Here is a 112641-nt window from a genome sequence, read left to right as displayed (position 1 = left end):
CGCCTCGCAGTACACGGTCTGGCCGGGGCTGAGGCTGACGACCGCCATCTGCATGGCGTTGCCGACGATTTCTTGCTGAAGGGTCACGACGGGAGAACGCGAGAGGTGGAGGGAAGAGTTCCGGCCACGCGAGATCGGTGTCCGATCACCGCCAGCGGTTTCCCGTCGGGACCACTGGGATGGACCCATGACATCCAAGACCACGCAGCACGAAACCCTGAACGGCAAGGTGGCCCTGGTGACCGGCGGCAGCCGGGGCATCGGCGCGGCCACGGCCCTGCGGCTCGCCGGTCAGGGCGCGGACGTCGCCGTGACGTACGTGAACGGCAAGGAGGCGGCGGCCGACGTCGTACGGGCCGTCGAGGCGCTCGGGCGCCGGGCGGTGGCCCTGCGCGCGGACTCGGCGGACCCTGAGGAGGCGGCGGACGCGGTGGAGCGTACGGCACGGGAGCTGGGCGGGCCGGACATCCTGGTGAACAACGCGGGCATCGGGGTGCTCGGCCCGCTGGACGGCCTGTCGCTCGCCGACGTGGACCGGGTACTGGCCGTCAACGTGCGCGGGGTGTTCCTGACCTCCCGGGCGGCCGCCGCGCGCATGACGGCCGGGGGCCGGATCATCACGATCGGGACGTGCATGTCGCAGCGGGTGCCGGGGCCCGGCGGGACGCTGTACGCGATGAGCAAGTCGGCGCTGATCGGGCTGACCAAGGCACTGGCCCGGGAGCTGGGGCCGCGCGGGATCACGGCGAACATCGTCCATCCGGGGCCGATCGACACCGACATGAACCCGGCGGACGGGCCGTACGCGGCGGGTCAGGCGGAGATGACGGCGCTGGGCCGGTTCGGGCGGGCGGAGGAGGTGGCGGCCACGGTCGCCCACCTGGCCGGAGCCGCCTACGTCACGGGTGCCGAGTACTCCGTGGACGGGGGGCACGCGGCGTGAACCGGGGGCGCTGAACGGCCACGTCCGCAAACGCCGGACGGGCCGAGGTTTCCTGGTCCGGCGTTCAGCCGCCCAGCTCCTGGTGGCGCGCCGTCAGCTCCGTCGCCCCCTTCTCCGTCAGTGAGCCGAACAGCCGCAGCCGGGAGATCCCCCCGTCCGGGTATATGTCCACGCGCGCGTGCGTGCCGACCGCGGGGGCCGGGAGGACGAAGCGGTGGTCGGTGTCGGGCTGGAGGCGGGTGCGGGGCAGGGCTTCGTGCCACTCGCCGTCCTCGCCGTCCTTGAGGGAGACGGATGCCCAGCCCGCGCTGTTGCCCTTCAGATACGCCGTGTCGATCTCGACGGCGCGGATCTGCGCCTGGGCGGTCAGCCGGTAGCGGATCCAGTCGTTGCCGCGGTCGCGGCGGCGGCGGGTCTCCCAGCCGTCGTCCATCTTGTGGGAGCGGCCCGGCCGGATGGTGTTGGCGGCCGGGGAGTAGAAGAGGTCGGAGGCGTCCTCGACCCGGCCGCCGTTCTCCAGGGCGACCACGTCGAAGGTGCCGAGGACGCGCAGCCACTTCGGGTCCGGGACGACCTCGCCGTACACGCGCAGCCGGGCGATGCCGCCGTCGGGGTGCTGGTTGACCCGCAGATGCGTGATGCGCTGCTCCACGGACACGGCGAAACCGTTCGCCGCGTGGCCGCCCACCGGGGTGCGCGGGACGAGCGTCGTCCACTTCACGTCCGCGGACAGCAGGTGCTCCGGGGACGGGGAGCCGGGCACCGAGGCGCCCTCGATCGACACCGCCTGCGGGTAGTTGCCCCGGAAGTGGGCCGTGTCGACGACGATGCCGCGGACCACGCCGGGCGCGCCCAGGCGGACCAGCGCCCAGTCGTGGTCCTCGGCGGTGGGCCAGGGCCGCTCGGCCGAGACACCGCGGCGGCGGCGGGTCTCCCAGCCGTCCATGATCTTGCCCTTGTGCCCGAAGCGTTCGGGGTCGAACTCGGCCCGCCCGGGCAGCAGCAGGTTCTCCCGCTGGGCGAAGAACTCGTCGCCCGCAGCGATGACACCGGCGCCGAGCCGCCGGTCGGCGAGATCGGTGTGGTGGGTGAACGGGAAGTCGGCGGTGCGGTAGTCCGCGTAGGGGTCACCGCCCCGGTAGGGGTGCGCGTCGCCGGTGAAGAGGGCAGTCGCCGTCACGTCGATCAGGGTTCCTTTCGGTGCCGGCCGCCGGTGCGGGCGGGATCAGCGGGGACGGGTCAGCAGTCGGCCCTTCGGCTCGGTGAACTCGCCGTCGTGGAAGATGCGTTCGCCGCGCAGCCAGGTGGACTTCACCACGCCGCGCAACGTCCGGCCCGTGTACGCCGTGACGGGGTTGCGGTGGTGCAGGGCCGCGGGGTCCACGGTGAACGTCTCGTCGGGGGCGAGGACGGCGAAGTCGGCGTCGCGGCCGGCTTCGACGGCCCCCTTCCGGTCGAGGCCCACGAGGGCCGCCGTGCGGGTCGACATCCAGTGGACGACGTCCGCCAGGCCGTGACCGCGCCCGCGCGCCCCGGTCCACACGGCCGCCAGGCTCAACTGGAGGCCGGAGATGCCGCCCCAGGCGGTGGCGAAGTCGCCGGTCTTCAGGTCGGCGGTCGACGGCGAGTGGTCGGTCACCACGCAGTCGACGGTGCCGTCGGCCAGTGCCTGCCACAGCAGGTCCTGGTTGGCGGCCTCACGGATGGGCGGGCAGCACTTGAACTCGCTCGCGCCGTCGGGGACCTCCTCGGCGGTCAGGGTGAGGTAGTGGGGGCAGGTCTCGGCCGTGACGCGGACGCCGTCGGCCTTGGCGGCGGCGATCAGCGGCAGTGCGTCGCCGGAGGACAGGTGCAGCACGTGCACGCGCGCGTCCAGGCGCCGGGCCTGGTCGATCAGGCTCGCGATGGCCGTGTCCTCGGCATGGCGCGGCCGGGAGGCGAGGAAGTCGGCGTACCGGGGGCCGCTCCGCTGCGGGGCGGCGTCCAGGTGGCGCGGGTCCTCGGCGTGCACGACGAGCAGCCCGCCGAACCCGGCGATCTCGGCCAGCGACCGGGCGAGCCCGTCCTGGTCGAGGTGGGGGAACTCGTCGACACCGGACGGGGACAGGAAGGCCTTGAAGCCGAGGACGCCGGCTTCGTGCAGCGGGCGCAGGTCGTTGACGTTGTCGGGCAGGGCGCCGCCCCAGAAGCCGACGTCGACATGTGTCCTGCCGGCGGCGGCCCGTCGCTTCGTGCGGAGGTGGTCGACCGTGGTGGTCGGCGGGAGGGAGTTGAGCGGCATGTCGACGAGGGTGGTGATGCCGCCGGCCGCCGCCGCGCGCGTGGCGGTCCAGAAGCCCTCCCACTCGGCGCGGCCGGGATCGTTGACGTGCACGTGGGTGTCGACCAGCCCGGGGAGCAGGACGTCGTCGCCGAAGTCCTCCAGGACGGCCCCCTCGGGCAGGGGCTCGTCGTGGGGCAGGACGGCCGTGATCGTGCCCCGGGCGATCGCGACCGAGGCCGCGCGCGTTCCCTCGGGGGTGACCACGCGTGTCGAGCGCAGCACCAGTTCGGTCTCGGACACCCGGACCCCTCTCCGTCGCCGCCCACTCCCGGGAAAACGGGATGTACACCCACGTAACGCTCTTCAACTTTCTGTTGAAGGAGTCTTCACTCCCGTCCCACCTCAGTCAAGAGGCACACTGCTGTCCGGCGCCACCGGCCCGGCCGGTCTGGACTGTTCCGCAACACGGAATTAATGTTCCGGAATACAGAAACGCCGTTCCAAGCCGCCCGAAGGGAACACCCCGTGCCGCCGTCCAGCGCCACCGGCTCCGCCAAGTCCGCGAGCGGCGGGGTCCAGTCCCTCGAGCGCGCCTTCGACCTGCTGGAGCGGATGGCGGACGCGGGCGGCGAGGTCGGCCTCAGTCAACTGGCGGCCGGCAGCGGGCTGCCGCTGCCCACCATCCACCGCCTCATGCGCACGCTCGTGGCCTGCGGGTACGTACGCCAGCAGGCGAACCGGCGCTACGCCCTGGGGCCGCGCCTGATCCGCCTGGGCGAGTCGGCCTCCCGGCTGCTCGGCACCTGGGCCCGCCCCCACCTCGCCCGTCTGGTCGAGGAGACCGGCGAGACGGCGAACATGGCGCTGCTCGACGGGGACGAGATCGTGTACGTGGCGCAGGTGCCGTCGAAGCACTCGATGCGCATGTTCACCGAGGTGGGACGGCGCGTCCTGCCGCATTCGACGGGTGTGGGCAAGGCCCTGCTCGCCGGACTCCCGGACGACGAGGTGCGCGCCCTGCTGGCCCGCACCGGCATGCCGGCCGCGACGGAGAGGACCATCACCACGCCGGAGGGCTTCCTGGCCGCCCTGGCGGACGTGCGCCGCCAGGGCTACGCGGTCGACGACAACGAGCAGGAGATGGGGGTCCGCTGCCTCGCGGTCTCCGTCCCCGGCTCCCCCACCGCCACCGCCGTCTCCATCTCCGGCCCGGCCGGCCGGGTCACCGAGGCGGCCACGGAGCGGATCGTGCCGGTGCTGCGGCAGGTCGCGGCGGAGCTGTCCCGGTCCCTGTCGTCCTGAGCGGGACCCGGACGTCAGGCGCGCGGGGCCTCACCGAACAGGTCCACGGCGTCGCGGACCTCCGACAGCCCCCGCGAGAGGGCGCTGACGGAGCCGACCGCGCTGGCGATCAGTAACAGGGAGCGGCGCAGCCGCGGTATCTCCGGCACGCCGCCGGACGCCATCGCGGCCAGCGCGGCGAGTTCGTCCTCGGCGATCGCCCGGTCGGGGAACTCCGCCGGGTGTGCGGCGAGTTCACGCCGCAGCCGGGACACCGCGGTCCGCAGTCCTGTCACTCTCGGATCCTCGTCGCTGCCGGTCACTGGCGTCTGCCCCAAGCTCCGCAACACAGCCCTCCCCCTCGCGCTCCAGCGTGCGCCCGCGCTTCCCATGTCCCCGGCGTACGCCCCCCGCGGCACTGGACGCGGGCCAGTAAACGCCAACCGGTGCGGGCTGCGCCAGCGTGCGGACCGAAATTCAGCCCTTGGAAACCGGCCGCTCCCCTCGATGTCGGGTATCCAGGACGCATGACGGAGAACCACCACCGGGTCGCCGGACTGCTGCTGGCCGCGGGCGGCGGGAGACGGCTGGGCGGACACCCCAAGGCGCTGCTCGAACACCGGGGCGGGCTTTTGGTGGAGCACGCGGCCGGAGTCCTGCGCGCGGCCGGCTGCGCACGCGTGCACGTGGTCCTGGGGGCCGGCGCGGACGTCGTACGGCGCCGGGCGGACCTGCCCGGATGCGTGCTCGTCGACAATCCGGCGTGGCAGGAGGGCATGGGGACGTCGCTGCGGGCGGGGCTGGAGTCGCTGGCCGGCAGCGGCGCGCGGGCCGCGCTCGTCCTGCTCGTCGACCAGCCGGGCATCGGGCCGGAGGCGGTCCGGCGGGTGCTGGGCGCCTACCGGGACGAGACCTCGCTCGTCTCGGCGGCGTACGACGGCGCGCGCGGCCACCCGGTACTGCTCGGCGCGGCGCACTGGGCGGGCATCGTGGCGACCGCGACGGGCGACCAGGGGGCGCGCGCGTATCTGCGGCAGCGTTCCGGGGCCGTCGGGCTCGTCGAATGCGGGGACGTGGCACGGCCGTACGACATCGACACGGAGGCCGACCTCGCCCGCCTCGAACGACCAGCGGATCATTGAGGTTCCACCATGAGGAAACTAGTATCCACTTCCCAGAAGGTCGCTCGTCGTCTCAGCTGGTTCCACCTGAAGGAAGTGACAGCTCATGTCCGCACCAGCGCCGTCCGGGCCGGTCGTCGTCGACGCTGAACCCCTGCCCCGGCAGGAGGAGGTCCTGACCGACGCGGCGCTCGCCTTCGTGGCCGAACTGCACCGGCGGTTCACCCCGCGCCGCGACGAGCTCCTCGCCCGCCGCGCCGAGCGCCGCGCCGAGATCGCCCGCACCAGCACGCTCGACTTCCTGCCCGAGACCGCCGCGATCCGCGCGGACGACTCCTGGAAGGTGGCCCCGGCCCCCGCCGCCCTCGAAGACCGCCGGGTGGAGATCACCGGCCCCACCGACCGCAGGATGACCGTCAACGCGCTCAACTCCGGGGCGCGGGTCTGGCTCGCCGACTTCGAGGACGCCTCCGCCCCCACCTGGGAGAACGTGGTCCTCGGCCAGCTCAACCTGATCGACGCCTACACCCGGAAGATCGACTTCACGGACCCCGCATCCGGCAAGTCGTACGCGCTGCGCCCCGACGAGGAGCTGGCGACCGTCGTGATGCGTCCGCGCGGCTGGCATCTGGACGAGCGTCATCTTCTCGACGCCGACGGCCGCCGGATCCCCGGCGCGTTCGTCGACTTCGGGCTGTACTTCTTCCACAACGCCCGGCGCCTGCTCGACCTCGGCAAGGGTCCCTACTTCTACCTCCCGAAGACCGAGTCGCATCTGGAGGCCCGCCTCTGGAACGACGTGTTCGTCTTCGCGCAGGACTACACCGGCGTCCCGCAGGGCACCGTCCGCGCCACCGTCCTGATCGAGACGATCACGGCCGCGTACGAGATGGAGGAGATCCTCTACGAACTGCGCGACCACGCCTCGGGGTTGAACGCGGGCCGCTGGGACTACCTGTTCTCCATCGTCAAGAACTTCCGGGACGGCGGGCCCAGGTTCGTTCTGCCGGACCGGGGCGCGGTCACGATGACGGCCCCGTTCATGCGGGCGTACACCGAGCTCCTCGTCCGCACCTGCCACCGGCGCGGCGCGCACGCGATCGGCGGCATGGCGGCGTTCATCCCCTCGCGCCGCGACGCGGAGGTCAACAAGGTCGCCTTCGAGAAGGTCCGCGCCGACAAGGACCGCGAGGCGAACGACGGCTTCGACGGCTCCTGGGTCGCCCACCCCGACCTGGTGCCGATCGCCATGGAGTCCTTCGACAAGGTGCTCGGCGACCGGCCGCACCAGAAGGACCGGCTGCGCGAGGACGTCCACGTCGAGGCGGCCGACCTGATCGCGATCGACTCCCTGGACGCGCGGCCCACGTACGACGGCCTCGTCAACGCGGTCCAGGTGGGGATCCGTTACATCGAGGCGTGGCTGCGCGGCCTAGGCGCGGTCGCCATCTTCAACCTCATGGAGGACGCCGCCACCGCCGAGATCTCCCGCTCGCAGATCTGGCAGTGGATCAACGCGGGGGTCGAGTTCGAGCACGACGGGACCACGGTGCGGGCCACACCGGAGCTGGCGCGCGAGGTCGCCGCGGCGGAACTCGCCGCCATCCGCGCGGAGACCGGCGAGGAGGCGTTCGCGGCCGGGCACTGGCAGCAGGCCCACGACCTGCTGCTGAGGGTCGCCCTCGACGAGGACTACGCGGACTTCCTGACGCTGCCGGCGTACGAGCAGCTGACGGGCTGACCTTTCCGGCGGCTCACCCCAGGTGGACCGACCAGTCCTGTTCCGCGGCCGGCTTGCCGTGCAGGTCGGGGACCCGCTTGAGCCAGTTCGGCCGGCCCTGCTGGGTGCGTTCCGCTCGGAGTGCCTCCTCCGCGGCGAGTTCCGCCCGGGTGGGGAAGCCGGTCGGCAGCCAGGCCGCGGAGGCCCGCACACGCGCGTGGAGGTGGTCCACGTACGCCGCCCGGACGTCGTCCGGCGTCGCGAAGCCCTCCTCGCCGGCCAGCCAGGCGTCCGGGACCTCGGCCACGACGTCCCGCAGCAGCTCCCGGGTGACCTTCCCGGCGAGCTCGGCGTCGGCGGCCCGCACGTCGGGGGCGTAGCGGCCGAGCGCGTGGTGGCGGAAGTCGTACGCCTTCGCGGGGTCGGAGGCACCCCAGCGGTGGTGGAAGATGAGCGCGGCGCCGTGGTCGATGAGCCACAGGCGCGGCGGGACCGTCCCGAGGGTCGGCCAGACCATGAGGTTGGAGCTGTGGACCGTACGGTCGACGTTCACGGTCAGGGCGTCCAGCCAGACGATCCGGCCGGCCTCGACCGGGTCCACCGGGAAGGTCTCGGCGACCTCGGGGGTGAAGTCCCTGGCGCCGGGCAGGTAGTCCATGCCCAGGTTGGTCCCGGCGCTGGCGCCGTGCAGTTCCCGCACCTCCTGGTGGGGTTCGTGGGCGGCGATGGCCGGATCGAAGTGGACGAGGACGAGTTCGGGGAAGCGCAGGCCCAGGGCACGGGCCAGTTCCCCCACGATCACCTCGGCGACCAGTGCCTTGCGGCCCTGCGCGGAGCCGGTGAACTTCACGACGTACGTGCCCAGGTCGTCGGCCTCGACGACTCCGGGGACGGAGCCGCCGGAGCGCAGCGGGGTCACGTATCGAACAGCAGTCACGTCGCGCAGCACACCGGCCAGGGTAGTTCAGATCATGTGCGCGCCAGCGGGTTGGGCAACGGCAGATAGCGGGCGTCCGCGCCGTCCGCTCCGGTCCAGCGCAGCAGCAGGTTGGTCTTGCCGGGCAGGGTGGGCGAGGCGAGCAGCGCGGGGATCTCCGGCAGGTCGTGGGCGGCGAGGGCGCGGCGGGCGGCGGGCCAGGGGTCCAGGCCCGGGTGGTGCTCGGCCAGGGCGGCGGCGATCTCGGTGAGGTGGTTGACGACGAGGCAGTACACCAGCCGTTCCCAGCCGGCCGCGCGGGAGACGTCGGGCAGCAGTTTGACGCCCTCGGCGTCCCGGAACAGCGCCTGGACGGGCGTGCCGGAGGCGTCGACGGCGACCAGGGTGTTCTGCAGGTGTGCCTCCAGCACCACGCCGTGCTCGGCGAAGGCGGTCAGGGCCGGGGGGACGACCTGGCGCAGGTAGGCCTCCCACCAGGCCTCCGGGTCGGCGGCGTGTGCGAGGGGGTTGCCGTCGAAGCCCTCGACGAGTCCGGCGGCGAGCAGCGGGGTCGCGCCGGGGAGCAGGTGGTCGCGCAGGCCGTCACGGACCAGGACGGCGAGTTCCTCGAAGGCGAAGGCGGCGGTGCGGTAGCCGCGGTCGCCCATCCAGGCCGCCGGGCCGGTCCACGCGGTGAAGGCGTGGGTCACGGCCGTGTCCGCGCGGCGCAGTCTCACCAGGTCGTGACGCCACAGGCGGCGGATGTCGTTGGTGATGCGCACGTCCAGGCTGAACTTCAGGTGCAGGTCGCGACGCGGCTCGTAGACGGTGCGCACCGCCGCCGTCGGCCAGACCGGGAACGAGGTGGTGCCCAGGCGGATCAGGCGGCCGTCGGCGAAGGCCGGTTCGAGGCCGGAGCCGGTGAGGTCGAGCTGCCAGGGATGGGCGGGCAGCAGCCGGTAGCCGGGCGGGGCCGTGCCGAGGGTGTCCAGCGCGGTGGTGTCGCCCTCCTCGGCCACCTGGTCCTCGCGCACGCCGAGCAGCACCAGGGGGAACCGGGCGTGTGCCTCCGGGGCGTAGGGCAGCCAGGCGGTGACGGGGCCCCCGCCGCGCGCCTTGGGCGCGGGGTGGTGAGGATGGCCTGTGATGAGGGACTGTTCCGAACACAGATACGGGTCGGTGGGCGGCGCCGTCCGGGCGCGCGCGGCGAGCACCGCGGCGACCGCCTCCCGGCTGTCGATCATCTCCGTGGGCAGGTCGTCGTTGGTCAGTCCGGTGTGCCGGCGCAGTTCCTCGGCGACCAGTTTGACCAGCTCCGGGTGGCCGACAGGCCGCCAGGTGTCCTCGTTGCGCACCTCCGGCTCGGCGGGCCGCCGCTCGCCGCGCACCCGCAGCAGGCGGCCGGTGCCGGGCAGCCGGTACACCCGCCGCTCCCCCGTCGTGGCGAGCGGTTCGGCGACCTCCCGCAGCAGGCAGTTCAGCAGGGGTGCGGACGCGTACGCGTCGGCACTGGGGTGCATGTGGTCCACGCGGTCCATTCGTTCTTCGTGCGGGGGCGGCTTAGCCCTGGGGGCCGATCGCGATCAGTATGTCTGTCGTTCCTGGCATTCCCGCCCGTCCTACCCCGTACCCGAGGAGCCGACCGTGTACCGCCCGCCCGTCTCCCCCCACCCCCCTTCCGAGGAAGGCCCTTCGGGCTCCCCCGCCGCCGAGGCCGAGGTGGCCGAGGAGCTGGCCGCCGTCCGGCCGGAGCTGGTGCCCCGGTACACGGCCGCGCTGCCGGGTGCGCGGGCGGCGGTGCTGACCCGCCTGTGGCGGGCGCTCGCGCACGAGCCGCTGCCCTGGGTCACCCGCCGGACGGGCGGGCCTGGGGGCGTGACGCTGTCGCTGGCCGACGGGCGGGAGCTGCACGGCCCGCACGCGGATCCGTACGCGACCGACGCGTACGCCGGCGTCGTCCACCTCGACGGTGCGGCCTACGACGACCCGGCCCGGCTGATGACGGACCTCGCGGTGCCGCACTCCACCGCCTTCGCCGCCGAGCTCGGGAACAGTGCCGCGTCGATGGCGCTCTCCCGGGCGGGGGCGCCGGACCCCTCGGGGGGTCGGCCGGAGCAGGACTGGGAGTGGGAGCAGCGAGTGGTCGACGGGCACCCCTTCCATCCCAACTGCCGTTCCCGGCCGGGTTTCTCGGTGGCCGAGCAGCTCGCCTACGCGCCGGAGCACCGGCCGGTGGTGGAGCTGGGGACGGTCCCGGTCCCGGCGCGGGAGTGCCTGGTGGCCGGGGCATGGCCGGACGAACTGCGGGACGGGGAGCGGCTGCTGGTGCCGGTGCACCCGTGGCAGGCGGCGCACGTGCTGAAACGGCCCTGCGACGCCTGGGCGGACACCCGTCCCCTGATGTCGCTGCGCACCCTGGCGCTGTCCGGGGCGGTGCACGTCAAGACCGCGCTGAGTGCCCGGCTGACGTCCTCGGTGCGGGACATCTCGGCGTACTCGGTGGAGGTGTCGGCGACGCTGTCGGCGTTCGCGGAGGATCTGGCGGCCCGTACGGACGGCCTGCTGCACGTGACGCGGACCCTGGGCGCGGTGACCGCCGGCTCCCCCGACCTCGCGGCGGTGCTGCGTGAGTCGCCGCAGGTGTACGCCGCCGCGGGCGAGCACGTCCTGCCGGTCGCCGCCCTCGCCGGCACCGGTCTGCCCCGCTCCCCGGCCTGGCTGGCCGGCTTCGCACGCCTCGCCCTCCGGGTGGGGCTGCGCCTGCTGGAGCTGGGCGTGGCCCTGGAGGCCCACGGCCAGAACCTGCTGGTCGTCCTGGCCCCCGACGGCAGCCCCCGGCGCCTGGTCTACCGCGACCTGGCCGACATCCGGATCAGCCCGGCCCGGCTGGCCCGTAGCGGTGTGCGAGTGCCCGGTCTGACGGGCCGGCTGATCACCGATGACGACACGGCCCTGCGCCGCAAGCTGTTCGGCTCCCTGGTGGCCGGCGCCCTTGCCGGGACGGCCGGTTCCGGCCCGGCCCTGGGCGCGGCGCTGGAGGCGGCCGTACGGGATCTGACGCCTGGTCCGGACGTGACGGCCCTGTGTGAAGAGCCGGTGCCGGCCAAGGCGTTGACGCTGATGCGGTTGTCCCCCCGGACGCCCGGCGACCAGTGGGCGACCCTGCCCAACCCGGTCGTTTTGGAGCACGGCACCAGAGATCAATAAGATCCGCCGATGATCAGAAGACAACGGCTGGCGGCAGGGGTCTGTGCCCTGCTCGCCGCGCTGACGGCAGGGCTCGCTTTCCCCGCCGGGGCGGTGGCCGACGAGACGGACGACAAGGCCGCTCCCAAGGTGGAACTCGTGCTGGACGTCAGCGGTTCCATGCGGGCGAGGGACATCGACGGCGGGTCGCGGATGGCCGCGGCGAAGCAGGCGTTCAACGAGGTGCTCGACGCGACGCCCGAGGAGGTCCAGCTCGGCATCCGCACTCTCGGCGCCAACTACCGCGGCAACGACCGGAAGACGGGCTGCAAGGACACCGCGCAGCTCTACCCGGTCAGCACGCTGGACCGCACCGAGGCGAAGACCGCGGTCGCCACTCTGACGCCGACCGGCTGGACCCCCATCGGTCCCGCCCTGCTGAAGGCGGCCGGCGACCTCGACGGCGGTGCCGGTACCCGCCGGATCGTCCTGATCAGCGACGGCGAGGACACCTGCCAGCCGCTGGACCCGTGCGAGGTGGCCCGCGAGATAGCCGCCAAGGGCATCGGGCTGACCATCGACACGCTGGGGCTGGTGCCCGACGCCAAGACCCGTGAGCAGCTCAGCTGCATCGCGGACGCCACCGGCGGCACCTACACCGACGTGCGGCACAAGGAGGAACTCAGCGACCGCGTCGGTCAGTTGGTGGACCGGGCGGCCGATCCGGTGGTGACGCCGGTGGCCACCGAGGGTGCGCAGCAGTGCGCGAGCGCGCCTTCGTTGAAGTCCGGCCTCTACACGGACCGCGAGGAGTTCGGGCAGCAGCGCTGGTACAAGGTGGACGTCGACCCCGGCCAGGAGCTGCGCGCCTCGGTGAGCGTGGCCGACGACCGGGCGACCAACCCCGACTACGGGGTGCTGCTGCGGGCGGTCACGGTGCACGGCCGCGAGATCGTGCGCGGCGAGGCGGCGGGCAACGGCCGTACGGACGTGATCTCGACGGGGCTGCGCTACCCGAAACAGGAGAGCGACGACGACACGGCGACCGCCGAGACGGTGTGTCTGCAGGTCACCAACTCCTACTCGGCGACCGCCGGAGTGAAGACCACGCCCGGTATGCCGCTGGAACTCACCGTCGACGTCGTGGACGGTCCGGACAAGGCGAGCGACGTGGCCTCCTTCGGTCTCGGTCGCGGCTGGTGGCTGCTCGGCGTGCTGGTGCTCATCGGCTTCGTCGCGGGTCTGCTGTGGGGCTGGCTGTCGCGCTGGCGGGTCGCGGTCTGGAGGACGAACTGATGCGCATCACACGTGTACTGAGTGCCGCGTTGCTGGCCCTCGGGGCCGCTGCGGGCCTGGCCGCGGGCCCCGCCGTCGCCGACTCCTCGCCGTCCCCGAGCGCCTCGGACGACAGCAAGGCGCCCACCCAGGCGGGCACCTCGTTCCGTACGGCGACCGAGATCGACCAGGGTGAGCAGGCGACCGCCAGCGGTTCCACCGGCGACTACCTGTACTGGTCGTTCCCGGCCGACTCCGGTCAGCGTCCCACCGTGAAGGCGACGGTGAAGCTGCCCGGCACGCAGGCCGCGCAGACCTGGCAGATCGACGTGTACGACGGTCTGCGCCGCCGCCAGTCCTGCCAGTACGGCGCCCAGACCCGTACCGCCGCGCAGGGCGCCTCCTCCGTGGACCTGGCCTGCGTGCTGCGCACGGTGCGCGCCTGGTCGGAGCCGTGGGCGAACGACCCGCTGCCGGGGACGTACTACATCCGGCTGACGGTCCTCGACCTGGGCTCCTCCGACCTCGGCAAGCCCGTGAGCGCCGAGGTCCGCGTCGACTCCAAGGACATCGGCGGCTCGGCCGCGGTGGACGGCTCACTGGGGAAGCCGCTGGTCCCCGGGATCGCCGCCAAGTCGCAGGGGGACGAGGACGGTTCGGGGAAGTCGGCGGTGCTGTCCGCCGTCGAGCCGGACGACGGCTGGTCCTCCGGCTGGTGGTCCGACCGCTGGGTGTGGACCGCGGTGGGCGGCGTGCTGGCCGCGCTCGCCGGTATCGGCGGGTACGCGCTGACCCGCGGCTCGGGCCGGCCCCCTGGGGTGCCGCCGAACGCCTGATCCACCCGGGAGGGCCCGCCACCGGCGGGCCCTCCGCTGTTTCTCACGCCTCCCGCAGCGCCTTGGCCACCGCGCCGTCCCCGGTCACCTCGACCCGCCCGTCCCGCACCGCCTCCCGCAGCCCCAGCTCGCCGCGCGCGAGGGCCGTGCAGGTCGCGGCGTCCGTCACGAGCCGGGCGTCGGGCTCGCCGGGAGCCGGTCCGTCGCCGTACACCGGCCCGTCCCCGGCGCCGGGGTGCAGGTGGAAAACACCTTCGTCCAACCGGACTTCGACGAGCCCCGTCTCCCCCTCCAGCTCCCGCGTCAGCGGCAGCGCGAACCAGTGGGCGCGCACCGCGTCGGTGGGCCGCCGCTCCCCCAGCTCGGGGCCGCCCCACTCGCCCAGCGCCTGCAGCACCGGCAGCAAGTCACGTCCCCGCCGGGTGAGTTCGTACACGTAGGCAGCTCCCGGCGGAGGCAGCCGGCGCCGTGTGGTGAGCCCGTCGCGCTCCATGTCCTTCAGCCGGGAGGCCAGTACGTCCGTGCTGACGCCGGGCAGGTCGGCGTGCAGGTCCGTGTAGCGGCGGGGCCCGGCGAGCAGCTCCCGGACGATCAGCAGGGTCCAGCGGTCGCCCACGAGGTCGAGGGCGCGGGCGGCGGAGCAGTACTGGTCGTAGCTTCGGCGAGGTGACATGTCCCGCAGTCTAGACATGTCGTTGGACTTTCCAAGCGGGGACTTGGTAAAACCAAGCAACACACCGAACCGGAGGGGCGAGCGCGCATGGAGTTCCGGCAGTCGAACAAGCTCAGCGAGGTCTGCTACGAGATCCGCGGCCCGGTGATCGAGCAGGCCGACGCGCTGGAGGCGGCGGGGCACAGCGTGCTGCGCCTGAACACCGGCAACCCCGCGGTCTTCGGCTTCGAGGCGCCGGAGGAGATCCTCCAGGACATGATCCGCATGCTGCCACAGGCCCACGGCTACACGGACTCGCGCGGCGTCCTCTCCGCCCGCCGTGCGGTCGCCGGGCGTTACCAGGCCCTCGGCCTGGAGGTCGGCGTCGACGACGTGTTCCTCGGCAACGGCGTCTCCGAGCTGGTGTCGATGGCCGTACAGGCCCTGGTGGAGGACGGCGACGAAATCCTCATCCCGGCGCCGGACTTCCCCCTCTGGACGGCGGTCACCACCCTGGCCGGCGGCAAGGCGGTGCACTACCTCTGCGACGAGCAGGCCGACTGGTACCCGGACCTGGACGACATGGCGGCGAAGATCACCGACCGCACCAAGGCCGTCGTCATCATCAACCCGAACAACCCCACCGGCGCGGTCTACCCGAAGGAGATCGTCGAGGGCATCCTCGACCTCGCCCGCCGGCACGGTCTGATGGTGTTCGCCGACGAGATCTACGACCAGATCCTGTACGACGACGCCGTGCACCACTCGGCCGCCGCGCTCGCCCCCGACCTGGTCGTCCTCACCTTCTGCGGCCTGTCGAAGACCTACCGGGTGGCGGGCTTCCGCTCCGGCTGGCTGGTGGTGACCGGCCCGAAGCAGCACGCCAAGGACTACCTGGAGGGCCTGACCATGCTGGCCTCCATGCGGCTGTGCGCCAACGCGCCCGCGCAGTACGCCATCCAGGCCGCGCTCGGCGGGCGGCAGTCCATCCGCGAACTGACTTCGCCGGGCGGGAGGTTGTACGAGCAGCGCAACGTGGCCTGGGAGAAGCTCAACGAGATTCCGGGCGTGTCCTGCGTGAAGCCCAAGGGAGCGCTCTACGCCTTCGCCCGCATCGACCCCAAGGTGCACCCCATCCACGACGACGAGAAGTTCGTCCTGGACCTGCTGCTGCGCGAGAAGATCCAGGTCGTCCAGGGCACCGGCTTCAACTGGCCCACGCCCGACCACTTCCGCATCCTCACCCTGCCGTACGCGGACGATCTGGAGGCGGCGATCGGGCGGATCGGGCGGTTCCTGAGCGGGTACCGGCAGTAGCCGGGCCGGCGGGCCGTCATGCGGACTTGACCGTGATGTCTCCGTCGGATGTGCTCAGTTCCAACGCGTACGTGGCGGACGGGTCGGTGGGCACGGAGATGTGAGGGCTGCCGTCGGTGACGTTGGTGGACACCCGATAGGGGCCGGTGGGCGCGGTGACGGTGACGTCACCGTCGGAGGTCTTCACCCACACGTTCTGCGCCACCGCCGGGCTGATGGAGACCGAGCCGTTGGACGTCCTGGCCCTGACCCCGCCGCCTCTGAGGCCCTTCGCCTCGACCTCGCCGTTCGAGGTGCGCAGGTCGACCGGCCCGGTCGCGCCGTCCACGGTCATGTCCCCGTTGCTGGTGGACACCTTCACCTCGCCCACGGCGGACAGGTCCACGTCTCCGTTCGTCGTCGAACCGGTCACCGGCAGGTCCGCCGGCACGTCGACGGTGTAGTCCACCGAGCAGTGCCGACCGCAGCCGGCGAGCACCAGGACACCGTTCTCGACACGGTAGGTCGGTGACGTCGGCTTGTCGCCCCGGTAGGTGACCTTGCGGTGGACCGACACCTTCGTGGCGCCCTCGGTGCCGCGCACCACGAGCCCGCCGTCCTGGTCGTCCAGTCGCACCCCGGTGATCTTCCCCGACACGGCGTGGTCGTCCTTGAAGGTCTTGTCGTCGAGCGCACCGCACGCCCCGAGTGCTCCTGTCGCGATCATGGTCACGGACGCAGCCGCGAGTAAGCGGAGCCGCTGGTGCATGAGTGTCTCCCCGTGTGCGCAAGTCGCCGAGCGCGTCGGCGGTGTGGTCGATTCACCAGGTCGGACTCATGATCGAATCCGCCGTCGCGGCGACGCTACAGCGCTCGTGGCGAGCCCCGCCATGGGGATATCCCCCCATGTGGCGAGGGCTCATGAGGCGAACGCCGCGCAGGTCGGTCGGTCACCTGTAGATCTTTCCGGGCTCGGCCTTGGACGGAGCGAGCAGCTGGGAGACGGTCACGAAGGTGTAGCCCTGCTTGCGGAGCGCCTTCAGGATGGAAGGCATGGCCGGCACGGTGCCCTTGTGCAGCGGGTGGAGCAGGATGATCCCGTCGCGGCCGGCGCCGTCGAGCACGCGCTTGGTGATCAGCGCGGAGTCGTCCGTCTCGTAGTCCTTCGCGGTCACCGTCCACAGCACCTGCGCCATCCCCATTTCCTTCGCGATCTTGGAGACGCGGTCGTCGGTGCGGCCCTGGGGCGGGCGCATCAGCGTCGGCTCACTGCCGGTGATGCCGGAGATGGCCCGTGCCGTGCGGCGCAGCTCGTCGCGGATCTGCGCGTCGGAGACATCGGTCAGTACCGCGTGCGTCCAGGTGTGGTCCCCGATCTCGTGGCCGTCCTTGGCGATCCGCCGCACCACATCCGGGAACTTGTGGATGCGCCGGCCCTCCAGGAAGAACGTCGACGGCGCCTTGTACTTCTTCAGGAGGTCCATCAACCGGTCGGTGGGTTCGCCGGGGTTGCCGTCGAAGGTGAGCGCGATGCACTTGACCTTCCGGCAGTCCGACTGCCCCGCCGGTATGCCTGCCGAAGGCGCGGCCCGGTCACGCTCTTCGCGCGGAGAGAGCGTCTCCATCTTGTTCGCCTGGATGACCATGACGACGGTCACCGTCACGGCCGCCACAACGGCCAGGGTCAGGAGTATGAGCAGGCGAGGCCGTCTCTTCCAGATGTTCACGTCAAGGAGAAGATCTCAACACCGGAAGGGTTGCCCAGCGGCCTCGATAGTGAGGCAGGACACGCGACCTGGAAGCGGCGATCGGGCGGATCGGGCGGTTTCTACGTGGTTGTCGGCAGTGGCGGAACGGCAGTTGACCTCAAGCGTGCTTGAGGTTCTACGGTCAGAGCCATGACAGAGATCGTTCCCCAGCGTTACCACCGCTCGGTGGTGCCGCACATCATGGTGTCCGACGCGGACGCCGCCATCGCCTTCTACGCCACCGCCTTCGGGGCGGTCGAGGAGTTCCGGCTCGCCCATCCGCAGGGTGGGATCCTGCACGCCGAGATCCGGATCGGTGAGTCCGTGCTGATGCTCGGCGATGTCTCGGAAGGGCCGTTCACCGCTCCGGCCGCGCTCGGTGGCACCTCGGTCGCCCTGCACGTGTTCGTACCCGACGTGGACGAGCTGGCGAAGCGGGCGGTGACGGCGGGCGCCGAGCTGGTCCAGGCACCCGCCGACCAGTTCCACGGCGACCGTACGGCGATCCTGCGGGACCCCTACGGCCACCTGTGGGTGTTCCTGACCCACCTGGAGAACCCGTCGGAGGAGGAACTGCTCCGCGGCCCGGCGGCGTCCGACCACGGCCGCCCGTAGCAGGCCGGCGGCACGGCGGTCAGTCCAGGGCGACCTCACACCAGACCGTCTTGGTGTACGGGTCCTGGCAGGTCGTGCCCCAGTGGGTGGACAGCGCCTCGACGAGGAGGAGGCCCCGGCCGGACTCACTTTCCGAGGAGGCCGGCGGGAGGGCTCCGGGGGCGGGTGGACGGCGGTCGGCGCGGGCGTCGGTCACCTCGATACGGAGCGTGGGGCCCTGCGGGTGGAGGGTGATCCGCAGCCGGAAGTCCCGGCCCGGCACCCGGCCGTACACAACGGCGTTCGCGGCGAGTTCGGCCACCAGCAGCATCGCCGTGCGGTGGGCCTCGCAGTCGTACGGCCAGCCCCATGCATGGAGCCGCTCGGCCGCGAGTTGGCGGGCGAGACGGGCGCCCTTGGGGGTGGCCGAGAGGCGGATGGTGAAGTGGTCCACGGGGACTGTGCGTTCATCCGTTGCGGGGGCGAAATCGGCGTTCATGTCGCCCAGAGTGGTCGGCTCTCCCTACCGTGAACAGCAACGACGGCAGTACGCAGCGTTGCTGTCCGGTCACCGTCCGGGCTTGTCCGGAGGATGCCGCGTGACGCTGCGGGCCTGCGGGGCGTTGGGTACCGGCGGCACGTGGAGGTGGGCTGTGGAGTCGAACGGCGGCGAGGACGAGGAGTCGGCGGCCGTACTGCGGACGGTCGGCAAGGTCGTCAAGATGTGGCGGGAGCGGAAGGCGCTCACCCAGGCCGAGTTGGGGGCGGCCATCGGGTACAGCGAGGAGCAGGTGTCCTCGGTCGAGCGGGGGCGGCGGGCGCCGAAGCCGCAGTTCCTCGAGGCGGCCGACCGGGTGCTGGACGCGGGCGGGATGATCGCGGGGCTGAAGAAGGACGTGGAGGAGGCCCGGTACCCGAAGAAGGTGCGGGATCTGGCGAAGTTGGAGGGGGAGGCGGTTGAGTTGTGCGCCTACGCCAACTCCGTTGTTCACGGCCTGCTTCAGACGCCGGAGTACGCGAGGGCGCTGTACGCGGTGCGGCGACCTCCCTACGACGAGGAGGAGTTGGAGCAGCTTGTCGCCGCGCGCATGGCTCGCCAGGAGATCTTCGATCGGCGGCCCGCTCCCGTCTTCAGCTTCGTGCAGGAAGAAGTAACGCTGCGCCGCCCCATCGGAGGCAGAATGGTGATGCGGAAGCAGCTAGAACATCTGTTGGAGTACGGCCAGCGGCGGAACGTGGAGATTCAGGTGATGCCCACCAACCGCGACGACCACGCCGGTCTCGCGGGATCACTGCAACTACTACGGCTCAAGGAGGGAGACACCGTGGGGCACAACGAGGTCCAGCTCACCAACCGGCTGATCTCCCACCCCAGGGAGATTCAAATCCTTGAGATCCGCTACGGCATCATCCGCGCCCAGGCTCTCACTCCCCGTGAGTCGCTGGCCTTTGTCGAGAAAGTGCTGGGAGAAACATGATGACCAACCCCTCACCGGGGAACGGTTCCGCGCTGGAGTGGTTCAAGAGCAGCTACAGCACGAACGACGGCCCGGAGTGCGTCGAGGCCGCCTTCGCCCCCGGCACCATCCACATACGGGACTCGAAGCACAGGCAAGGCCCCCAACTCGCCTTCGGCCGTCAGGAGTGGGCCGCCTTCCTCTCGTACGCCACCGATCACTGACCCTCAACCTGCCGACGGTGCCGGTCCAGTTCCTCACCGATGGCCGTACGCAGCGCGTCGTGACGGGGGCCGAGCCGGTGGCGCTCGTCGCTCCACGTCCCGCGTGGGTACAGCCACACCGGAAGCCGGACCAGGTCGGCCGGCTCCCATTCGTAGCGCGGCCACACGTGCGCGTGCAGGAAGTCGTCGGTGTTGCCGAGGATCTCCAGGTTCACGCGCCGGAAGGCGGGGTCCAGCCGTCGGCAGGCCCGCTCGACGGCCTCGCCGAGCCGGTCCATGTCCGCCAGGAAGTCCCGGCGCCGGTGCCTGGGCAGGTCCGACAGCCGCCGCACCGCCGGGTCGTCCGCCAGCAGCACCGTGTACCCGGGCAGGAACTGGACGTCGCCGATCACGGCGAAGCCCGCGTCCAGGCGCCGCAGCACCGTGGGGTTCTCGCCCCGGAGGGCGCTGCCGATCCGGTCGTTGCGCCAGCCGTCGCTCATGACCTGCGACCTTATCGGGCCGCGACGGCCGTCTGGCCCAGCCGGACCTGCGGTTCGCGGGTGGCCGTGGCACCGTGCTGGCAAGCGAGCGGGAAGGGCGCGGGCGTGGGTGATCTCTTTCTCGTCCGGCACGGTGAAACCGAGTGGTCGCGGTCCGGGCGGCACACCGGGTGGACGGACGTGCCCCTGACCGGGCAGGGGCGGGAGGAGGCCCGGCGGCTGATGCCGTTGGTCCGGGAGCTGCGGATCGGGGCGGCGTTCGTCAGTCCGTCGCGGCGGGCGCGGGAGACCGCCGAGCTCATCGGGGTGGATGACGCCCGTGTCGATGCCGATCTTCGGGAGTGGGACTACGGCGGCTACGAGGGTGTGACCACCCCGGAGATCCAGCGCACCCGGCCCGGCTGGTTCCTGTTCACCGACGGGGTGGCGCCGGGGCCGCCCGAGCACCCCGGTGAGACCCCGGAGCAGGTCGGGGAGCGCGCCGATCGGATGCTGGCCAGGGTGGACGCCGCGGACACCGACGTGCTGCTGGTGGCGCACGGCCACTTCCTGCGGGTCCTCACCGCCCGCCGTCTGGGGCTGCCGCCGCAGGCCGGGGCGCTGTTCCAGTTGGCGACCGGGACGCTGTGCCGGCTGGGCACGGAGCACGGGCGGCCGGTGATCGCGGGATGGAACATCAGGCCGCAGACTTAGAGTGCCGCCGAACCCCTGGCTGATGTACCTGGCGCGGCACGCCTCGGCAACCCGGGTTTGGTTCGGCGCTCGGCTTGACGGCGCCGGCCCGGACAGATGCACCAAGGGTGAAACCGCGCGACTTGCCCGTTCCGCAAGGGCGGGTGCTGACACTCTGCTGACGGGGATCGGTCAGCCCGGTGTGCCGCGCGGTCGCGGGGCGCGGGTTGCCACACGGGGCGGCGGACATGCTGAGGGGGACGGCGTGAAACGGGCGCGCGAAGTGCCGCGTCACGTGGCATGCGTGATGGACGGGAACGGCCGGTGGGCGGCGCAGCGGTCGCTGCCGCGCACGTCGGGGCATCGTGCCGCGGAGACCACGGTGATCGACGTCATCGAGGCGGCGAGGTCGGCGGGTGTCGAATGGCTGAGCCTGTACGCCTTCTCCACCGAGAACTGGCGCCGGCCGAGCGCCGAAGTCGACTTCCTCATGCAACTGGTGCGCCGCGTGGTACGAAAGCACGCTCCGCTCCTGCACGCGCGCGGGATCCGCTGCCGCTTCCTGGGTGTCACGGACCCGCGGATTCCCCCGGTACTGGCCCGGGACTTCGCCGACCTGACGACTCTGACCGGTGACAACCGGGGCATGACGCTGACGGTCGCGTTCGATCACGGGGGGCGCAGGGACATCGTCGAGGCCGCGCGGTCACTGATCGACAGTGGAATACCGGCCGACGCAGTGACCGAGCAGAGTTTCGCCGCCCATCTGCCCTTCCCCGACACGCCCGACGTCGACCTGGTCATCCGGACCTCGGGTGAACAGCGCATCTCCAACTTCATGCTCTGGCAGGTCGCCTACGCCGAGTGGATGTTCCCGCCGGTGCTGTGGCCCGACTTCCGCGCGCCGCACTTCCTTCAGTGCCTGCACATGTACCGACAACGCGATCGTCGCTTCGGCGGCGTGCTGCCGAACCAGAACGGAGAAGCGTGACCGTGAGCAACGCAGACGGCGGCCACCCCAGCAGCGGAACCGGCGCCGGCGCCACCGACCAGGGGAGCGACTGCCAGGGGCGGGACACCGCCCAAGGCGCGAAGCCCCTGTTCGGCCCGGGCTCGCAGTTCGGCGAGCTCTTCAACGACCCGCGCTGGGCCCTGGCCATGATCCGGGCCACCGTGCTGGAAGCCGCTCACCCGCAGGTCGGCGCGGCCCTGCTCGACAGCTCCACCTTCGTCGCCCATCCCTGGCGCCGGCTGCGCAACACCCTCCTGAGCATGCGGCGCATGTTCGGCGCCGACGACCACGTGCGGCTCAGGGAGGCGGCCCGGCTCAACCGCCTGCACGGGCGGCTGAACGGCACCGACGCACGAGACCGGCCCTACGACGCGATGGATCCGGGTGTGCGGGCCTGGGTGGTCGCGACGCTGTTCGAGAGCACCGTCACCATGTGCCGGCTGAGCGGACAGCCCCTCGAACAGGCCGTCATGGAGCGGCTGTACCGCGAGTTCCACGCGTTCCTCGCCGTGTTGGGGGACGCTCCCGGTCAACTACCGGACAACCTGCACGAGTTCTGGCAGTACTACGACCGTGTGGTCGAGGAGGAGCTGGAGAACACGGAGGCGATGCGCGTCATCCTCTACAAGCTCTTCGACCACCTCCCGGCTCCGCCCCTGCTGAGCGGCCTGCCCACCCTGTGGGCCACGGGCCGCGCCCTGGCCGGCCCGGTCATCGGGGCGATCACTGTGGCGTCCCTCCCGGAGCCCTTCCGCCGACGGGCCGGACTGCCGGAGATGCCCGGCGCCCAGACGCTGATGCAGGGTGCCTACCTGGCCGTCGGCCTGACCCGTTTCCTCCCCGAGGACTGGGTCCGGCCCGAACGTATCGCCGACCTGCTGGCCCTCTCCCCCGGAAGTGACGACCCGCGAGCAAGGACGCTCAGCGCCCTGGCCGACCGGATGAAGCGAGCCGGAGCCCTGCTCAGGCTCATCACCCCCCTCTCGACGCCGCCGGAGCCCGCGGCACGAACCGGGGCGCAGCGCAGCGCACAGGAGTTCTTCCACGAGGTCCTGGACCAGACCGGCGACGGCTATGTGACCTGGCCGGACCTCGCCGCCATGGCCCGTGAGCTGTCCAGCCGCCTCGACCTGGACGAGCCCGAGGAAACCAGGCTCTACAACGCCTACGCCGACTGGTGGCGTGAGCTCCAGGCGGACCTCGACGCCGACGGCGACGGCCGTATCAGCGCGCAGGAGTACGCCGAGGCTGTCCCGTCCCTGGCCGGGCCCGCGCTGATCAGAGTGGCCGAGGTCCTCTTCGACGTCACCGACGTGGACGGCAACCAGAGCATCGACGCGGACGAGTACCGGGCGCTGTTCCGGACGGCGTTCCACCGCGACACCACCGGCTCCGACGGAACGTACACCCGCGGCGCGTTCGTCAAGGACTTCCTGTCCTTCATGTCCGGCGGGAAGCGTTCGACCCCTTACGACCCGCTGCTGGCGGAAGCCTGACCACGGGTCGGGCCCGCGCCGGTACGGTCACCCCGTGGTCGAAGTGGCCCGTGGCCCCGCGGTTCCGTACCGGCGCTGACGGTTGCCGTATTCGGTGATGGCTCGCCAGAGGTCTCGCCGGTCGACGTCGGGCCAGTAGTCGGACGTGAAGTGGAGTTCGGCGTAGGCGGCGTGCCAGGGAAGGAAGTTGGAGGTGCGCTGCTCGCCTCCGGTGCGCCAGAGCAGGTCGACGCCCGGCATGTCGGGGAAGGGCAGGTGACGTGCGACGTCGTCCTCGCCGATGAGGTCGGGGTCCAGGTCGCCGGCCCGCGCCGCTCGGGCGAGGGCCGCGGCGGCGCGGGTGATCTCGTCCCGGCCGCCGTAGTTGAAGCAGAGGGTGCAGGTCAGGCCGGTACGGGTGCGGGTGGTGGCCTCCTTGTGCCGCAGGGACTCGACGAGGTCGGCCGGCATTTTCTCCGGGCGGCCGGACCAGCGCAGGCACACGTCCAGGTCACGGAAGGGGTCGTCGCGCAGTTCCTTCTGCAGGGTGTCCATGAGGCCCGTGACCTCCTCCGTGTCGCGTCTCCAGTTCTCGGTGGAGAACGCGTACACGGTCAGGTGGGACAGGCCGATCTCCAGTGCGCCGTAGACGATGTCGTGCAGGGCGGCGACGCCGGCGCGATGGCCTTCGGAGCGGGGCAGGCCGCGGTGTTCGGCCCAGCGGCCGTTGCCGTCCATGATGATGGCCACGTGGGTCGGCATGGTTTCGGCGCTGATCTGCGGGGGCCGGCAGCCGCTGGGGTGGCTGGGCGGCTCCTGGAACGTCCTCACCCCCGGAGACAAGGGCGCCGTTGTACGGGGTGCGCTCGCCGTGGGACGTCGTGAGGCGGGGGGAACGGTGACCGGGGTCAGGCTCCAGGCCAGGGCCGACCTGATGCGCGCGGGGACGAAGATGCGTCCACGCGTCGCAAGCGAGGGGCGCGCCTCGGAGCGGAGCAGGGCCGGGCCTGCCGCCTCGACGGCGTCGAGCTGGGCGAGCAGCAGGTCGGCCATCGTCTTGGCCAGGGTGGCGGGTCCCGGGTGCATGCCCTGGGTCAGACCGGGCTGGGTCACCCAGCGGCGGGCGATGCCGGTCAGTTCGGTGACCAGCGCCGCCGCGGCCTCGCTCCACCGGCGGTGCCGCAGGTCGTCCTCGGCCCCGGGGAACTGTTGCGTGAACTCGCGGGGAAGCAGGAGCGCGCCCTCGTCCAGGTCGGCCGCCAGGTCGGTGAGGGTCTCGACGAGGCGGGCGCCGTCGAGGAACCGCTCGTAGCTCCCCTGCCGGTCGAGTCGGAAGACCACCGGCACGCCTGCCCGGCCGAGCAGACTCCGCACCAGGTCGAAGGTGGGCAGGACATGACCGCGGCTCCAGGCACGCCACTGGGCCCAGTCGTCGAAGTGCCTGCGGTGGGCGTCGTCGAGGGACACGAGCATCCCGTCCCGGAGAGCGGACAGGTCCACGTGCCACCGGGTGACGGTGTCCACCAGGGCGAGACGCACCGGGTCGGTGCTCGTGCCGGAGACCAGATCGGCCTCCAGCGCGGCGATCCAGTCCTCGGCCCGGGCGGTCCGCTCGGCTGCCGTGGCATCCCGGTCGTCGATCAGATCGTCGATCGCGGACAGCGCGGCCCAGAGGGCTGCGCCCGCCGGCCGCAGCGCGGAGGGCAGCAGGCGGATGAGAGCGTACGTCTCGGGGTCCTGTCTGCGTGCCCTGCGGCGGCACAGGCGGTAAGCGGCCCGCAGGTCGGCTTCAGTGCGGTCGTCGGACACGGTTTCACGGATTCGGGGCATGTCTGCGGGACTCCAGCTGAAGGCACGTACCGGCCGGCGAGGACGAATGCTGCGGGGACGTCAACTCACCGCTGTGGTACCGGCATCGGCTGCCTGGTCCGCGCCGGACCGACGGGGCCCCGGCAGGTGGGGCCGGGTCGCCGGGAGCAGGGCGTCGCGGGTGCGGTGGTGGAAGGCGAGGAGAGCGATGAGCCCGGCTCCGGCGGACCAGCCGAGCTGGATGGCGACGTGGCCGGGCAGTCCCGTCGTGGAGAAGCCCGCGGCGGTGCTGGCCTGCATGGCGCCGTAGGAGGGCAGGAAGCGGGTGACGGGGCTCTCGCTGCCCGAGCTGGTGATCGGGTTCTGCAGGCCGAGGTCGATGATGCTCGTCATCAGGATGGCGAACATGCCCTCGACCTCCCGGTGCAGCACGGCGCCGAAGCCGACGCCGAGGACGCCGTAGGTCAGGGCGGCGCCGAACAGGGCGACGGCGAGCAGGACGGGCTGGCGCGGTGTCCAGATCAGGCAGGTGACGGCGGTGGCGTAGGCGGACACGGCCGCTGAGGCCATGGCGAGAGCGGCGACCTTCGCCAGCACGAGATGGGCGCGGGGGTAGCCGGCCATGGCGAGGCGGCGGTCGAAGTCATGGCCGGAGAACGTGGCCGCGAACATCATGAACCCGGTGATCAGGGTGACGGCGTTGAGCGCACCGCTGATCTCGGTGATCTCGTTCCCTCGCGGAGCGAGGATCTCCCCGGTGGCCCGCAGCCGCATCCGGGCCGGGGTGTCGGGCATGACCAGGTACGCCAGCATCGTCCACAGCGGGATGAACACCGCGACCAGCACCATCGCGAACCGGTTGCGCACGTGCTCGGTCACCGCGTAGCGGGTCGCGGTGGTGAACAGTCTCAGGTGTCTGCTCATGCCGCACCCGCGAGGGGCGCGACGGGCTGGAGCGTCCCGTCCTTCAGCCGCCACAGTGCGTCCAGCCGCTCGGCGTCGTAGGCGAGATGCGAGACGACCAGGACCGAGCGTCCGGCATCGCGCAGCCGGGCGGCGAGTTCCCAGAACCGCTGGTAGGTGTCCCAGTCGAAGCCCTGGTAGGGCTCGTCCAGCAGCAGCACCTGCGGACGGTGCATGAGGGCCAGGGTCAGGTTCAGTTTCTGTCGCGTCCCGCCGCTGAGCACCCCGGCGCGTACGTCGGCGTACTCGGCGAATCCCAGGACGTCCATGGCCTCCTCGGCGTGGCCCAGGTCGGCCAGGCCGAAGGCCGTTCTGAAGAACTCCAGGTGCTGCCGGACGGTGAAGGCGTCGTTGAGGACGGCGTGCTGCGGGCAGTACCCGAAGCGGCCGCTGTGCCGGACGGTGCCGCGACAGGGGCGCAGCTCCCCGGAGAGGATCCTGAGCAGGGTCGACTTGCCCGCGCCGTTCTCGCCGACGATGCCGACCAGCGCGCCGTGCGGCAGATCGAAGTCGATCCCGCGCAGCACCGAGCGCCGACGGTAGGAGTGATGTAAGTCCATGACCTTCACGCGGTCGCCCCACCGACGATGCCCGGGGCCACCAGCGCGACGCCTCCGTCACGGACACTCCGGTGCCCGGAAATCCTCAAAGCCCCTCCAGGCGCGTCGACCGTGCAGGAACGGCACCGCCTTCGCAGCCTCAACAGTGCTGCGCGGTACGCGAGTTGCTGCCGCCCCGCTGGGCGACACACAGACCGTACAGCGGCAGAAACGACGATTCAGGTACCAGTGAGTCAATCCCCCCGATCGGGTGACAGCGGGCGCGACTTCCCCCTGTGCTCGGTGTCGCCCGCCTGCGAGACTGGCCGGATGCCGGAAGTCGTCTTCAGCAGCGTCGCCCCCGTCGTCCCCGTCCGGAACCTCGATGCCGCTCTGGAGCGGTACCGCCGTCTGGGCTTCACGGCGCAACGCCACGAGGGCCCCGATCGCTATGGCTTCGTCGAGCGGGGCTCGGTGTCGGTCCACCTGACGGAGTGCTCCGAGCACGACCCGCACAGCACCGGAGCCGTCCTCTACCTCTACGTGAGCGATTCCGACGCCGTCTTCGCCCAGTGGAAGGCCTCCGGCGTGGAGGGCCGCTTCACCGAGCCGGCCGACATGCCCTACGGCCTCCGCGAGTTCGCGTACGTGGACGCCGACGGCACGGCTCACCGGGTGGGGTCACCGACGGCGTCGGCCCGATGACCGGTTCCGTACCGCCCGGCGGCGCCATCCTCGATGCGGACGAGCTGGAGGCTCGGTGGGCGCATGCCTGGCGGCCGGAGCAGGTCGCGGAGCGGTTGGCCGGGGTCGGTGCGCCCTGGTGCGTCGTGGCGGGGTGGGCGCTGGACCTGTTCCGCGGAGGGCAGTCGCGGCCCCACGGCGATCTGGAGATCGCGGTACCTTCGGCGGGGTTCACGGAGGTTCGCGACCGCTTCCCGGAGTACGAGTTCGACGCGGTGGGCTCGGGGCGGGTCTGGGCGGGGGCGCGAGCCGAGGTGCTCGCGGCCACGCACCAGACCTGGCTGCGGGATCCGGTGAGCGGTCGGTTCCTGTTCGACGTCTTCCGCGAGCCGCACGACGGCGGGACCTGGATCTGCCGACGGGACGAGAGCCTGCGGCTGCCGTACGACGCGATCATCGAACGGACCACCGACGGCATCCCCTGTCTGGTGCCGGAGCTGGCGCTGCTGTTCAAGGCGAAGGCGACGCGCCCCAAGGACCATGCGGACTTCGACGGAGTCCTGCCGCTGCTGAGCCGGGCACGGCGCGACGTCCTCCGTGGCCGGCTGGCACGCATGCATCCCGGGCATCCCTGGCTGACGAAACTGGCGGGGCGGTGAGGCCGGGCTGACGTCTGCGCGCATCAGGCGCTGTCGGGTCCGACGCTTGCCCCTCCTCTGCCCTCACCGACCCGCGTCCTGTCGGGAAAGACCGTCGAGGATGACGTTCATCAGAGGCCGTGCCGTTGATTTCCACTCGTCCCGGTCCAGTCGGCCGAGGTAGGCGATGAGCACGAGGACCCCGTGGGCGTCCACGTCCGCACGGATGGAACCTGCCGCTTTTCCGGCGTCCAGCAGGTGTCCGAGGGCGTCTTCGATGGGGTTGTGGCTGTGGGCGACAAGGTCCTGCCACGCCGTCGGCTCAAGCGCTGCCAGGACGCCACGCTTGATCTCGGCGTAGTCGATCACTCGGTCGAGCCAGTGACGCAAGGCTTCCACGGGCTCGTGTTCCGCCAGCAGAGTGGGGGCGGCGGTCACGAGTTCTTCGACGTCGCGCCGGTAGACCTCGGCGAGGAGCGCTTCGCGGTTGGGGAAGTTCCGGTAGAGGGTTCCCTGTCCCACTCCGGCGCGCTTGGCGATCTCGTTGAGGTGGACGTGGTCGGACTCGGCGAGGGCCGCGCGGGCGGCCTCCACGATGCGGGTGCGGTTCTGTGCCGCATCCGGACGGCGTGCCGGCACGCTCATAGGCCACTCCTGACGTTTTTCCGCTCACCACAAATGGACGCGTGTCCGGTAGTGTGAGCCCCTGCGGCGGACACGTGTCCACTTTACTTGGAGGCAGTAGTGCTCTCTCTTGACGGCAAGATCGTCGCCATCACCGGAGCGAGTGGCGGCATCGGCGAAGCCACGGCCCGTCTGCTCGCACAGCGTGGCGCCGCGGTCGTGCTCGCGGCGCGCCGCAGTGAACGCATCGACGCCATAGCGCAGGACATCCGGGAGCAGGGGGGCCGTGCCGCCCGTTGCGTCGTCGACGTCACCCAGGCCGAGGACCTGCAGCGTCTGGTTGCCACCACCATCGACCAGTACGGCCGTCTCGACGTACTGGTGAACAACGCCGGCATCGCCCCGATCAGCCCGCTGGCCGACCTCGACACCGAAAGCTGGTCGGCCATGATCGATGTCAACCTCCGCGGCACGCTCAACGGCATCGCCGCCGCACTGCCCGCCTTCCGCAAGCAAGGGGCGGGCCACATGGTGAGCATCGTCTCCGTGGCCGGTCTGACCGTGTCCCCCTCGATGGCCGTCTACGCCGCGACCAAAAACGCGGTGCGCACCATCCATGAGGGACTGCGCACGGAGTCCACCGACGGGGTGGTGCGCACGACAGCCATCTCGCCGGGATACGTACGCACTGATCTCGCCGACTCCATGACCGACCCGCACATCCGCAAGCAGACACGCAAGAACATGGATGCGGTGGGCATCCCTCCGGCGGCGGTCGCCCGTGCGGTGGCCTTCGCCATCGAGCAGCCCGACGACGTCGAGATCGGCGAGATCAACGTTCGCCCCACCGTCCAGGCATGACACGATCGAGTCGGCTGTCAGTGCCCGGTCGTAGGCTGCCCAGTGGGCCGACCGCCGGGGAGGAGCACGCCGTGAGCCGTTCGCCGACCGTCGCGCAGCGGCGGGTGATCAATGCCGCCGATCCCGTCACCGGGCGGCTGAGGGGTACGGAGGCGCAGCTCGCCGCCCTGGTCGCGCGGGGGCTGGCCTTCCGGCATCCGCGGCCGCCGCACGACCACTTCCTGACGCCGGCCGGGCACCGGATACGGGAGGCGGTGCCGGAGGAGAGCGGCGCGGCGCCGGTACATCCTGGGGGTGATGGGGTTTTCGCCGCCCGCGTCGGAGGGGACGACGAGGAGGCCGCCGGGCCGTCCCGCGTGCGCGAGGTGCACAGCGCGTGGCAGGGGCTCGTCGAACTGCGCCGGATGACCAACCCGGACGGTGCCACGGACCGGCCCTGCTCCTGGGAGCGTACGCATCTGGTGCGGGCCGCCGCGCTCGCCCTGGAGGCTGCCGGGCACCGCCCGGCGGGCCGGGACACCGACGGCTACCGGGTGCGCGCGACCCCGCAGCCGGAGGCGGTCGCCGTGTACGCGCCGGGCGGGGAGGCGCTGCGGGCCTGCGCGGCCACTCTGGAACGGGCGGGCTGGCAGGCCGGGGAGTACACGGAGCCCCGGACGAGGGCGCGGTATCTGCTGGCGTCGCCCCGACGGGCGTAAGGCGCATGCCAAGATCGGTCGACCGGAAATCCGAACGCGAGAAGGGAAAGCAGTGACCGAACCGTTTTCCGTCCGTGTGACCGTCCGCGGCTACGAGACCGACGTACAGGGTCACCTCAACCAGGCGGTGTACGTCAACTACGCGGAGCACGCCCGCTGGACGCTGCTGCAGGCCGCCGGCATCAGCCAGGCCGAGCTGATGGGCCGGGGTGTGGGCCCGGTGGCGCTGGAGACCACCATCCGCTACCGGAGCGAACTGCTCGCCGGCGACGAGGTCGACGTGACGTGCGCGTTCGAGTGGGGCGGTGGCAAGACCTTCCGGATCCTGCAGGAGGTTCGCAAGACCGACGGCACGGTGGCCGCCGAGATCACGGCGGTGGGCGGGATGATGGACCTGAAGGCCAGGAAACTGGTCGCGGACCCGCGGGGGCTCTTCGAGGAACTGACCGCGGACCCGAGCCTGTTCGGCCTGTAGGCCACACCGCACCGCATCCGCACCGTGGGGCATGGCCCTAAAGTCCGCCGTGCGCACCGGCGTCGGGGACTTTGATCTCCAGGATGAGCAGCGTGATGGCGATGGCGAAGACACCGTCGCTGAAGGCCTCGACACGGCCGGACTCGTTCATGGCACACAGGGTGCACCATCGGGCAGAAGGTCCTCCCCCGCTTTCTCAGCCCCCGGCGGCGATCCGGGCGAGCCGCTGGGCCTCCTGACGTGTGGAGCGGGCGACCGCGTCCTCGTCGACGGTGAGGAGGCGGCCGTTCTCGACGATCTGCCGGCCGTTCACGAACGACGCGGTGACCGGGGCGGCCGCGCCGAGGACCAGCGCGGTCACGGGGTCGGCGATCGAGGCGTGGGCGAGGGTGTCGAGCTTCCACAGGACCAGGTCGGCGAGTTTGCCCGGCTCCAGGGAGCCGGTCTCGGCGGCGCGGCCCAGCACCTGGGCACCGCCGTACGTGCCGAGGCGCAGCGCCTGCCGGGCGTTCAGGGCCGCTTCGCGGTGCTTGCCGAGGCGGTTGATGAGGAGGGCGTTGCGCAGTTCGGTGTGCAGCTCCCCGGACTCGTTGGAGGCGGTGCCGTCGACACCGAGGCCGACCGGTACACCGGCCGCGAGCATGTCCGGGACCCGGGCGATACCGGCGGCGAGGCGGGCGTTGGAGGAGGGGCAGTGGGCGACACCGGTCCCGGTGCGGGCGAAGGCGGCGATGTCGGAGTCGTTCATGTGGACGCAGTGCGCCATCCACACGTCCTCGCCGAGCCAGCCGGTGGACTCCAGGTAGTCGGTGGGGCCCATGCCGAACTGTTCGTGGCAGAACTTCTCCTCCTCCACGGTCTCCGAGCCGTGGGTGTGCAGCCGTACGCCAAGGCGGCGGGCCAACTCGGCGCCTTCCTTGAGCAGTTCGGTGGAGACGGAGAAGGGCGAGCAGGGGGCGACGGCAACCTGGGTCATCGCGTCGGAGGAGGCGTCGTGGTGCCGTCCGACGGTCTCCTCCGTCGCGGTGAGGGCGCCTTCGAGGGACTCGACGGCGAAGTCCGGGGGCAGGCCGCCGTCCTTCTCGCCGCGGTCCATGGAGCCGCGGGCGAGGGTGAAGCGGATGCCCGTCTCGCGGGCGGCGCGGATGATCGCGCCGGACAGGTCGCCGGCAGTCTTCGGGAAGACGTAGTGGTGGTCCATGGCGGTGGTGACGCCGCCGCGGGCCATCATCGCCAGCGAGCCCTGGGCGGCCGCGTACACCATCGGCTCGTCGATGCGCGCCCACGTCGGGTACAGCGCGACCAGCCAGTCGAAGAGGTTGTGGTCCGTGGCCAGACCCCGGGTGATCCACTGGTAGAAGTGGTGGTGGGTGTTGACCAGGCCCGGGGTGACCAGGTGCCCGGTGGCGTCGATGCGGCGTACGACGTCCTCCAGGCCGTCCGGGGCCCGGCCCGCGCCGAGCGACTCGATCCGGTTGCCGGCGAGGACGACGTGTCCGTTCGCGTACTCGGTGTCGTGTGCGTCGACCGTGGCGATCGAACAGTTCTCGATGACGGTGCGCTGGGCTGCTGCCATGGTGCGTCCTTCAGAGGTTGGTGAGGTCCGCCGGGATCTTCGCCTCGCAACCGTCGCGCAGGACGGTGGCCTCGATCAGGCCGTAGGGGCGGTCGGCGGCGAGGTACACCTCGTTGTCGTTCTCCAGACCGAACGGCTTCAGATCGACCAGGAAGTGGTGCTTGTTCGGGAGGGAGAAACGGATCTCGTCGATCTCGCCGCGGCGGTCGATGATCCGCGCGCCCATGGCGTACAGGGTCTGTTGGAGCGACAGCGAGTAGGTCTCCGCGAAGGCTCCCAGGAGGTGCCCCTTGATCTGTGCGTACGACTCGTCCCAGGCCGGCATCCGCTGTGCGTCCTCGGTCCAGTTGAAGCGCCAGCGGCCGGAGACCTCGGTGGCCAGGATGCGGTCGTGGGCCTCGGGAAGGGTCGTGTACCTGTCCCTGACGTAGCCCCAGAACTCGGAGTCGGTCGAGTTCATCACGGTGAGGTCCTTGAGGCCGGAGACGACCTCCCACGAGCGGCCGTCGTAGGTGATCTGGGCCAGCCGGGTCTCCTGGCCCCTGCGGACGAAGGAGTGCGCGCCCTTCCCTGAGTGCTCGATCCGCTCCCAGGTGTACTCCTCGATGCGGATGCGCGCCCGGTGGATGGGTTCCTGCGATGTGACGAAGTGGCGGGCGAGAAGGATGCCGAACTGCTCGGCGGACTCGATGCCGTGCTCCTTGGCGAACGCGTACACCGTGTTCTTGGTGGTGTCGGTCGGCAGGACGTTGGCGTTCGAGCCGGAGTAGTGGACCTCGTCCATGTCGCCGCTCAGCGACACCGACACGCCCAGGTCCTTGATGTGGTGGGTCGCGCCGTCCCGCGTGATCCTCACGACCCGGTTCTCGGCCTTGCCGTACTGGTTCTGTCCCAGGATGGGCATCTGGCTAGCTCCCTCGGTATACGGAGTAACCGAACGGGTTGAGCAGCAGCGGCACGTGGTAGTGCTCGCCGGCCCGCACGGCGAAGGTGACGGCCACCTCGGGGAAGAACACCGCCCGCCCGTCGTCGGACTTCTGCTCCCGGTACGGCTCCAGGTACGGCTCCACGGCGAAGTCGAGCCGTACGTGGCTGGTCCCCTCCGGCGGCGCCGGAAGGTCCCTGCACCGCCCCTCCGCGTCGGTCACGGAGCCCCCGAGCGCCTGCCACCGCGCGTCGCGGCCCGCGCGGGCGGCGAGGTGGACGGCGACGCCCGCGGCGGGGCGGCCGGCGGAGGTGTCCAGGATGTGCGTGGACACCGAGGCCGTGGTGCTGGTGCTGGTGCTCATACGTTCAGGCGTCCTCTTCGACGAGTCGGGCCAGCCGGATGCGGTTGATCCTGCCCAGTTCGGCGCGGACGATCTCCCGTTCCTGCTCCGGCGCGTTGCCGATCCGCTCCTTGAGCGCGTCCCGCATCTGCTCGCCGGTCAGGCCGGTGGCGCAGATGAGGAAGACATGGCCGAACCTGTCCTGGTAGGCCAGGTTCAGTTCGAGCATCTCCGCCTTCAGCTCCTTCGTGGTGCCCTCCATGCCGCTCTGCTCCCGGGCGGAGGCCGGATCGCCCGGCTTCGGACGGCCGATCGGGGGATGCCCGGCCATCGCCTCCTCCAGGTCCGCGTCGGTCAGCCCGGCCGTGGCGGCGTCGCCGGCGGCGTAGAGGTCCTGGGCCGTGGCGTACGGGCGGGCGGCGAGCAGCGTCGTGGCCCACGCGGTGGCGGCGCACAGCTCGTGGAGGACGGCGAAGGCCGCGTGCTCCTCCAGGGCGTTGAACCGGGCCAGGCCCAAAGGCATGGAAGTCGAAGTCACCGGAGCCTCCGTGGCAGCGACGGGCCTATGTGCGGAACGGGCTGCCGACAGCTAACGCCCCCCGGAATCATCACGTCAACAGTTTGTTGAAAATTCTGGGTTACCGGGGAGCGCCGCTCAGCGGCGGTTGAGGTAGTTGTAGACCGTGAAGCGGCTCACCCCGAGGGCGCTCGCGACGGTCTCCACGCCGTGCCGTACCGAGAAGGCGCCGCGTGCCTCGAGTACCCGTACGACCTCCTGCTTGGCCTTGCGGTCGAGGTCGGCCAGCGGCTTGCCCTGCTTGCGCTCCATGGCGGCCAGGATGTGGTCGAGGGAGTCGGCGAGCTGGGGCAGGCGTACGGCGACGACGTCGACGCCCTCCCAGGCGAGCACCACGTCGTCGGGGCCGGCCTCGTCCGGCGGCAGCAGTTCCCCGCCCATCGCGTCGACCAGCGGCTTCACGGCCGTGATGAACGGCTCGTCCCCGCTCACGTATCACTCTTCCCGGTCACGTCGCCCTCTTTCGATCACGTTGACCTGGAGCGAGATCCGGGTGGCGCCTGCCTCCATGGTCCTGCGCAGCAGCGTGTCCACGGCCGCGAGGACGGCGTCCGCGCCCCCTTCCACCGTGTTGCCGAAGGGGCCGACGTCCACGGAGTCCAGCTCGGCCGTCTCGACGACCTCCCGGGCCACCAGCGCGTGCGCGGGTGTCTCGTCCAGGTCGAAGGGTTCGGTGGTGAACTCCACTCTCAGTCGCACGCGCTCAACCTAACGCGCGGTACCGCCGTTCGGGCAGCCCCCGGTCACCGCGGTGCCCTCCCCTTGCGCAGGAACCGCCGCAAGCGGGTCAGCGGCCAGGTGTTGATCACCTCGTCGGCGGTGAGCCAGCCGCGCTGCGCGGTGCCGATGCCGTAGCGCAGGTTGGCGAGGTGGAGGACGGAGTGGGCGTCGCTGTCCACGGCGAACCGCACCCCGTGCCGCCTGGCCCGCAGGATGTCCTCGTCGCGCAGGTCCAGCCGGTCCGGATGGGCGTTGATCTCCAGGGCCGTGCCGGTGCGGGCGCAGGCGGCGAACACCGCGTCCAGGTCGGCGTCGACGCCCGGCCGTCTGCCGATGATCCGGGTGGTGGGATGGCCGATGATGTCGACGTACGGGTTCTCGCAGGCGCGCACGAGCCGTCGGGTCATGGCCTCGCGGTCCTGGTGGAAATGCGAGTGCACCGAGGCCACGCACAGGTCGAACCCGGCGAGGAACCGGGCGGGCCAGTCCACGTCGCCGTCGGGGCCGATGTTCAGTTCGGCGCCGTGCAGCAGCCGGAGACCGCCGCGTGCCCCGCGGGTGGGGTAGGCGCCGTCGAGTTCCCGGACCTGCTCGCGCTGGGCCAGCATCCGCTCGTCGGTCATGCGCTGCATGGCCATGTCGGGGCCGTGGTCGGTGATCGCGTAGTAGGCGTAACCGCGCCGGGCGGCCGCCTCGGCCATCTCCTCCAGCGGGGCCAGCCCGTCGGTGAGGTCGGTGTGGCTGTGCAGGTCGCCCCGGACGTCCGCCTCGGTCACCAGGCCGGGCAGCTCGCCGCGCAGTCCGGCCTCGATCTCCCCGCGGTCCTCGCGCAGCGTGGGCGGGATCCACGGCAGGCCGAGCCGGGCGTACACCTCTTCCTCCGTCTCGGAGACGGTCTTCTCTCCGCTCTCGACGTCGAAGACGCCGTACTCGGAGAGCTTCAGCCCCTGGTGGACGGCCAGTTCCCGGGTGCGGATGTTGTGGGCCTTGGAGCCGGTGAAGTACTGCAGCGCCGCTCCCCAGGAGTCCGGAGGCACCACGCGCAGGTCGACGGCGAGGCCTTTGGCGGTGCGCACGGACGTCTTCTTCTCGCCGTGCGCGATCACTTCGGTGACGTACGGCAGCTCGGTGAACGCCCGCATGACCGGCGCCGGCGTCCCGGAGGCGACGAGGACGTCTATGTCGCCGATCGTCTCGCGCATCCTGCGCAGCGACCCGGCGTACGCGCACCGCAGGCAGCCCGTCACCTCGGACAGCGCGGCCACGATGGAGTCGGCGAGGTCGGACGCCACGTCGAGCTGGACGCGGTCGCCGGAGGACCGCAGGAGTTCGATGCCGTGGAGGATGTTCTCCTCGGTCCTCGGGCCGAAGCCCTTCAGGTCGCGCAGCCGCTCCTGGTGGACGGCGTCGGCCAGTTCGTCGACCGAGGAGACACCCAGCTCCTCGTACACCGTCAGCGCCTTCTTCGGGCCGAGCGTGGGGATGGCCGTCAGCCGTCGGACCCCGGCGGGGATCTTCGCCCGCAGCTCCTCGACGGCGGACACGCTGCCGCTGTCGAAGTACTCGAGGACCTTGTGGGCGATCGACTTGCCGACGCCCGGGATCTCCTGGAGGCCCTTGAGGTCGAGCGTGGAGACGTCGGCGTGGTGGCCGCCGATCGCGCGGGCGGCCTTCTCGTGGACGCGTGCCCTGAACGCGTCCCCGCCGGTGATCGAGATCAGGTCCGCGTACTCCTGCAGCAGCGCGGCGACCTCGTCGTTGGACCGAGCCACACCTTCAGGGTAGGCAGCCGGCGACGGACGCGCCGCCCTCCCGCGTAGAGCGTACGAGAGCAGTCCGCGGTTCGCAGGGAGGGATCACGACGTGACAGGGCACAGGGTCAGGGGCGCGCGGGGTACGGCGGTCGCGGCGGCGGCGATGGCGGCGCTGACCGCCTCGCAGGCGCCGGGGGCGGTGCCGGCACGGGCCGACGTGCCGGTGGGGCGGCCGGCGGCCGGGTACGGGCGGGACGTGTCCGGAGGCGGCCCGTACCGTACGGAGCTGCCGCCGCTGACGCGGAAGCACCCGGGTGGAGTGTCGGTGCCCGGCGCCGCGGCGCTGTCCGCGACCGTCTTCGCCGCCTACCGGCGCGCCGAGGCGGAGCTCGCGCGGACCGCGCCCGGCTGCCGGCTCCGGTGGCAGTTGCTGGCGGCGATCGGCCAGGTGGAGTCGGGGCAGGCGGACGGCGGCCGGGTGGGAGCGGACGGCACGACCGTCACACCGATCCTGGGCCCGCGGCTGGACGGCGGCGCCTTCGCCGTCGTACCGGACACGGACGGCGGCGCCTACGACGGGGACGGGACGTACGACCGCGCGGTCGGGCCGATGCAGTTCATCCCGTCCACCTGGGCCCGCTGGGGCGCCGACGGGAACGGTGACGGGCGGGCCGACCCGGACAACGTGTTCGACGCGGCGCTGGCCGCCGGGCGGTATCTGTGCGCGGCCGGGAGGGACCTGTCCGATCCGGCCGGGCTCGACCGGGCGGTGCTCGGCTACAACCACTCGGAGGCGTACCTGCGGACGGTGCGGGCCTGGTACGCGTACTTCCTGGAAGGTCACCTCGTGGTACCGGACCGCCCGTCCACGGTGGCGTCGCGGCCGCCGGCCCGCCGCGCCGCCCCTCGGCCGGAAGCCGCCCCGAAGGCGGCCCCGTCGCCCCGCCGCAGGGGCACCCCGTCCCCGGCACCCTCCGCCACGGCCTCCCCCACCCCCTCCAACTCCCGTCCGCCGACCGGGAAAACGACGAAACCGCTGGTCCCCGTACCCGGCCCGGTGACCGCTCTGCCCACCGGTGACCTGCTGCCCAGCGGCGGTCCGCTGCCCCGTGACGGCGGGGAATCGATGGGCCTCACCCCCTCCACAACCGCGACTACCGGGCGGTAATGTCGCGCTGACCCGCCGGACGGGACGACTCCGGCGGGGGAGCGCGAAAGGGCCCCTCATGGCGAGTGACATGCCTGCTCAGACGCCGGCCGCCGACGAGCGCTGGCAGCGCATGTGGAGCCACCGCGAGCACCTGCTCAAGGTGGCCCGGCGCCGGTCGATGAGCCAGGAGGACGCCGAGGACGCGGTGCACGAGGCGATGCTGCGCGCCGCCGAGCGGCCCGACCTGGACGACGAGCGGCTGGTCGCCTGGCTGACGACGGTCACGATGCGGCTGTGCGTGGACCGCTACCGGCAGGTCAACCGTGAGGCGGAGGTGCGCACCAGTCCGACGCTGATCACGCCCGGGCCGGTGCCGGTCGAGGAGGCCGTGTGCGACCGGGCCGAGGCCAGGTGGCTGGCCGTGCGCAGCGGGGAGCTGCCCGAGCGGCAGGCGGAGGCGCTGTGGCTGAAGTCCGAGGACCTGGACGTGGGCCAGGTCGCCGTCAAGATGGGCCTGAGTTACCGGACCGTCGAGTCGCTCCTCGCCCGGGCCCGGCGGACGCTGCGGAACTCGCTGGCCGCGACGCTCGGGGTCGCCGTGTTCCTCGCCGGTCGGGTGCGGCTGCGGGCGGGCGGCAAGGCGGTGGCGGTGGCGTCGACGGCGGCGACCCTGGCGGTGGCCGGGTTCGTGCTGCCGTACACGCTGCACGGTGACCCGCCGGGCAGGACCCCGCCGCCCGCCGCGTCTCCCGCGTCCGGGACCACCCCCGAGGCCGTACGGTCCGGCGGCTCCCGGCCGCCCGCCCCGGCCGTCCGGGTGCTGTCGGCCACCGCGACGCCTCGCGGGGCGGTGCCGTCGGCCGGCGCCCCCGGCCGGTCGCTGCTGCCGCTGTCGGTGCCACCCCTGCCGGCCGCCTCGCTGTCACCGGTGCCGACCGTTCCCGAGGTGCCGAGCGTGTCGGAGCTCCCGAGCGTGCCGACCCTGCCCGCCCTCCCGGACGCGTCCGCGGCGCCGACGACGCCGCCGCCGCTCCCGAAGGCGTCCGTCGCTCCCTCCGTCCCGATCTCCGTCCCGCCCCTCACCCCGCTGCCGTAGGCCCCCCGAAAAAAGTTTCCCTCTCCCGCGACGGACCCCCGCCCCCTCCCCGTAGAGCAGATGTCGGAGCTGCTCCACGGGCCGAGAGGTGGACCGGATGGGTGTCGAGATCTGTGTCGAAGGGCTGACCAAGTCCTTCGGTCACCAGGTCATCTGGCGGGACGTCTCGCTGACGCTGCCCGCCGGGGAGGTCTCCGTCATGCTCGGCCCGTCGGGCACGGGCAAGTCGGTCTTCCTCAAGACGCTCGTGGGCCTGCTGAAACCGGACCGGGGCTCGGTGACGATCGCGGGGCGGGACATCACCCGGCTCCGCGAGCACGAGCTGTACGAGGTGCGGAAGCTGTTCGGCGTGCTGTTCCAGGACGGCGCGCTGTTCGGCTCGATGAACCTGTACGACAACATCGCCTTCCCCCTGCGCGAGCACACCCGGAAGCCGGAGAGCCGGATCCGGCGCATCGTGCTGGAGAAGATGGACATGGTCGGGCTGATCGGCGCGGAGGGAAAGCTGCCCGGTGAGATCTCCGGCGGGATGCGCAAGCGGGCCGGTCTCGCCCGCGCTCTCGTCCTGGACCCCGAGATCATCCTGTTCGACGAGCCCGACTCCGGTCTCGACCCGGTGCGGGTCGCCTATCTCAACCAGCTCATCGTCGACCTCAACGCCCAGATCGACGCGACCTTCCTGATCGTCACGCACGACATCGCCTCGGCCCGCCAGGTCCCGGACAACATCGGCCTGCTGTTCCGGCGGGAACTGGTCATGTTCGGGCCGCGCGAGGAACTGCTGACCAGTGACGAGCCGGTGGTCCGGCAGTTCCTGAACGGCCGGATGCAGGGCCCCATCGGCATGGCGGAGGAGAAGGACGCGGCCCAGGTCGAGCAGGAGCTGGCCGCGCTCGGCGACGACGGCACCGCACAAGCCCCCGGCAGCCGGACGCTCCCTCCCCGCCTGCTGCCGGGACCGGGCATCACCCGGCCCGCCCGCTGGGAGGCGATCGCGCGGCACGAGGCCGAGCTGCGCCACCGGAAGGCGGTCGCCGGGGCATGAGACTGTCACCGACCGGAGCGCTCCGGCAGTCGGGGAACCTGTTCGCGATGGCCCTGGACGTCATGCGCACGATTCCCCGACGGCCTTTCCAAACAAGGGAGTTCATCCAGCAGGCCTGGTTCGTCGCGAGCGTCACCATCCTGCCGACGGCCCTCGTGTCCATCCCCTTCGGCGCGGTGATCGCGCTGCAGATCGGCAGTCTGACCCGGCAGCTCGGCGCCCAGTCGTTCTCCGGGGCCGCCTCGGTGCTGGCGGTGCTGCGGGAGGCGTCGCCGATCGTCACGGCGCTGCTGATCGCCGGCGCCGGCGGCACGGCGATCTGCGCGGACCTGGGGGCGCGGAAGATCCGCGACGAGATCGACGCGATGCAGGTGCTGGGCATCGACCCGATCCACCGGCTGGTCGTGCCGCGGGTGCTGGCCTCGATGGTGGTGGCGGTGCTGCTCAACGGCCTGGTGTCGGTGGTCGGCGTGGCGGGCGGCTACTTCTTCAACGTCGTGCTGCAGCACGGCACACCCGGCGCCTACCTGGCGTCGTTCACCACCCTCGCCCAGCTCTCCGACCTGTGGGCGGCGGAGATCAAGGCGCTGGTGTTCGGGGCGATCGCGGCCGTCGTCGCCTCGTACATGGGGCTCACCGCGAAGGGCGGTCCGAAGGGTGTGGGCGACGCCGTGAACCAGTCCGTGGTGATCACCTTCATGTTGCTGTTCGTGACGAACTTCGTGATGACCGCGGTGTACTTCCAGGTCGTCCCGCAGAGGGGCTGAGGCATGGCACTGCTGAAGGAGCTGGAGGAGCTGGGCGGTCAGCTCTCCTTCTACGGCCGGTCGCTGGCGTGGACCGGCCGGACGTTGCGCCGCTACAAGAAGGAGATCCTGCGGCTGCTCGCCGAGGTGAGCTTCGGCCGGGGCGCCCTCGCCGTGGTGGGCGGCACGGTCGGGGTGATCGCCTTCCTGTCGTTCTTCACCGGCACGGAGGTGGGCCTGCAGGGGTACGCCGCCCTGAACCAGCTCGGCACCTCGAACTTCGTGGCGTTCCTGTCGGCGTACTTCAACACCCGGGAGATAGCCCCGCTGGTGGCGGGACTCGCGCTGTCCGCGACGGTCGGCGCCGGCTTCACCGCGCAGCTCGGCGCGATGCGGATCAGCGAGGAGACCGACGCGCTCGAGGTGATGGGCGTGCCCTCGCTGCCGTTCCTGGTGACCACCCGGATGATCGCCGGTTTCGTCGCCGTCGTCCCGCTGTACGTGATCGGGCTGCTGTCCTCGTACCTGGCCGCCCGCACCATCACCACCGGCTACTACGGGCAGTCCGCGGGCACCTACGACCACTACTTCCAGCAGTACCTGCCGCCGGTCGACGTGCTGTGGTCGTTCGGGAAGGTGCTGGTCTTCGCCGTCCTGATCATTCTGGTGCACTGCTACTACGGCTACCACGCGAGCGGCGGCCCGGCGGGCGTCGGCGTCGCGGTGGGCCGCGCCGTGCGGACCTCGATCGTCGCGATCAACGTCCTGGACTTCTTCCTGTCCCTGGCGATCTGGGGCGCCAACACGACCGTGCGGATCGCGGGGTGAGCCGGGTGAGCCCTGTGAGCCGTGTGAGGGCGCTGAAACTGCGGTTGTACGGCGTGCTGTTCATCGCCGTGCTCGCCCTGCTGCTGTCGCTGTCGGTCGCCGTGTACCGGCAGGCGTTCACCCCAGCCGTACGGATCGAGCTGCAGGCCGACAGCCTCGGCAACCAGCTCGAACCGATGGCCGACGTCAAACTGCGCGGGCTGCTGGTCGGCGAGGTGCGCGCGGTGCACGCCGACGGCAGCAAGGCGACGCTCGACATCGCGCTCAAGCCGGAATACGTCGCCGACATCCCGGCCGACGTGCACGCGCGCCTGCTGCCGAAGACGCTGTTCGGCGAGAAGTACGTCGACCTGGTCGAGCCCGCGCGCTCCGCTTCCTCGGCTTCCCCGGCGGTTCGTCCCATCCGTGCCGGTGACGTCATCACCCAGGACCGCACCCGCGTCGGCATCGAACTGCAGCAGCTGATGAACGACCTGCTGCCGCTGCTGCGGACCGTGCGACCCGGCAAGCTCGACGCCACGCTGTCCGCCTTCGCCACCGCCCTGGAGGGGCGCGGCGACCGGATCGGCGACAACCTCATCCGCGTGCAGGCCTACCTGCACCGCCTCGACCCCCATCTGCCCACGCTCACCGAGGACTTCGCCCGGCTGGCCGACGTGGCCGAGGTCTACGGCGACGCGGCGCCGGACCTGATGTCGATCCTGCGCGACACCGTCACCACCAGCCGCACGCTGGTCGAGGAGCGCGAGCACATCGCGTCCGCGCTCACCACGACCGCCGGGATGGCCGCCACCGCCGGGGACTTCCTGGACGCGAACGGCGACCGGCTGATCACCCTCGGCCGGGTCTCCCGCCCCACGCTGGAGCTCTTCGCCCGCTACTCCCCCGAGTACCCCTGCCTGTTCGCCGGCCTGGTCCACGAGGAGCAGGCCTCCGAGCAGGCGTTCCGGGGCGGCGAGATGCACATCACGCTGGAGGCGGTGCGCCCGCAGGGGGCGTACCGGCCGGGTGAGGAACCCCGCTACGCCGACCGGTCGGGGCCGAACTGCCGTGACCTGCCGCATCCTTCCGTGCCCGCGCCGGGTGTCCATCTCGACGACGGTTCCCAGCAGCCGGGTTCGTCCGGTCCACCCGGCGTCTCCGCCACCCGGGCCGAGCAGCGTGCCGTCGGCTCACTGGTCTCACCCGTGCTGGGTGTGCCCGCCGACGAGGTGCCGCCGGTCACGACGCTGCTGTTCGGGCCGCTGGCCCGCGGGACGGCGGTGAGCGTCGCATGAGCACCGCAGGAGCCCGGCAGACCACCGCCCCCTTGATCAAGTTCTCTCTCTTCGCGCTGGTGACGATCCTGGCGACGGCGCTGCTCGCCGCGACCATCGTCAACGTCTCCTTCGCCCACGAGCACACCTACCGAGCGGTGTTCAGCGACGTCACCGGTCTGGAGAAGGGCGACGACATCCGGGTGGCCGGGGTGCGGGTCGGTCAGGTCGAGAGCATCGGGATCAAGGACCGGACACTGGCGGAGATCACCTTCAGCGTCGGCGCGGACCGGCCGCTGCTGACCGGCACCCACGCGGTCATCCGGTACCGGAACCTGGTGGGGCAGCGGTACGTCGCCCTGACCGAGGGCGCGGGCGACGGCACCGCGCTGAAGCCCGGGGCCACGATCCCGCTCTCGCGCACCCAGCCGGCCCTGGACCTCAACGCGCTGCTGAACGGCTTCAAGCCGCTGTTCGCCGCGCTCAGCCCGAGCGACGTCAACCAGCTCGCCACCGAGATCATCAGGACGCTGCAGGGCGAGGGCGGCACGGTCGACAGCCTGCTGGTGCACACGGCCTCGCTCACCACGACGCTGGCCGACCGGGACAAGCTGATCGGCTCGGTGATCGACAACCTGAACACGGTGCTGGGGACGCTGGACAAGCGGGGTGCCCGCTTCTCCGAACTCCTGGTCCAGTTGCGGCGGGTGGTCTCCGGTCTGTCCGCCGACCGCAAGCCCATCGGTGAGTCGCTGGTGAACATCGGCGACCTTAACGACGCCACCTCGGAGCTGCTGAAGGACGCGCGGCCGCCGCTGAAGGACGACATCGCCGGGCTGGCCGGCCTCACCGGAACGCTGAACGACAACGACAAGACGGTGGAGGGCGTGCTGAAGCGGCTGCCGGACAAACTCAACGCCCTGACGGGGGTCGCGTCCTACGGCTCCTGGTTCAACTTCTACCTCTGCGACTTCGACGGCCGGATCGTGCTGCCGAGGACGAAGCAGGTGCTCACCCCGGATCTGCGGGTGGCGAGGGCGAGGTGCGGCGCATGACCCGCACGAAGCGCGTGACCCGCACGAAGCGTCCGGAGCCGCTGATCAAGGTCCGTGTCGACCCGCCGAGGCTGCCCAGGCCACGGCTGCCTCGCCGGGCGCCCCGACCCCGCGGCCCCCAGCCGTTGGTGCGGGTGCGCGTCGATCCGCCGCGGATCAGGCTCCCCCGGATGCGTCGGCCCCACCCGGTTCCGTTCCGTGACCGCAACCCCGTGGTGATCGGTGCCGTCGGTCTCACCGTCCTCGTCCTGCTGGCCGTGGCCGCGTTCAACGCCGACAGCCTGCCGTTCATCGGCGACGGCAGGACGTACAGCGCGGCCTTCTCCGAGGCGGGCGGGCTGAAGCCCGGGGACGAGGTGCGGATCGCCGGGGTGAAGGTCGGCAAGGTCGAGGACGTCGACCTGGACGGCGACCACGTCAAGGTCACCTTCAAGGTGAAGGGGGATCCGGCGTTCGGCACCGAGACCGGTGCGGCGATCCGGGTCAGGACGATCCTCGGCGCCAAGTACCTGGCGCTGCTTCCCAAGGGGCCGGGGCAGTTGAAGCCCGGAGCTGAGATCCCCCTGGGGCGGACGGTCGCCGCGTACGACGTCGTGCAGGCGTTCAGCGACCTGACCACCACCTCCGAGAAGATCGACACCGGACGGCTGGCGAAGGCCCTGGACACCCTCTCCACGACCTTCCAGGACTCGCCCCCCGAGGTACGCGCGTCCATCAAGGGCCTGTCGAGAATCTCCCGGACGGTGGCCTCGCGGGACAAGGCGCTCGGCGAACTCCTGCGCCACGCGAAGGGCACCACGGGTGTGCTGGCCGACCGCTCCGCGGACCTGACCGCGCTGGTCGACGACGGCGACAAGCTTTTCCAGGAGATCAGCAGGCGGCGCACGGCGATCCACAAGCTGCTGAAGACCTCCGCCGCGCTCGGCATCGGGCTCTCCGGCGCGGTCCGGGACAACGACAAGGAGATCGGGCCCGCGTTGGGGGGCCTGAAGCAGGTGGTGCAGATGCTCGAACGCAACCAGGCCGCTCTCGACCGCAGTGTCAGGCTGCTCGCGCCCTATGCGCGGGTGTTCACCAACACCCTCGGCAACGGACGCTGGTTCGACTCCTACGTCCAGAACCTCGTGGCCGCTCCGGTGGCACCCCGGACGGGAGGCACCCGATGAGGAGGATGCGCGCACGCCTGGCCCTGCTCACCGCACTGGCCCTGGTCGCCGCCCTCGCCCACGCCCTGTGGCCGCGGCCCGCGAAGACGCATGTCACCGCCTACTTCCCGCGCACCGTCGGCGTCTACCCCGGCTCGGACGTCCGCGTCCTCGGCGTACGGATCGGCCAGGTCAAGAAGATCACTCCGGAGGGCGACCGGGTGCGGGTGGAGCTGGAGTACGACGCGGGGCGCAGAGTCCCCGCCGACGCCAGGGCGGCGATCATCAACTCCTCGGTGGTCAGCGACCGTTACGTGCAGTTGCTGCCGGTGTACCGGAAGGGCCCGGTACTGCGCGACGGCGCCGTCATCCCCGAGTCGCGCACCGCCGTGCCCGTGGAACTGGACCGTGTCTTCGACAGCCTGCACACGACAGCCGACGCGCTCGGTCCCCAGGGTGCCAACAAGGACGGCTCCCTCTCGCGGCTGCTCAAGGTGAGCGCCGACAACCTCGACGGGCAGGGCGGGAACCTCAACCGGACGGTCCAGGACCTCTCGCAGGCGGTCACCACACTGTCCGACGGCCGCACCGACCTGTTCGGCACGGTGCGCAACCTGCAGGTGTTCACGGCGGCGCTCGCCGCCGACGACCAGAACGTGCGGTCCTTCAACAGCGGCCTCGCGGGCGTCGCGAAGCAGCTCGCGGGCGAGCGCGAGGACCTCGCGGCGGCGCTCACGAACCTGGGGTCGGCGCTCGGCGACGTCGCCGCCTTCGTGAAGAGGAACAAGGAGTCGCTGACCTCGAACGTGCGGGGCCTCAGCAAGGTGACCAAGGTGCTCGTCACCGAACGGGCCGCGCTGGACGAGCTGTTGCGGGTGGCCCCCACGGGCCTGTCCAACCTGAACAACGCCTACAACCCGTCCGCCGGCACCCTCGACACCCGCAACAACGCCCAGCAGGCGCAGGATCCGGCGTCGTTCCTGTGCTCCGTGCTGAGGACCACCGGCGACACGGGCGGCAAGAACCCCGACTGCACGCAGCTGAAGCAGCTCTTCGACTCCCTGCCCGCGTTGCCGAAGACCGCCGCGGTGACGGGCACGACCGACCGGACGCTCGGCGGGATCCTGGGGGCGGGCGCATGAACCTGCGGCGCAAGGGCGCTTCGATCGCCTGGACGGCGGCCGGTTCGCTGCTGTTGTCCGGCTGCTCCTTCAACGGCTGGTACGACATCCCGCTGCCCGGCGGGGCCGCCGACGACGGCCACGCGTACCACGTCACCGTCGAGTTCCGTGACGTCCTCGACCTGGTGCCGCAGTCGGCGGTGAAGGTCGACGACGTCACCGTGGGAGCCGTGGAGAAGGTGCGGCTGGACGGCTGGCACGCGCGGGTGCGGCTGCGGATCGCCGACTCGGTGAAGCTGCCGGCCAACGCGGTCGCCGAGCTGCGGCAGACCAGCCTGCTCGGCGAGAAGTACGTGGCACTCGCCGCCCCGGCCGGCACCGCCGCGGTGGGCCGGCTCCAGGACGGCGACCGCATCCCGTTGTCCCGCAGCGGCCGCAACCCGGAGGTCGAGGAGGTGCTGTCCGCGCTGTCCGCCCTGCTCAACGGTGGTGGTGTGGCCCAGCTGAAGACGATCACCGTGGAGCTGAACAAGGCCCTGGACGGCCGGGAGAACCGGGTCCGGTCCCTGCTGAAGGAGCTCGACACCTTCATCGGCTCCCTGGACGACCAGCGCAGGGACATCGTCCACGCGATCGAGGCCGTCGACCGTCTCGCGGGGCGGCTCGGAAAGGAGAAGAAGACCATCGCCGAGGCCGTCGACACCATGCCACCCGCGTTGAAGGTCCTCGCCGGCCAGCGGCGCGATCTGACGAGGATGCTCACCGCCCTGTCCAAGCTCGGCACGACGGGCACCAGGGTCGTCACCGCCTCGCACGACGACACGGTGGCCGACCTCGAGCAGCTCCGGCCGATCCTGCGGCAGCTGAACAAGGCGGGCAGCGACCTGCCGAACTCCCTCGAACTGCTGACCACTTACCCGTTCCCCCGCAACGCCGTGGACGCCGTCAAGGGCGACTACGTCAACCTGCACATCACCGCCGACCTCGACCTGGCCGACCTCTACGGCAATCTGGCGGGTGGCGACTCGGGGAAGGGCAAGGGCGGTTCGAAGAGTCCCGGGACCCCCGGCGTGCCGGATCTCCCGGGCCCCCCGCACCTGCCGAGCGTCCCCACGCCGACCGCGCTGCCGAGCACCCCGGGCCTGCCGTCGGCGCCGTCCGTGCCGTCGGCCCCCTCGGGCGGCGGGCCGAGCGGGCCGCTGTGCCCGCCGGTGTGCACCAGCGCCTACACCAGCGGCGCGAAACCGCCCGGGGGCATCGACCTCGCGCTCGCCGAGCTGATGCTGAAGGGGGTCCAGCCGTGATCACCCGTACCGTCAAGGCGCAGTTGATCGCCTTCTGCGCGCTCACCGCCGTCGGGGTGGGTTACGTCGGCGCCGAGTACACCGGCCTGGCCGACGACGTCCTGGACCGCGGCTACACGGTGCGGGCGGACTTCGCCGACTCCGGGGGCGTCTTCCCCGGCGCCGAGGTCACCTACCGCGGGGTGCCGGTGGGCCGCGTCGGCACGCTGGGGCTGACCGGCGCAGGCGGCGTCTCCGTCTCCCTCGACATCGACGACGGGGCACCGCGGATCCCCGCGGACACCCTTGCCGTGGTGGCGGACCGTTCGGCGGTGGGCGAGCAGTACGTCGACCTGCAGCCGCGTACGTCCAAGGGCCCGTACCTCCTCGACGGCAGCACCATCCCCCGCGACGACACCCGTCTGCCGCTGCCCAACACGGACCTCGTGCTCAGCCTGGACCGGCTGGTGAACTCGGTCGGCAAGAACGATCTGCGGGTCACCGTCGACGAGTTGGGCAAGGCGTTCTCCGGTACCGGGCCGAACCTGAGCCGGCTGGTGGACTCCGGAAACGCGCTCGTGGAGTCGGCGTCCGAGTCGCTGCCGGAGACCGTCTCGCTGATCGACGACTCGCACAAGGTCCTGAAGACACAGGCCGACCAGGGCTCGTCGATCAAGTCGTTCGCGCACGATCTCGCGTTGCTCACCGCACAGGTGAAGTCGAGCGACGGTGACCTGCGCAAGCTGATCGGCAACGCCGCTCCGGCCGCCCGGCAGGTCGACTCGCTGCTGAGCTCCACCGGGCCCCGGCTGTCGGTCCTGCTGGCCAACCTGATCAGCGGCGGCCAGGTCACCCTGGCCCACCTGCCCGGCGTGGAGCAGGCCCTCGTCACCTTCCCGGCGCTGGTGGCGGGCAGCTACACGGTCGTACCGGGCGACGGCACCACGCACTTCGGGCTGGTGCTGAACGCCGACGACCCGCCGCCGTGCACTCAGGGCTACGGCACGAGCCGGCGGGACCCGGCCGACACGAGCACGCGCGCGGCGAACACCGACGCGCGCTGCACGGTCCCGCGCGGCGGCAGCACGTCGGTGCGGGGCGCGCAGAACGCCCCCGGCGCGCGGACCGCGTCCGGCGGGGCGGACCGGGCGGCGTACGTCACGCCGTACGACCCGGAGACCGGCACCGCGACCGGTCCGGACGGAAGGCCCGTCGAGATCGGCTCGGCGGGCGGCCAGCAGACGGTGTTCGGAAAGGAGTCGTGGCAATGGCTGCTCGTTGGACCGATGGAGTGAGCAGGCGCCTGTCGGGCAGAGCCCTGCCGGTGGGGCTCGCCCTGGCGACCACGCTGACGGCCGCGTCGGCGGTCTGGCTGGGCCTCGGCCTCCACCAGCAGCACGAGACGGCACAGCGGCGCCAGGACGTGCTGGCCGCGGCCCGTCAGTCGGCGCTGAACTTCACCTCGCTCGACTACCGGCACTACGACCGGGACAGCGCGAACGTCCTCAAGGGCGCCACCGGCGGCTTCAAGAAGCAGTTCACCGCGCAGACGGCGCAGCTGACCAAGCTCGTCGCCGAGAACAGGTCCGTCTCCGAGGGCCAGGTCCTCGACGCCGGCATCATCCGTTGCGACGCCCGCTCGGCCCGCGTTCTGGTGGTCGCCGACAGCAAGGTGACCAACACCGCCGTGCCCGGGGGGCAGGCCCGCACCTACCGGCTGCAGTTGGAGCTGGTGCGCCGGGGCGGGCGCTGGCTGACGTCCGATGTCGAGTTCGTGGGCTGACAGCCACCACCAGTGAAGGAGTCCGACATGGCGATCCCGACCACCCGAAGCCGCGGCCCGGCCGCCCCGGCCCGCCGGAGGATGACCGCGGCCGCCCGCGCCGCGGCCAAGCGGGTCGAGCAGCGCAGCCCGGGCGTCCGGGACGCCCCGCGCGAGCCGTCACCGAGGTCCCCCGAGACCGGGGCCGCGCCGCCGCCGTCCCGGCGGTGGCTGCTCACCGTGGTGCTCGGCGCCCTCCTCGTCATCGCCCTGGCCGTGGTCTGCCTGCTCGGGTGGCAGTACCGGGAGGGACGGCGCGCGGAAGCCGCGCGGGACGCGGCGCTCACCGCCGCGCGGAAGGCCGCACCGGTCGTGCTGTCGTACGACTACCGGCACCTGGACCAGGACTTCGCCCGCGCCCGGGAGCGCCTGACCGGACACTTCCGTGACGAGTACCGGAAGACCACGACGACTGTCGTCGGGCCGACGGCCAGGAAGTACCACGGGGTGGTACGGGCGACGGTCGCCGAACCCGCGAGCGGTGGCGTCCCCGCGGCCTCCGTCATATCGGCGTCACCGGACCGGGCCGTGGTGCTGCTCTTCGTCAACCAGGTCACGCAGAGCACCCGGGTCTCGGGCTCCCGCCTGGATCTGAACCGGGTACGGATGACGATGACCCGCACGTCAGGGGGCTGGAAGGTGAGCGCGGTCGACGCGCTCTGACGTCCGGTTAATTCGGTTGAGTCGGCCCGCCGGAGCGTGTTCGCTGGCCGCATGGTGTTCGGTGATCTGGTGAAGCTGCGTCCGCTCGAGCCGTCGGACGCGGAAGCGCTGTGGCGGTGGCACAACGACCCCGACGTGATGCGCTGGATGGACGACGACTACGCCCCGTCACTGGCCGAGGTCAGGAAGCGGGCCGAGGAACGGCCGCGCAACGCGTACGGCAAGGTGGTCTTCGGGGTCGAGGTGCTCGACGACGCGAAACTCATCGGCGTCGTCTGCCTGCGAGACGCCGAACCGGAGACCGGGTACGCCGAGCTCGACCTCTACATCGGTGAGAAGGAGTACTGGGGACGCGGCTACGCCACGGACACGATGCGGGCGGTCTGCCGCTACGGCTTCCAGAAGATGCGGCTGCACAAGATCCAGCTGACCGTCGTCACCGAGAACCACGCGGCCCACCGGGTCTACCAGAAGGTCGGCTTCGTCGACGAGGGCAGGCTGCGCCAGGTCTTCCGGCGTGACGGGCAGTGGTACGACGTGTTCACGATGGGCCTGCTGGAGGAAGAGTTGCGCTAGGTGTGCTGTCCCGGGACGCTCAGTGGTCGTCCGGCCCCGTTCGCAGCAGGGCCGCTCCGAGGGGGGTCAGGGTGTGCAGGACCGTGTTGGCGTGGCGGTGGCTGGTGATCAGGCCGGCGTCGCGCAGTACGGCGGTGTGATGGCTCGCCGTCGTAGGTGTCACGCCGGCCCGGCGGGCGGCCTCGGTCGTGGTGGAGCCGGTCTCGCTGGCCCTGAGGATGGCGGCGCGGGTGGGGCCGAGCAGGATGTCGAGTGGTGGTGAGTCGGCGTGCGGGGGTGTCGCCGGCAGGTGGTGGAGGGGGTACAGCAGAACGGGCGGGAGCCCCGGGTCGGCCAGGGCCACAGGTGCGTGCCAGCAGAAGTAGGAGGGGATCAGCAGCAGTCCCCGTCCGTCGAGGTGGACGTCGCGGTGGTCGGGATACGGGTCGATCTCCAGGACCGGTGGCCGCCAGCGGATCGTGGGGCCCAGCCCGGTGAGCACGCCCTCGGTCCCGGAATGGAACAGGGTGTGGGCGTGCCGGGCCCGCTCGGCGTGCAGGCATTCCTGGATGCGCTGCTCGTGCGGGGCGATCACCGCACGGTGGTAGGCGCGCAGGGCGCCCACCAGTTGTTCCCGCATGTCCCGCTCGGCGAGCCGGCGTACCCAGGCCGGGGCACCGACGGCCCGGGTGAGGGCCTCGACCTCCCTCACGACCCGTTCGTTCGGTGTCGCCAGCACCGCCTCCAGCCCGGCGTCCAGTCCCTGGGTGCCCTCCGGCGGCGTGAGGAAGTCGGGGAAGTAGCCGGCACGCGGGAAGAGCGGCAACAGGAAGGTCTTCACGGTCCGCTCGAGCCCGGTCCGGCGCAGCGAGGCACGTGCGGTACGGAACCAGTGCGCGTAGGCCCAGCGGCCTTCGCGGGTCTGGAGCCGGTGCAGACTGACCGCGATCTCCCAGAGCGCATGCGGTTCGGTCGCCACTCTGACTCTGGTGAGGTCCTCGGCCGTGAAGTGAAAGCGGAGCATCCGTTTCCCCGTGCGTCACCGTTGCCGACCTGCGAAGTGTCAGTGCACTCGCACGAGCATGACAGTGACATGCCCAGCGTGAAACATGGATTCCCGCCAGCCGTAGGACCCTCTCGGCACCGTCCACCAGAAAGGGCACGGGATGTCCTCGTACGAGCAGGAGCACGATCGGAAGTCCAGCCGCACACCCCGCCGGGGCCGCAGGGCCCTCGCCGCCGCCGCGATCACCTTCGCCACGGGCGCACTCGGCCTCATCGCACCGAACACCGCGAGTGCCTCGACGCAGGCGGCGTGGGACTGTCCGAGCGGCGATCTGTGCGTGTGGACCGGCAGCAACGGCACGGGCAGCCGGTGCACGTGGTCGAACGCCGACCCGGACTGGTGGAGCGGCAGCATCCAGTGTTCGTGGTCCGACACCCAGAACGTCGGGTCGGCCAAGAACAGCGGCACGTCGTCCTCGTACGGCTACGTCGTCCTCTACACCGGCGCCAACTACACCGGTGACGGCTACTGCATCGCGCAGCACGGCGACACCTGGCCGGGCCTCAACGTCAGGTTCCGCTCCCACCGATGGGAGGCGTCCTGCTGATCCGCGGTTGACCGGATGGCAGGCCGGCGGGCCCCGGAGTGCCGGGGCCCGCCGACGCGTGTCGTCCGGCGTGCGGATCGGTGCCGCCCGCAGCAGCCTGAAGACATGGCACATTCACCGACCCCGCATCCGCACATCGTCGTGCACTCCCCGGCCCTGGACGGCTCGCGACGGGTCACCGAGGGTGACGTGACCCTGGGGCTCGCCTCCCACCTGGACGACGTGGTCGAGATCCTGCGGCTGGCCGACCTGGACCGTGTCGAGGTCGAGGAGAGCGACCTCATCGAGTGGCAGGGCGGCGGACCGGACGACTGGCCGGGCCTCTCCGAGCACGAGTGGTAGCGGTGCCGTGACGGACAGGACAGCGGACAGGACAGGGGACAAGACAGGGGCGTTCGGCGGACAAGGGGGGTCCGGCTGGACGACGATGGGGTCATGTCCGAGAGCGTGCCGGTGCGCTGCCCGGCCTGCCGGCGTGAGCACGTCTACACCGCGCCTTCGTACCCTTGCGTCTGTGGGGCCCCGGTCAGCCCGCCGCTGGCCAGGGGGGCCACGCCCGTCACCGTCGTGCACCGGGCCTGGGACGACGACTGGGTCACCGTGCGCTGCGCGTCCTGCGGCCGCCACGACCAGTGGCCGCACCCGGAACTGGGCTGCCCGTGCGGGACCGTGCTGCGCCTCCCGGTCTCCGGTGTGCCGTCGGCGACCGGACCCCGGCCGGGCCCCCTTCCGGCGCGCCGCCCACCGCTGAGCCCGATGACCATCCGCACCCCGCGCGACGCGGTCACCGCCGCCGCGCTCTACCTGCGCCGGCTCGGCTACCGCGACATCCGCCGCGCCGACCGGCGTCCCCCCTCCGGCGTCGGTCTGGCCGCCCACGGGCTGCTGGCCCAGGTCGACCCGATCGTGCGCGCGGCCTCGCTGCGGGACGTGGAGTGCCTGTGGCTGACGGCCATGGCGCAGGCCGCGAGGTGCGTCTACTTCTCCCTCGCCGGGTACGCCGACGCCGCCCGGGACCGCGCCGACGGCCTCGGCATCCCCCTGTTCGTGCTGGACCTCACGGGCACCCCGCAGCCGGTGAACCCGGTCGCCGACGACCTGGACGCCACGGGCGCCTAGGGCCTGTCCGGCGGATCATGCCGCAGACGCGGGGCCTGGCACGCCCTCCCCCACTCTCGGCTTCGCTCGAGCGGGCGGTGCCCCCACCGGCGTTGTCGTCGGTTGCCGACTCCCCCACGCTCGAACGAGCTCGCGCGGGGGGACCCCCATCGCGTCGACGCCCTCCTCCGCCTTGCAGCCGGACGCTCCCCCACGCTCGAACGAGCTCGCGCGGGGGCACCCCCATTCGCCCCGCTCACCAGCACCGATGAGGAACCGCCCGTGCCCTGCGACCTGATCCGCCGGACAGGCCCTAGTCCATGAGTTACGGCCGCCCGTACCTCTCCCGCAGCTCCACCTTGCGGACCTTGCCGGACACCGTCATCGGGAAAGCGTCGAGGATCTCCACCCGGCTCGGCACCTTGTAGTGCGCGAGCCGTCCGGCGCAGAAGGCGCGGATGTCGGCCGGCGTCGGAGGGTCGGCCGGGTCGCGCGGGACGACACAGGCCAGGACCTCCTCCCCGTACGTCTCGTGCGGCACGCCGACGACCTGGACGTCCCGGATCCCGGGGTGGGTGTAGAGGAACTCCTCGACCTCGCGCGGGTAGACGTTCTCGCCGCCCCGGATGATCATGTCCTTGATACGCCCGACGATCTCGACGTACCCGTCCTTGCGCATCACCGCCAGGTCCCCGGTGTGCATCCAGCGTCCCGCGTCGATCGCCTCGGCGGTCTTCTCCGGCTCGTTCCAGTAGCCGAGCATCACGCTGTAGCCGCGGGTGCACAACTCCCCCGCCGTACCGCGCGGTTGGGTGACCCCGCTGACCGGCTCGACGATCTTCACCTCCAGGTGCGGCAGCACCCGGCCGACCGTGCCCGTGCGGTGTTCCAGGTCGTCGTCGATCCGTGTCTGCAGCGACACCGGGGAGGTCTCGGTCATGCCGTAGCAGATGGAGACCTCCGCCATGTGCATCTCGGCGACCACCCGTTTCATCACCTCCACCGGGCACGGCGAGCCCGCCATGATGCCGGTGCGCAGCGAGGAGAGGTCGTACGTCGCGAAGTCGGGGAGGTTCAGCTCCGCGATGAACATGGTGGGCACGCCGTACAGCGAGGTGCAGCGCTCTTCCTGGACCGCCTCCAGCGTGGCCTTCGCATCGAAGGACGGCGCCGGGATCACCATGCAGGCGCCGTGCGAGGTGGCCGCCAGATTGCCCATGACCATGCCGAAGCAGTGGTAGAAGGGGACCGGGATGCAGACCCTGTCCTGCTCCGTGTAGCGGATCGACTCCCCCACGAAGTAACCGTTGTTGAGGATGTTGTGGTGGGAGAGGGTGGCACCCTTGGGGAAGCCCGTCGTGCCCGAGGTGTACTGGATGTTGATGGGGTCGTCACAGGACAACTCGGCCTCGCGCGCGAGCAGTTCCGGGCGTCGGTCCGGCGTCCCGCGTCCGAGCATCGCCTCCCAGCTCGGGTCGCCGATGTAGACGGTCTCCCGCAACTCGCGGCATCTGCCGCGCACTTCCTCGACCATCGCCCGGTAGTCACTGCTCTTGTGGCTGAGGGAGGCGAACAGCAGGGAGATCCCGGCCTGGTTCAGGACGTACTCCACCTCGTGGGTGCGGTAGGCCGGGTTGATGTTCACCATGACCGCGCCGATCCGGGCGGTGGCGTACTGGACCAGCACCCACTCGGCGCAGTTGACCGCCCAGATGCCGACCCGGTCGCCCTTGGCGACACCGCTCGCCAGCAGCGCGTACGCCAGCCGGTCGACGTCGGCGGCGAACCCGGCGTACGTCCAGCGCCGCCCGGACGCCACGTCGACCAGTGCCTCGCGGTCCGGCCATGCGGCGACCGCGCGGTCCAGGTTCGCCCCGATGGTGTCGCCGAGCAGGGCGGTGGCCCCGATCCCGTGCGTGTACGACGGTTCGCTCACCGGAAGTCCTCCTCGCGGTACTCCCTGTCCGAGCCCGCGGCCGTGGCCTCGCGCAGCTCGATCCGGCGGATCTTGCCGGAGACGGTCTTGGGCAGTTCGCCGAACTCCAGTCGGCGGATGCGCTTGTAGGGGGCGAGGACCTCACGGGAGTGTTCGAAGAGCACCTTGGCGGTGTCGGCGCCGGGCTGCCAGCCCTCGGCGAGGACGACGTACGCCTTGGGCACGGCCAGGCGCAGCTCGTCCGGCGCGGGCACGACGGCCGCCTCGGCCACCGCCTCGTGCTCCAGCAGGGCGCTCTCCAGCTCGAAGGGGCTGATCTTGTAGTCGGAGGCCTTGAAGACGTCGTCGGAGCGCCCGATGTACGTCAGATACCCGTCCTCGTCACGTGCGGCGACGTCTCCCGTGCGGTAGTAGCCGCCCGCCATCGCCTCCGCCGTGCGGTCCGGGTCGCCGTGGTAGCCGGCCATCAGTCCGACCGGCCGGGCGGACAGGTCGAGGGCGATCTCGCCCTCGGTCGCGCCGGGGGCGCCGGAGACCGGGTCCAGCAGCTCCACCTTGTAGCCGGGGCTGGGCCGGCCCATGGAACCGGTCTTCAGGGGCTGGCCGGGGCTGTTGGACACCTGTACCGCGGTCTCGGTCTGGCCGAAGCCGTCCCGGATGGTGACGCCCCAGGCCTGCCGCACCTGCTCGATGACCTCGGGGTTCAGCGGCTCACCCGCGGCGGCGGCCTCGCGGGGCGGGGTGGCGAGCTGCCCGAGGTCGGCCTGGATGAGCATGCGCCACACGGTCGGCGGGGCGCAGAACGTGGTCACCCGGGCCCGGTCCATCTCGGCCATCAGCCGGGCCGGGTCGAAACGGGTGTAGTTGACGACGAAGACCGTCGCCTCCGCGTTCCACGGGGCGAAGAGGTTGGACCAGGCGTGCTTGGCCCAGCCGGGTGAGGAGATGTTCAGGTGGACGTCGCCGGGCTTCAGGCCGAGCCAGTACATGGTGGCCAGGTGCCCGATCGGGTACGAGGTGTGGGTGTGCTCGACCAGCTTGGGCCGGGCGGTGGTGCCGGAGGTGAAGTAGAGCATCAGCGGGTCGTCGGCGAGGGTGGGCCCGTCGGGGAGGAACTCGGCGGGTGCGGTGTACGCGTCCTCGTACGGCTCCCAGCCCTCCTCGGGCAGACCGCCGACGGCGATCCGGGTGTAGGCGCCGGGCACCTCGGCGAACTTCGCGGTGTCCTCCGCGCGCGCGATCACATGCCTGACCCGGCCCCGCTCGACACGGTCGCGCAGATCGGCGGGGCCGAGCAGCGGGGTGGCGGGGATGACGACGGCGCGCAGCTTCATCGCGGCCAGAGCCGTCTCCCACAGCTCGGTCTGGTTGCCGAGCATGACCAGTACGCGGTCCTCGGCCTCGACGCCGCGTTCCCGCAGCCGGTTCGCGACCCGGCTGGAACGCTCGGCGAGCTCCGCGAAGGACAGCCGGGTCTCGGTGCCGTCCTCCTCGACGATGTGCAGGGCGGTGCGGTCGTTGCCGTAGGCGATGACGTCGAACCAGTCCAGCGCCCAGTTGAAGTGCTCGGGGCGCGGCCAGTCGAAGCCCTCGTACGCCGTGGCGTAGTCGTCGCGGTGCTCCAGCAGGAAGTCCCGCGCACTGCGGAAGAGCTCCGTCGCCGTCATCTGTCCTCCTTCGTGCCGGACCATTGCCGGGCGGCTCTCTGGCATCGTGTAATCCGTGATGCAGGTCTCACTACCCCCGAACGGGGGTGTGGACTGCACGATGCCGCGACGAAGGGGCGAAGAGGTGACTGCAGACGCCGCCGGGGCGGTGGAGATACGCGGTGCGCTGGCCCGGCTGCGACGTGCGACCGGGCTCCCGGTCGCCTTCGGGGGCCTGGTCGACGCGGGCCGGCCGCGGATGCGGATCAGCGAACTGAGCGGCACGGCCACCGTGGCGCTGCGCTCGCTGGCGGTGACCTCCGGCAACGGGCTGGGCGGCAAGGCGGTGGCGCTGGCCCGGCCGTGCGCGGTGACGGACTACTCCGTCTCCCGGCAGATCAGCCACGAGTACGACATCCCGGTGGCCGCCGAGGGCCTGCGTTCGGTGCTGGCCGTGCCGGTGGTGGTGCGGCGCCGGGTGCGGGGCGTGCTGTACGGGGCGCTGCGCACGGCCCAGCCGCTGGGCGACCGGACGCTGAGCGAGGCGGTCGCGGTGGCACGGGACGTGGAGCAGGCGCTGGTGGTCCGGGAGGAGGCGCGGGGTCTGCTGGCCGTGGCCCGGCCGGAGCCCGCCCGCGATGCGACGCGGGTGAGCCGGGAGCAGGTGCGCGAGGCGCACGCCGCGCTGCGCGCGCTGGCCCCGCGGATCACCGACCCGGAGCTGCGGGCCGAGCTGCTGGCGGCCTGCGGCCTGCTGACGGGCCCGGGTCCGGCCACCGGTGCGTGCCTGGCCCCTCGCGAACTGGACGTCCTGGCCTGTGTCGCGGACGGCGCGACCAACGCGGCGGTGGCCGGGCGGCTGGGTCTGCGACCGGAGACGGTCAAGGGCTATCTGCGTTCGGCCATGCGCAAACTGAACGCCCACACCCGCGGCGAGGCGGTCGCCGCGGCCCGCCGCACCGGTCTGCTGCCGTAGCCCGCCGGCGGCGCGCCATGAGACCCCTTTCTATTCATGCGGCTGTGCTTTGAATTTACTTATGCCTGACCGCTGTAATTACCCTCACCATGCCTTCCGCCAGGATTTCGGGGTTTGTTGCCTAGAATTTGGCCCGGACACGACACACGAGGGGAGCGGTGACCGTGCGACGGGACTTCCAGGAGCCTGCTCGATGCCGCCCCGACCTGGTCATCGCCCGGGAGGAAGTGTTCACGGCCGCCCACGAGCAGCTCACCCGTGGCGGCAGCGTGCTGCTCCACGGCCCCGCCGGAATAGGGAAATCGACCGTCCTGCGGGCGCTGGCGGCGGAATACGGCGGTGCCGCCCACACCGTGTTGCGCTGCTCAGCGACCGAGTCCGAATCCCACCTGCCCTTCCTCGCGCTCGCCGACCTCCTCGGTCTGGTCCTCGACCGGGTGTCCGCCCGGCTGCCCGCCGCCCAGGCCACCGCCCTGGAGTCCGCGCTCACCGGCCGCGGCGAGTCCAGCCTCCAGCGCGACGGCCTCGCCCTGCGGCTCGCCGTGCTGTCCGCGCTGCGCGCGCTGGCCGCCGAGGGCACCGTCCTCGTGGTCGCCGACGACCTGCAGTGGCTGGACCCGGCCAGCGCCGAACTCCTCGGCTTCGCCGCCCGCCGCCTGGGCGACACCCCGGTCCAACTGCTGTGCGCGGTGCGCACCGAGGGGCAGGAGTACGACCGTCATCTACGCGCGTCCCCGCCCGACACCCTCGCCGTCCGGCTGGGCCCCCTGACCCGCACCCAGGTCTCCGCGCTGCTCGACCACCGCGGCTACTCGGGCCTGCCCCGCTCCACCGTCCGCGAGATCCACCGCACCAGCGGCGGCAACCCGCTCTTCGCCCTGGAACTCGGCCGCGCCCTCGCCGAGAACCCCACCCCGCCGAGACCCGGCGAGCCGCTGCCGGTGCCCACCTCGCTGCGCGCCCTGGTGCTCAGCCGCCTCGACATGCTGTCCGTGGAAGCCCGCCGCACGCTCCTGGTGGCGAGCGCGGGAGCGCGTCCCACACCCGCCCTGCTGCACGCGGCCGGCCGGGAGAACGCCGAGGCCGAGTGCGCCCAGGCCGCCGAACTCGGGCTGCTGGCCACCGAGCCGGAAGACCCCGCCGTACGGTTCGCGCACCCCCTGATCTCCGCCGCCCTGTACGCCGAGGCCCCCGCCCACGAGCGGCGGGCCGCGCACGCCGCGCTGTCCACCGCCGCCCCGGACCCGATAGAGCGGGCCCGCCACCTGGCGCTGGCCACCACCGGTGCCGACCCGGAGACGGCCGCCCGGCTCGCCGAGGCCGCCGCGCTGGCCCGGGACCGCGGGGCGCCGTCCGTCGCCGCGCAGCTCGGTCTGCTCGCCGCCCGGCACACCCCCGCCGGGGGCCTGCCCGACCCGGACGAACGCCGGCTGCAGGCCGCCGAGGACGCCATCACCGCCGGGGAGGTCGACCTCGCCCGGGACATCGCCCGCGAGGTCCTGACCCGGGCGAGCGTGCCCGCCGACCGGGTGCGGGCCTGGATGGTCGTGATCGAGACCGCCGGCCACACCATGACCGAGGTCGACGCGGTCTTCCCGCAGGCCCTGGCCGACGCCGGCGACGACCCGCGCCTGCTCGCCCTGGTGCACTACCAGATGGCGTGGCGGGCGCTGATCGTGGAGGGCGACTTCACCGAGGCCCGCCAGGCCGCCGCGCACACCGCGGAGCTCGCCGAGCGCGGCGGTGACCGGCGCACCGAGCTGCTGGCGCTGGCCTTCCTGGCCCAGATCGAGACCCTGATGGGCCATCCGGCGGCCCCCCTCACCATCAAGCGCGCCATGAAGGAGCCGCAGGACCCCGGCGTGGCGTGCCATCACAACGGCGCCGGCAGCGCCCGGTTCCGCTGGCTGGTCATGGGCGACCAGCTCGCCGAGGCGCGGGCGACGGTCACCGCCCTGCTGCGCGAGGTGCGGCGGCGCGGCTCGGTGGAGAGCGAGGTGCACTTCCTGCGCGGGCTCGCCGAGACCGAACTGCGCTCCGGGCACTGCGGCCGGGCACTGGAGCTGGCCCGCGAGAGCCTCGCCCTGGCCCGGGACTCCGGGATCGGCGAGACCGCCTCCGGCATGCTCACCTCCCTCGCGGAGGCCTCCGGCGGCGACGTCGACCGGGCGCTCGCGCTGGCCCGGGAGGCGGTGGAGCACGCCGAGCAGGACGGTGACCAGATGTACCTGTCCCGGGCCCTGGGCGCACTCGGCTACGCCCAGTTGGTGGCCGGGGACCCGGCGGGCGCGGTGCGTTCGCTGCGCCGGGTGCGGGAGCTGGAGGGCGCCCTGGGCATCACCGACCCGGCACGCGGCCGCTGGCACGGAGATCTCGCCGAGGCTCTCGTGCGGATCGGCTCGCACGACGAGGCGCAGGACGTCATCGAGGTCACCCGCGCACACGCGCTGCGGCTCGGCCGGGAGAGCGTGCTCGCGGTGCTGGACCGCGCCGAGGCCCTGGTCCGCGCCGCCCAGGGCGAAGGCGACGCGGCGATCGCCCAGTTGACGTCGGCCCAGGACCGGCTCGCCAAGCTCGGCCACGGCCTGGAGGAGGCCCGCGCCGCCTTCCTGCTGGCCCAGTTGCGCGCCTCACGGCCGGGACCGACGGCGTACGACGAGGCCGCCCGGCTGTTCCGCCGGTGCCGGGCACTGCCCTGGCTGCGCCAGGTGGAGGCGGCCGTCAGCGCGCCGGAGCCCGATCCGGAGCCGGTGGTCGCCCCGCCCGCCGCGCTCGACGCGCTGGAGGGGCTGGCCTCGATGGAGCGTCAGGTCGCGGCCCTGGTCATGGAGGGCGCCACCAACCGGGAGATCGCCGCCCGCCTGTTCATCAGCGTCAAGACGGTCGAGGCGACGCTGACCCGGGTCTACCGCAAGCTGGGGATCCGTTCGCGGGTGGACATCGTCCGATTGGCGGCAGGACGCCGCGCGAAGTGACAACCCGCCAGGTTTACTGAGCCGGACCGAGGGTTTTCCCTGCCCCACTCCACTAGGGGGTTCCCTCATTGGGAGGAGGCTGTTCCGGGTCCTAGCTTGAACCCATGCCGCTCGCCCGGGCATACGGGGGTCGGTCCCGCGACCTTCGTGCTTCACCCCACCCGCGCGTCCCCCCACCGGCAACCCCACTGAGGAGACTCATGTTCGGGCTCAACCGCGCAAGAAAGACCGCCGCCGTCGTCGCGGCGACCGCTGCCGCCGCCGCGACCGCACTGCTCAGCGCCCCCACCGCTGTGGCCGCCCCCGAGCCCATCGTCGGTGGCACGACGACCACGACGACGGCGTACCCGTTCATGATGCAGATCACCGACGCCTCCGGTAACCAGTTCTGCGGCGGCACCCTGGTGGCGGCGAAGAAGGTCGTCACGGCCGCGCACTGCATGGTCGGCGAGACCACCGGCGGCGTCCGGGTGGTCGGCGGCCGGACGTACCTCAACGGCACCAACGGCACGGTCAGCAAGGTCAGCAAGATCTGGATCAACCCGGACTACACCGACGCCACCAACGGCGACGACGTGGCCGTGCTGACCCTGTCGACGTCGATGTCGTACACCCCGGCGTCGTACGTCTCCTCCTCCCAGACCGGTGTGTACGCGGCCGGGACCACGGCCCGCATCCTCGGCTGGGGCACCACCTCGGAGAACGGCAGCTCCTCCAACCAGCTGCGGACCGCGACCGTGCCCATCGTGTCCGACTCGAGCTGCAAGAGCTCCTACGGTTCGGACTTCGTCCAGACCGACATGGTTTGCGCCGGATACACCTCCGGCGGTGTGGACACCTGCCAGGGCGACAGCGGCGGTCCCCTGCTCATCGGGGGCGTCCTGGCAGGGATCACTTCCTGGGGAGAGGGGTGCGCGGAGGCCGGTTACCCGGGTGTCTACACCCGGCTGACCACCTTCTCGAACCTGGTGACCGCGAAGGTCAACTCGTAACCGGGAAAGCTTCCCGAGCATCCCTCGGGTAGATGCCAGGGGGGCGCTGCGGGCCTCCACGAGCGGCCCGCAACGCCCCCCTTTCCATGTCCCCCGGCGGCCTCAGCCCCGTACGACGGTGCCGAAACGTATGTCGTACGACTCCCCGGCGTGCATCGTCTCCAGCATCAGGCTCCCCTCCTGGACCACCTCCTCGCGCTGAGCCCCGGTCAGCGGGCCGAAGGGCTCGATGACCAGCGCCTCGCCGTCCAGCTTCCACAGACCGGCCAGGAAGCCGTCCACGAGCAGGACGCGGTGGGCCTGGTTGCCCCGCCAGTTGCGGCCCCGGTACTGCGGGGGTACGACGCGTGTGCGGTCGGCGTGGGACAGGAGCAGGTTGTCGAACTCGGGCAGGAAGCGGGGCGGGGCCGGGGTGTCCGGGTCGGGGCGCGGCGCGTCGGGCAGGTCGAAGAGTTCCACGCCGTCCGCGTCCCGGAAGGTGACGAGCCGCGGGCGCAGGCGTTCGAAGGCCGCGCCCAGCCGGGTCAGGCCCGCCCAGGTCTGCATGTCCCGCACGGAGGCCGGGCCGAAGGCGGCGAGGTAGCGCAGTACGACGGCGTCGGGGGCCGGATCCGGGAACGACCCGGCGGGGCGGCCCAGCCAGTGCTCGGCGGTGGTCAGGGCGACCTGGCCGCTGTGTCCCCACAGCCCGCGCGGGGTGACCTGGACGAGCGGCAGCCTGCAGCGGGCGGCGACGGCGAGGGCCCGGGCGTCGGCGTGCGGCCACCGGGCGGACAGGGCCTCGCGCAACTGTGCCATGGTGCGCGGCTCGGCCTCCACCAGATCGCGGGCGAGCGCGGCGAGTTCGTCCAGGTCGACGCCGGTGAGCCCGTTGCGGAAGGAGTTCAGCTCGCGGTCCCGGGCCGGCTGCGCCAGCGGGCGCAGGGTGAGGCAGTCGTCGGCCGTGTGGGTGTGGATGGTCGAGCGCAGCGTGACGACTCGGCCGACCGTGCGGTCCGCCATGAGCCGGGAGAGGTCCTCGGGCACGAACCCGTCGAGCCGGGCGGCGAGCGCGTAGTAGGGCGGTTTGACGTTCTGCGCCTGCAGCCCCACCAGATGCTCCACGGCGTCCCGGGCGGACAGGGCCGAACGGCGCAGCAGCAGTTGCCGGTCGAGGGTCGCGCGGCCCAGGGCGCGGGGGCCCAGCACCGGGGCCGGCGCGGTCGTGGTCCTGTGCGTGCTCCGTTTCGTCATGACCGCACGCTAGGGCCTGTCCGGCGGATCAGGTCGCAGGGCACGGGCGGTGCCTCATCGGCGCTGGTGAGCGGGGCGAATGGGGGTGCCCCCGCGCGAGCTCATTCGAGCGTGGGGGAGCGTCCGGCTGCAAGGCGGAGGAGGGCGTCGACGCGATGGGGGTCCCCCCGCTCGAGCGGAGCCGAGAGTGGGGGAGTCGGCAACCGACGACAACGCCGGTGGGGGCACCGCCCGCTCGAGCGAAGCCGAGAGTGGGGGAGGGCGTGCCGAGCCCCGCGTCTGCGGCATGATCCGCCGGACAGGCCCTAACCCTCCTTGCGGACACCTTCGGTCCGCAACCGGTCGGGCGACTCTCACCGGTTTCCGCACCGCGCGTCCGGCCCCGATCGGCGGGCCGCGGATATCCTGCTGGCCGATCACGCCGAAGCAGGCCTACCGAGAGGCAGCCCTCGATGCACGAGCGACGCGCCCTCCCCGTCTCGAGGACCCTCCGTAGATCCGGCTGGCGGCGCGGCCTGCCCCCGGAGGAACCACCGGCCGGGGAGCCGCCGGCGCCGTCCCCCGGGCCCGCCGTCCCGGCCGAGGCCGCGAGCGTCGTCCAGGTGGCCCTGTACCGCGACGGGGTGCGCGTCGGCACCCCCGAGACCCTCGCCGACACCTATCACGCGCTGCGCGAGCAGCCGTCGGGTATGGCGTGGATCGGGCTCGCCCGCCCCACGGAGGAGGAACTCCACTCCCTCGCCGCGGAGTTCGGTCTGCATCCGCTCGCGGTCGAGGACGCGATGGAGGCGCACCAGCGGCCGAAGCTGGAGCGGTACGGCGACACGCTGTTCGTCGTGCTGCGCGCGGCCCGCTATCTGGACGCGCCGGAGGAGGTCGACTTCGGTGAGCTGCACGTGTTCGTGGGCCGCGACTTCGTCATCCCCGTCCGGCACGGCGCCGCCCCGGACCTCTCCGCCGTCCGCCGCCGTATGGAGGACTCCCCCGAGCTGCTGCGGCTCGGCCCGGAGGCGGTGCTGTACGCCATCCTCGACGCGGTCGTGGACGGCTACGCGCCGGTCGTCGCGGGCGTCCAGAACGACATCGACGAGATCGAGACGGAAGTGTTCCGCGGCGACCCCGAGGTCTCCCGCCGTATCTACGAACTCTCCCGCGAGACGGTCGAGTTCCAGCGCGCGACCCGGCCCCTGGTCGGCATGCTGCACGCCCTGATGGCCGGCTTCGCCAAGTACGGGACGGACGAGGAACTCCAGCGCTACCTCCGCGACGTCGCCGACCACGTCACCCACACCAGCGAACGCGTCGACGGCTTCCGCCAGGCCCTCACCGAGATCCTCACGGTGAACGCCACCCTGGTCTCCCAGCAGCAGAACGCGGAGATGCGGGCGCTCGCGGAGGCGGGCTTCGAGCAGAACGAAGAGGTCAAGAAGATCTCGAGCTGGGCGGCGATCCTGTTCGCGCCCACGCTCGTCGGGACCATCTACGGCATGAACTTCCGGCACATGCCCGAGCTGGGCTGGTTCTACGGGTATCCCTTCGCGATCGTCCTGATGGGGGTCGTCTGCACCACCCTGTACGTCGTCTTCAAGCGGCGGGACTGGCTCTAGGCGGGGCTCCTTTCCCCCTCAGGATCCGGTGGCGCACACCGACCCCAGCCAGGTCAGGTCCGACTCGCTGCTGAGCGCGACCAGGTTCCTGAGCAGGGAGTCCAGGCGGCGCGGGTCGGCCAGGAAGTCGATGGTGGCCCGGGCGAAGGCGTCGCGCACCGAGGGGGGCATGGCGTCGGAGGCGTCGAAGCAGTGCATGGCCTGCTGATCGCGCAGGGTGTGGGCGAGCGAGCGGCGCTGCTTGTCCGGGTAGTCGCTCTCCTTGACACCGGCGTGGACGGAGAACCCGGTCCCCCCGCGACTCCACTGCCGCTGTGCCTCGGCGGACGCCAGGTAGCGGATGAGCTCCCGGGACTGCGGAGTCGAGTTCAGCAGGGCGACCAGGTCACCGGAGACCTCCCAGTCGTGGGAGCCGGCCTTTCCGCCCAGCAGCGCGGAGGACGACCGGTACACGCCCTTCCTCTTCTGCCAGCCCTTCTTGGCGCCGACGAAGGAGCCCTGGTGTTCCAGACTGCACTTCCCCTCGCCGGCCAGGGCGGACGCATCGCCGTAGTCGGTCTCCAGAGCGCGCCCGACGAGGTCCGGGTCGCCTTCGGCGCGGACCATGTTCCTCCAGGCGTTCCAGGCCTTCCGCACGGGCGGGGAGGTCCAGGGGAGCGCGCCGCTCGCCCACTGGTCGTACGTCCGCGAGCCGTAACGCTGGAGGAGGATGTCCTCGATCCAGTCCGTGCCCGGCCAGCCGCTGGTGGCGCCGGAGCCCATCCCCAGACACCACTGGCCCGGCTCATGGGCGGCTCTCACGAGCTGCTTCCCGCTCGTCCCGCTGGGGTACCAGACGATGCTCTTGAGATCCGCCTTCAGCGGGAACCAGTAGACCTTGCCGCCGAACGAGGGGGTCCAGGAGGCGCCGAAGGCGTTCTTGGGTATCAGATCGCCGACGGGCTTGAGCCGGCGGTCGTGATAGTAGGAGGCGAGTTCGCCGGGACCGGTGAGGACGGCGATGTCGGGCTGGGTGCCCGCTTCCACGTCGGCGCTGAGCACCTGGCTCTCGGCGGAGCTGCCCTGGTAGTCGACGTGGATGTGATGCCGCTTCTCGAAGGGGGCGAGCACGTCCGCCTGGAACCGCCGCGCCTCGGCGCCGGTCCAGTTGGCCAGCAGGGTCACCGTCGGTTCCCTGCCGAAGTGGCGCACGGCCACGACCACGGCGACCGCGACCAGGGCCAGACAGCTCGCCACGGCGACGACGGTGCGGACCATGCGGCGGGAGGGGCCGCGCCGGCGGGCGGGGACGGCCGAGGTGCGGCCGTCGTCGGGGGCGCTCACCGGGGGACGAACCGGTAGTCGTTGAGGTGGCGTCGCAGGACCGAATCGGTCAGTGCCATGAGCACGATCCCTCCTATGAGGATCCACACGGCTGCCGCCGCACGGAAGCCGGTGTTCGCCAGGTGGTCGGCGACCTGCCGCCCCACCTCGGGGATGTCGGACCCGTGTCCCCCCGGGAGCCGGTGGCGTGTGTCCGCCATACCCTGGTGCGTCCACAGGGTGAAGAGCACCAGCGTCACGGTCCCCCCGCCGAGGAGGGCTCCGGCCGCCAGCAGGGGCCTGCTGTACCGGCGATGGAACCGGCGGCGCAGGAAGACCTGGGTCTCCAGCAGGGCGGCGGCCAGGGTGAGCACGAGCAGCAGGGCGACGCTCCAGCCGAGCCAGAGCGACCAGCCGAAGCGGGTCTGGCTGTTCACCAGGGCCAGCTGCCGCTTCTGCAGCGTCTCCAGCCGGGGCAGGATTCCGGTGTCCTTGTCGCGCAGCATGCTGCGGGCGTAGTGGAGGTATGCCCTTCGTAGCGGGCTGCCGTCGGGCTCGCCCAACGCCTTGTAGACGTTGGCGGTGTAGCCGGCGATCAGTCCGGTGACCGTGTTCAGGGTCTGCCGGCCGGACGCGCCGCCCACCACGTCGGCGGCGGCTGCTGCCAGGCTCTGCGAGGCAACCGAGATCTGCGTCTGCATCTCATCGATGGAGGGAGTGCGGGACCTGGCCTCGTCGTCGGCATTCGTGAGCGCGAAGTGTGCCGTGTCGATGGCCAGTACGGCGGGCGCGCTGTCGGTGCGCAGCGGGTCGGCGTCGCCGTGCACCCCCTCGTAGGAGAGGAACAGGGCGAGGGTGAGCGCTGCGCTGAGGCCGAGCAGCAGCCGGTGGCGCAGGGTCAGCTCGCGGGCCGTCGTGCTGCCCGCGCCGCCACCGCGGTGGCCGCCGATCCGGTCGAGGAGGCGGGACGGGGCGGCCGGAGCGGGCTGCCCCACCGTGTCGCGGGCCGGTGTCGCCGCCCTCATGCGGACTCGCCCAACGGCCTGCCGCACTTGCCGCCGCAGAACCGGGATCCGGTCGGGCCGAGCCAGCCGCAGTGCGGGCACTCCATCAGCTCACCGGCGCCGTCAGCGGCCGGTCCGGGGCCGACGGGAGGGTGTTCAGGGGCGCCCTCCGGTTCGTGCGAGGTGGTCCTGGCGCTGGAGAGGAGCTGATGCTCCCAGTCGACGCCCTTCAGTCCGTCGCGGACATGGACCTCGTGCGGGGGTTCGGCGTCCCGGTCGGCGACCCGCAGCAGCTCGTCCCGCAGCCGCGCGTCGCCGAGCCGGTCGGCGAGCGAAAGGGCCCTGGCGAGTTCCTCACCCGCCCGCGCACGGCCGTCCGCGCCCCGCCGCCAGGCCCGGTAGGCCTCGGCGACCGCCTCGTAGCACTGCCGGTAGAGCCGGTGGCGCTCCACGCCGGGGTGGGGCGCGGAGACGTCGTCGGGGTTGTCGCTCCAGTTGACCAGGATCGGCTGCGGGGCGGGCAGCCGCACGGAGGGCTTGGTGCCGGGTACGAGCAGTTCGACGGCGGCGAGCTGGAGGTCCTCGCCGAGTTCCCGGCCGGAGGGGTCCGCGGTGAGGACGACCTGGTACTGCCGCACCTCGTCGGTCCAGCCCCGGGTGACGTACTCGGTGCCGCCGGCGTCCGGCTCGGCGCCGGCGGGGCGGAGCTCCTGTTCGCTCGGCACCACCTGTTTGACCTCCCGGATCTCGGTGCCCCGGGCGGGGGTCAGCCGGATGCGCACCTCGGGGAGCGCGGTGCCGAGCACTCTGCCCATCAGCTCCTCGTACGCCGCGGGCAGCTCGGACTCCTCCCGGACCGCGGCCGCGTGTCCCTGGAGCCGGCCGGCGATGTGCAGCAGGAGCTCCGCGTCCCAGTCGTCGCCGATGCCCCAGACGTCACAGACGAACTGCTGCTCGCAGGCGCGGAGCACGGTCTCCAGCCGTTTGTGCGTCCTGCGTTCGTCGTGCTCGTTGCGTCCGTCCGTGAGCAGCAGGACGTGCTTGACGGGTGCCTGCTGCTCCTGCAGCAGCAGCCGGGCGAGGTCGAGCCAGGGGCCGATGGCCGTGCCGCCGTCCGCGTCCAGCAGCCGTACGGCGTACTCGGCGGCCGCGCGCTCCTGCGGGTCGGCGACGGCCAGCACCCCGGTGCCGCCGGGATGGACCACGGTCGCCTCGTAGCGCCCGGACAGCACCGCGAAGGCGGCGCCGTCGGGCAGCAGCCGGACGGCGGCGACCGTGGCGTCCTTGGCGGCGTGCAGTTTCGTCTCGGGGTGCAGCATCGACTTCGAGGTGTCGATGATCAGGACCTGGGCCAGGGCGGCGCCCAGCCCCTCGCGCCGGCCGGACGCGGGGACGCCGGTGCTTGTGACCCCGACCTCCAGGATGGCGTGCATCTCCGCGCGGCCGGGCGGGCCGGCCGATGCCGGCACGGTGGACAGGTGCTTGTTCTGGCCGACCTTCAGTGTCACCTCTACGGCGCCGGTCTCGCTCATCGCGGAACTCCCCCTCGGTCCACGCTCGTTCGGTACATGCTCATGCGCTGCGCGCTCGTGGCGCGCGGTCAGAAGTTGGTCATCGGACGGACGGTGTTGGCCAGGTCCAGCAGTCGGCCGTGCTCGTCCGCGGTGTGCGCCTGTCCGGCCAGCCGGCGGAAGGACTGCTCGAGCAGTTCCCGGAGCGCGTACTCGGTGCCGGACCCGAACAGCGTTCCGGCCGGGAAGTCGGGCCCCCAGCCCTGCTCCGGCCAGCAGCCGAGGACGTTCTCCCGTACCTCGGCGACCAGCCGTGCCCGGGACGCGCCGTCGCTCTCGCCGCCGTCGAGGCGGAGCAGGGGCAGCCGCCGGGCCGCGTCCCTCAGGTCGGCGACGGACGGCGGGCGGCCCCGCAGGGTGCCGGCCCGGATGCGTACGGCGGCGATCCGGGCGGTTTCGTAGTGCCGTGACGTCGAGGGGACGTCGTCGAGGACCCGTACCGCCTCGTCGCGCCGGCCGGAGGCCAGATGGCCGCGGGCCAGTCCGAACGCGGCCGGGGCGTGGCCGAAGTCCCTTTTCCACACGGCCTCGTAGAACCTCATGGCCCGGTCGGTCTGGGCCTCTCGGTTCAGCTCCTCACCGCCGGCCGCGTAGGTCTCGGCGTGCCGCTCCGCGCAGTAGCCGAGGGCCAGCTTGGGCACGTACTCGCCGGGCAGTGCCTGGAACACCGCGTCGAAGCGCTTGCCGGCCGCCTTCACGTCCGATCCGCTGAGGTGCAGGACACCGCGGTGCCAGGAGATCCGCCAGTCGTACCTGGCGTCCTGCTCGCCGAGCTGGGTCGCGGCCTCGGCGAGCCATTTCTCGGCCTTGTCCTGCCGCCCGGCGCGGAGGTAGGCGCGGCACAGCCACAGCGCGGTCTCGACGGTGCCGAGCCGGGACTCGCGCCGCCACTGCTCGGCGACCCGGTCGGGGGCGTCCGGCGGGAAGGTGTCCAGCAGCAGGGCCGCGCCGTCGCCGGGATCGGGGACGGGCTGGGGCAGGGCGCCGGCCACCTCGGCGGCGGGCGGTGCGCTGAAGGAGAGTCCGCGCGGGGGGCCGCCACCGGTGCGGTTCGTCCAGTGACCGAGCGGGGGAATGGCACCGAGACCGGCGTCGAGCACGGCGTCCGTGAGCGAGAACCGGGTGGAGCTCTCGGGCAGTTGCTCACCGAACTGCAGTGAGCGGAACTCCCTGAGTACCTCCCACAGTTGGCGGGACATCTCGGCCGCCGACTGGAATCTGGCCCGGGGTTCGCCGTGGGTGGCCCGCTCGATGATCAACCGGAAGGAGTCCGCGGCGAGGCCGGGAGCCGGCTCGGCGCTGCGGGCCAGTTCGCCCAGGGTCCTGCCCACCGTGTAGAGGTCGGTGTCGACGTGCCAGCCGCGCTTCTTGATCTCCTCGGGGGGCGGCGCGTAGTGCTTGGTGTACACGGGTCTGGAGTGGTGGTCGCCGATCGCGCGGACCGCGCCCAGGTCGACGACCTTTATCTCCCGTCCGAAGTGGACGACGTTGGAGGGCTTCATGTCGCAGTAGAGCAGCCCGCGTTCGTGCATGTACTGCAGCGCGCCGAGGATCTTGCAGCCGTAGGTGAGGACGTGGTCGAGGCGGGGGCGGCCGTTGAAGACGTGGGTGAGGTCGGCGGAGTCGAAGAGCCGTTTCAGGGAGCGGCCGGCGATGTAGTCCATGACCAGGTAGCCGCTTCGGGGGCGGTCGGGGACCTGGTGTTCGGTGTAGGTGATGAGCCGGACGATGTCGGGGTGGTGCAGCTCGGTGAGCGAGCGCTGTTCCTCGACCGCCTTGTGACGGGCCAGGGCGTCGTGGACGTTGAGGAGGCCCTTGAGCACCACGTGCATGCCCTGCGCCTGGGTGTCCGCGGCGAGGTGGACCCAGGAGAGGCCGCTGTCCGGGAGGGAGCCCAGGATCCGGTAGTGGTCGACCTCGTCGCCGGGGTTCAGTTCGGGCAGGAAGGAGTAGGGCGTGCCGCACCGCGGGCAGCGGCCGGTGAGCCGGGGCTGCTGGCCGCCGTAGCCGACGCCGACCGTCATGGTGCAGCCGTTGAAGCCGCACGGGCGGCCCTCGGTCGGTGGCAGGTGCTCCTCGGCGAGGAGTTCGTCCAGGTCCGGGACCGGGACGTCGGGCAGCACGACGAGGCCGTGCTGGTCGAGTCCGCCGGTGCCGGCCACGGCGTGGACGGGGGACGGGGTCTGGCGTGCACGGCGCTTCCCGGCCGGGGGGCGCGACGGGTCGCGGGGTTTGCCCTGTCCCCGTTCGCGGGGCGGGCTCGTGTCGCGGTGGCCGCAGGTGCCGCAGAAACCCGTGGCCATGATGCGGCCCGTGCAGCCGGGCCGGTTGCAGGTCGTCACGACGCCCCCTTCCCGCCGGCGCCGCCGGGACCGGGAGCCCCGCCCGCGCCGCGCAGGCGCCACGGTCCCCGGGCGGCGGGGGCGGCCGGGGAGACGCCTGCCGCACTCGCGCCGCCGTGCGCACCCGGGACGCCTCGACCCGGGCCCGGGTCGGCGCCGCGGTCACGGGCCGTGTCGTCGGCGTCGGCGTCGGCGTCGGCGTCGGCGAGGGCGTCGGCGGGGGCCGCCTCCCCGGGGCCGTCACCGGGGCCGCCCGGTGCCGCTTGCCCGTCCGGACGTCCGGATCCGAAGGCGACGAACGTCGCGACCGCGGCCTCGGCCTCCTCGATGTCGCAGGGGGTGCGGCGCAGCAGGCGCAAGGCGGCTTCGTAGAGCCGGTAGGCCTCCAGGTCCCGGGGGATGTCCGGCGGCCCGGGTCTCTGCCGCCACAGGGCCCAGACCCCGGCGACCCGGCCGCGCAGTTCGTCACGGCGCCTCAGGCGGGAGTCGAGGGCGTCGACGGCCTGCTCCAGGCGCCGTCTGCGGCGGCGGGCGGCCGCCTCGTAGACGAACAGGTCCTCGGCGTGCCGCGGTTCGGGGACCTGACGGGCCGCCACCTGTTCGCGCAGGACGAGGGTGCGCCGGAAGCCGTCGTCGGCCCGCGCGATCAGCTCCTGGGTGCCGGGCTGCGGCAGCACGCGGTCGAGACGCTCGTGCAGGGCCGGGCCGAGTCGGTCGGTGATCCGGTCGAGTTCGGCGCGCATCCTGCTCCAGCGCTCCGGCAACGGCCGCCGCACCAGGGTCTCCTCGGCCTGTGCCGCGAGCCCGCCCGTTTCGCGGAACACCAGCAGCAGCCGGGCCCCCTGGTCGGCGAGCCGCTCCAGCAGGCCGAGCAGCGGGGCGGGCTCGGCCGCCATGTCGACGCCCACGAGGACGGCGGCGAGCGGTGTGCGCGCCTCGGCGATCTGCTGCGGCAGACCGCCGAGCGGATCCATGGGGACACCGAGCCGTTCGGCGACGCGTTCGCAGACCTGGTCGACGGTCATGCCCTGGACGCCGAGAGCCAGGTCGTGGCTGCCGGCCGGCGGCACCGTGTCGGGCGGGTCGTCGCAGAACCGGCTGGTGTTGCGCCGGGTGCGCAGTTCACGGTCGGCCAGTGTGATGGCCCGGCCCAGGGTCCAGGCCCGGCGGCCGTCGGCCGGCACGACGGTGACGAGCACCGGCCAGCCCTCGCCGCGGAACCAGCCCGCCAGTTCGGTGGCGAACTCCACGTCCAGTTCGCCGGTGCCCTGCTTGGGGTGCAGCCCGGGGTCGACGGCGGACCGGCCGGCGGTCCAGGCGCCGACCTGCGGGAGGTGGCGGAGGATGGTCTCGGCGGGGCTCATGTACGTGAAGAGCGAGGGACGCCCCTCGTCGACGCTGAGCACGATGCCGATGACCCGGCCCGTCGCGAGGTCGACGACGCCCCCGCCGCTGAATCCGGGGCTGGCCAGTTCCCCGGGGGTGTCGGGGCGGAGCTGGACCTGACCGTCCCGGCCCCGGCCGCCGACGACGGTGCCGCCGTGCCACCGGCCGCCGTCGTCGCCCCACGGGAAGCCGTACATCCGGACGCCCTGCCGTGCGGTGGCGAGACGGTGCAGCCGGGTGGCGTCCTCGGCGGGTCTGGGTTCGGCGAGGCGGAGCAGGGCGAGGTCGCCGGCGCGGTCGCCGAAGGCGTCCGTCTCCTCCGGGATCCACTCCCGCTCACCGACGGACGCCGACACCGCTGGAACGGTGTCGGCCGCGGCCCCGACGAAGCGGACGACGTAGTGCCGTCCCGGCTTGACGACATGGGCGCAGGTGAGCACCCGGTCGGGGCTCAGCAGCACCCCCGCGCCCAGAACGTGTCCCTCCGCGTCGTGGATGCGGGCGATCCACCGCGGTGTGCGTAAGTCCAGTTCGACGGCTCGCTCCCCCGTGCCTGCCATGTCTTGTGAGGTTACTCCCGATGACTCTCAGGTACCACTGATGTGCGCAGAGTCCCGGCAGACGGGGGTGACGGCGGAGCACGCCGGACGGCGGCAGACCGGCGAGTCAGTGCGCGTGCAGGGCGTCGAGCACCTCGGCGTCGGTCATCTGCCCGAAGTCGTCGTACCACTGGCCGACGGCGGTGAAGGAAGCCGGCCGGTGCACGCAGACCACGTCGTCGGCCTCCTCGCGCAGCAGGTCCAGCGAGGCGGGGGCGCCGACGGGCACGGCCAGGACGAGGCGGGCGGGCGCCCGGCGGCGTACGTGCCGCAGGGCGGCGCGTGCGGTGGAGCCGGTGGCCAGCCCGTCGTCGACGACGATCACGGTGCGTCCGGTGAGGTCGGGCGGCGGACGGCCCTGCCGGTAGCGCCGCTCGCGGCGGCGCAGTTCGGCGCGTTCGCGCGCCACCACCGGGGCGAGCGCCGACTCGCTCAGGCCGAGCCGCCGCACGGTCTCCTCGTCGAGGAGCGGCGGGTCGTCCCCGGCGATCGCGCCGACGCCGAACTCCTCGTGGAAGGGGGCGCCTATCTTGCGTACGACGAGTACGTCGAGGGGGGCGTCCAGCGCCCGCGCGACCTCCTCGGCCACCGCGACGCCACCGCGGGGCAGGGCCAGGACGACGGGGTCCGGCAGGGTGCCCTGCTCCTGTTCGACGCGCAGCCGTGCGGCCAGTTCCCGTCCGGCCTGTCTGCGGTCCTGGAAGCGCATCGGTCTTCCTCTCCGGCGGGGCTGGGTCTTCTCCTTCCATGGTGGCCACACATCACCGCAAACGGGACACACGCGGCGTACCGGCCGTGGAGTCGGCGGTTCTCTACGATCGTGCCGTGGTCACCTTCCTGCTCGAACGCACGGCACCGCTTCCCGCCGACGAGGCGTGGCGCCGGCTCACCCGGTGGTCGCGGCACGGCGACGCCGTCCCCCTGACCCGGATCAGCGTGGTCACGGATCCGCCGACCCGTGAGGGCACGCTGGTGGTGGCGCGTTCCGGGGTCGGACCGCTCGCCTTCGACGACCCCATGGAGGTCACCGTCTGGCGCCCGCCGCGGGACGGCGAGCCCGGTCTGTGCCGCCTGGTCAAACGGGGCCGCGTGGTGCTGGGCTGGGCCGAACTGGAGGTGCACCCGGGCCCCGGCGGCCGTACGCGCGTCCTGTGGCGGGAGGAACTGCGGGTACGCGGACTGCCCGCCGCCTTCGACCGGCCCCTGGCCGCGGCGTCCCGCGCGGTGTTCGGACGGGCGATGAACGCGCTGCTGCGCAGTCCGTGAGGGCTCCCGTCGGGTGCCGGAGCCCGCGCGGTTCTACGCGACCGATCCGATCCGTCCCGTCGGTGCCGGCGTGGTGTCGTGGTGGATCGGTGTGTGCGCGCCGGTCAGCGGTACGCCGGTGCCGCCGCGCCGGTGCGCGACGATCTCCGCGGCGATGGACAGGGCGGTCTCCTCGGGCGTACGGGCGCCGAGGTCGAGCCCGATCGGTGAGTGCAGACGGGCCAGTTCCAGTTCGGTGACACCGACCTCGCGCAGGCGCTCGTTGCGGTCGAGGTGGGTCCGGCGGGAGCCCATCGCGCCGACGTAGGCCACGGGCAGACGCAGCGCCAGCTTCAGCAGCGGTACGTCGAACTTCGCGTCGTGGGTCAGCACGCACAGGACGGTACGGCGGTCGACGTGCGTGCGCTCCAGGTACTGGTGGGGCCACTCCACCACGATCTCGTCCGCCTCGGGGAAGCGGGCCCGGGTGGCGAAGACGGGACGGGCGTCGCACACGGTCACGTGGTGGTTCAGGAACTTGCCGACGCGGACCAGCGCGGACGCGAAGTCGATCGCGCCGAAGACGATCATCCGGGGCGGCGGGACCGACGACTCGACCAGGACCGTCAGCGGGGCCCCGCAGCGGGAGCCCTGCTCGCCGATCTCCAGGGTGCCGGTACGGCCGGCGTCCAGGAGGGCCGTCGCCTCGGCGGCCACCGTGCGGTCCAGCTCGGGGTGCCCGCCGAAACCGCCCTCGCGGGAGCCGTCGGCGCGCACCAGCAGCGCCCTTCCGAGGAGTGCGGCCGGGCCCTGGACGATCCGCGCCACCGCCACCGCCTCCCCTCGCGCGGCGGCGGCCAGCGCGGCCGCGGCCACCGCACGGACGGGGTCCCCCGCCCGCACCGGCGTGACCAGGATGTCGATGACGCCGCCGCAGGTCAGGCCGACGGCGAAGGCGTCCTCGTCGCTGTACCCGAAGCGCTCCCGCACGGGTTCGCCGTCCTCGAGGGCCTGCCGGCACAGGTCGTACACGGCGCCCTCCACACAGCCGCCGGAGACCGAGCCGATCGCCGTGCCGTCGGAGTCCACCGCGAGGGCGGCGCCGGGCCGGCGCGGTGCGCTTCCGCCGACCGCCACCACGGTGGCGACGGCGAAGTCACGGCCCTGCGCGACCCACCGGTGCAGTTCCTCGGCGATGTCCAGCATCTGTCGGTTCTCCTCGATCGCGACGGCTCTCCATCAGGTGGGAGGGTGAAACGGCCCGGGAAGATGCCTCAGCACACTCACCTGCTCGACTCTCGTCGGATCATGTACCCGTGAGATGTTCCGGACGGACCGGCGTCCGGTTCAGCTCCAGCCCCGTCGCGTCGCGGATCGCCGCGAGGACGGCCGGGGTCGACGACAGGGTGGGGGCCTCGCCGACGCCGCGCAGCCCGTACGGGGCGTGGTGGTCGGCGAGTTCGAGGACGTCGACCGGGATGGCCGGCGTGTCCAGGATGGTCGGGATCAGATAGTCCGTGAAGGACGGGTTCCTGACCTTCGCCGTCTTCGGATCGACGATGATCTCCTCCATCACCGCCACGCCCAGCCCCTGGGTGGTGCCGCCCTGGATCTGGCCGGTGACCGACAGGGGGTTGAGCGCCTTGCCGACGTCCTGGGCGCAGGCCAGTTCGACGACCTTCACCAGGCCGAGCTCGGTGTCGACCTCGACGACGGCCCGGTGCGCGGCGAAGGAGTACTGGACGTGGCCGTTGCCCTGGCCGGTGCGCAGGTCGAAGGGCTCGGTCGGGCGGTGCCGCCACTCGGCCTCGACCTCGACGACCTCGCCTTCCAGCACGTCCGCCAGGTCGGCGAGGACCTCCCCCGCGTCGGTGACGACCTTGCCGCCCTCCAGGAGCAGCTCGGCGGTGGCCCAGGCGGGGTGGTGCGCACCGAACCTGCGGCGGCCGAGGTCCAGGACTCTCTCGCGCACGAGCGCGCAGGAGTTCCTGACGGCGCCGCCCGTGACGTAGGTCTGGCGTGAGGCGGAGGTGGAACCGGCGCTGCCCACCCGGGTGTCCGCCGGGTGGATGGTGACCTGGGCGACGCCCAGCTCGGTCCGGGCGATCTGCGCGTGCACGGTGACGCCGCCCTGGCCGACCTCCGCCATCGCCGTGTGCACGGTGGCGACGGGTTCCCCCGCGACGACCTCCAGACGGACCCGGGCGGTGGAGTAGTCGTCGAAGCCCTCGGAGAAGCCCACGTTCTTGATGCCGACCGCGTAGCCCACACCTCGTACGACGCCTTCGCCGTGCGTGGTGTTGGACAGACCGCCGGGCAGCTGCCGTACGTCCGCGCCCTCGCTGCTCTCCCACTGGCGCTCCGGCGGCATGGGCATCGCCTTGACCCGGCGCAGGAGTTCGGCGACGGGAGCGGGCGAGTCCACCGGCTGGCCCGTCGGCATGATCGTGCCCTGCTCCATGGCGTTCAGCCGGCGCAGCTCCACCGGGTCCATGCCGAGCCTCCTCGCCAGCTTGTCCATCTGCGCCTCGTACGCGAAACACGCCTGGACGGCGCCGAAGCCGCGCATGGCCCCGCAGGGCGGGTTGTTGGTGTAGAGGGCGAGGGCCTCGACGGCGACGTCGTCGACCCGGTACGGGCCGACGCCGAGGGAGGCGGCGTTGCCGACCACGGCCGGGGAGGAGGAGGCGTACGCGCCGCCGTCGAGGACGATCCGGGCCTTGACGTGCGTCAGCCTGCCGTCCTTCGTGGCGCCGTGCTCGTAGTACAGCTTCGCCGGATGGCGGTGGACGTGCCCGAAGAAGGACTCGAAGCGGTTGTAGACGATCTTGACCGGTTTGCCGGTGCGCAGGGCCAGCAGGCAGGCGTGGATCTGCATCGACAGGTCCTCGCGGCCGCCGAAGGCACCGCCGACGCCCGCCAGGGTCATCCGGACCTTGTCCTCGGGCAGACCGAGGACGGGTGCGATCTGGCGGAGGTCGGCGTGCAGCCACTGGGTGGCGACGTAGAGGTGGACGCCGCCGTCCTCCTCGGGTACGGCCAGACCGGACTCCGGGCCGAGGAAGGCCTGGTCCTGCATGCCGAAGTGGTACTCGCCCGTCACGATCACATCGGCCCGCTTCGCGGCCTCGTCGGCGTCGCCGCGGACGATGGGCTGGCGGTGCACGATGTTGGGGTGCGGGACGTGGCCGCAGATGGGGGTCCCCCCGGTCGAACGAAGTTGAGACTGGGGGAGGTCCGTGCGCTGCTCGTGGACGAGGACGGCGTCCGGTGCGGTCGCCGATGCCTCGTCGGTGATCACCGGCAGTTCGCGATACTCCACCCTGATCTTCGCGGCGGCGCGGCGCGCGGTCTCCGGGTGGTCGGCGGCGACGATCGCGACCGGCTCGCCGTGGTGGCGGACCTTGCCGTGCGCGAGGACCGGGGTGTCCTGGATCTCCAGGCCGTAGTTCCGTACGCCGGTCGGCAGGTCGTCGTAGGTCATGACGGCGTACACGCCCGGCGTGGCCAGGGCCTCGGCCGTGTCGATGGAGACGATCTCGGCGTGGGCGACGGTGGAGCGCAGGAGCTGGCCCCAGAGCATGTCCTCGTGCCACAGGTCGGACGAGTACGCGAACTCGCCGGTGACCTTGAGGGTGCCGTCGGGGCGGAGCGTGGACTCGCCGACACCGCCCTTGGTCCGCGCGTCCTGGGTGATCCCGGTGGGAGCGCCGTTGGGCATCGGGGTCAGACCGCCTCTCCCTGCCGGGCGGCCGCCAGGCGGACCGCGTCCATGATCTTCTCGTAGCCGGTGCAGCGGCACAGGTTCCCCGAGAGGGCCTCGCGGATGTCCTCGTCCGTCGGGTCCGGGTTGCGCTCCAGCATCTCGTCGGCGGCGACCAGCAGGCCCGGGGTGCAGAAGCCGCACTGAACGGCGCCGGCGTCGATGAAGGCCTGCTGGATGGGGGCGAGCCGGGGGCCCTCGCCGGTCCGGGAATCGGTGCCCGCCGCCCGCGGCGTACCGCAGGACCGCTGCTCGGCGTGGTCCGCCAGCCCCTCGACCGTCACGACCTCACGGCCCTCCACCTGCCCCGCCGCGACCAGGCAGGAACACACCGGCACGCCGTCCAGGCGGACCGTGCAGGAGCCGCACTCGCCCTGCTCGCAGGCGTTCTTCGAACCGGGGAGGCCGAGGCGTTCCCTGAGCACGTACAGCAGGGACTCGCCCTCCCACACGTCGTCGGCCCGGTGCGGTCGTCCGTTGACCGTGAATTCGACGCGCATCAGGCCGCTCCCTCCGTGTCACGGCGGGCGCCGCGGTACGACTCCCAGGTCCAGGTCAGCGTGCGCCGGGCCATGACGCCGACCGCGTGACGGCGGTAGCTCGCGGTGCCCCGGACGTCGTCGATCGGGTTGCAGGCGGCGGAGCACAGGTCCGCGAACCGCTTGGCGACCGACGGGGTGATGATCCTGCCGTTGTCCCAGAAGCCGCCCTCCTCGAGCGCCGCGTTCAGGAAGTCCTCGGCGGTCTTCGCCCGTACGGGGGTCGGGGCGGCGGAGCCGATGCCGGTGCGCACGGTGCGCGTCGCGGGGTGCAGTGCCAGGCCGAAGGCGCAGACCGCGATGACCATGGCGTTGCGGGTGCCCACCTTCGAGTACTGCTGCGGGCCGTCGGCCTTCTTGATGTGCACCGCGCGGATCAGCTCGTCGGACGCCAGGGCGTTGCGCTTCACACCGGTGTAGAACTCGTCGATCGGGATCAGCCGGGAGCCGCGCACCGACTCGGCCTCGACCCGCGCGCCCGCCGCGAGCAGCGCGGGGTGGGCGTCACCGGCCGGGGAGGCGGTGCCCAGGTTGCCGCCGACGCCGCCGCGGTTGCGGATCTGCGGGGAGGCGACCGTGTGCGAGGCGAGCGCCAGGCCCGGCAGTTCGGCCCGCAGGTCCTCCATGATCCGGGTGTAGGGGACCGAGGCGCCCAGTCGCACACTGTCCTCGCCGACCTCCCATTCGTAGAGGTCGGTGACACGGTTCAGGTCGAGGAGGTACTCGGGTCGGCGGTGGTCGAAGTTGATCTCGACCATCACGTCGGTGCCCCCCGCGATGGGCACGGCGGTGGGGTGCTCGGCCTTCGCGGCGAGCGCCTCCTCCCAGCTTGCGGGGCGAAGGAAGTCCATGACCGGCTCTCTTCCTCGTCTCGGGTCTACGGTTCGAGCCAGATCGGGTGCGGCGGGCCCGGCTCGCACTTGAGCTGTTCACGCTGGACGGAGCCAGTACACCGCGCTGTGCTCCGACGGGGTCAGTCACGGAAACCATGAAGGAGTTCGCTGGCCAGAGCGATCGTCTTGTAGATTCGTATGAACCGAGGTCATCGGCAACCTCTGCGTCTTCCCGTGGAAACATCACCGGGCCCGAACCCCACGAGTCCCACGAGACCCTCCAGAATTCATCGTAGTTTTCGAGACACAGAACGGCGGACGAGAATGCGGCTGCGCGCACTGCTGGACACCGACGCGCTGGGCCTGCGGCTGCTCGGCGGCGAGGACGAGCTGGACCGCGCCGTCCGGGGCGTGATGACCACCGACCTGCGGGACCCCAGCCGCTACCTCTCCGGCGGTGAGCTGGTGCTGACGGGGCTGGCCTGGCGCCGGGACGCCGCGGACTCCGAGCCTTTCGTACGGATCCTGGTGCAGGCCGGCGTGGCCGCCCTCGCCGCCGGTGAGGCCGAGCTCGGGGACGTCCCGGACGACCTGGTCGTGGCCTGCGCCCGGCACCGGCTGCCGCTGTTCGCGGTGCACGAGTCGGTGGCGTTCGCGACGATCACCGAGCACGTCGTGCGGCAGGTCTCCGGCGAGCGCGCCGGCGACCTCGCGGCCGTGGTGGACCGGCACCGCCGGATGATGACGTCCGGCCCGGCCGGCGGCGGCCCGGACGTCGTCCTGGACCTGCTCGGCTCGGACCTGGACCTGCGCGCCTGGGTGCTGTCGCCGACCGGCCGCCTCATCGCGGGCCCCAAGGCCCCCGGCCCGGCGCTGCCCGCGGAGGTGTGCGCCCGGCTCGCCGCCGAACACCTCGCCGCCCAGCGCACCGGCCGCCGCGGACCGCACCGGACCGCGCTGGGCCAGACGACGTACTCCCTCTTCCCGATCCGCAGCGGCGGCCGCTCCCCGCAGGCCGCCCGGGACGTACGCGAGACGGTGCTGTCGGACTGGCTCCTTGCCGTCGAGGCCGACGCCGGTGACTGGCCCGGGGAGCGCCTGGACCTGCTGCAGGGCGTCACGCAGCTGATCGCGGTGGAGCGGGACCGGCGGGACGCGGCGCGCACGGTCCGGCGGCGGCTCGCGCAGGAGGTCCTGGAGCTGGTGCAGACGGGTGCGCCGCCCGCCGAGATCGCGGCCCGGCTGCGGGTCGCGGCGCCGGTGCTGCTGCCGGGCCTCGGCGCCGCCCCGCACTGGCAGGTGGTGGTGGCCCGCGCCGAGTGGGACGGCGGGGAGGTCGACGGCGGGAAGGTGGCCCAGTCGCTGCTGGAGGAGATCCTGGTGGATCCCCGCACGACCGGGCCCGAGCCCTCCGACCGGATCGCCGTCGCGCACACCGGTGACGAGGCGGTCGCGCTGGTGCCGCTGCCGGCCGTGCCCGTCGAGCACGACGGCTCGGCGGCCGGGGTCCTCGCCGAGGCGCTCCTGGAGTCCGTACGGCAGCCGCTGTCGGCCGGGCTCGACGACGACGGGCGGGTCACCCTCGGCGTCAGCGCGGCCGTGCACTCGGCGGAGGGACTGCGCGGGGCGCTGGAGGAGGCCCGCCACGCACGGCGGGTCGCGGCGGCCCGCCCGGGCCGGGTGTGCGCGGCGGGCCACCAGGAGCTGGCCTCGCACGTGCTGCTGCTCCCCTTCGTCCCGGACGACGTGCGCCGGGCGTTCACCGCGCGGCTCCTGGACCCCCTCAGGGACTACGACCGCCGGCACCGGGCCGAGCTGATACCGACGCTGGAGGCGTTCCTCGACTGCGACGGCTCCTGGACCCGCTGCGCCACCCGGCTGCACCTGCACGTCAACACGCTGCGCTACCGGGTCGGCCGGATCGAGCAGTTGACGGGGCGTGACCTGTCCCGGCTGGAGGACAAGCTCGACTTCTTCCTGGCGCTGCGGATGAGCTGAGCGCGGCAAGTGATCCCGGAGCAGATCACTCCCGTCACTTTGTGAAAACTTTCACCCAGCCCCTTGGCCCGGCCGTCGATCGGTGCTGGAATGCGGCCACCACTCAGAAGCTCGATGGCGTGCTCGAGGAGGGCAACGTGGCGCACTCCGCCATGTCTGGGAACGGAACGACCGCCGGTGACGATCCTCTCCAGACCGCGGTATGGCGGTTGCGCTCGCGGGCCTGCTGGGCCGACGCGGCGGCCCTGCTCCGGCCGGACACCGCCACCGCCGCGCTGCAGCGCGCCGGGCTGCTCGTGGAACGGTGCCTGTACACCGAGCGGGGGTGGGAGGAGGCGGAGGACGCGCTGCGCACCGCCGAGGCGCTGGCCCGGGACGACGAGGCGCGGGGGGCCGCCGCCTGCGAGCGGGGGCAGCTCGCCTACGCGGCCACCCTGCACGGGGTGCGCGACCGGGCCGACGAGGCGCGGGCCGCGCTCGGCCGGGCCGCCGCGCTGATCCCGCCGGACGGTGCCGGCCGGGCCCTGCTGGACTTCCGGCGCGGGCTGATCGCCGAGAACCTGGCCCGTTCACCGCAGGCGGCCCGCGCCGCCTACCGCCGGGCCCACGCCGGCGCCGCCGCGCACTCCGATCCGCTGCTGCTGTCCTTCACCTGGCGGCATCTGGCGGGACTCGCCCTGCGGGACGGCGAGTTGGCGGAGGCCCGGCACGGTTTCGCCGAGTCGCTGCGCATCCGCGAGGAACTCGGCTACCTGGTGGGTACGGCCCCCGCGCTGGCGTCCCTGGCGGACACGGAGACCGAGCCGGAGGCGTCCCGCCTGCGTGAGGAGGCCCGCCGTCTGTTCCGCCTGCTCGGCGGCGTGCCCACGTGGCTGGCCCGGCAGCTGGCGCCGCCCACGCCGGGGGTGGCCACCGCCTGAGGGGAGACTCAGAGCCACCTGAGAGGTTGCTGTGCCAGGCTGGCGCGCCCGAGCCCCGGAGGGAACGCCTCGATGAATCTCATCAACGGACTGCCCGCGCACGTCCTCCTCGTCCATGTCGTGGTCGTACTGGTGCCGCTGACCGCGCTGGCCCTGGTGGCCAGTGCGCTGTGGCCGCCGGCCGCCCGCAGACTGGGCGTGCTGCTGCCGCTGCTCGCCTTCGTGTCGCTGGCCAGTGTGCCGCTGACCACGCACGCCGGGGAATGGCTCGAGGCGCATGTCGAGAGCAACGCGCTGGTGCGGCGGCACACCGAACTGGGCGACGGGCTGCTGCCCTGGGCCCTCGGACTGTTCGTGCTGGCGGCGGTGGTGTGGTGGACGGGCCGGCGGGCCGGTGCGGGGTCGCCCGGCGCTGCGTCGGCCGGTGTCGTGGAGGGCGACGGTGCGGGGACCGCCACCCGGTGGGCGGCCGCGCCGGTGCGGATCGTCGTGGCGGTGCTGTCGCTGGCCGTGGCCGTGGGCGCCGTGGTCGACGTCTACCGCATCGGTGACTCCGGTGCGAAGGCCGCGTGGCACGACGGCTTCTCCAAGAGCGCGAGCCGCTCGGGGGACGGGGACTGACGGGGGGCCGGCGGGGTTTTTCGGCCCCCTCCGCCCCTACCCTTTCCCGTCCCAGGGGCTCCGCCCCTCCAGCCCCGCCAGGGGGCTGCGCCCCCTGGGCCCCCCGCGGGGCTCCGCCCCTGCACCCCTCCGGGGCTCCGCCCCGTACCCCGCCAGGGCTCCACCCCACACACCGCCAGGGATTCGCCCCGTACCCGCGCCGGGGGTTCGCCCCGGGACTCGTCGGTCTGGACGGTGTCGTTCTCGGAACTTTCCCGGGGGCCGAGACCGGCCGACGTGGGGCGGGCCGGTGGGCGGCCCTGCCTGACGAAGGGGTGGCCGCGGCCCTCAGACCGCGCCCGCGAAGTGCTCCCCCACCAGGGCCCGTACCGTCGCCAGGTCCTCGGCGATCAGCGCGTCGAGCAGGGCCGTGTGTTCGGCCGCGTCCGCGACGAGATCGGCTCGGCCCTGGCGGACGGGGCCGCCGACGAGGGGCCACTGCGCCCGCCGGTGCAGGTCCTCCGCGATCTGTACGAGCTGCTCGTTCCCGGACAGGCCCAGCACCGCGCGGTGGAAGGCCCGGTCGGACTCGGCGTACGTCGCCGGGCACCCCGAGGTCGCCGCACGGGCCGTCTCCTCGGCCAGCGGCCTGAGCTCGGCCCAGCGCTCCGCGGGCACCGTGCGGGCGAGCCGCATCATCACCGGCACCTCGATCAGCGCCCGCACCTCGGCCAGTTCGGCCAGCTCCCGCGCGCCCCGCACCGCCACCCGGAAACCCCGGTTGGGCACGACCTCCACCGCGCCCTCCAGGGTGAGCTGCTGCATGGCCTCCCGTACGGGCGTCGCCGAGACCCCGAACCGCTCTCCGAGCGCCGGTGCGGAGTACACCTCGCCGGGCTTGAGGTCCCCCGCCACCAGCGCGTGGCGCAGGGCGTCGAGGATCTGGCCGCGCACCGAGGACCGCTGCACCGCCGAGCGGGACTCCCGTCGCCGGTCCACGTCCTGCGCCCGGGTCTGCCGCGGCACGCGGGCCCCGTCCCGGAGGTCCGGTACACCCGTGTCGCCGGAGCCCTGCGCGCCCTGCTTCACGGGGTCCTCCTCCGGCTTGTCGGCACTTGGGGTCATTACGACGGGTTGTTACTCGTCCGTCAAGCACCTTAGGCGCACAGGGCGGCAGTTCAAACTTCCCCACCAGCCAGTAAGGTTAGGCTTGCCTCGCCCGTCCCCGAATCGGTGGTGTCCCATGCCCGTCCCGGCCTCGCCCCTCTCCGCCGCCTACGCCCGCCTCGCCGAGGTGTACCCGGGCCTGAGCGTCACGGAACTGGGCCCCGGGGAGCCCGCCCCGCGCGGCGGCGACTGGATCCGGGCCGCCTCGCTCACGGACGACGGGGCGGACCTCGCGGCCTTCCTGGCCTGGGACGAGGCACAGGTGCTGCGGGACTACGGACAGCGGGCCCGGCCCGACGTCGTGGCGAGCTTCGGGCTGCACCGCTACGCCTGGCCCGCCTGCCTGCTGATCACCGTGCCGTGGTTCCTGAACCGGCGGGTGCCCCGGCTGCCCGTGACCCACGTCTCGTACGACCGCACCGCCGGCCGCATGGCCGTCCGTCCCGCCTCCTTCGCCTGCCTCCCCGGCGATCCGGCGGCGGCTTCGTCCGCGGCGGTCGTGGTGCCGGACGAGGAGGCGCTGCGGACCGAGGTGCGGGCGGCGGCGGCCGAGCACCTGGAGCCCGTGCTCGCCGGGTTCGGACCGCGGATGCGGCGGCGCGGGCGGGCGCTGTGGGGCATGGCGACCGACGAGCTGGTCGAGGGGCTGTGGTACGTCGCCCACCTGCTCGGTGAGGAGGAGCGGGCCGTGCGGGAGCTGGAACTGCTGCTGCCGGGCGCCACCAGGCCGTACGTCGGCTCCGCCGCCTTCCGCACCCTCACCGGCCCGGACGGCGAACCCCTGCCCACCCGGGACCGGGCGAGCTGCTGCATGTTCTACACCCTGCGCCCCGAGGACACCTGCGCCACCTGCCCGCGCACCAGCGACAGCGCCCGCGTCGCCAAGCCGACCTCGGCCGCCGCCGCTTGAGGCACCCTCAGGGCGGGGCCGGCATGCCGGTCCACTAGGATCACCGCGGTCGGAGCACCCACAGGGATCCGCCGCACCTCCCGCCGACGGACAGGTGATTCACAAAGTCCTCACCCGTCACGGGAACTTTCCGCGGCACCATCCGCACGGGTACTCTTATTCGAACGCAACTCCCGCCCCTCAAGCGGCAGTTCGAGCAGAACGCTGCCCTGCGCATCCCCTTGCACCTCCTTGGCGGCCTCTTGCCCCGAAACCCCCTGAGGGCCGGTGGGGTTGGGCCACTATGGCGGGCGTTACGCCCTATCCCAATGCAAGGGACCCCAGATGAGACTGACCGACATATCGCTGAACTGGCTGCTACCCGGCGCCGTACTGCTCCTGGGCATGCTGGCGGCGGTGGCGGTGCTCGCGCGCGGCAAGCGCTCCTCCGGGGAGAACGCGAGCGCGGACGACTCGTGGGAGCGCAGCGAGGAGCGCCGCAGACGCAAGGAAGCCATATACGGCACGGCCTCCTACGTGCTTCTGTTCTGCTGTGCGGCGGTCGCCGCCGCCCTCTCCTTCCACGGCCTGGTCGGCTTCGGCCAGCAGAACCTCGGTCTGACCGGCGGCTGGGAGTACCTGGTCCCGTTCGGGCTGGACGGCGCGGCGATGTTCTGCTCCGTGCTCGCGGTGCGCGAGGCCAGCCACGGTGACGCGGCACTCGGCTCCCGCATCCTCGTATGGACGTTCGCCGGCGCCGCCGCGTGGTTCAACTGGGTGCACGCCCCGAGGGGCGTCGGTCACGCGGGCGCCCCGCAGTTCTTCTCCGGTATGTCGCTGTCGGCGGCGGTGCTCTTCGACCGCGCCCTGAAGCAGACCCGCCGGGCCGCGCTGCGCGAGCAGGGTCTGGTGCCGCGTCCACTGCCGCAGATCCGTGTCGTCCGCTGGATGCGGGCCCCCCGCGAGACCTACAAGGCCTGGTCGCTGATGCTCCTGGAGGGCGTGCGCAGCCTGGACGAGGCGGTCGAGGAGGTGCGCGAGGACAAGCGCCAGAAGGAGGAGACGCGCCGTCGCCGTCGCGACCAGCAGCGGGTCGAGCGCGCCCAGCTCAAGGCGATCAGCCGCGGCCACCGGGGCTTCGCCGGCCGCGGGGGCGGCCGCCAGGCGGAGGCCCAGGCCACGCTGGAGCGCGTCTCCGACCAGGTCACCGCGGAGCCTGCCATATCCACGCCGGAGCCGCTGCCCGTACGCTCACGGCCGTCCCTTCAGCCGGCCCGCACCGGGGCTGAACCCCTGACGGTCGACCTGACCGCCGAGGACGACACCATGGCCCTGCCGCGCCTCGACTCCCTGGAGCGAAAGCTCAAGGACCTCGAGCAGCAGTTCGGCTAGCCACCGGGAGCCGGACGACCGGGGCGGGGGCGTGACCTTCAGGGTCACGCCCCCGCCCCGTTCATGACCCGGTGCCGTTCACGCGGCCTCCGCGTCGAGTTCGAACCACACCGCCTTGCCCACCCCGTGGGCCCGTACGCCCCACGCGTCCGCGAGGGACTGCACCAGGAGCAGGCCCCGGCCATGCGTGCCGTCGTCGGCGTCCGGCATGCACAGGCGGGGCCTGCGGGCGACGAAGTCCCGTACCTCCACGCGTAATCCGTGCGGTCCGACGACGGCCGTCAGTACGGCCTCGTGGTCGGTGTGCACGAGCGCGTTGGTGACGAGTTCGCTGGTGAGCAGTTCGGCTATCTCGGAGCGCCCCGGCTTTCCCCACTGCGTGAGGAGTTCGCGCAGCGCCCTGCGGGCCTCGGGTACCGCCCGCAGGTCCGCCCGTCCCAGTCTCCGCCTCAGTTGGGGCGGTCGCGTCCGTTCCGTGTCGTCGGCATCTTCCCCCGCCTGCCTCGCGGAGGGGGCCCCGATGGTCATGGGACCGCCTCCTCGTGCCTGCCTCTTCATGTCCCCCGCCCGCACGCCGTTGCCGTTGCCCCTCCTGGTCGAACACGTTCACGGGGATCCATGCCCCATGAGCCGGTGGCCAGTCATGTCGTGTCCCTGATGACCAACGGTTCGGCCACGGGTCCACCGCGGCTGAGGCGCGGCTCGAGCGCGGGAGCAAGCGCGTTCCGGGCGAATGTGCCCCTCCAGTACGTCACGGGCGTCCCGGCACGCCGGAGTCGGGCACCCGCTTCCCGCCCCGGCGACCGCGGCCGGCCCCGTGAATCTGGCCGGAATCCACCGGTCGCCGGGCGCCCGGCCGGGGACGGCGGCCGTCACGGAACCGGGGTCACGCCTCCCACACCGCGGCCACCGTGCGGTCGTCGGCGTAGCCCTTCACCCGTACCTGGGTGTCCGCGAGGAACGCGGCGAGGCCGGGCGCGGCGCGGCCGGACCAGCGTCGTGCCAGATAGGCGCAGAGGGCGGCCTCGCCGCGCAGCGGGTCGGCGAGGCCCTCGGTGCACATCAGCAGCGCGTCACCCGGCCGGGCGACGGAGGCACGGAAGCGGAACGGTTCGCGGGGCGGCTGCGGGGCCGGTTCGAAGGGGCTCGGCGGTGTCGGTATGCCGAGGTCCATGGTGAGCCGGTCGCCCTCCGGCGTCTCGGCCGGCGGCGAGCCGAAGCCGACGACGGGCTCGCCGGCCGTGGCGGCGGCGGTGACCTGCGGCTCTATGTCCTGCCACTGGCCGTCGCGCAGCCGGAACAGTCCGCCCGCGCCGACGCCGAAGAACACGCGCGTACGGCAGTCGGGGTGGGCGGGCAGCAGCAGGCAGCGCAGGGTGGCCCCGTACTCCTCCGGGTCGACGCCCTGCTCCGTGGCGCTGGCGCGGAGGTGGCCGAGGCTGCGGTCGGTGAGCCGGTGCAGACCGGACTTGAGGTCGCCGCGCCGGCCGGCCCGGATGTCCTCCACCAGCCGTGCGTGGCTGCGTCCCACGGCCCGCCCGATCCACTGACAGGCCTCGGCCGCCGCCCGGTGCGCGCCCGGCGCGGCGCGGGCCCCGGTCGCCATCGCCACCAGCACCAGGGCCTGTTCCCCACTGCCGAACCGTGCGGTCAGCAGCGAGTCGCGGCGCGGCTCCCCCCTGAACCGCGCGGAGTCCCCGCGCACGGACGCGGCCCGCAGCGTGCAGGCCCCGTACCGCGCCCCGTCCAGCACGGTGTCCGCGACGAGTTCGGCCAGTTCCTCCGGGTCGGCGGCGGGCAGCGCGGTGGGTTCGGGGTCGTAGGTCGGCGGTCCGGAACCGACGTAGTCGACGTCGACGGGGGGCGGCGGCTGGGCCGGGAGGTCGAGGTGGGCGGCGGGGGACATGGCGGGCACCGGTGGTGCCGAGGGCGGGGGCGGCGGTTCGACGGGGGCGTGGGACGGGGTCGCCGCCGGGCTCTCCTCGTGCGGTGCCTCCGTGAACCCGGGAGGCTTCGGGCCTGGCGGGAGGGTGGTGGGAGCGGCGGGCGGGGTGGGGAGCGGGTCCAGCGGGAGGCGCTGCGGCGGGACGGCGTCCTGGCGGGGCGCCTCCGGCGGTGCGGTTGCCGCCGTGGGCCGGCCACCGGAGCTCTCGTCGGGTCCGCCGGGGCCTTTGTCCGTGCGCTCCCCCCGCGCACCGGTCCCGCCCGGCGGGTCGCCGACCGCTCCCGCCGCCGAGGCGAAGCGGTCGTCCAGGGAATCGGCCTCGGCCGTGGGGCCCGTGTCCGGGGCCGAGTCGTCGTACAACTGCCGCCACCAGTCGTCCTCGTGACGGATCGGCCTGCCCCCCTGCTGCTTCATGCCCCCAATTGTCCACCGCCCGGGCCGCAGGAAAACGGGGCATCCGGAAATTCCGGCGCGGCTTCCGGCCGCGCATGACGCGCCGAGTGAACCATCGAACAACCATGCGTGGGATGGGAGTTGATGAAGGGAGGGACGGTGGGGCCGAGTGGGGCCGCCTCATCCGAGGACCAGGGCCGCCAGGTCGACGGTGCGGGCCAGCGCCCGTGCGCCCGCGTCGTCGAAGTGCAGGTGGTCCCCCGAGTCGTAGGCGGGCCGGATCCGCTGCGGCCGGTGCGGATCGCGGACGGCCGCGTCGAAGTCGGCCACGGCGTCGAAGGCGCCGCCCGTCCGGATGAAGGCGTTGACCTGCTGCCGTACCGCCTCCCTCGCCGCGGTGAAGGCCGGATGGCCGCCGTACGGAGTGAGAGTGGCCCCGACGACCCGGATCCCGCGGGCGTGCGCGCGGGCCACGATCGCCCGGTAGGCCTCCTCGAAGGCCCGGACGTCCCCGGCCTGCGGGGTGCCCCGGATGATGTCGTTGATGCCCTCCAGCAGGATCAGCGTCCGCGCCCCGGCCCTTGTGAGGGCGTCGGCGTCGAGCCGGGCCAGGGCACTCGGCCCCGTGCCGTCGAGCAGCAGACGGTTGCCGGCGATCCCGGCGTTGAGCACTCCCGGGCGGCGGGGCGGGGGCAGCGTGCGCAGGCGTTCGGCGAGCAGATCGGGCCAGCGGTGGTTGGTGTCGGGGGCGGTGCCGGTGCCGTCGGTGAGGGAGTCGCCGAACGCGACGACACTGCCGGCGGCCGGGGCGCGGACGTCGACGCCGGTGACGTAGTACCAGTGGCCGGTGGTGACCGTGTACGCGCTGCCGTCCTCGTCGGCGGCCACGCCGTCGCCGTCGCTGTTGCCGTCGCCGTCGCTGTTGCCGTCGCCGTCGCCGTCGCCGTCGCCGTCGGGGGCGATGTAGCCGGTCTGCAGGGCGGTGCGGTGGTAGGTGGCGGGGCCCGTGGCGGTGGGGCGGACGGTGACGAGCAGATCGGCGGCGGCCGGTACCGCCAGCCGCACCGGGTCGGTGACCAGGTCCCGGCCCGGCGGGACGGTGACGGCCCAGGCGCCGTGGAAGGTGGCGGTGCGCATCGAGCCGGGTACGGCGTCCGGGCCCGCCGCCCGCCGCAGGGCGACCGTGACCGCGCCGAGCGTCAGGGGCGCGGTGCCGAGCCGGTTGCTCACCCGGACCCGCAGCACCCGCCCGCCGACACTGAGGTGCACGACGTTGCGGATGGCGGCGCCGGGAAGCGCGGCCCCGGTGCCACTGGGCGCGGCCTCCCAGCTGCCGGTCCAGGCGCGCCGGACGGCGACGTCCCGGGCAGGAGCGGAACCGGCCCCGGCCGCCGCGGTCGCCGTACCCATCAGCGTGACGACCGCCGCCGCGAGGACCCGCCCGCCCTTGACCATGCCCGCGCCCGCCCTTCCCACCGCTCCGCCGGAGGCGACCGTGCCACACGCCGGACACGCGCTGACGGAGCATCACCGGGGGCCCACCCGCACGGCCGAGCGCGGGGGCGGACCGGCGGTCCTGGGCCGAAGAGCCGATGCGCCGGGTGGGCCGGCGTGTTTGGCTGGCGGCATGACCGAATTCAGCGCGGCCGAGCGCGCCTATCTCCGATCGCAACGGCTGGGGCGGCTGGCCACCGTCGACCCGCACGGTCAGCCGCAGGCGAATCCCGTGGGATTCTTCCCGCAGGACGACGACACGATCCTGATCGGCGGTTTCGCGATGGGCCGCAGCAAGAAGTGGCGCAACCTGCAGCGGAATCCCAAGGTCGCCCTCGTCGTCGACGACATCGTCAGCCTCGACCCCTGGCGGGTCCGCGGCGTCGACATCCGCGGCGAAGCCGAACTCCTCACCGGCCCGCACGACTTGGGCCCGCACTTCAGCGAGGAGGTGATCCGCGTCCATCCGCTGCGGGTCCACAGCTGGGGGTTGGAGGACCAGGTGCCCTAGGGGGTGTCCGGCGGATCATGCCGCAGACGCGGGGCTTGGCACGCCCTCCCCCACTCTCGGCTTCGCTCGAGCGGGGGGACCCCCATCGCGTCGACGCCCTCCTCCGCCTTGCAGCCGGACGCTCCCCCACGCTCGAATGAGCTCGCGCCGGGGCACCCCCATTCGCCCCGCTCACCAGCGCCGACGAGGCACCGCCCGTGCCCTGTGACCTGATCCGCCGGACAGGCCTCAGAGGTCCCGGTCCCTCCCCTCGCTCCCCGCCACCGCCAGGTGCTGGACGGCGTACGACCGCCAGGGCCGCCAGTCGTCAGGGAGGTCGGTGCCGGGCGGGGACACGTCGGGGTCGCCCAGGGCGCGGACGCGGACGGCGGCGGCGACCGCCGGGTCCATGCCGGGCAGGGCGAGCAGCGCCGCCTCGGTGGCCTCCCGGTCGGCGCCCGGGTCGAGCCGCAGCGGGCCGTCGGCGAGCGCGGCGGCCAGCGCCCCCAGGGTGCCGTGCGGCTCGGCCTCGGCGAGCACGTCGGGCTCCGGGAAGAGATGGGTGAGGCCGCCGCAGGGGGCGTCCAGCGCCTTTCCGTACCGCAGGACGAGCCGCTCGGCCTCCGCCCGCCCGACCAGCTCCCGCACCGCGAGTTCGGCCGGGTCGGCGGTGCCGGGCGAGCGCAGGCCCGGCCGGGCGGCGACCAGCGCGGCGAGCCTCGGATCCGCGCCGAGCCGCTCGTCGACGGCGTACGGGTCGGCGTCCAGGTCGAACAGCCGCCGCAGCCGCTGCACGGCGGTCGTCAGGTCCCGCAGGTCGGTGAGGTGCAGCCGGGCGTCGAGCCAGCCGCCGGGATGGCCGGCCGGCCGTGTGCCCGGCGCGCCCGTGCGCTCCTGCACGGCGACGATGCCGGTGCCGTACGGCAGCCGCAGCGTGCGCCGGTAGGTTCGGCGGCCGGGCGGGCCGCCCACCTCCTCGACACCCGGTACGGCCTCCCGCTGGAGCAGGTCGAAGACGGGACCGGACCGGTACGGACCCCGGTACGCGAGCCGCAGGGGGATCCCGGCGCCCGGTGTGGCCGCCCGGCGGCCCCGGGCCGGCCCCTTGGGCGCGGCGGCCCGCAGCTCGCTGGGCGTGGCGGCGTACACCGCGCGGATCGTGTCGTTGAACTGCCGCACGCTGGCGAAACCGGCCGCGAACGCGATCTCGGTGACCGGCAGCCCGGTGGTCTGCAGCAGCACGCGCGCGGTGTGCGCCCGCTGGGCGCGGGCCAGCGCGACCGGGCCGGCGCCCAGCTCGGCGGTGAGCTGCCGCTGCACCTGCCGGGCGCTGTACCCCAGTCGCGCGGCGAGCCCCGCGACGCCCTCCCGGTCGACGACACCGTCGCCGATCAGCCGCATCGCGCGGCCCACCACGTCGGCGCGCACGTTCCACTCGGCGGATCCGGGCACGGCGTCCGGCCGGCACCGCCGGCAGGCCCGGAACCCGGCTCCCTGCGCGGCGGCGGCCGTGGCGAAGAACCGCACGTTGTGCCGCTTCGGGGTCACCGCGGGGCAACTGGGCCGGCAGTAGATGCCGGTGGTCTCGACGGCGAAGAAGAACTCCCCGTCGAACCGGGCGTCCCGGCTGCGGACGGCTTCGTACCGGGTGTCGTCGTCCGTCATGTCCTTCAGTGTGGGCGAGAGCGGGGCCCGCGGCTGGCGGAAATCGGACATCGGCCAAGAGAGCCCGTCCGGGGGTGCCCCCTCTGGGGGAGCTCGAGGACGAGGCCGTTCAGGCCGAAGCGGGGGGCTGGGGGCGGCAGCCCCCCGCGACGGCAAGGAGAACCCCGCCTCCTACCGCCACCCCCTCCGCTTGGCCTCCATCGCGGCCCTACCGGCGGCACCCTTGCGTTTCCAGTCCCGCCGAAGCTCCGCACGGACCCGCGCATCGGTCTTGGCGACGATCCACTGGTTCTCCCGGACGAGCTTGCGGTAGCTCTCCAGCCGCCGCACGGGCAGTTCCCCGGAGTCGACGGCGGCCAGCACCGCGCATCCCGGTTCGCTCTCGTGCGCGCAGTCGTGGAACCGGCATCGCGCCGCCAGTTCCTGGATCTCGGTGAACACCTGTCCGACACCCGTCTCGGCGTCGAACAGTCCCACCCCGCGCAGCCCGGGCGTGTCGATCAGCACGCCCCCGCCGGGCAACGCGAGCAGGTTGCGGGTGGTCGTGGTGTGGCGTCCCTTGCCGTCCACGTCCCGCGCGGCCCGGACGTCCATCACGTCCTCGCCGAGCAGCGCGTTGGCGAGCGTGGACTTGCCGGCCCCCGACTGCCCGAGCAGTACGGACGTACCGCCGGCGGCCAGCGCGACGAGCGCGTCCAGCCCCTCTCCGTGCAGCGCGCTGACGGTCAGCACCGGCACGCCGGGCGCCGCCGTCTCCACGTCCTGCACGAGGTACGACAGCGCCACCGGGTCCGGCACCAGGTCGGCCTTGGTCAGCACGACCACCGGTTGCGCCCCGGACTCCCAGGCGAGGGCGAGGAACCGCTCGATCCGGCCGAGGTCGACCTCGACGGCGAGCGAGACGGCGACGACGGCGTGGTCGACGTTGGCGGCGAGGATCTGCCCCTCGGACCGCTTGGAGGAGGTGGACCGCACGAAAGCGGTACGGCGCGGCAGATACGTCCGTACGTAGCGCGGGTTGCCGCCGGGATCGACGGCGACCCAGTCGCCGGTGCACACGACCCGCATCGGATCGTGCGGGGTGACGAAGGCGGTGTCGGCCCGCACGGCCCCGTCGGCGGTGATCACGTCGCACTGGCCCCGGTCGACCCGGACCACACGGCCGGGCAGCAGGCCTTCGGAGGCGTGGGCGGCGAACTCGTCCGCCCAGGCCTCGTCCCAGCCGTAGGGGATGAGGGAGGCGACAGCTGAGCTGGAAATCAAGGGTGACCCTTCACAAGGGTGGCCCCGGCTTCCGCGCACGCGCGCGGAGAAGAAGGTGTCGGATCAGCCGGTGACCACGGAGGTGGACGTGACGAACTTCCGGATGCGGGCAGCGCCCATCACAGAGACAGCCATCGGTCACACCTCCTCGACCATGCCGAACCACCACGACAACTCGACCAGCTGCCGCGCGAACACTGACGACCCTAGGAGTGAACGGGGAGTCCGCGCCAACGAATTACTCGTCCGTCCTCTTACTCTTCTGCCCCAGTGCCGATCGACAGCACCGCCTCCGCCTTGCGGAATCACGCTTGGCCGCGACCGACCGTTCTGCCGGACCACCACGTTGCCGGGAAGATCCATCCATGACCACGAAGCACCCGGCGGTCCGGGCACTGCAGGGAATGGACGCGTTGCCCTGGGCCGATCTGAAACACAACCACGGGACCGCTGAGGACGTCCCGGGGCTGCTGCACGACATCGCCGCCGGTGACAAGGACGGGAGAGAGGGTGAAGAGGCGGCATACGAGCTGCTCGACCTTCTCTTTCACCAAGGCGGCCGGATCTGCCCCGCCGCGACGGCCGCACTCCCGTACGTGTTGGCCCTGGCCGCGATACCGACGGTGCCGCAACGACTGACCTTGCTCGAACTGATCGAGAGACTGGCCGATACGGCGGCAACCGCGGAGCCCCGCTTCGTGGATCCCAACTGGCCGTACGCCTGGGCACGGTCCCGGTCCACCGTCGAGCATCTGTCCGCCGACCCGATTCCCGTGGTCCGCCGCGCGGCTCTCGCCATCCTGGCCGCGGCGCCCGAGCCGGTCACACCCACCCTGAAGCTGCTGCGGGAGCGCTGGGAGCAGGACGACGATCGGACGACCCGGCTCGCGGCACTGGTCGCGCTGGGCCAGGTGGCGGCGAGCGCCTCCCCGGACGAGCTCGGCCGGGTGGCCTCTCTCCTCGACTCCCTGCTCACCGCAGGGGAGCCGGCCGTGCGGCTGGCCGCACTCCACGCTCTTGGATCCGTGGACCCCGACGCGCCCGTCCGCCACCTCGACCTGCTCATCGACACGTTCACCGCACCGCAGGCAGCGACAGAGCTGCCCGCGGCCTGGGCGGACGCGACCCTGACCGGCCTCACCCGTAAGAGCTACAACCTGGTGGCCGACAAACCCGAGGCAGCCGCCGCCTTCGTCAGCCGACTGGCAGCGCCGTCCAGGCCGGCGGAGCTTCGCGCCGCCGCGCTGGAAAGGGCCGGCCTGCTGCTCGCACAGTGGCACTCCCCGGCCACGGACCTGCTACCGGTGCTGGCGCAGAGCCTGGAGGCGGCAGAACCCGAGATCCGGGTCCAGGCCGCACACCTGCTCGCAGCCCTGGGCACCGTCTCGGCGCCGTACACCGAGCAGTTGGCCGCCCACCTGGCCGACCACGGGTCCCGGCCGTCTCGGCGATGCGCGGACACGGTCGCGGACAACGCCCTGTGGGCGCTCAGCCGATGGGGAGATCCGCGTTGTCTGCCCGGACTCGTCGACCGGCTCTTCGCGCGCAGGGCGGTCTTCGCGACGCACGGGTCGCACTACTCGCCCGGCTTCCTCTACTTCCCCACGCTCCCGGGCATGCACGAGGTGCTGATGCCGCTGCGCGCCCACGCGGATGAGCTGCTGCCCGACCTCCGGGCGCTGCTGCGTCGAGTCCATGCGTCCGACGACCACGAGGCGGCACGCGCGTGCGCGCAGGTCCTCGCCGCCTGGGGGCCGGCGGCGCTTCCCGCCCTGCCGGAGCTGACTGGCCTGCTGGCCCATCCGCAGGTGCGGCGCTTCGCCGCCGAGGCGCTGGCGTCCATCGGCCCCGGGGCCGCCGAAGCTCTTCCGGATCTGCGTCGCGCGCAAGCGGGCATCGCGGCGGGGACGCGAGCGGAGGCAGCAGAACGACAACTGTTCGCGTGGGCGCGTGCCAGGCTCGGCGACGACCCGCAGCCCGCGCTCGAGTTGCTGGGAGCGGCCCTTGAGGAGGACAGAGTGTTCCACGTCGCGATCCGGCACATGGGGGACCTCGGTCCGCGAGCCGTCGGCCGGGCCGACCGTCTGCACTGCCTCATGGAGAGGGCGCATCCCGAGAGCTGGGAGAAGGTCGAGGCGGCGATCGCGCTGTGGAAGGTCACAGGCACGTCGGCACCCTGGCTCCGGTCGCTCGAACAGGCCGTCCTTCCTCTGGCCCAGGGCCGGTACCTGCCAGTGATGCGTCGAGCCGTGGAGGGGCTGGCCGGCATCGGCCGACTGGGTGCCGAGACGCGCTGCGCGCTCGAAGCCGCCCTGACCCTCGACCGTCGACTGACCTCGTCGGGAAGCTGGAGGAGTTTCGTCGAAGACGAGCAGATCCGCCGGGCCGTGCACGAACTGCTCGTCACCGTCGACTGATCGGCCCAGAGGGTACGCCGCCCCGCCTGCTTCGACGCGCTTTCCGACAGTCGGCTCACGGTGCTGTGCGGACGGTGCCGTACCGGGCACGGAATGGTTGCGGCATGGGCTTCTCACCACGCCGGCGCCGGGGGCTGGGGCAGCATGACGGCCCATGAGCAGAGACCGTTACGTCGACTTCCTGCGCGCATGGGCGATCGTGCTGGTGGTGCTCGGCCACTGGCTGATCACCGCCCTGGTCCGTGAGCCCGGTGGGCAGATCACCGCGCCGGAGCTACTGGCGGCCGTTCCCTGGACCCAGTGGCTGACCCTCGCCTTCCAGATCATGCCGCTGTTCTTCCTGGCCGGGGGCCATGCCGCGAGCGGTTCCTGGTCGCGTGCCCGGGCTGCGGGAGCCACCGCCTCCGGGTGGCTGGGGCGGCGAGCGCTGCGGCTGCTGCTTCCGACGGGTGTCTACAGCGGCTTGGTGCTGCTCGCCGTCGGTGTCTGTTCGGTGGCCGGTGTGGACGCGGACACGCTCCAGCTGGTGGGATGGGCGATGGCGATGCAGTTCTGGTTTCTGCCCGTGTATCTGCTGCTCAGCGCCCTGACACCGGCTCTGCATGCAGCGCACCGACGCTGGGGGCTTGTCGTTCCGTCGGCGGCGGGGGGTGTCGCCCTGGGGGTCGACGCGCTCGTGGTGACGGCGCACGCTCCGTATGTCGGGCTGCTCGACTACGTACTCGTGTGGGGTGTCGCGTATCAGCTGGGGTTCTGCTGGCGCGACGGCCTGCTGACCGGGCGTCGGCTCGTGCCGCTCACCATGGCGGCGGGCGGCGCGGTGGCCTTCGCCGCGCTCGTCGCCCTCGGGCCGTTCCCGGTCAGCCTGATCCTGGTGACCGGGCAGACCCCCAGCAACACCAACCCGCCGTCGGCGGCGATGCTGGCGTGGGTGGTGGCCCAGGTCGGCCTGTGCCTCCTCGTGGCTCCTGCGGTGCGGCGGCTGCTGGACCACGAGCGGGTGTGGCGCCTGGTGCGCCCCGCGGGCGCGGCCAGCATGACGCTGTACCTGTGGCACATGCTGCCCGTGCTGGCGGTCGCCGCCGCCTTCTACCTGACCGGCCTCGCCCCCGAGCCGACGCTCGGTTCCGCGGCGTGGTGGGGACTGCGGGCGCCGTGGCTGCTGGTACTCGGTGTCGTGCTGGCCGGTGTCGTGTCCGGCTTGAGACCGTTGGAACGCGGGCTGGCGGTGCTGTACGAGCGGACCAGTCCGGATGCCGGCCTGCGCCGTGCCTGGCCGCTGTGGCTCGGCCTCGCCATGAACGTCACCGCTCTGGGCCGCTTCGCCGTGCGCGGCTTCGCGCCCGACGGCCGGTTCCCCGTGCTGCCGGCGACGGGCCTGGCGCTGGGCACGGCGCTGGTGATGCTCACTCGGTGGACGGCGGCACACCGGCTCGGGCAGCCCGAGGCGGAGCAGACTCCGAGCCGCGTGTGAGAGCGGCGGCCGAGCGCAGGTCACGATCGCCGAAAGGGCCTGCCCGCTCCCGCACGGGGGCACGACGAAGCGGGAGGCCCTGAGAGCCCGGGTGCGGTGGAACCGCCTGAGGAATTGCAAAATTTAGCAATTGCCTAGATGCTTTGCTGGTTGTGTCTGCAGCCGGCCGCGGCCACAGCCTTTCGCGCCTGCCCGAACGGGGCTCGCAGAAGAGGACGAGGGAGCGTGTCCGTGTCGCTGTACCAGGCCAAGGGGATCGAGCCGCCGTGCGGACTACGGAAAACCGAGGCCCTCACGCGATGACCACGCCGTCCGACCGGGTGTGGGCCCGGATCGCGTCGCTGCTGCCCGGTCGCGCCGACCTCGCCGCGGTCCGGTGCGCCCCTCGCCGGGACCTCCTCGCCGGCCTCACCGTCGCGGTCGTCGCTCTGCCGCTCGCGCTCGGCTTCGGCGTCTCCTCCGGACTCGGGGCCGAGGCGGGACTGGCCACCGCGGTGGTCGCCGGTGCGCTCGCAGCGGTGTTCGGCGGATCCGACCTGCAGGTTTCCGGCCCGACCGGCGCCATGACGGTCGTCCTGGTCCCGATCGTCGGCCGGTACGGGCCCACCGGCGTGCTCACCGTCGGACTGATGGCGGGCGTCATGCTCGTCGGTCTGGCCGCATTGCGGGCCGGCAAGTACATGCGGTACCTGCCCGCCCCCGTGGTCGAGGGCTTCACCCTCGGCATCGCCTGCGTGATCGGCCTGCAACAGATCCCGAACGCGCTCGGCGTCCCCAAGCCCGACGGCGACCGCGTGCTGGTGGTGACCTGGCGCGCCGTCGAGGAGTTCACGAAGCACCCGAACTGGACGGCGGTCGGCTTCGCGGTGGCAGTGGCCGCGGTCATGCTGCTGTGCGCCCGGTGGCGGCCGACCGTGCCGTCCTCGATCGTCGCCGTGATCGCGGCGACGATCGTCGCCCGGTCCGCCCACCTGGACGCGGCGAAGCCGATCGGCGACCTGCCGGCGGGACTGCCCGCGCCGTCGCTGTCCTTCCTCGACCCTGGTGCGCTCGACACCCTCCTCGCCCCCGCCGTGGCGGTCGCGGCGCTGGCCGCGCTGGAGTCCCTGCTGTCCGCCTCGGTCGCCGACGGCATGACGGTCGGGCGGAGGCACGACCCCGACCGCGAGCTGTTCGGCCAGGGCCTCGCAAACATCGCCGCGCCGCTGTTCGGAGGGGTGCCGGCCACCGGCGCGATCGCCCGTACCGCGGTCAACGTCCGCACCGGCGCCGGTTCCCGGCTCGCCGCCCTCACCCACGCCGCCGTCCTCGCCGTCATCGTCTTCGCGGCGGCACCCCTCGTCTCGAAGATCCCGCTGGCCGCCCTCGCCGGCGTTCTGCTGGCCACCGCGATCCGCATGGTCGAGGTCGGCTCGCTGAGGGCCATGATGAAAGCCACCCGCTCCGACACCCTCATCCTCGGCCTCACCGCCATGGCGACGCTGGCCCTGGATCTCGTGTACGCCGTGATCATCGGCCTCCTCGTCGCGGGCGCCCTCGCCCTGCGCGCCGTCGCCAAGCAGGCCCGCTTCGACCAGGTCCCCCTCGACCACGGGGACCACAGCGCCGAGGAACAGGCGCTGCTCGCCGAGCACATCGTCGCCTACCGCATCGACGGACCGGTGTTCTTCGCCGCGGCACACCGCTTCCTGCTGGAGCTGACCGGCGTCGCCGACGTACGCGTCGTCGTCCTGCGGATGTCGCGTGTGTCGATGATGGACGCCACCGGCGCTCTCATGCTGAAGGACGCGGTGGAGAAGCTGCGGCGCCGCGGCATCGTCGTCATCGCCTCCGGGATACGCCCCGGCCAGCGCCAGGTGCTGGAATCCGTCGGCGCCCTGGAGCTGCTGCGCCACGAGGGCGGGGAGTACGCCACCACACCCGAGGCGATCTGCGCCGCCCGCGATCACCTGGAGGCGACCGGACTCCTGAGCGCCCTCCCCGCACGGAAACCCCCGACCTCCAGCGAGGAAGCCCTGCGATGAGCAGTCCCCCCGACTCCCTGCCCGTACTCGAGCCCCCCGCTCCGCAAGCCCGGTGGCCGCGGGGAGTCGGGGTCGCCCACCACCGGCGCACCCGGCATGACATCGCCGGTTTCCGCGTCGCCGGACCGCAGACGTGATGTCCGCACGGCTCGGCGCCCTGCCCTACCGGCACGTGCTCACGCTGCCCGCCGAACCCGCCGCCGTACGCATCGCCCGCGAGACGGCCGAGCAGGCCTGGACCGAGTGGGGCGTCGGGCCGCGTCACCCGGTGGTGGACCCGGCCCTGCTGATTCTCGCCGAGCTGATCACCAACAGCGTCCGGCACGCCGCCGCCCTCTCCCCCACGGTGACCGTGATCTACGCGGCCGGCCCGGACTGCCTGGTCCTCGGCGTCCATGACCGCCACCCCTACCAGCCGCTGCTGTACGGGGCGGTCACCGGCACCGGGAAAGGCGGCCTGGCCGCCGTCATGGAACTCACTCTCGCCCGGGGCGGCACAGCGGTGGTCCGCGGCGACGCCGACGGCGGCGGCAAAGGCATCTGGATCACTCTCCCCCTCTGAACGGGACGGCCGACGCCGCCCGGCGCCTGGCACACGCCGCGCAGGTGTGGATTCGGCGTGGTCGGTGCGGCACGCGAGGATGGGGCACATGTTGTCGATGAGTGGGCGCATGCGAGAGGCCGCGGCCCGGCCGGTGGGGCCGTGCCGCTGTGCCGGGGAGGGGACGGCACGGTGAGTACGCCGCTGTACCGGCTGAAGGCCGAGTTCTTCAAAACCCTCGGCCACCCTGCCCGCATCCGCGTCCTGGAACTGCTGAGCGAGCGCGAGCACGCGGTGGCGGAGATGCTGCCCGAGGTGGGCATCGAGCCGGCGCACCTGTCCCAGCAGCTGGCCGTGCTGCGGCGGGCGAACCTGGTGCGGACCCGGAAGGAGGGGTCGAACGTGTACTACTCGCTGGCCAGCCCGGAGGTGGCGGAGCTGCTGCGGGTGGCGCGCTCGATCCTGTCGGGCGTGCTGGCCGGGCAGGCGGAGCTGCTCGCCGATCTGAAGGCGACCCAGCCGGAGAGGAGACCGCCGTCGTAGCGACGCCCCTCGGACGACGATCGCGTTCCCGGCGACGGGACGCCGCCCGCTCCCCCCGACCGCCCGCTCCCCAGCCGGGACGCATCCGGCGGGTCGAAACAGCCCGAATATGTGTCAAAGTGGACGAGTGGGACAGGAGAGGGTGCCTGTCATGTCCTCATGTTTCGAACCCCGCAGTTCCGCCACCGACTCGCTCACCATCAACCCGGGGAGCGAGGAGTACGCGGACCTCTTCGACCAGGCCCCGGTGATCTTCGCTGCTCTCCGTGGCCCCGCGCATCTGCTGGAGGCGGCGAACCCGGCGTTCTTCGAGACCGTCGGCTGCGACCGCGACCGCGTCGGCGAGCCGATCGCGCAGGTGGCTCCGGAACTCGCCGCGCAGGGCGTCATCGACCGGCTCGACGAGGTCTACCGCACCGGTGTCCCGTACCGGACCCGGGACGGACGGCTGCTGCTGGGCGGGCCGGGCCGGCAGCGGGAAGGGTTCTTCGACTCCACCTACGAGCCCCGCCGGGACGCGATGGGCCGCACGGACGGGGTGGTGGTGATCGCGGTCGAGACCACCGCGTCCCACCACGCGCGTCTCCTGGCCGCCGAGCAACGTGTACTGCTGGAGCAGATCGCGGGCGACGCCCCGCTGGACGAGACCCTTGCCCGCATGGCCACGGCGATCGAGGCGCTCTCCCCGGACCTGATCGCCTCGGTACTGCTCGTCGACCCGGACGGACAGCGTCTGCGGCACGGCACCGCCCCACGCCTGCCCGACTTCTACAACGAGGCGATCGACGGGACACCCATCGCCGAGGGCGCCGGATCCTGCGGCACGGCCGCCCACCGGCGCCGACCGGTGATCGTCACCGACATCGCCACCGATCCGCTGTGGCGGGACTACCGCGAACTGGCGTCACGGGCCGGGGTCGCGGCGTGCTGGTCCACTCCGATCCAGGGCGCGGACGGCCGGCTGCTGGGCACCTTCGCGATGTACCACCGCACCCCCATGGTGCCCGCGGACAAGGACGTGGCGCTCAGCGCGGCGTTCGCCCGCATCGCCGCACTGGCCGTCGAACGCCACTGCGCGATGGAGGCGAGCCGGGCCGCCCAGGAGCGCGAGAGGGAAGCCCGGGAGGATCTGGCCTTCCTGCTGGAGGCCAGCACCGCCATCGCGAGCGAGACGCACTATTCCGACAGTCTGCAGCGTATGGCGCGGCTGACCGTTCCGGCTCTGGCGCCGCTGTGCTGCGTCCATGTGGTCGAACGCGCCCAGCCGCAGCGCATCGCCGTCGCCACGACGAACCGGGACGGGGAGGAGCTCCTTGCGTCCGCCGCGCTGCGTGCCGAGGTGGACGCCGCGGTCGCCCGCGTGCTGGCCTCGGGCGCCACCGAGACCGTGCGTACCGGGGACCGCTGCTCGCAGCTCGGCGTCACGGGTTACGTGTGCGTGCCTCTGGCCACCCGGGGCCGCGCCTTCGGAGTGCTGACTCTCCTGGCCACCGGGCCGCCCCTGGACCGTCGCACGATCGCCCTGGCGCAGGAGCTCGCCCGCCGGACCGCGTCGAGCGCCGACAACGCCCACCAGTTCACCGACCGCGTCCGGCTGGCACGCGATCTGCAGGCAGGGCTGCTGCCTCCGGAGCTGCCCGGGATTCCCGGGGCCGACCTGGCGGCCTCGTACCATCCGGCGGGGGAAGGGCTCGATGTCGGCGGCGACTTCTACGACGTCTTCCCGCTGCCCGGCGACCGGTGGGCGCTCATGATCGGCGATGTGTCCGGGCGCGGCGCGCTGGCCGCCACGACCACCGGGATCGTCCGCCACACCGCACGCGCCGCCGCTCGTCTCCTGAACGACCCGGTGGCCGTGGTCGCCGCCATCAACGACGCTTTGGCCCGGAGCACCACCGATGAGGACCAGTTCGTCACGCTGGTCTACGGCGAGTTGCGGCACACCGCCTCCCACCTCGCGCTACGCCTGATCCGCGCGGGCCACGTCCCGCCGCTCGTGCGCCGCGCCGACGGCACGGTCGTGGAGTTCGCCGAACCGGGCCGGCTGCTGGGCATCGGTCCCGACCCCGGCTTCCGTACGTGCGACGTCGAACTGCACCCGGGTGACAGCCTGGTCCTGGTCACCGACGGCCTCACCGAGGCACGTTCGGCCGACGGCGAGTTCTTCGACGAGGACCGCCTGACCGGTGCGCTTGCCGCCGTCCGGGCCGGTCGACCCACCGCCGCCGCCCTCATCGAGTCCGTCACCGCCGCGGTCACCGCGTTCGCGGGCAACGCCACCGTCGACGACCAGGCCATACTGGTCGTCACCGCGACCTGACGGTCCGGGGCCGGCGGGGTCCGCCCGAGCACGTCACTGCGCGCAGCTGCTGCCGTTGAGCGTGAAGTCGTACGGCTCGGCGTTCTTGCCGTGCCAGGAGCCGAGGAAACCGAAGGACAGGCTGCCGTCCGCGGCGACGGACTTGTTGTAGTCGGCGGCCTCGGCGGTGACGCGGGAGCCGTGCTGATCGAGGCTCGCGTCCCACATCTGACCGACCGTCTGGCCGTTGTGGAAGGACCACGCGACGCGCCAGCCGGACAGGGCCTCACTGGTGGTGACGGTGACGGTGGCCTGGAAACCGCCGGGCCACTGGTTGACGAGGTCGTACTGGACCCGGCAGACGGGCGCGGCAGCGGAGTCGGAGCCGGAGGGGTGCGGGCCGGGACTGGCGTGGGCGGTGGAGGAGGAGGTGCCCTGCGGTTCCGGGTCGGAGTCCGCGGGATCGGACTTGGTGGCCGGGCCGCGCGTGGTGGGGGCGGCGGAGCGGGATGCGGAGGCCGAGGGCAGCGGGCCGGCGGTCGGCAGGGAGGGGCTGGGGTCGGCGACCGGCTGGCGGTCGTCGTGGGCGGCCGCGCCGGTGTCGTCGGAGGAGCCGAACGGCATCATCGACGCGCCGAGCGCCAGCAGCGACAGCAGCACCGCGGCGCCGAGCAGGCCGTGGCGCACCACCCGGCTGCGCTCGGTGCCGTCCGTGGGCTCCCCGGTCTCCGAGGCCTTCTTCTTGGGGCGGTCCGTCCCTTGGCGCACCTCCACCGCGCGACGCCTGCGCTCCAGATAGGCGAGGCCGCCCCAGCCGATCACACCGCCGGCCAGCGCCGCGGGCGCGCCGCCGCCGTGCAGCCGCAGGCAGGCGGCGGCCTCCGCGCACTGGACGCAGGTGGCGAGGTGCCGGGAGAGGTCGCCCGGTGTCTCGGCGGCGGGTGAGCGGGTGACCGCGTCGAGGAGACGCGCGTAGCTGCGGCACTGCGTGTCCATCGGCGAGTCGACGTGGGCGCGGTGGCAGCGGTTCCGGAACAGGGCACGGACGTGGTCCAGTTCGAGGGCCGCGGCGGCCGGGTCGAGGCCCAGGCGGCGGGCGACGTCGGGCAGCGGCATCGCCTCCACCTCGGCCAGCCACAGCAGCGAGGCGTCCGACTCCTGCATGTCCTTGAGACCGCGCAGGGCGACCGGGCGCATCAGGGGCGGTCCGGTGTAGCGGGCCGCCTTGTCGGAGTTGAGCCACAACCTGAGGTCGGGGTCGAGCCGGTGGCCGAGGCCGCCGGCCTCCCAGGCCGCCGCCGTGGTGCGTACGGCGGTGAGCAGCAGGGGGATCATGGGCAGCCGGGCCGACCTGCGACCGGCACCGCGCCCGGTTGCCGCCTCGGCGGCCCGGGCCTGCTGTATGCCGAGCGCGAAGGCATCGGTGGCCAACTGGTTGGCCGAGGCGGCGCCGGAGGTGCACAGATCGGCATAGGAGAGCACCGCGTCCCAGTACTCGGAGAACAGCGCGGCCTCGGCGGCATCCTGAGGCTTCGGCAGGTCGGGCATGGGTCTCCTGCATCCACGAGCGAGGTCAACTCACCATGTGTTCAACGGAGTTGGGGGAACCTCACAGCAGGGCCCGAGCTTTTCACGTCCTCGACACAACTGACAAGCGGCATATTCAAAACCGGTTGCCGATGACATCGCGACAGGTTTTCCCTACGCTCCGTCACCAGCGGTCAGCCGGTTCGTCAACCGCCGTACCCGGTCGCCGGAACGCTCCACGACCCCGCCCCCGGGTGTCAGCCGATGATACGGACACCGACAACCGGTACGGGCGCGGGGTCGTGGATCGCGGTCCGGTCGCCGGAACGCCGCCGAGTCCGCCGTGACCCACATCTCCGGGGTCCTGTACGGACGCGACAGCGTTTCGACTCAACCGTCCGTCAAGGGAGTTCTACGCCTCCACCGGTTGCTGCGCCGGGAGACTGTCCATGAAGGAGCTGACGGAGAACACGGCGCGGCCGGGGCCGGGCGGGCCGTAACCGGGCGGGGAGGACAGGCCGAAGTCGTCCATCGTCTGCCGGTAGGCCTGCAGCAGCCGGATGTGGTACTCCAGCGGGGCGCCCTGCGGGTTGGCCTTGCCGAGCGGGGTGGTGGGCTCCGGGCACCAGGTGGTGAAGCGGGGCGTGATGCCGTGCGACATGAAGAAGCGCAGGCCCTCGGTCGTCGACGCGATCGCCTCGTCGACGGTGGTGAAGCCGAACGGCTCGGCCATCTCCACGCCCGCGACGAAGTTGGGGATGACGTTGCGCGCGCCGAACACCTCTGCCGAGTCCAGGATCCGCTTGTGCCACTCGTCGCGGCCGACGTAGCGCTCCTTGCCCGGGCAGTACAGCTCGAACAGACGGCGGTCCCACACCTCGTAGTTCGGGTGGTAGATCTGCACGCCGTAGTCCTTGAACCGCTGCACGTCGTCGCGCGGCAGCGCCTGGGCCACGACCTTGCCGATCCAGCGGCCCGGGAAACGCTCCTCGATGGCCTTGGCGTAGTGGCCGTAGAAGTCGGCCTCGTCGCGCCCGGCGACCGTCTTGGTGATCGCTCCGCCGGTGAGGGTGTAGGCGGTGGACGCCTTCTGGGTGTCGTAGCGGTCGATGATCTCCAGGGCCTCGAGGACCTCCTCGACGTCCTTGACTCCTGTATACGGTCGACCGGCTGCCTTGTGCTGGCGCCAGTTGTGGTTGATGTCGCAGTACTGGCACTCCTCCTTGGCGCCGAAGTACTGGCAGACCCGGAAGACGGTGAGGTAGATCAGATAGCCCCACTGGATGGTCGGGGCGACCTCCATCACGGACTTCCCGTTGGACAGGGTGTGCCGGTAGTACTCCGGCATCGGCGGCACGCCGACGTCCGCGATCCGCTTGCCGTCCAGGTACAGCCCGAGCATCCCCTCGTCGTCGGCGGCGACCCGGTAGGGGGATGCCGGGTTGACGCGTACGGAGACGACGGTGCGGCGCAGGTCGTACGGGCCTCCGGTGAGGATGATCTCCTCCGGGGGCCGCCTGAGCGCGGCCTCGCCGAGCTCGGGCAGGGTGCCGTGGTCGAAGGAGAAGATGAAATACGACTTCGGTTTGACCTCGCCGCTCTCGTTGTCCGACAGCGCGGACGCGTCGAAGGCGACCCCGCCCCGGAGCAGGTCCTCCTTGAAGACGGCTTCCCGCGGCACGTGCGGGAACCGCTCCATCAGATCCTCGACCAGCGCGGTGCGGCTGCCCATCCGTATCTCCTCCCGGCGTACGCGTTCGACTCCTCACGGTATGCCCCTGCCTGTACGGCTGTCCGGGCGGGTCCCCCATGGGCGTGGCGGTCAGCCGGTACCGGCCCGCCGGGTCGAGTCCCGCAGCACCACGTGCGTGCCCAGCACCAGGTGCTGGCCGTCGGGCAGCTCGTCGCGGTGCAGGGCCAGGCGGACCGCGGCGCGGCCCAGCTCCTCCTGGGGCACGTGGACGGTGGTGAGGGCGGGGTACACGTCGCGGGCGACCGGGATGTCGTCGTACCCGGCGACCGCGATGTCCTCGGGGATGCGGCGGCCCGCCTCGCGCAGGGCCTGGACCACCCCGGTGGCGATCATGTCGGTGGCGGCGAAGACCGCGGTGAACCGGCTGCCGGAGGCGAGGAGTTCCTGGGTGGCCCGGTAGCCGTACGAGCGGGAGAAGGTGCCGTCGACGATCAGGGCGGGGTCCGGGGCGAGACCGAGGAGTTCGTGGGCCCGGGTGAAGCCGCGGATGCGCTGGCCGCTGGTCGACAGGCCGGGGACCCGGCCGAGGTAGGCGATGCGCCGGTGGCCGGCCGAGAGCAGATGGGTGGTCAGGGCGAAGGCGCCGCCCTCGTTGTCGTAGTCCACGACCGTGGCGGGCACGCCCGGTCCGAGCGGCGGGCGGCCGACCAGGACCAGCCGCGAACCCGCCCGGTCCAGGGCGTGCGCGAAGTGGGTCATGCGGTCCTGGTAGGCCTTGTCCTCCCAGGCGCCGCCGACCACGATCACCGCGTCGGCCCGCTGCTCGCGCATGGTCTCGACGACGGCGAGGATGCGGCGCGGGTCGCCGTGCGTGGTGCACAGCATGCACAGCCGGCCCTCCGCGGAGGCCTGTTCCTCGACCCCGCGGGCGATGTGGGCGTAGAAGGGGCCGGTGACGTCGTCGACGACGAAGGCGACCGTCTTGTTGGTGGCGCCGCCCAGGGCACGGGCGTGCGCGTTGACCACGTAGTCCAGTTCGCGCATGGCCTTGAGGACCCTGGCGCGGGTGGCCTCGGCCACCGGGTAGGTGCCGCCGAGGACGCGGGAGACGGTCGACGCGGAGACCCCGGCGCGCGCGGCGACGTCCCGCACGGTCGAGGCGTCCCCGGCCGCCGCCTGCGTCCGCTTCGCCGTCGTCACGCCGCCCGCTCCAGCACGGTGTGGTCGATCGCGTGGACCAGCTCGCCCCCGCTCACCAGCCGTGCGGCCTCGTCCACGACCGTCTGCCCGAGGCGGGCCACCTCGTTGCCCTGGGAACCGGCGAGATGGGGCGTGATGAAGGCGTTGGGCAGGTCGAACAGCGGTGAGTCGGCGGGCAGCGGCTCGGGGTCGGTGACGTCGAGGACGGCGCTCAGCCGTCCGGCCCGCAGCTCCGTGAGCAGGGCGTCGTGGTCGACGAGCGCGCCCCGGGCGGTGTTGATCAGAACCGCACCGGTGGGCATCAGGGCGAGCTCGCGGGCGCCGAGCAGATGCCGGGTCTCCGGGGTCTGCGGGGCGTGCACGGTGACGATGTCCGAGGTGCGCAGCAACTCGTGCAGCGGGACGAGGGGGACGCCGAGCCGTGCGGCCTCCGCCTCGTCGACGTAGGGGTCGGACAGGCTCACCCGGAGGTCGTGGGGGCGCAGCAGCTCGATCAGCCGGCGGCCGATGCGCGAGGCGCCCACGATGCCGACGCGGCGGCCGTAGTTGCCGATGCCGGGGAGGATGTCGCCGTAGGGGAACTCACGGCGGGTGCGGAGCTGGTCGCGGTAGCCGAAGACGTCCTTCCCCGCGAGCAGGATCATGGCGAGGGTGTACTCGGCGACGGGCAGCGCGTTGGCGTCGGCGGCCGAGGAGACCGCGATGCCCCGCTGCCAGACCTCCGGTGTGGTGAAGCCCTTGACCGAGCCGGCCGCGTGCAGCACCGCGCGGAGCCTCGGGGCCGCGTCCAGGACGGCCGCGTCCAGCCGGGGGCAGCCCCAGCCGGTGATGAGCACCTCGGTGCGGGCCAGCGCCTGACGGATCCGTGGATCGGTGAAGTCCTGCGCCACCAGAGTGGGATCGATTTCTACGCACTCGCGCAGCCGCGCCAGCACCTCCGGCGGGAAGATGTGCGGCACGTTCTGGTCCGTCATGGCGAACAATGCCTGTGGACGCTCGGGCAAGGAAGTGGCCTTCCGGCTCGGTGACGCATGGAGAGCAACCGGTCTCTACGGTAGGCGGCGGCGAATGAGAGGGTCAATGAATACGCATTCACCGGGAGGGGCAGAGGGATGACTCAGTCGGTCACCAACTGGGCGCGCAACATCACCTACACGGCCAAGGAGTTCCACCGCCCGCATACGCCGGCCGAGCTCGCGGCCCTGGTCGCGGGCAGCGCGAAGGCGCGGGTACTGGGCAGCGGGCACTCCTTCAACACGATCGCCGACCCGGGCGCCGACGGGATCCTGCTGTCGATCGCCGGCCTGCCGCCGGTGCTCGACGTGGACACCGCGGCCCGTACGGTACGGGTCTCGGGCGGCGTCCGGTACGCGGAGCTGGCCCGCGCCGTCCACGCGCACGGCCTCGCCCTGCCCAACATGGCGTCCCTGCCGCACATCTCGGTGGCCGGTTCGGTGGCGACCGGCACCCACGGCTCCGGCGTCGGCAACGGGCCGCTGGCCTCGGCGGTGCGCGAGGTGGAACTGGTCGTCGCGGACGGCTCCACGGTGCGGTTCGCGCGCGGCGAGGACGGCTTCGACGGCGCGGTCACCTCTCTCGGGGCGCTGGGCGTGGTCACCGTGCTGACGCTGGACCTGGAACCGGCCTACGAGGTCGAGCAGCGGGTCTTCACCGAGCTGCCGCTGGAGGGGCTGGACTTCGAGGCGGTGGCGGGGGCCGCGTACAGCGTGAGCCTGTTCACCGACGCGCGGGCGGCGGGCTTCCGGCAGGTCTGGGTGAAGCGGCGCACCGACCAGGCGCAGGTGGACTTCCCGTGGGCCGCGCCGGCCACCGAGGCGCTGCATCCGGTGCCGGGGATGCCGGCGGTGAACTGCACCGAACAGTTCGGGGTGCCTGGGCCGTGGCACGAGCGGCTGCCGCACTTCCGCGCGGAGTTCACGCCGAGCAGCGGGGCGGAGCTGCAGTCGGAGTATCTGCTGCCGCGGTCGGCCGCACTCGATGTGCTGTATGCGATCGACGGGATCCGGGATACGGTCGCGCCCGTACTGCAGACCTGTGAGGTGCGGACGGTCGCCGCCGACCGGCAGTGGCTGAGCCCGGCCCACGGGCGGGACTCGGTGGCCGTGCACTTCACCTGGATCGAGGACGCGGCGGCGGTGCTGCCCGTGGTGCGGCGGCTGGAGGAGGCGCTGGCCGGCTTCGATCCGCGGCCGCACTGGGGGAAGGTGTATGCCATGTCCGAGGACGATCTCCGTCGGCGGTATACACGTCTCGGCGACTTCCTGGCGCTCGCGCGCTCCCTCGACCCGAGCGGCAAGTTCACCAACGCCTTCGTCCGGAACGCCCTGGGCGGCTGACCGGGGAGCTGGGCGCCTGACCGGGGAGGCGACTTTATAAAGCCCCTTTCCTAACCCCTTGTCGAAAGCCTCGGCCACCCCATAGCCTTGCGCCGCGCCGGTGCCGATGCCGCCCGGCACGGCCTGGCAGCGATGGGAGGGGCAGCCTTCGTGAAGCGCACATCACGCGACATCCGCACCGCGAACCGCTACGAGGTGCTGCGCCAGATCATCGCCGAGTCTCCCACCTCCCGCCAGGAGCTGGCGGCCGCCACCGGGCTGAGCCTGGCCACGGTCGCCACCCTCGTCGGCGAGCTGCTGGACCTCAGGATGATCACCGAGGTGGGGTTCGAGGACTCGGCGGGAGGCCGTCCCCGGGGGCTGGTGGCCGTCAACGCGTCGGGGGGCGCGTTGATCGGTGTGGACATCGCGGAGACGTACGTCCACGTGGAGCTGTTCGACCTCGCGCTGAACGTGCTGGCCCGCGCCGAGGAGGACATGCGCCCCGGCGAGAGCCGCCCCGAGCAGGTGGTCGGCCATGTCGCCGCCGCGGTCGGCTCGGTGGTCGCGCAGGCCGGGGTGGAGGCGGCCTGCGTGCTCGGGGTCGGGGTGAGCGTGCCGGGGCAGGTGGACCGGGACACCGGCATCGCCGAGTACGCGCCCAACTGGGACTGGCACGACGTACCACTGCTCGACCTGCTCTCCGAGCACATCGCCTACCCCCTCTACCTGGACAATCCGCTGCGCGCCTGTGCGGTGGCCGAGTTGTGGTTCGGGGCCGCGCGCGGGCGCGGGGACGCCGTGGTGGTGAACCTCGGCACCGGAGTCGGCGCCGGTCTCGCGCTCGGCGGCGGACTGCACCGGGGGGTCAGCAACAGCGCCGGGGAGTGGGGTCACACCACGCTCGTGCTGGACGGGCGGCTGTGCCACTGCGGCAACCACGGCTGTGTGGAGACGTACGTGGGCGCGCCCGGCATCATGCAGAACCTGCGCGAGCTCAGCCCGCAGAGCACGCTGCTGCACCCCGAGGACCAGACGGCCACCGTCGACGCCCTGGCCCGGGGGGTCGCCGCGCACGACCCGGTGGCCGTCAAGGTCGTCCGGGACACCGCCCGCTATCTCGGTGCCGGTATCGCCGACCTGGTCAACCTGCTCAATCCCGAAGTGGTCGTGCTCAGCAGCTGGGTCGCCGCCCGGCTCGGCGAGCCGCTGCTCGACGAAGTGCGCGAGGCCGTCGCCCGGCACGCGCTCAGGCGGCCGCTGGCCGCCACCGAGATCGTCCTCTCCCCGATCCCCACCGATCCGGTGTGCCTGGGCGCGGCGACGTTCGCGCTGGAGGGCGCGCTGCAGTCCGTCGGGCAGAGGACCAGCGCAAAGCGCACCGCAAGGAGCCGTACCGCCACACCTTCATGACGACGGAAGGATGCACGTGCCTCACCCCCGCACCAAATCCACCCGCTCGAGGAGACCGCTCCTCCTGACGGCCGCGGCCGCACTCGCCGTCACCGGACCCCTGGTGTCCGCTCCCGCCTCCTCGGCCGCCACCCCCACGGCGGCCGAGGTCTCCCCCCACGCCGCCCAGACCATCGACGACATCGGTGTCTCCGGCGCCTGGTGGGTCAACGACCTGCGGCACTTCTCGCCCAAGGTCCAGGCCCGGGTCGCGAAGCTGCTGTTCTCCGCCAAGGGCCTGTCCTTGAGCTCGTACCGCTACAACATCGGCGGTGGCGGTGTCGCCGTCACCACCCCGGCCCGGGCCGCCGAGGACTTCCTGAGGCCCGACGGCGGCTACGACTGGAGCAAGGACGACGGTGGCCGCACGTTCCTCCAGTACGCCGCGGAGTACGGCGTCAAGGACCTGATCGGGTTCGTCAACAGCGCGCCCGCCCGGTGGACGACCAACGGGCAGAGCTGCGGCGGGCAGTTGAAGCCGGAGAACGAGGCGGACTTCGCCAAGTACATAGCCGACGTCACCGACCACTTCGCCGGCAAGGGTGTGCGGCTGGACTACATCAGCCCCTTCAACGAGCCGGACAACAGCTTCGCGGACTGCGGCCAGGAAGGCATGCCCGTACCGGTGGACCAGCGTGACGACATCGTGCGCGCGCTGGGTGCCGAGCAGAGGGCACGGCACCAGAAGACCGGCATCATCGCGGACGAGTCCAGCAAGACGACGCAGTTCACCTCCGAGCTCCCGCAGTGGATGTCGCAGCCGGACACCGCGCAGTACGTGTCCGCGCTGGCCCACCACACGTACAACAACCCCGACGACGGCCAGCTCGGCAACGTCTACGAGACGGCGAAGACGGTCGGCAAGAAGTCCTGGGCCACCGAGATCTGCTGCTTCGGCAAGGGCTCGACCGGCTGGAACCAGGAGTACGACCCGACCATCGACAACGCCCTGCTGATGTCCCGGATCATCTACAAGGACTTCGCGAGCTCCCACGACTCGGCGTTCCAGTGGTGGGTGGCGCTCGCGAGCGGGTACGGCACCGATCCGAACACCAGGAACGACCAGGGCTGGAACGACGGCCTGATCTATTACGACCCCGACTACGCGACGAACGGCAACCAGAGCCTGTACTTCACCAAGCGCTACTACGCGCTGGGCCAGTACAGCAAGTTCGTGACACCGGGGTCGGTGGCGCACGACGTGACCGGGGCGCCGGCCGGGGTCGAGGTGTCCTCGTACGACCGCGACGGCAAGTGGGTGGTCGTGGTCAACAACCACAACACCACCGACACAGCCCTGAACCTGCACTTCAACGGCAAGGCCCCGAAGCGGACCAGGGAGGCCGTCCGTACGTCGGCCACCGAGAACTGGGCGGACGTCGCCAAGCCGTCCGTCAGCGGCGGCACGGTGTCGGCCACGCTCGCCGCACGGTCGGTGACGACGTACGTCTTCGACCAGAAGGGGCAGGGCAGTTCGGACCTGACCGGCGCCTGGCAGGGAAAGCAGTCGGGCAAGTGCCTTAACGCGGACGCCTCCGGGGCCACCATCAGCACCTGCACGGGTGAGGCCGGGCAGTCCTGGTCGTACGACGCCAGGGGCGCCCTGAAGGGCCCCAACGGGTACCTCACGGCCGGGAGCGGGGGTCTGACGACATCGGCCGCCTACACCGGTGACGCGAGCCAGCGCTGGCTGCTCAACGCCAACGGGCAGATCCTCAGCGAGGCGTCGGGCAAGTGCCTGGACGTCAGCGGGCAGTCGACCGCCGACGGCGGCAAGGTGATCCTCTACAGCTGCAACGGTGGCAGCAACGAGGTGTGGACCCGGCAGTAGACGCCCCTCCCCCGTGACCGAGGGCCGTCGGCCACTTCCCTGACCCGGCGGCCCTCAACGCCTTTGCCGTTTCACCTTGTTCGTCATGCCGAACGGTACACAACGCTTCGAGCAGACTTCGTCCAACCCCTTGCCGAAGCCTTAGCCGAAGGTTAACGTCCCGCACCGCAGGCACAGCAATTCCAGCCATCGGGCGCTGAAGCAAAGAGCCGCAGCACCACGCGACAAGACAAGGACGTCAGCATGTCGGCAATGAGCAGCAGTAACTGGGACCGCCGATCGATCTTCAAGGCCGCAGCGGGCCTGGCCGCCGCCGGCAGCCTT

General features: G+C 72.4%; 104 protein-coding genes and 1 pseudogene (2 of these 105 cut by a window edge). 58 read left to right on the top strand and 47 right to left on the bottom strand.

Annotated features, from left to right (window positions below; translation table 11 throughout):
* On the bottom strand, nt 1-87 hold the 5' portion of the coding sequence (locus tag ACFY0F_RS20130; RefSeq protein WP_388795688.1) for an AIM24 family protein. The gene continues 729 nt to the left of window position 1, outside the view; the window shows 87 of its 816 coding nt (coding positions 1-87); its start codon is at nt 85-87; its stop codon lies beyond the left edge, outside the window.
* A gap of 100 nt (nt 88-187) precedes the next feature.
* Here ACFY0F_RS20130 and ACFY0F_RS20125 point away from each other — a divergent pair, with 100 nt between their 5' ends.
* Nucleotides 188-943 (top strand): 3-oxoacyl-ACP reductase family protein, encoded by a 756-nt coding sequence (locus ACFY0F_RS20125; RefSeq protein WP_388795685.1) that lies wholly within the window; start codon nt 188-190, stop codon nt 941-943.
* A gap of 64 nt (nt 944-1007) precedes the next feature.
* Here the strand turns inward: ACFY0F_RS20125 and alc are convergent, their stop codons facing one another.
* A complete protein-coding gene (gene alc, locus ACFY0F_RS20120) occupies nt 1008-2123 on the bottom strand; it encodes an allantoicase (protein WP_388795682.1) in 1116 nt (371 codons plus the stop codon).
* A 45-nt stretch (nt 2124-2168) separates the two neighbouring features.
* Nucleotides 2169-3506 (bottom strand): allantoinase AllB, encoded by a 1338-nt coding sequence (allB, locus tag ACFY0F_RS20115; RefSeq protein WP_388795679.1) that lies wholly within the window; start codon nt 3504-3506, stop codon nt 2169-2171.
* A 225-nt stretch (nt 3507-3731) separates the two neighbouring features.
* Here allB and ACFY0F_RS20110 point away from each other — a divergent pair, with 225 nt between their 5' ends.
* On the top strand, nt 3732-4508 hold the full coding sequence (locus tag ACFY0F_RS20110; protein WP_388795676.1) for an IclR family transcriptional regulator: 777 nt from the start codon (nt 3732-3734) through the stop codon (nt 4506-4508).
* 14 nt (nt 4509-4522) lie between these two features.
* On the opposite strand, the gene ACFY0F_RS20105 is transcribed toward ACFY0F_RS20110, so the two are convergent.
* Nucleotides 4523-4810: a DUF5955 family protein gene (locus ACFY0F_RS20105; protein WP_388796242.1), complete on the bottom strand. Its 288-nt coding sequence runs from the start codon at nt 4808-4810 to the stop codon at nt 4523-4525.
* A gap of 204 nt (nt 4811-5014) precedes the next feature.
* Between ACFY0F_RS20105 and ACFY0F_RS20100 the strand changes: the two genes are divergently transcribed.
* Both ACFY0F_RS20100 and aceB read left to right on the top strand, forming a co-directional pair.
* Complete coding sequence (locus ACFY0F_RS20100) at nt 5015-5629, top strand: NTP transferase domain-containing protein (protein ID WP_388795673.1); 615 nt, start codon at nt 5015-5017, stop codon at nt 5627-5629.
* An 85-nt stretch (nt 5630-5714) separates the two neighbouring features.
* Nucleotides 5715-7349: a malate synthase A gene (aceB, locus tag ACFY0F_RS20095; RefSeq protein ID WP_388795670.1), complete on the top strand. Its 1635-nt coding sequence runs from the start codon at nt 5715-5717 to the stop codon at nt 7347-7349.
* A gap of 13 nt (nt 7350-7362) precedes the next feature.
* Here aceB and ACFY0F_RS20090 read toward each other — a convergent pair whose 3' ends face one another.
* Together ACFY0F_RS20090 and ACFY0F_RS20085 are read right to left on the bottom strand one after the other, a co-directional pair.
* The gene (locus ACFY0F_RS20090; RefSeq protein ID WP_388795667.1) at nt 7363-8277 is read right to left on the bottom strand and encodes a HipA family kinase; all 915 of its coding nucleotides are present in this window, start codon (nt 8275-8277) and stop codon (nt 7363-7365) included.
* Between the two features lie 20 nt (nt 8278-8297).
* On the bottom strand, nt 8298-9782 hold the full coding sequence (locus tag ACFY0F_RS20085; protein ID WP_388795664.1) for an IucA/IucC family protein: 1485 nt from the start codon (nt 9780-9782) through the stop codon (nt 8298-8300).
* Nucleotides 9783-9888: 106 nt separating this feature from the next.
* On the opposite strand from ACFY0F_RS20085, the gene ACFY0F_RS20080 reads away from it, so the two are divergent.
* Genes ACFY0F_RS20080 through ACFY0F_RS20070 form a run of 3 tightly spaced genes read left to right on the top strand, consistent with a single transcriptional unit; the run spans nt 9889 to nt 13541 of the window.
* Nucleotides 9889-11451, top strand: coding sequence for an IucA/IucC family protein (locus ACFY0F_RS20080; protein ID WP_388795661.1), 1563 nt, complete (start codon nt 9889-9891; stop codon nt 11449-11451).
* A 9-nt stretch (nt 11452-11460) separates the two neighbouring features.
* Nucleotides 11461-12726, top strand: a complete 1266-nt coding sequence (locus tag ACFY0F_RS20075; RefSeq protein ID WP_388795658.1) for a VWA domain-containing protein — start codon at nt 11461-11463, stop codon at nt 12724-12726.
* Entirely contained in the window at nt 12726-13541 is an 816-nt protein-coding gene (locus ACFY0F_RS20070; RefSeq protein ID WP_388795655.1) for a hypothetical protein, read from the top strand. The genes ACFY0F_RS20075 and ACFY0F_RS20070 overlap by 1 nt, the downstream gene beginning before the upstream one ends.
* Nucleotides 13542-13584: 43 nt before the next feature.
* Here the strand turns inward: ACFY0F_RS20070 and ACFY0F_RS20065 are convergent, their stop codons facing one another.
* Entirely contained in the window at nt 13585-14214 is a 630-nt protein-coding gene (locus ACFY0F_RS20065) for a winged helix-turn-helix transcriptional regulator (RefSeq protein WP_388795652.1), read from the bottom strand.
* 87 nt (nt 14215-14301) lie between these two features.
* Here ACFY0F_RS20065 and ACFY0F_RS20060 point away from each other — a divergent pair, with 87 nt between their 5' ends.
* Nucleotides 14302-15510: a pyridoxal phosphate-dependent aminotransferase gene (locus tag ACFY0F_RS20060; protein WP_388795649.1), complete on the top strand. Its 1209-nt coding sequence runs from the start codon at nt 14302-14304 to the stop codon at nt 15508-15510.
* A 16-nt stretch (nt 15511-15526) separates the two neighbouring features.
* On the opposite strand, the gene ACFY0F_RS20055 is transcribed toward ACFY0F_RS20060, so the two are convergent.
* Both ACFY0F_RS20055 and ACFY0F_RS20050 read right to left on the bottom strand, forming a co-directional pair.
* Complete coding sequence (locus tag ACFY0F_RS20055; RefSeq protein ID WP_388795646.1) at nt 15527-16258, bottom strand: DUF4097 domain-containing protein; 732 nt, start codon at nt 16256-16258, stop codon at nt 15527-15529.
* Between the two features lie 181 nt (nt 16259-16439).
* Complete coding sequence (locus ACFY0F_RS20050) at nt 16440-17216, bottom strand: polysaccharide deacetylase family protein (protein WP_388795644.1); 777 nt, start codon at nt 17214-17216, stop codon at nt 16440-16442.
* Between the two features lie 171 nt (nt 17217-17387).
* Between ACFY0F_RS20050 and ACFY0F_RS20045 the strand changes: the two genes are divergently transcribed.
* Nucleotides 17388-17852 carry a VOC family protein gene (locus ACFY0F_RS20045; RefSeq protein ID WP_388795641.1) on the top strand — a complete coding sequence of 155 codons (465 nt, stop codon included), beginning with the start codon at nt 17388-17390 and terminating at the stop codon, nt 17850-17852.
* Between the two features lie 19 nt (nt 17853-17871).
* Here the strand turns inward: ACFY0F_RS20045 and ACFY0F_RS20040 are convergent, their stop codons facing one another.
* Nucleotides 17872-18330 (bottom strand): ATP-binding protein, encoded by a 459-nt coding sequence (locus tag ACFY0F_RS20040; protein WP_388795638.1) that lies wholly within the window; start codon nt 18328-18330, stop codon nt 17872-17874.
* Between the two features lie 154 nt (nt 18331-18484).
* On the opposite strand from ACFY0F_RS20040, the gene ACFY0F_RS20035 reads away from it, so the two are divergent.
* Together ACFY0F_RS20035 and ACFY0F_RS20030 are read left to right on the top strand one after the other, a co-directional pair.
* Nucleotides 18485-19309, top strand: a complete 825-nt coding sequence (locus ACFY0F_RS20035) for a helix-turn-helix transcriptional regulator (protein ID WP_388796239.1) — start codon at nt 18485-18487, stop codon at nt 19307-19309.
* The gene (locus ACFY0F_RS20030; RefSeq protein WP_388796236.1) at nt 19309-19512 is read left to right on the top strand and encodes a DUF397 domain-containing protein; all 204 of its coding nucleotides are present in this window, start codon (nt 19309-19311) and stop codon (nt 19510-19512) included. The genes ACFY0F_RS20035 and ACFY0F_RS20030 overlap by 1 nt, the downstream gene beginning before the upstream one ends.
* Here ACFY0F_RS20030 and ACFY0F_RS20025 read toward each other — a convergent pair.
* Nucleotides 19506-19994: an HIT family protein gene (locus tag ACFY0F_RS20025; RefSeq protein WP_388795634.1), complete on the bottom strand. Its 489-nt coding sequence runs from the start codon at nt 19992-19994 to the stop codon at nt 19506-19508. The two genes, ACFY0F_RS20030 and ACFY0F_RS20025, sit on opposite strands and share 7 nt — an antisense overlap.
* A 105-nt stretch (nt 19995-20099) precedes the next feature.
* On the opposite strand from ACFY0F_RS20025, the gene ACFY0F_RS20020 reads away from it, so the two are divergent.
* From ACFY0F_RS20020 to ACFY0F_RS20010, 3 genes are all read left to right on the top strand, one after another.
* Entirely contained in the window at nt 20100-20687 is a 588-nt protein-coding gene (locus ACFY0F_RS20020) for a histidine phosphatase family protein (RefSeq protein WP_388795631.1), read from the top strand.
* Between the two features lie 244 nt (nt 20688-20931).
* Entirely contained in the window at nt 20932-21657 is a 726-nt protein-coding gene (uppS, locus tag ACFY0F_RS20015) for a polyprenyl diphosphate synthase (protein ID WP_388796233.1), read from the top strand.
* 107 nt (nt 21658-21764) lie between these two features.
* Complete coding sequence (locus tag ACFY0F_RS20010) at nt 21765-23174, top strand: oxygenase MpaB family protein (RefSeq protein WP_388796230.1); 1410 nt, start codon at nt 21765-21767, stop codon at nt 23172-23174.
* Nucleotides 23175-23201: 27 nt separating this feature from the next.
* Here ACFY0F_RS20010 and uppS (ACFY0F_RS20005) read toward each other — a convergent pair whose 3' ends face one another.
* From uppS (ACFY0F_RS20005) to ACFY0F_RS19995, 3 genes are read right to left on the bottom strand one after another with little or no spacing between them, the layout of a single operon-like run.
* On the bottom strand, nt 23202-24983 hold the full coding sequence (gene uppS / locus ACFY0F_RS20005) for a polyprenyl diphosphate synthase (RefSeq protein WP_388795628.1): 1782 nt from the start codon (nt 24981-24983) through the stop codon (nt 23202-23204).
* Between the two features lie 60 nt (nt 24984-25043).
* Nucleotides 25044-25886: an ABC transporter permease gene (locus ACFY0F_RS20000; RefSeq protein WP_388795625.1), complete on the bottom strand. Its 843-nt coding sequence runs from the start codon at nt 25884-25886 to the stop codon at nt 25044-25046.
* Entirely contained in the window at nt 25883-26494 is a 612-nt protein-coding gene (locus ACFY0F_RS19995; RefSeq protein ID WP_388795622.1) for an ATP-binding cassette domain-containing protein, read from the bottom strand. The genes ACFY0F_RS20000 and ACFY0F_RS19995 overlap by 4 nt, the downstream gene beginning before the upstream one ends.
* Nucleotides 26495-26794: 300 nt before the next feature.
* On the opposite strand from ACFY0F_RS19995, the gene ACFY0F_RS19990 reads away from it, so the two are divergent.
* Both ACFY0F_RS19990 and ACFY0F_RS19985 read left to right on the top strand, forming a co-directional pair.
* Complete coding sequence (locus tag ACFY0F_RS19990) at nt 26795-27169, top strand: bleomycin resistance protein (RefSeq protein ID WP_388795619.1); 375 nt, start codon at nt 26795-26797, stop codon at nt 27167-27169.
* Nucleotides 27166-27807 carry a nucleotidyltransferase domain-containing protein gene (locus ACFY0F_RS19985; RefSeq protein ID WP_388795615.1) on the top strand — a complete coding sequence of 214 codons (642 nt, stop codon included), beginning with the start codon at nt 27166-27168 and terminating at the stop codon, nt 27805-27807. Before ACFY0F_RS19990 ends, ACFY0F_RS19985 begins: the two co-directional genes overlap by 4 nt.
* 63 nt (nt 27808-27870) lie before the next feature.
* Here ACFY0F_RS19985 and ACFY0F_RS19980 read toward each other — a convergent pair whose 3' ends face one another.
* Nucleotides 27871-28431: a TetR/AcrR family transcriptional regulator gene (locus ACFY0F_RS19980; RefSeq protein WP_388795612.1), complete on the bottom strand. Its 561-nt coding sequence runs from the start codon at nt 28429-28431 to the stop codon at nt 27871-27873.
* Between the two features lie 99 nt (nt 28432-28530).
* On the opposite strand from ACFY0F_RS19980, the gene ACFY0F_RS19975 reads away from it, so the two are divergent.
* The 3 genes from ACFY0F_RS19975 to ACFY0F_RS19965 all read left to right on the top strand — a co-directional run bounded on the left by ACFY0F_RS19975 (nt 28531) and on the right by ACFY0F_RS19965 (nt 30444).
* Nucleotides 28531-29271, top strand: a complete 741-nt coding sequence (locus ACFY0F_RS19975; RefSeq protein ID WP_388795609.1) for an SDR family oxidoreductase — start codon at nt 28531-28533, stop codon at nt 29269-29271.
* A 71-nt stretch (nt 29272-29342) separates the two neighbouring features.
* Nucleotides 29343-29969: a hypothetical protein gene (locus tag ACFY0F_RS19970; protein ID WP_388795606.1), complete on the top strand. Its 627-nt coding sequence runs from the start codon at nt 29343-29345 to the stop codon at nt 29967-29969.
* A 52-nt stretch (nt 29970-30021) separates the two neighbouring features.
* A complete protein-coding gene (locus ACFY0F_RS19965) occupies nt 30022-30444 on the top strand; it encodes an acyl-CoA thioesterase (protein WP_388795602.1) in 423 nt (140 codons plus the stop codon).
* A gap of 64 nt (nt 30445-30508) precedes the next feature.
* On the opposite strand, the pseudogene ACFY0F_RS19960 reads toward ACFY0F_RS19965, so the two are convergent.
* The 8 genes and pseudogenes from ACFY0F_RS19960 to polX all read right to left on the bottom strand — a co-directional run.
* Nucleotides 30509-30595, bottom strand: a pseudogene (locus ACFY0F_RS19960) (TMEM175 family protein); the annotation flags it as partial.
* A gap of 45 nt (nt 30596-30640) precedes the next feature.
* The gene (locus ACFY0F_RS19955) at nt 30641-32020 is read right to left on the bottom strand and encodes an 8-oxoguanine deaminase (protein WP_388795599.1); all 1380 of its coding nucleotides are present in this window, start codon (nt 32018-32020) and stop codon (nt 30641-30643) included.
* A gap of 10 nt (nt 32021-32030) precedes the next feature.
* Nucleotides 32031-32924, bottom strand: coding sequence for a factor-independent urate hydroxylase (gene pucL / locus ACFY0F_RS19950; RefSeq protein WP_388795596.1), 894 nt, complete (start codon nt 32922-32924; stop codon nt 32031-32033).
* A gap of 4 nt (nt 32925-32928) precedes the next feature.
* Nucleotides 32929-33309 carry a hydroxyisourate hydrolase gene (uraH, locus tag ACFY0F_RS19945; protein ID WP_388795593.1) on the bottom strand — a complete coding sequence of 127 codons (381 nt, stop codon included), beginning with the start codon at nt 33307-33309 and terminating at the stop codon, nt 32929-32931.
* A 4-nt stretch (nt 33310-33313) separates the two neighbouring features.
* Nucleotides 33314-33826, bottom strand: a complete 513-nt coding sequence (gene uraD / locus ACFY0F_RS19940; RefSeq protein WP_388795590.1) for a 2-oxo-4-hydroxy-4-carboxy-5-ureidoimidazoline decarboxylase — start codon at nt 33824-33826, stop codon at nt 33314-33316.
* A 117-nt stretch (nt 33827-33943) separates the two neighbouring features.
* Complete coding sequence (locus ACFY0F_RS19935; RefSeq protein ID WP_388796227.1) at nt 33944-34246, bottom strand: helix-turn-helix domain-containing protein; 303 nt, start codon at nt 34244-34246, stop codon at nt 33944-33946.
* 54 nt (nt 34247-34300) lie between these two features.
* Nucleotides 34301-34564, bottom strand: coding sequence for a thiamine-binding protein (locus tag ACFY0F_RS19930; RefSeq protein WP_388795587.1), 264 nt, complete (start codon nt 34562-34564; stop codon nt 34301-34303).
* Between the two features lie 44 nt (nt 34565-34608).
* A complete protein-coding gene (polX, locus tag ACFY0F_RS19925; RefSeq protein WP_388795584.1) occupies nt 34609-36357 on the bottom strand; it encodes a DNA polymerase/3'-5' exonuclease PolX in 1749 nt (582 codons plus the stop codon).
* Nucleotides 36358-36448: 91 nt separating this feature from the next.
* On the opposite strand from polX, the gene ACFY0F_RS19920 reads away from it, so the two are divergent.
* The 14 genes from ACFY0F_RS19920 (at nt 36449) to ACFY0F_RS19855 (ending at nt 50125) form a co-directional block, all read left to right on the top strand.
* Nucleotides 36449-37507, top strand: coding sequence for a lytic transglycosylase domain-containing protein (locus tag ACFY0F_RS19920; protein ID WP_388795581.1), 1059 nt, complete (start codon nt 36449-36451; stop codon nt 37505-37507).
* Between the two features lie 70 nt (nt 37508-37577).
* The gene (locus ACFY0F_RS19915; RefSeq protein WP_388795578.1) at nt 37578-38585 is read left to right on the top strand and encodes a sigma-70 family RNA polymerase sigma factor; all 1008 of its coding nucleotides are present in this window, start codon (nt 37578-37580) and stop codon (nt 38583-38585) included.
* A gap of 97 nt (nt 38586-38682) precedes the next feature.
* Entirely contained in the window at nt 38683-39630 is a 948-nt protein-coding gene (locus ACFY0F_RS19910; protein ID WP_388795575.1) for an ABC transporter ATP-binding protein, read from the top strand.
* Nucleotides 39627-40397: an MlaE family ABC transporter permease gene (locus tag ACFY0F_RS19905; RefSeq protein ID WP_388795572.1), complete on the top strand. Its 771-nt coding sequence runs from the start codon at nt 39627-39629 to the stop codon at nt 40395-40397. The genes ACFY0F_RS19910 and ACFY0F_RS19905 overlap by 4 nt, the downstream gene beginning before the upstream one ends.
* A gap of 3 nt (nt 40398-40400) precedes the next feature.
* Nucleotides 40401-41204, top strand: a complete 804-nt coding sequence (locus ACFY0F_RS19900) for an MlaE family ABC transporter permease (protein WP_388795569.1) — start codon at nt 40401-40403, stop codon at nt 41202-41204.
* Between the two features lie 23 nt (nt 41205-41227).
* Nucleotides 41228-42481 carry an MCE family protein gene (locus tag ACFY0F_RS19895; protein WP_388796224.1) on the top strand — a complete coding sequence of 418 codons (1254 nt, stop codon included), beginning with the start codon at nt 41228-41230 and terminating at the stop codon, nt 42479-42481.
* On the top strand, nt 42478-43515 hold the full coding sequence (locus tag ACFY0F_RS19890; protein WP_388795566.1) for an MCE family protein: 1038 nt from the start codon (nt 42478-42480) through the stop codon (nt 43513-43515). The genes ACFY0F_RS19895 and ACFY0F_RS19890 overlap by 4 nt, the downstream gene beginning before the upstream one ends.
* A gap of 170 nt (nt 43516-43685) precedes the next feature.
* The gene (locus ACFY0F_RS19885) at nt 43686-44681 is read left to right on the top strand and encodes an MCE family protein (RefSeq protein ID WP_388796221.1); all 996 of its coding nucleotides are present in this window, start codon (nt 43686-43688) and stop codon (nt 44679-44681) included.
* Nucleotides 44682-44686: 5 nt separating this feature from the next.
* Complete coding sequence (locus tag ACFY0F_RS19880; protein WP_388795563.1) at nt 44687-45802, top strand: MCE family protein; 1116 nt, start codon at nt 44687-44689, stop codon at nt 45800-45802.
* Nucleotides 45799-47085: an MCE family protein gene (locus ACFY0F_RS19875; protein WP_388795560.1), complete on the top strand. Its 1287-nt coding sequence runs from the start codon at nt 45799-45801 to the stop codon at nt 47083-47085. Before ACFY0F_RS19880 ends, ACFY0F_RS19875 begins: the two co-directional genes overlap by 4 nt.
* Complete coding sequence (locus tag ACFY0F_RS19870; protein ID WP_388795558.1) at nt 47082-48359, top strand: MCE family protein; 1278 nt, start codon at nt 47082-47084, stop codon at nt 48357-48359. The genes ACFY0F_RS19875 and ACFY0F_RS19870 overlap by 4 nt, the downstream gene beginning before the upstream one ends.
* The gene (locus tag ACFY0F_RS19865; RefSeq protein ID WP_388795555.1) at nt 48332-48847 is read left to right on the top strand and encodes a hypothetical protein; all 516 of its coding nucleotides are present in this window, start codon (nt 48332-48334) and stop codon (nt 48845-48847) included. Before ACFY0F_RS19870 ends, ACFY0F_RS19865 begins: the two co-directional genes overlap by 28 nt.
* A gap of 27 nt (nt 48848-48874) precedes the next feature.
* Nucleotides 48875-49549, top strand: coding sequence for a hypothetical protein (locus tag ACFY0F_RS19860; RefSeq protein WP_388795552.1), 675 nt, complete (start codon nt 48875-48877; stop codon nt 49547-49549).
* Nucleotides 49550-49600: 51 nt separating this feature from the next.
* Complete coding sequence (locus ACFY0F_RS19855; RefSeq protein ID WP_388795549.1) at nt 49601-50125, top strand: GNAT family N-acetyltransferase; 525 nt, start codon at nt 49601-49603, stop codon at nt 50123-50125.
* Nucleotides 50126-50144: 19 nt separating this feature from the next.
* Here the strand turns inward: ACFY0F_RS19855 and ACFY0F_RS19850 are convergent, their stop codons facing one another.
* A complete protein-coding gene (locus tag ACFY0F_RS19850; protein ID WP_388795546.1) occupies nt 50145-51128 on the bottom strand; it encodes a DUF5937 family protein in 984 nt (327 codons plus the stop codon).
* A 142-nt stretch (nt 51129-51270) separates the two neighbouring features.
* Here ACFY0F_RS19850 and ACFY0F_RS19845 point away from each other — a divergent pair, with 142 nt between their 5' ends.
* The 3 genes from ACFY0F_RS19845 (at nt 51271) to ACFY0F_RS19835 (ending at nt 52836) form a co-directional block, all read left to right on the top strand.
* Nucleotides 51271-51717 (top strand): peptidase inhibitor family I36 protein, encoded by a 447-nt coding sequence (locus tag ACFY0F_RS19845; RefSeq protein ID WP_388795543.1) that lies wholly within the window; start codon nt 51271-51273, stop codon nt 51715-51717.
* A gap of 105 nt (nt 51718-51822) precedes the next feature.
* Nucleotides 51823-52059: a hypothetical protein gene (locus ACFY0F_RS19840; protein WP_388795540.1), complete on the top strand. Its 237-nt coding sequence runs from the start codon at nt 51823-51825 to the stop codon at nt 52057-52059.
* A 93-nt stretch (nt 52060-52152) separates the two neighbouring features.
* Nucleotides 52153-52836, top strand: a complete 684-nt coding sequence (locus ACFY0F_RS19835) for a hypothetical protein (RefSeq protein ID WP_388795537.1) — start codon at nt 52153-52155, stop codon at nt 52834-52836.
* Nucleotides 52837-53140: 304 nt separating this feature from the next.
* Here the strand turns inward: ACFY0F_RS19835 and ACFY0F_RS19830 are convergent, their stop codons facing one another.
* Both ACFY0F_RS19830 and ACFY0F_RS19825 read right to left on the bottom strand, forming a co-directional pair.
* The gene (locus tag ACFY0F_RS19830; RefSeq protein WP_388795534.1) at nt 53141-54751 is read right to left on the bottom strand and encodes an AMP-binding protein; all 1611 of its coding nucleotides are present in this window, start codon (nt 54749-54751) and stop codon (nt 53141-53143) included.
* Entirely contained in the window at nt 54748-56418 is a 1671-nt protein-coding gene (locus tag ACFY0F_RS19825; RefSeq protein WP_388795531.1) for an AMP-binding protein, read from the bottom strand. The genes ACFY0F_RS19830 and ACFY0F_RS19825 overlap by 4 nt, the downstream gene beginning before the upstream one ends.
* Before the next feature lie 124 nt (nt 56419-56542).
* Between ACFY0F_RS19825 and ACFY0F_RS19820 the strand changes: the two genes are divergently transcribed.
* From ACFY0F_RS19820 to ACFY0F_RS19810, 3 genes are all read left to right on the top strand, one after another.
* Nucleotides 56543-57373, top strand: a complete 831-nt coding sequence (locus ACFY0F_RS19820; protein ID WP_388795528.1) for a response regulator transcription factor — start codon at nt 56543-56545, stop codon at nt 57371-57373.
* Between the two features lie 158 nt (nt 57374-57531).
* Complete coding sequence (locus ACFY0F_RS19815; protein ID WP_388795525.1) at nt 57532-60348, top strand: AAA family ATPase; 2817 nt, start codon at nt 57532-57534, stop codon at nt 60346-60348.
* 200 nt (nt 60349-60548) lie between these two features.
* Entirely contained in the window at nt 60549-61340 is a 792-nt protein-coding gene (locus ACFY0F_RS19810) for a S1 family peptidase (RefSeq protein WP_388795522.1), read from the top strand.
* 102 nt (nt 61341-61442) lie between these two features.
* Here ACFY0F_RS19810 and ACFY0F_RS19805 read toward each other — a convergent pair whose 3' ends face one another.
* Entirely contained in the window at nt 61443-62573 is a 1131-nt protein-coding gene (locus tag ACFY0F_RS19805) for a winged helix DNA-binding domain-containing protein (protein ID WP_388795519.1), read from the bottom strand.
* Between the two features lie 452 nt (nt 62574-63025).
* On the opposite strand from ACFY0F_RS19805, the gene ACFY0F_RS19800 reads away from it, so the two are divergent.
* Complete coding sequence (locus tag ACFY0F_RS19800) at nt 63026-64180, top strand: magnesium and cobalt transport protein CorA (RefSeq protein WP_388795516.1); 1155 nt, start codon at nt 63026-63028, stop codon at nt 64178-64180.
* Nucleotides 64181-64198: 18 nt separating this feature from the next.
* Here the strand turns inward: ACFY0F_RS19800 and ACFY0F_RS19795 are convergent, their stop codons facing one another.
* The 6 genes from ACFY0F_RS19795 to ACFY0F_RS19770 all read right to left on the bottom strand — a co-directional run bounded on the left by ACFY0F_RS19795 (nt 64199) and on the right by ACFY0F_RS19770 (nt 73093).
* On the bottom strand, nt 64199-65503 hold the full coding sequence (locus tag ACFY0F_RS19795) for an ABC transporter substrate-binding protein (RefSeq protein ID WP_388795513.1): 1305 nt from the start codon (nt 65501-65503) through the stop codon (nt 64199-64201).
* Complete coding sequence (locus ACFY0F_RS19790) at nt 65500-66507, bottom strand: hypothetical protein (protein ID WP_388795510.1); 1008 nt, start codon at nt 66505-66507, stop codon at nt 65500-65502. The genes ACFY0F_RS19795 and ACFY0F_RS19790 overlap by 4 nt, the downstream gene beginning before the upstream one ends.
* The gene (locus tag ACFY0F_RS19785) at nt 66504-68018 is read right to left on the bottom strand and encodes a VWA domain-containing protein (protein ID WP_388795507.1); all 1515 of its coding nucleotides are present in this window, start codon (nt 68016-68018) and stop codon (nt 66504-66506) included. Before ACFY0F_RS19785 ends, ACFY0F_RS19790 begins: the two co-directional genes overlap by 4 nt.
* Before the next feature lie 68 nt (nt 68019-68086).
* Nucleotides 68087-70399, bottom strand: coding sequence for a tetratricopeptide repeat protein (locus tag ACFY0F_RS19780; RefSeq protein WP_388795504.1), 2313 nt, complete (start codon nt 70397-70399; stop codon nt 68087-68089).
* Nucleotides 70396-72345 carry a serine protease gene (locus tag ACFY0F_RS19775; protein WP_388795501.1) on the bottom strand — a complete coding sequence of 650 codons (1950 nt, stop codon included), beginning with the start codon at nt 72343-72345 and terminating at the stop codon, nt 70396-70398. The genes ACFY0F_RS19780 and ACFY0F_RS19775 overlap by 4 nt, the downstream gene beginning before the upstream one ends.
* Before the next feature lie 106 nt (nt 72346-72451).
* Nucleotides 72452-73093, bottom strand: a complete 642-nt coding sequence (locus tag ACFY0F_RS19770) for a phosphoribosyltransferase (RefSeq protein WP_388795498.1) — start codon at nt 73091-73093, stop codon at nt 72452-72454.
* A 116-nt stretch (nt 73094-73209) separates the two neighbouring features.
* Here ACFY0F_RS19770 and ACFY0F_RS19765 point away from each other — a divergent pair, with 116 nt between their 5' ends.
* Nucleotides 73210-73650 (top strand): SRPBCC family protein, encoded by a 441-nt coding sequence (locus ACFY0F_RS19765; protein WP_388796217.1) that lies wholly within the window; start codon nt 73210-73212, stop codon nt 73648-73650.
* Nucleotides 73651-73683: 33 nt separating this feature from the next.
* On the opposite strand, the gene ACFY0F_RS19760 is transcribed toward ACFY0F_RS19765, so the two are convergent.
* From ACFY0F_RS19760 to ACFY0F_RS19745, 4 genes are all read right to left on the bottom strand, one after another.
* Nucleotides 73684-74835: an XdhC family protein gene (locus ACFY0F_RS19760; protein WP_388795495.1), complete on the bottom strand. Its 1152-nt coding sequence runs from the start codon at nt 74833-74835 to the stop codon at nt 73684-73686.
* A gap of 100 nt (nt 74836-74935) precedes the next feature.
* Nucleotides 74936-77350, bottom strand: coding sequence for a xanthine dehydrogenase family protein molybdopterin-binding subunit (locus ACFY0F_RS19755; RefSeq protein ID WP_388795492.1), 2415 nt, complete (start codon nt 77348-77350; stop codon nt 74936-74938).
* 5 nt (nt 77351-77355) lie between these two features.
* Nucleotides 77356-77892: a (2Fe-2S)-binding protein gene (locus ACFY0F_RS19750; protein ID WP_388795489.1), complete on the bottom strand. Its 537-nt coding sequence runs from the start codon at nt 77890-77892 to the stop codon at nt 77356-77358.
* On the bottom strand, nt 77892-78782 hold the full coding sequence (locus tag ACFY0F_RS19745) for an FAD binding domain-containing protein (protein WP_388795486.1): 891 nt from the start codon (nt 78780-78782) through the stop codon (nt 77892-77894). Before ACFY0F_RS19745 ends, ACFY0F_RS19750 begins: the two co-directional genes overlap by 1 nt.
* Nucleotides 78783-79088: 306 nt before the next feature.
* On the opposite strand from ACFY0F_RS19745, the gene ACFY0F_RS19740 reads away from it, so the two are divergent.
* The 3 genes from ACFY0F_RS19740 to ACFY0F_RS19730 all read left to right on the top strand — a co-directional run bounded on the left by ACFY0F_RS19740 (nt 79089) and on the right by ACFY0F_RS19730 (nt 82303).
* The gene (locus ACFY0F_RS19740; protein ID WP_388795483.1) at nt 79089-80762 is read left to right on the top strand and encodes a PucR family transcriptional regulator; all 1674 of its coding nucleotides are present in this window, start codon (nt 79089-79091) and stop codon (nt 80760-80762) included.
* A gap of 152 nt (nt 80763-80914) precedes the next feature.
* Complete coding sequence (locus ACFY0F_RS19735; protein ID WP_388795481.1) at nt 80915-81682, top strand: hypothetical protein; 768 nt, start codon at nt 80915-80917, stop codon at nt 81680-81682.
* A 72-nt stretch (nt 81683-81754) separates the two neighbouring features.
* The gene (locus tag ACFY0F_RS19730) at nt 81755-82303 is read left to right on the top strand and encodes a DUF2231 domain-containing protein (protein WP_388795478.1); all 549 of its coding nucleotides are present in this window, start codon (nt 81755-81757) and stop codon (nt 82301-82303) included.
* Nucleotides 82304-82630: 327 nt separating this feature from the next.
* Here ACFY0F_RS19730 and ACFY0F_RS19725 read toward each other — a convergent pair whose 3' ends face one another.
* On the bottom strand, nt 82631-83371 hold the full coding sequence (locus tag ACFY0F_RS19725; RefSeq protein WP_388796214.1) for a GntR family transcriptional regulator: 741 nt from the start codon (nt 83369-83371) through the stop codon (nt 82631-82633).
* A 154-nt stretch (nt 83372-83525) separates the two neighbouring features.
* Between ACFY0F_RS19725 and ACFY0F_RS19720 the strand changes: the two genes are divergently transcribed.
* Together ACFY0F_RS19720 and ACFY0F_RS19715 are read left to right on the top strand one after the other, a co-directional pair.
* Nucleotides 83526-84359 (top strand): (2Fe-2S)-binding protein, encoded by an 834-nt coding sequence (locus ACFY0F_RS19720; RefSeq protein ID WP_388795475.1) that lies wholly within the window; start codon nt 83526-83528, stop codon nt 84357-84359.
* A 324-nt stretch (nt 84360-84683) separates the two neighbouring features.
* Nucleotides 84684-85730, top strand: a complete 1047-nt coding sequence (locus tag ACFY0F_RS19715) for a DUF2637 domain-containing protein (RefSeq protein WP_388795472.1) — start codon at nt 84684-84686, stop codon at nt 85728-85730.
* A gap of 78 nt (nt 85731-85808) precedes the next feature.
* Here ACFY0F_RS19715 and ACFY0F_RS19710 read toward each other — a convergent pair whose 3' ends face one another.
* The 3 genes from ACFY0F_RS19710 to ACFY0F_RS19700 form a co-directional block, all read right to left on the bottom strand.
* A complete protein-coding gene (locus ACFY0F_RS19710; protein ID WP_388795469.1) occupies nt 85809-86258 on the bottom strand; it encodes an ATP-binding protein in 450 nt (149 codons plus the stop codon).
* A gap of 358 nt (nt 86259-86616) precedes the next feature.
* Complete coding sequence (locus ACFY0F_RS19705; protein WP_388795466.1) at nt 86617-88089, bottom strand: protein phosphatase 2C domain-containing protein; 1473 nt, start codon at nt 88087-88089, stop codon at nt 86617-86619.
* A gap of 159 nt (nt 88090-88248) precedes the next feature.
* Nucleotides 88249-89523, bottom strand: coding sequence for an SGNH/GDSL hydrolase family protein (locus tag ACFY0F_RS19700; protein ID WP_388796211.1), 1275 nt, complete (start codon nt 89521-89523; stop codon nt 88249-88251).
* A gap of 172 nt (nt 89524-89695) precedes the next feature.
* Between ACFY0F_RS19700 and ACFY0F_RS19695 the strand changes: the two genes are divergently transcribed.
* On the top strand, nt 89696-90073 hold the full coding sequence (locus ACFY0F_RS19695) for a PPOX class F420-dependent oxidoreductase (RefSeq protein WP_388795463.1): 378 nt from the start codon (nt 89696-89698) through the stop codon (nt 90071-90073).
* Between the two features lie 228 nt (nt 90074-90301).
* Here ACFY0F_RS19695 and ACFY0F_RS19690 read toward each other — a convergent pair whose 3' ends face one another.
* Both ACFY0F_RS19690 and rsgA read right to left on the bottom strand, forming a co-directional pair.
* Nucleotides 90302-91717 carry an AlkA N-terminal domain-containing protein gene (locus ACFY0F_RS19690; protein WP_388795460.1) on the bottom strand — a complete coding sequence of 472 codons (1416 nt, stop codon included), beginning with the start codon at nt 91715-91717 and terminating at the stop codon, nt 90302-90304.
* Between the two features lie 171 nt (nt 91718-91888).
* Nucleotides 91889-92980, bottom strand: a complete 1092-nt coding sequence (rsgA, locus tag ACFY0F_RS19685) for a ribosome small subunit-dependent GTPase A (protein ID WP_388795457.1) — start codon at nt 92978-92980, stop codon at nt 91889-91891.
* Between the two features lie 365 nt (nt 92981-93345).
* On the opposite strand from rsgA, the gene ACFY0F_RS19680 reads away from it, so the two are divergent.
* The 7 genes from ACFY0F_RS19680 (at nt 93346) to ACFY0F_RS19650 (ending at nt 102299) form a co-directional block, all read left to right on the top strand.
* Complete coding sequence (locus ACFY0F_RS19680; RefSeq protein ID WP_388795454.1) at nt 93346-95397, top strand: hypothetical protein; 2052 nt, start codon at nt 93346-93348, stop codon at nt 95395-95397.
* 154 nt (nt 95398-95551) lie between these two features.
* Nucleotides 95552-96871 (top strand): acyltransferase, encoded by a 1320-nt coding sequence (locus ACFY0F_RS19675; protein WP_388795451.1) that lies wholly within the window; start codon nt 95552-95554, stop codon nt 96869-96871.
* A gap of 299 nt (nt 96872-97170) precedes the next feature.
* Complete coding sequence (locus ACFY0F_RS19670) at nt 97171-98895, top strand: SulP family inorganic anion transporter (RefSeq protein ID WP_388795448.1); 1725 nt, start codon at nt 97171-97173, stop codon at nt 98893-98895.
* The gene (locus ACFY0F_RS19665) at nt 98892-99032 is read left to right on the top strand and encodes a hypothetical protein (protein WP_388795445.1); all 141 of its coding nucleotides are present in this window, start codon (nt 98892-98894) and stop codon (nt 99030-99032) included. The genes ACFY0F_RS19670 and ACFY0F_RS19665 overlap by 4 nt, the downstream gene beginning before the upstream one ends.
* The gene (locus ACFY0F_RS19660) at nt 99032-99457 is read left to right on the top strand and encodes an ATP-binding protein (RefSeq protein WP_388795442.1); all 426 of its coding nucleotides are present in this window, start codon (nt 99032-99034) and stop codon (nt 99455-99457) included. Before ACFY0F_RS19665 ends, ACFY0F_RS19660 begins: the two co-directional genes overlap by 1 nt.
* Before the next feature lie 171 nt (nt 99458-99628).
* Entirely contained in the window at nt 99629-99979 is a 351-nt protein-coding gene (locus ACFY0F_RS19655) for an ArsR/SmtB family transcription factor (RefSeq protein ID WP_388795439.1), read from the top strand.
* Between the two features lie 151 nt (nt 99980-100130).
* Nucleotides 100131-102299: a SpoIIE family protein phosphatase gene (locus ACFY0F_RS19650; RefSeq protein ID WP_388795436.1), complete on the top strand. Its 2169-nt coding sequence runs from the start codon at nt 100131-100133 to the stop codon at nt 102297-102299.
* A 33-nt stretch (nt 102300-102332) separates the two neighbouring features.
* On the opposite strand, the gene ACFY0F_RS19645 is transcribed toward ACFY0F_RS19650, so the two are convergent.
* From ACFY0F_RS19645 to ACFY0F_RS19630, 4 genes are all read right to left on the bottom strand, one after another.
* Nucleotides 102333-103826, bottom strand: coding sequence for a cellulose-binding domain-containing protein (locus ACFY0F_RS19645; RefSeq protein ID WP_388795433.1), 1494 nt, complete (start codon nt 103824-103826; stop codon nt 102333-102335).
* Between the two features lie 391 nt (nt 103827-104217).
* Entirely contained in the window at nt 104218-105537 is a 1320-nt protein-coding gene (locus tag ACFY0F_RS19640; RefSeq protein WP_388795430.1) for a radical SAM protein, read from the bottom strand.
* A gap of 90 nt (nt 105538-105627) precedes the next feature.
* A complete protein-coding gene (locus tag ACFY0F_RS19635) occupies nt 105628-106698 on the bottom strand; it encodes a LacI family DNA-binding transcriptional regulator (protein WP_388795427.1) in 1071 nt (356 codons plus the stop codon).
* Complete coding sequence (locus ACFY0F_RS19630) at nt 106695-107702, bottom strand: hydroxyacid dehydrogenase (protein WP_388795424.1); 1008 nt, start codon at nt 107700-107702, stop codon at nt 106695-106697. Before ACFY0F_RS19630 ends, ACFY0F_RS19635 begins: the two co-directional genes overlap by 4 nt.
* A gap of 108 nt (nt 107703-107810) precedes the next feature.
* Between ACFY0F_RS19630 and ACFY0F_RS19625 the strand changes: the two genes are divergently transcribed.
* From ACFY0F_RS19625 to ACFY0F_RS19610, 4 genes are all read left to right on the top strand, one after another.
* Nucleotides 107811-109055: an FAD-binding protein gene (locus ACFY0F_RS19625; RefSeq protein WP_388795422.1), complete on the top strand. Its 1245-nt coding sequence runs from the start codon at nt 107811-107813 to the stop codon at nt 109053-109055.
* A gap of 150 nt (nt 109056-109205) precedes the next feature.
* Nucleotides 109206-110447 (top strand): ROK family transcriptional regulator, encoded by a 1242-nt coding sequence (locus ACFY0F_RS19620; protein WP_388795419.1) that lies wholly within the window; start codon nt 109206-109208, stop codon nt 110445-110447.
* A 10-nt stretch (nt 110448-110457) separates the two neighbouring features.
* Nucleotides 110458-112317: a glycoside hydrolase gene (locus tag ACFY0F_RS19615; RefSeq protein ID WP_388795416.1), complete on the top strand. Its 1860-nt coding sequence runs from the start codon at nt 110458-110460 to the stop codon at nt 112315-112317.
* Nucleotides 112318-112560: 243 nt separating this feature from the next.
* On the top strand, nt 112561-112641 hold the 5' portion of the coding sequence (locus tag ACFY0F_RS19610) for an ABC transporter substrate-binding protein (protein WP_388795413.1). It continues 1185 nt past the right edge of the window; the window shows 81 of its 1266 coding nt (coding positions 1-81); its start codon is at nt 112561-112563; the stop codon falls past the right edge of the window.

The sequence above is a fragment of the Streptomyces sp. NPDC001544 genome (assembly GCF_042894285.1).
GTDB lineage: Bacteria > Actinomycetota > Actinomycetes > Streptomycetales > Streptomycetaceae > Streptomyces.
The sequence above is the reverse complement of the archived record's forward strand: the minus strand, read 5'-3'. Positions and strand labels throughout refer to the sequence as shown.

What these genes read in the sequence shown, in the direction of transcription:
- ACFY0F_RS19670 (WP_388795448.1), top strand. Translation starts at nt 97,171, where the DNA reads ATGACCACGCCGTCCGACCGGGTGTGGGCCCGGATCGCGTCGCTGCTG.
- aceB (WP_388795670.1), top strand. Translation starts at nt 5,715, where the DNA reads ATGTCCGCACCAGCGCCGTCCGGGCCGGTCGTCGTCGACGCTGAACCC.
- ACFY0F_RS19680 (WP_388795454.1), top strand. Translation starts at nt 93,346, where the DNA reads ATGACCACGAAGCACCCGGCGGTCCGGGCACTGCAGGGAATGGACGCG.
- ACFY0F_RS19935 (WP_388796227.1), bottom strand. Translation starts at nt 34,246, where the DNA reads ATGGGCGGGGAACTGCTGCCGCCGGACGAGGCCGGCCCCGACGACGTG.
- ACFY0F_RS20070 (WP_388795655.1), top strand. Translation starts at nt 12,726, where the DNA reads ATGCGCATCACACGTGTACTGAGTGCCGCGTTGCTGGCCCTCGGGGCC.
- ACFY0F_RS19750 (WP_388795489.1), bottom strand. Translation starts at nt 77,892, where the DNA reads ATGCGCGTCGAATTCACGGTCAACGGACGACCGCACCGGGCCGACGAC.
- ACFY0F_RS19755 (WP_388795492.1), bottom strand. Translation starts at nt 77,350, where the DNA reads ATGCCCAACGGCGCTCCCACCGGGATCACCCAGGACGCGCGGACCAAG.
- ACFY0F_RS19700 (WP_388796211.1), bottom strand. Translation starts at nt 89,523, where the DNA reads ATGGTCAAGGGCGGGCGGGTCCTCGCGGCGGCGGTCGTCACGCTGATG.
- ACFY0F_RS19900 (WP_388795569.1), top strand. Translation starts at nt 40,401, where the DNA reads ATGGCACTGCTGAAGGAGCTGGAGGAGCTGGGCGGTCAGCTCTCCTTC.
- ACFY0F_RS19745 (WP_388795486.1), bottom strand. Translation starts at nt 78,782, where the DNA reads ATGGACTTCCTTCGCCCCGCAAGCTGGGAGGAGGCGCTCGCCGCGAAG.
- ACFY0F_RS19730 (WP_388795478.1), top strand. Translation starts at nt 81,755, where the DNA reads ATGAATCTCATCAACGGACTGCCCGCGCACGTCCTCCTCGTCCATGTC.
- ACFY0F_RS19665 (WP_388795445.1), top strand. Translation starts at nt 98,892, where the DNA reads ATGAGCAGTCCCCCCGACTCCCTGCCCGTACTCGAGCCCCCCGCTCCG.
- ACFY0F_RS20040 (WP_388795638.1), bottom strand. Translation starts at nt 18,330, where the DNA reads ATGAACGCCGATTTCGCCCCCGCAACGGATGAACGCACAGTCCCCGTG.
- ACFY0F_RS19875 (WP_388795560.1), top strand. Translation starts at nt 45,799, where the DNA reads ATGAACCTGCGGCGCAAGGGCGCTTCGATCGCCTGGACGGCGGCCGGT.
- ACFY0F_RS19785 (WP_388795507.1), bottom strand. Translation starts at nt 68,018, where the DNA reads ATGAGCGAGACCGGCGCCGTAGAGGTGACACTGAAGGTCGGCCAGAAC.
- ACFY0F_RS19640 (WP_388795430.1), bottom strand. Translation starts at nt 105,537, where the DNA reads ATGGGCAGCCGCACCGCGCTGGTCGAGGATCTGATGGAGCGGTTCCCG.
- ACFY0F_RS19790 (WP_388795510.1), bottom strand. Translation starts at nt 66,507, where the DNA reads ATGAGGGCGGCGACACCGGCCCGCGACACGGTGGGGCAGCCCGCTCCG.
- ACFY0F_RS20055 (WP_388795646.1), bottom strand. Translation starts at nt 16,258, where the DNA reads ATGCACCAGCGGCTCCGCTTACTCGCGGCTGCGTCCGTGACCATGATC.
- ACFY0F_RS19840 (WP_388795540.1), top strand. Translation starts at nt 51,823, where the DNA reads ATGGCACATTCACCGACCCCGCATCCGCACATCGTCGTGCACTCCCCG.
- ACFY0F_RS19910 (WP_388795575.1), top strand. Translation starts at nt 38,683, where the DNA reads ATGGGTGTCGAGATCTGTGTCGAAGGGCTGACCAAGTCCTTCGGTCAC.
- ACFY0F_RS19955 (WP_388795599.1), bottom strand. Translation starts at nt 32,020, where the DNA reads ATGGCAGCAGCCCAGCGCACCGTCATCGAGAACTGTTCGATCGCCACG.
- ACFY0F_RS19625 (WP_388795422.1), top strand. Translation starts at nt 107,811, where the DNA reads ATGACTCAGTCGGTCACCAACTGGGCGCGCAACATCACCTACACGGCC.
- ACFY0F_RS19690 (WP_388795460.1), bottom strand. Translation starts at nt 91,717, where the DNA reads ATGACGGACGACGACACCCGGTACGAAGCCGTCCGCAGCCGGGACGCC.
- ACFY0F_RS19800 (WP_388795516.1), top strand. Translation starts at nt 63,026, where the DNA reads ATGCACGAGCGACGCGCCCTCCCCGTCTCGAGGACCCTCCGTAGATCC.
- ACFY0F_RS19760 (WP_388795495.1), bottom strand. Translation starts at nt 74,835, where the DNA reads ATGCTGGACATCGCCGAGGAACTGCACCGGTGGGTCGCGCAGGGCCGT.
- ACFY0F_RS20075 (WP_388795658.1), top strand. Translation starts at nt 11,461, where the DNA reads ATGATCAGAAGACAACGGCTGGCGGCAGGGGTCTGTGCCCTGCTCGCC.
- ACFY0F_RS19905 (WP_388795572.1), top strand. Translation starts at nt 39,627, where the DNA reads ATGAGACTGTCACCGACCGGAGCGCTCCGGCAGTCGGGGAACCTGTTC.
- ACFY0F_RS19775 (WP_388795501.1), bottom strand. Translation starts at nt 72,345, where the DNA reads ATGGCAGGCACGGGGGAGCGAGCCGTCGAACTGGACTTACGCACACCG.
- ACFY0F_RS19615 (WP_388795416.1), top strand. Translation starts at nt 110,458, where the DNA reads ATGCACGTGCCTCACCCCCGCACCAAATCCACCCGCTCGAGGAGACCG.
- ACFY0F_RS20125 (WP_388795685.1), top strand. Translation starts at nt 188, where the DNA reads ATGACATCCAAGACCACGCAGCACGAAACCCTGAACGGCAAGGTGGCC.
- ACFY0F_RS19850 (WP_388795546.1), bottom strand. Translation starts at nt 51,128, where the DNA reads ATGCTCCGCTTTCACTTCACGGCCGAGGACCTCACCAGAGTCAGAGTG.
- ACFY0F_RS19915 (WP_388795578.1), top strand. Translation starts at nt 37,578, where the DNA reads ATGCCTGCTCAGACGCCGGCCGCCGACGAGCGCTGGCAGCGCATGTGG.
- ACFY0F_RS19980 (WP_388795612.1), bottom strand. Translation starts at nt 28,431, where the DNA reads ATGAGCGTGCCGGCACGCCGTCCGGATGCGGCACAGAACCGCACCCGC.
- ACFY0F_RS19885 (WP_388796221.1), top strand. Translation starts at nt 43,686, where the DNA reads ATGCGTCGGCCCCACCCGGTTCCGTTCCGTGACCGCAACCCCGTGGTG.
- ACFY0F_RS19835 (WP_388795537.1), top strand. Translation starts at nt 52,153, where the DNA reads ATGTCCGAGAGCGTGCCGGTGCGCTGCCCGGCCTGCCGGCGTGAGCAC.
- ACFY0F_RS19770 (WP_388795498.1), bottom strand. Translation starts at nt 73,093, where the DNA reads ATGCGCTTCCAGGACCGCAGACAGGCCGGACGGGAACTGGCCGCACGG.
- ACFY0F_RS19810 (WP_388795522.1), top strand. Translation starts at nt 60,549, where the DNA reads ATGTTCGGGCTCAACCGCGCAAGAAAGACCGCCGCCGTCGTCGCGGCG.
- ACFY0F_RS19705 (WP_388795466.1), bottom strand. Translation starts at nt 88,089, where the DNA reads ATGAAGCAGCAGGGGGGCAGGCCGATCCGTCACGAGGACGACTGGTGG.
- ACFY0F_RS19865 (WP_388795555.1), top strand. Translation starts at nt 48,332, where the DNA reads ATGGCTGCTCGTTGGACCGATGGAGTGAGCAGGCGCCTGTCGGGCAGA.
- ACFY0F_RS19825 (WP_388795531.1), bottom strand. Translation starts at nt 56,418, where the DNA reads ATGACGGCGACGGAGCTCTTCCGCAGTGCGCGGGACTTCCTGCTGGAG.
- ACFY0F_RS20025 (WP_388795634.1), bottom strand. Translation starts at nt 19,994, where the DNA reads ATGAGCGACGGCTGGCGCAACGACCGGATCGGCAGCGCCCTCCGGGGC.
- ACFY0F_RS20000 (WP_388795625.1), bottom strand. Translation starts at nt 25,886, where the DNA reads ATGAGCAGACACCTGAGACTGTTCACCACCGCGACCCGCTACGCGGTG.
- ACFY0F_RS19695 (WP_388795463.1), top strand. Translation starts at nt 89,696, where the DNA reads ATGACCGAATTCAGCGCGGCCGAGCGCGCCTATCTCCGATCGCAACGG.
- ACFY0F_RS19645 (WP_388795433.1), bottom strand. Translation starts at nt 103,826, where the DNA reads ATGCCCGACCTGCCGAAGCCTCAGGATGCCGCCGAGGCCGCGCTGTTC.
- ACFY0F_RS20065 (WP_388795652.1), bottom strand. Translation starts at nt 14,214, where the DNA reads ATGTCACCTCGCCGAAGCTACGACCAGTACTGCTCCGCCGCCCGCGCC.
- ACFY0F_RS19720 (WP_388795475.1), top strand. Translation starts at nt 83,526, where the DNA reads ATGCCCGTCCCGGCCTCGCCCCTCTCCGCCGCCTACGCCCGCCTCGCC.
- ACFY0F_RS19990 (WP_388795619.1), top strand. Translation starts at nt 26,795, where the DNA reads ATGCCGGAAGTCGTCTTCAGCAGCGTCGCCCCCGTCGTCCCCGTCCGG.
- ACFY0F_RS19855 (WP_388795549.1), top strand. Translation starts at nt 49,601, where the DNA reads ATGGTGTTCGGTGATCTGGTGAAGCTGCGTCCGCTCGAGCCGTCGGAC.
- ACFY0F_RS19660 (WP_388795442.1), top strand. Translation starts at nt 99,032, where the DNA reads ATGTCCGCACGGCTCGGCGCCCTGCCCTACCGGCACGTGCTCACGCTG.
- ACFY0F_RS19715 (WP_388795472.1), top strand. Translation starts at nt 84,684, where the DNA reads ATGAGACTGACCGACATATCGCTGAACTGGCTGCTACCCGGCGCCGTA.
- ACFY0F_RS20030 (WP_388796236.1), top strand. Translation starts at nt 19,309, where the DNA reads ATGACCAACCCCTCACCGGGGAACGGTTCCGCGCTGGAGTGGTTCAAG.
- uraH (WP_388795593.1), bottom strand. Translation starts at nt 33,309, where the DNA reads ATGAGCACCAGCACCAGCACCACGGCCTCGGTGTCCACGCACATCCTG.
- ACFY0F_RS19805 (WP_388795519.1), bottom strand. Translation starts at nt 62,573, where the DNA reads ATGACGAAACGGAGCACGCACAGGACCACGACCGCGCCGGCCCCGGTG.
- ACFY0F_RS19890 (WP_388795566.1), top strand. Translation starts at nt 42,478, where the DNA reads ATGAGCACCGCAGGAGCCCGGCAGACCACCGCCCCCTTGATCAAGTTC.
- uppS (WP_388795628.1), bottom strand. Translation starts at nt 24,983, where the DNA reads ATGCCCCGAATCCGTGAAACCGTGTCCGACGACCGCACTGAAGCCGAC.
- ACFY0F_RS20045 (WP_388795641.1), top strand. Translation starts at nt 17,388, where the DNA reads ATGACAGAGATCGTTCCCCAGCGTTACCACCGCTCGGTGGTGCCGCAC.
- ACFY0F_RS19735 (WP_388795481.1), top strand. Translation starts at nt 80,915, where the DNA reads ATGTCTGGGAACGGAACGACCGCCGGTGACGATCCTCTCCAGACCGCG.
- ACFY0F_RS19675 (WP_388795451.1), top strand. Translation starts at nt 95,552, where the DNA reads ATGAGCAGAGACCGTTACGTCGACTTCCTGCGCGCATGGGCGATCGTG.
- ACFY0F_RS20060 (WP_388795649.1), top strand. Translation starts at nt 14,302, where the DNA reads ATGGAGTTCCGGCAGTCGAACAAGCTCAGCGAGGTCTGCTACGAGATC.
- ACFY0F_RS19710 (WP_388795469.1), bottom strand. Translation starts at nt 86,258, where the DNA reads ATGACCATCGGGGCCCCCTCCGCGAGGCAGGCGGGGGAAGATGCCGAC.
- ACFY0F_RS19650 (WP_388795436.1), top strand. Translation starts at nt 100,131, where the DNA reads ATGTCCTCATGTTTCGAACCCCGCAGTTCCGCCACCGACTCGCTCACC.
- ACFY0F_RS19880 (WP_388795563.1), top strand. Translation starts at nt 44,687, where the DNA reads ATGCGCGCACGCCTGGCCCTGCTCACCGCACTGGCCCTGGTCGCCGCC.
- pucL (WP_388795596.1), bottom strand. Translation starts at nt 32,924, where the DNA reads ATGCCCATCCTGGGACAGAACCAGTACGGCAAGGCCGAGAACCGGGTC.
- ACFY0F_RS19985 (WP_388795615.1), top strand. Translation starts at nt 27,166, where the DNA reads ATGACCGGTTCCGTACCGCCCGGCGGCGCCATCCTCGATGCGGACGAG.
- ACFY0F_RS20100 (WP_388795673.1), top strand. Translation starts at nt 5,015, where the DNA reads ATGACGGAGAACCACCACCGGGTCGCCGGACTGCTGCTGGCCGCGGGC.
- ACFY0F_RS19845 (WP_388795543.1), top strand. Translation starts at nt 51,271, where the DNA reads ATGTCCTCGTACGAGCAGGAGCACGATCGGAAGTCCAGCCGCACACCC.
- ACFY0F_RS19860 (WP_388795552.1), top strand. Translation starts at nt 48,875, where the DNA reads ATGGCGATCCCGACCACCCGAAGCCGCGGCCCGGCCGCCCCGGCCCGC.
- ACFY0F_RS19740 (WP_388795483.1), top strand. Translation starts at nt 79,089, where the DNA reads ATGCGGCTGCGCGCACTGCTGGACACCGACGCGCTGGGCCTGCGGCTG.
- ACFY0F_RS20085 (WP_388795664.1), bottom strand. Translation starts at nt 9,782, where the DNA reads ATGGACCGCGTGGACCACATGCACCCCAGTGCCGACGCGTACGCGTCC.